The sequence below is a fragment of the Streptomyces sp. NPDC044044 genome, from assembly GCF_056434405.1.
The window spans coordinates 447674-531771 of sequence record NZ_JBWKFG010000010.1 but is presented as its reverse complement, the minus strand read 5'-3'; the positions used below and the strand labels follow the sequence as shown (position 1 = coordinate 531771).

Here is an 84098-nt window from a genome sequence, read left to right as displayed (position 1 = left end):
CCACATGCCTCGTACCTCCCCCCCTGCCCTCCCCCTCAAGCCTAGTGGGGCACTCTCTGGGGGCATGCACCAACAACCCCCACCCCCCCCCCCCCCCCCCCCCCCCGCCCCCCCCCCCCCCCCCCCGCTTCCGTCTGTTCTGAAGATGCCGCCTAGTTGGGCCGAGGCTCGTCGAGGTACTGGTCGGCCCAGGCGCTGATGATGTGAGCGGCCCGCTGTGCCTGCCCTCGCGCGGTCAACAGGTGGTCCGCGCCTTCGAGTGAGATGAAGCTTCGCGGGTGCCGTGCCTCCTGGAAGATCTCCGCGGCATTGGAGATGTCCACGGTGGAGTCGGTGGGCGAATGCGCCACGAGGAGCGGAAGATCCACCTCGCCGATCCGGTCGCGCAGGTGAGCCCGGCGCACGTCCTCGACGAAGGCGCGCTTGAGAACCAGAGTCCTCCCGCCGACGAACCACTCGTGCGCCCCGTCGCTGAGGACGCGATCCAGGACCGAGTCGTACTGCCGCTCGACGTGACTGGGATCGACGGGCGCCGCGATCGTGGCCAGCGCGCGGAGGCCGACGATCTCATGGGCAGCTGCGATCGCGGCGGCGCCTCCCCACGAGTGCCCCACCAGCAAATCCACCGGAGTCCCGCGCTCTGCCATGAAGGCCGCGGCACGGACGGTGTCCTGCACCTTGACGGTGAAGGAGCCGTCCCCCCAGTCGCCATCGGAGTCTCCGATCCCGAGATTGTCGAAGCGCAGCATGCCGATGCCCTCGCGTGCCAACTGCTTGCTGACGCGCGAGGCGGCCGGCGACTCCTTGCCCAGGGTGAATCCATGCGCGAAGAGCCCCCAACCTCGGACCTCGCCCTCCGGCAGGTCGATCACCCCGGCCAGTTCGGGGCCGACGACGCTCGGGAATCTCACTTTTTCGTTCATGTGCGGTGCTCACCTAGGCAGGGGCTGATGGTGGGGCGGGGAGACGAGAGCGACACTAGCCGGTGCCGGCGCGAGACCAACAGAACAGCGGACCGCCTCCCCGTACCGGGAGACGGCCCACTGTCCCTGCTGACGCGGCGTCGGGCTCACCCGATCCGCGATTTAGATGTCGAAGTACAGCTCGAACTCGTGCGGGTGCGGCCGCAGCTGGATCGGGGCGATCTCGTTCGTGCGCTTGTAGTCGATCCACGTCTCGATCAGGTCGGGGGTGAAGACACCGCCGGCCAGGAGGTACTCGTGGTCCGCCTCGAGGGCGTCGAGGACGGCCGGGAGGGAGGTCGGGACCTGGGCGACGCCCGCGTGCTCCTCGGGGGCCAGCTCGTAGAGGTCCTTGTCGATCGGCTCCGGCGGCTCGATCTTGTTCTTCACGCCGTCAAGGCCGGCCATCAGGAGGGCCGAGAACGCCAGGTACGGGTTCGAGGACGGGTCGGGCGCGCGGAACTCGACGCGCTTGGCCTTCGGGTTCGAGCCCGTGATCGGGATACGCATGGCGGCCGAGCGGTTGCGCTGCGAGTACACCATGTTGACCGGCGCCTCGAAGCCCGGGACCAGGCGGTGGTACGAGTTCACCGTCGGGTTCGTGAAGGCGAGCAGCGAGGGGGCGTGCTTGAGGATGCCGCCGATGTAGTAGCGGGCGGTGTCCGAGAGACCGGCGTAGCCCTGCTCGTCGTAGAACAGCGGGTCGCCGTTGGCCCACAGCGACTGGTGGACGTGCATGCCCGAGCCGTTGTCACCGAAGATCGGCTTCGGCATGAAGGTCGCGGTCTTCTCGTTGCGCCAGGCGACGTTCTTCACGATGTACTTGAAGAGCATCAGGTCGTCGGCCGCGGCGAGCAGCGTGTTGAACTTGTAGTTGATCTCCGCCTGGCCGGCCGTGCCGACCTCGTGGTGCTGGCGCTCGACCTGGAGGCCGTTCTTGTCCAGCTCCAGGGAGATCTCCGCGCGGAGGTCGGCGAAGTGGTCGACCGGCGGGGCGGGGAAGTAGCCGCCCTTGTAGCGGACCTTGTAGCCACGGTTGTTCTCCACCGCACCGGTGTTCCAGGCGCCAGCCTCGGAGTCGATGTGGTAGAAGCTCTCGTTCGCCGACGTCTGGAAGCGGACGTTGTCGAAGACGTAGAACTCCGCCTCGGGGCCGAAGTACGCGGTGTCCGCGATGCCGGTCGACGCGAGGTAGGCCTCGGCCTTCTTGGCGATGTTGCGCGGGTCACGGCTGTACTGCTCGCCCGTGATCGGGTCGTGGATGAAGAAGTTGATGTTGATGGTCTTGTCGCGGCGGAACGGGTCGACCCGGGCGGTCGACAGGTCCGCGCGCAGCGCCATGTCCGACTCGTGGATGGCCTGGAAGCCGCGGATCGACGATCCGTCGAAGGCCAGCTCCTCGTTCGGGTCGAACGCCGCTGCCGGGATCGTGAAGTGCTGCATCACTCCGGGCAGGTCGCAGAACCGGACATCTACGAACTTCACGTCCTCGTCCGCGATGAACTTCTTTGCGTCGTCGGCGTTCTGGAACATCCAACTCCTCCTACTCCCGACCCCCAGGCGGGGACGGGGTTGCAGCTCGTTGTGCGGCCAGTGCGGTGGCACACGCTGGGACCCGACCATAGGGACGGGGGATTTCTCAAGCATGACCCATTTGTTTCGCCGAAGTTAACCGAGCCGGGTTCGAGCCGGGTGTCATTCGCCCTACCCCGCCCGTCCTCGTACGAAATCGGGCGCAGTACCGTGGGCGGGTGGACAACAGGCAAGTAATCGGATCGTGGCTCTCCGGCCCTCGTGCGGCGGCAGAGGACGCGGGCGTCGACTTCGGGTACCGGGGCGAGCAGCTCGGCCTGCCGGAGGAGGGGCCCGGCTCGATCGCGCGGCCCGGACGCCGCATGGGTGCCGTCGTCGTCGACTGGGCACTGTGCATGCTCATCGCATACGGCCTGTTCGCTCGCGGTGACCAGCAGGCGATGGGCAACTGGGCGCTGGGAATCTTCTTCGTCATGACCGTCCTGACGGTCGGCACGGTCGGCTGCACCCCTGGCAAGGCCCTCTTCAGGCTCCGCGTCGTCGGCGAGGGCGGCGGCCGGCTCGGCGCCGTCCGGGTCCTCATCCGCAGCGTGCTGCTCTGCGTCGCCATCCCGGCCCTGATCTGGGACCGCGACGGCCGCGGCCTGCACGACCGCCTCGCCCGCGCCGTTCAGGTACGGATCTGAACTGAACCTCGGATCTGAACATCGGATCTGAACCTCGGTTCTGAATGCCAAATCTGAACCTCGGTTCTGAAACCCGGCTCTGGACCCGGCGCACGCCTCCCCCCCCCAGACATCGAGTGCCCCTCAGCCGTGCAGGAACAGCACGGCTGAGGGGCACTCGTCACCAGTGGCGGCGCGCAAGGGGAGGGGCGCGCCTCACCAGGTGTCAGATAATGCGCTCCGGGGCGTCGAACTGGTCGACCGGCGCCGTGTCGCAGGCCGCCACCGGGCCGCCGAGGACGTTGCCGCCCACGCCCTGCGCCGAGGGGACCGCGCAGCGCAGGTCGACATCGACGAACGGGGCTCCGTAGCTGTTGGCGATGCCGCCCGGGTCGCCGGCGATGGCGACGTCCCCGTTGTCGGTGGCGAACTCGGATGCGCCGGTACCGCTCGTGGTCTCGCCGTAGGCGGCACGTGCCGCCTGGTTCGACTCGTGTGCACTGGTCGAGGTCTCGGCCTGCGGACCGCCTTCGGTGGCCGCAGCGACGCCAGTTCGGTTGCGACGACCTGCCTGAGGCAGCATCGCGGGACGAAACATAACAAAAGGGGCAAACATGACGCTGCCTTCACCCGTCCGCACCACTCCTTCATCCATGCAGATCATGGGCTCGTCCATTTAGGTGGGGGTGCCCCCTTTGGGCGGGGTGCCCCCGACGATCGGCAGAGGGCAATTTCTCGACCTCGCGCGCGTGTAACACCCGGCCGGTGAGCATGCGGCCCCGATGCGCCCTGGTAAGGGGCCTCCGACCGGAGGAGACTGAGTGACAGCGGTATGCCGCTCGCCTGTGCAAGGGTGTTCCTATAACTCGGGAGGTGGGCGGGCGTGGCCGAATTGGCTCGTGAAGAGCGGGTGTCCGTCGCGTTCGTCGAACTGGCCGACACCTTGGTGCAGGACTTCGACGTGATCGCGTTCCTGCACATGCTCGCCGATCACTGTGTGGCCCTGCTGGACGTGGCGGCGGCAGGGGTGCTGCTGGGCACGCCGGACGGGCACCTGGTGGACGCGGCAGCCTCCGACGAGCGCACCAGGCTGCTGGAGCTGTCGAGCATCGAGTGGGACGAGGGCCCCTGCCGGGACTGCTACATGAGTAGAAGAATGGTTTCTGACGTGCCGTTCGGCACGGACGAAGCCCTGGCCAGATGGCCCCGGTTCGCACCGCACGCCCTGCAAGTGGGCTTCACCTCAGTCGTCGCCGCTCCGCTGCGACTGCACAACCAGGTGATCGGGGCCCTGAACCTCTTCCGCGACCAGCCGGGTGCCCTGGACGAGCCCCAGGTCCGGCTGGGACAGGCGCTTGCAGACACCGCGACCATCGGCGTCCTGCAACAGCGGGCGGTGACTGAACAGATGACCGTAAGCGCCCAGCTGCAATACGCCCTGGACAGCCGCGTCATCATCGAACAGGCCAAGGGCTACCTCGCCCACCGGCGGGGTACCGGGGTCGAGGAAGCGTTCCACGCCATGCGCGGCCACGCACGGGCTCACCAGATGCGCCTGACCGAGGTCGCGCGTCAGGTCCTGCAGGGGAGCGCCGACACCTCGCTGCTCACCCCGCCTCCCCGGTGATGCGGGCGCCCGTCGACCGTATGTGGTGGGCCGGCCTTCCGCTCAAGCGCACGGCGCTCGGACCGCTCAAGCGCACGGCGCTCGGACCGCTCATGCCCACGGCGCTCGGAAGGGGGCCACGGTGCCCCATCCGGTAATGATCGAATACCTGCGGGCCCTCAGCACTCACACCGGGACGGGCATGGCCGCCCTGCCGCTCGAAGCGTGCGCCGACATGCTCGGCCTTGACGGCCTGGCCCTGCTGCTGAGCCCCGGCAGCCGCAAAGCGGAACTGGTGCAGTCGTACGGCAAGCGCACCAGTGCCCTGGAGGACGTGCAACGGGTTCAGGGCCAGGGGCCCAGTCTGGATGCCGCGCAGTTCGGGAACCTGCTGCTGTTGCCCGATGTGGCCGAATCCCTGGCCTACAGCGCTCTCCGCTGGCCCGGTCTGCCCAGTGCCATCGAAGCCCTGGACGTCCGCGCGGTGTTCGCCTTCCCCGTGCGTATCGGGGTCATCGCGCTCGGTGCGCTCACGGGCCACCGCGCCCGGCCGGGCCCCATGACCACCGACCAGCTCACCGACGCGTTCGGCCTGGCCGACACCGTCGCCCAGATCACCATCGCCACGGCCGCCCAGACAGGCCTGCCCCACACCCCGCTCCTCGACGAACCCGGCCTCCACTTCGCCGAGGTCCACCAGGCCACCGGAATGGTCGCCGCCCAACTGAACGTCGGGATCGACCACGCACTCATCCGGCTGCGTGGCCACGCCTTCAGTCACGACCTGCCCCTGCTGGAGGTCGCGCGGGAGATTCTGGCCCTGCGCCTGCTCCTGGACGACGACGGCCGGGGCCCCGGGAACGAGTAATGGGCGCCCCGGCGGGGCGCCCATGGCGGCATACGAGCAACGGCGTGCAAGGAGCGAGGCCCTCACCTCTCTCGCCCGTGGGAAAGACGGGAGGAGGTGAGGTCTGGTGTCATCCTCGCGGCATCTTGGGGGTGCGACCTCGTCCCGCGCCCTTCGGCATCGGGCCCTTCGGCAACGGCATGTTGCTCATCAGGTCGCCCATCGCGCGCAGCCGGTCGTTCGTCGCCGTGACCTGCGGGCCCTGGAGGACGCGGGGCAGCTTCAGAAGCGTCGTACGCAGCTTCTTCAGCGGGACCTGGCCCTCGCCGGTGCCGACGATGACGTCATGCACCGGGACGTCCGAGACGACGCGCGCCATGCGCCTCTTCTCGGCCGCCAGCAGGCTCTTCACCCGGTTCGGGTTGCCCTCGGCGACGAGCACGATGCCCGCCTTGCCGACCGTGCGGTGCACGACGTCCTGGCTGCGGTTCATCGCCACCGCCGGAGTCGTCGTCCAGCCGCGGCCGATCTTGTCGAGCACCGCGGCCGCCGCACCGGGCTGGCCCTCCATCTGCCCGAAGGCCGCACGCTCAGCCCTGCGCCCGAAGACGATCGCCATCGCGAGGAAGGCGAGCACAAAGCCGAGAATGCCGAGATAGATCGGGTGACCGATCAAGAAGCCAATACCGAGGAAGACACCAAAGGTGACGATTCCCACAGCCGCGATGATGAGACCGATCCGCGGATCGGCCCTGCGGGTCATCTTGTAGGTCTGGGCAATCTGCTTGAGTCGCCCGGGGTTCGCGGCGTCCGCCGCGGTTTCCTTCCTCGCCATGTCGTGAAGTCTACGTGTCCCTGGAAGTGACTACGACGTGCGGGTTGCCATCGCCTCTTCGAGCACGCGAAGCGCCTCTGCCCGGTCCTTGGCGCGACGCCGGTCGTCGAGCACGGACGTCCAGGCGTTGCGGCGGGCGGTGCGCTGGCCGCTGCTCATGAGAATCGACTCGACGGCGCGCAGTGCGTCGGCGACGGACGGGATGGCGGTGGCGCGTACGGGCGCGGCCTGCATGGTGGGGCCCTCCTGAGCGGCTATGGGTAGGGCTGTACGTGGGGTAATTCCAGGGTCACTGATTGGTGTTACCAGGGCGTGACCGACCGGTCAAACACGGATGAAGCCTTGACGCCGGAGCCCGAAACGTTGACGCGGCCCGTACGGTCCGCTCACCTGCGGGGACCGTACGGGCCGCGTCATCTCGGCCACTACCAGCCGGTAGTCACTTGTGCGCCGATTCACACAGTCGGGCTCTCGCCCGGAGCGCCGTCGGGCCGGCGCCCGGGATCACACCGCCTGCGAGGCGACGTACGCCCCACGCTTCTCGACCGCCATCTGGAAGAGGCGTCCGGCGCGGTACGAGGAGCGGACCAGCGGTCCCGACATGACGCCGGAGAAGCCGATCTCCTCGGCCTCCTCCTTCAGCTCCACGAACTCCTGCGGCTTGGCCCAGCGCTCCACCGGGTGGTGCCGCGGCGTCGGGCGCAGGTACTGCGTGATCGTGATGAGCTCGCAGCCCGCGTCGTGCAGCGCGTGCAGCGCCTCGCTGATCTCCTCGCGCTCCTCGCCCATGCCCAGGATGAGGTTCGACTTGGTGACCAGACCGGCCTCGCGGGCGCGCGTGATGACCTCGAGCGAGCGCTCGAAGCGGAAGCCGGGGCGGATCCGCTTGAAGATGCGCGGCACCGTCTCCACGTTGTGCCCGAGGACCTCGGGGCGGGAGGAGAAGACCTCGGCCAGCTGGTCGGGGTCCGCGTTGAAGTCGGGGATGAGGAGCTCGACCTTGGTCTGGCCCTCGGCGCGGTCCGCCGTCATCGCGTGGATCTGGCGCACGGTCTCCGCGTACAGCCAGGCGCCGCCGTCGTCCAGGTCGTCGCGGGCGACGCCGGTGATCGTGGCGTAGTTCAGGTCCATCGTGACGACGGACTCACCCACGCGGCGGGGCTCGTCGCGGTCGAGCGCCTGCGGCTTGCCCGTGTCGATCTGGCAGAAGTCGCAGCGCCGTGTGCACTGGTCACCGCCGATGAGGAAGGTGGCCTCGCGGTCTTCCCAGCACTCGTAGATGTTGGGACAGCCCGCCTCCTGGCAGACCGTGTGCAGACCCTCGCTCTTCACGAGGTTCTGCATCTTCGTGTACTCGGGGCCCATTTTCGCCCGGGTCTTGATCCACTCGGGCTTGCGCTCGATGGGGGTCTGGGCGTTCCGGACCTCCAGGCGCAGCATCTTGCGTCCGTCGGGTGCGACTGCGGACACATCGGCTCCCTGTAGCTTCGATTCTTCGGCGCACACCAGGGTACGCCCGTGATGTCGTTGGGCTTACGTTCGGCCAACCTCTGGCCGACGGGGTGCATTCCCACACGGCCCCGACGGCCCCGGCAGCCCGAGTCTTCTAGGCGGTCGCCTTCTCGGTTTCCGGGTTCTCAACCGTCGTACCGACGGCCTTCTCGACGGTGCGGGGCTTGAGCTCCGCGCTCTCCAGGATGTCCCGCAGATGCTTCTCGGCGACGGGCAGGACGTCGGCGATCGTGATCTCGCGGCCCAGTTCGTACGAGAGCGACGTCACGCCGGCGTCGCGGATCCCGCACGGGATGATCTTGTCGAACCAGGTGTTGTCCGGATTCACGTTCAACGCGAATCCGTGCATCGTCACGCCCTTGGCGACGCGGATGCCGATGGCCGCGATCTTGCGGTCCTCCCGGCGCTGGCCCGCGTTGGACGGGGCGTACTCCGGGCCGTTGAACCGGGCGTCGAACTCGTCGTCCTGCGTCCGCGGATCGAGGTCCAGGGTCAGCCCGCCGAGCGCCGGACGCTGCTCCACCGGGTCGCCGAGGACCCATACGCCGCTGCGGCCCTCGACCCTGCTCGTCTCCAGGCCAAACTCCGCACACGTACGGATAAGTGCCTCTTCCAGACGGCGCACATGTGCTACGACGTCCACCGGGCGCGGCAGCTTCTGGATCGGGTACCCCACGAGCTGTCCGGGGCCGTGCCAGGTGATCTTGCCGCCCCGGTCCACGTCGACGACGGGGGTGCCGTCCAGGGGGCGCTCGCTGTCCTCGGTGCGGCGGCCCGCGGTGTAGACCGGAGGGTGCTCGAGCAGCAGACATGTGTCCGGGAGCTCGTCGGCGAACCGGGCGGCGTGCACGCGGCGCTGCTCGTCCCAGGCCTCCTGGTACTCGACCGAATCCGGGCCGAAGCCCAGACGGACGAACTGAAACTCACTCACGGCAAGTGCCTCCCTAGAACCTGCACCGTGCACATATCGCGCCCCCAGCCACTGTACGGGCCGCGGATTCTCGTCAGTCGTCCGGTCAATCCTCACACGATCGGATGAACGCGGGTCGAAGGTCGTGTCGAGGGCGGTGGGGGCCGCTACATTCACGCCGTTCACAGAGCCATAAGGGCTGCTCAAGGCAACGCCCGAAAGGCAGGAGACCGCACAGCTGATGACGGAACGACCTCCGCAGCGCACCCCCAACCGCCAGCTAGCCTCGCTCATCTCAGAAGCCGGCTTCTCCAATGCGGGGCTCGCGCGCCGCGTCGATCAGCTGGGCCTCGAGCACGGTCTCGATCTGCGGTACGACAAGACATCCGTGACCCGCTGGCTGCGCGGGCAGCAGCCGCGCGGCACCACCCCCGCCCTCATCGCCGAGGTCTTCACGCGGCGGTTAGGCCGCCGCCTCTCCGCGCAGGATCTCGGGCTCGACGCGTGCGCGCCGGTGTACGCCGGGCTCGAGTTCGCGGCGAGCCCCGAAGAGGCGATCGACATCGTCGGCGGGCTCTGGCGCAAGGACTCCGGAAGCCATGCCGAACTGCGGAAGATCGCGTTCACCCCGGCCGGACTCGTCGTCCCCAGCAGGGACTGGCTGATCGGCCGCGCGGACGACCGCGTGGGGCGCGGTGACCTCGGGCCGAGCGCAGGGCGCGTGCCCACGCAGGGCCGTCCGGCCATACCGCGCCAGCGCAAGGAGCCGGAGCGGGGCGTCGGGGCGAAGGTGACCAGCGGCGACATCTCGGCCCTGCGCTCCGTCGGCGAGCTCTTCCGCGCGCTCGACCACGCGTACGGCGGCGGGCACGCCCGGCAGGCCCTGGTGCGCTATCTGGAGCACGAGGCCGAGCCGATGCTGCGCGGCACGTACGGCGAGCAGGCCGGGCGGCGGCTCTTCGCGGCCGCCGCCGACCTCACCCGGCTCGCGGGCTGGACGTCGTACGACATCGCGGCGCACGGTCTCGCCCAGCGCTACTACGTCCAGGCGCTGCGCCTCTCGCAGGCGGCGGGTGACCGCGCGTACGGCTCGTACGTCCTGGTCACGATGAGCCGCCAGGCCGTCTACCTCGGGCACGGCAGGGAGGCGGTGCAGCTGGCGCGGGTGGCCCAGCAGGGCGTCGGCTCCTCGGCGCCGCCCGTCGTGCAGGCCCTGCTGCACGCCGTCGAGGCGCGCGGGCACGGCGTGCTCGGCGAGGTGCGGGCGTGCACGGCGTCCATGGTGCGCGCCGAACGCGCCCTGGAAACGGCCCGGCCCGGCGACGAAGTCCCCTACTGGGCGCGCTTCTTCGACGAGGCACAGCTCGCGGACGAGTTCGGGCACTGCCACCGGGACCTCCAGCAGTACCGCGTGGCCGCCCAGCACGCGGAGCGCTCGCTCCAACTGCGCGCCCCCGGGTACGCCCGCAGCCGTCTGTTCTGCCGGGTGGTGCTCGCCTCGTCGCGCCTCGGCCTCGGCGAGCTGGAGCAGGCCTGCCAGCTGGGCGCGGAGGCCGCGCAGGCGGCGGGTGAGATGCGCTCGGTGCGCGCGGTGGAGTACGTACGCGAATTCGAGCGGCGGCTGGAGCCGTACCGCGACGCGGCGGCGGTGCGCGGGTACCGCGACCGGGTGGCGGCGCTGGGCTGAGCGTTCACCTCGCGCGGGTGCACGAGGTGAGGGGCGATGTAAGGGGCGGGCCTGCGCAGGCCCGCCCCTTACATGTGCTCCTACCTGTGTGCTCGACCGGAGGTCAGCGCAGGCGCGCGACCTCCTCGGGGGACAACGTCTCGTCCCACGTGGTGAGTTCGTCGATGTCGCCCCGCAGGCTCGCCTTCTCCGTGCCGATGGACCGCAGCGGCAGGGGGATCGACGCCGCGACGGACCCGACCCGCTTCCCGTCGGCGTACAAGGTGGTGTGCCCCGGAGCCGTCACCCACGTCAGCCGCGTCCAGCGGTCGAGCGGCAGCGTGAAGTCGAAGCTGTGGTCGGCCTCGCCGTACCGCGTGAAGCCGACCTTCCCGGTGCCGTGCTGCATCAGCTTCAGCGCGCCCGCCCTGGAGCTGAGCAGCACCTGGTCCCCGGTCCTGGCCGACGGGCGGACCTGCACGGACACGGTCCACGGCTCGGCGACGTCGAGACCGCCGAAGCCCACGCCGTCCCGGTCGGAGTCAAAGCGCCAGGCCTGGCCGCGCACGCCTGCCACCGGGGTGGGGTTGTTGATGATGTACGAGGTGCCGGACAGGCCGCCCGCCACGTCCTCGGCGAGGATCGTGTTGCCGGGGCTGCCCGCGTATGTCCAGCCGCTGGGATACGGGGCGTCGTCGAACGTCCAGTGATGGCTCGGCCGGCCCTCCACCCGTGGCGGCACGGGCGCGGGCGTCGTGCCCGGCGGGTCGCCGATGCGGGCCGCGCGAGCCCTGAAGTCGGCGAGCGTGTCCGGCGTCGTGGACTTGTTCCAGGTGCGGTCGGCGAGGATCGCGCGGGCGCCCGCCATGCTCTTCTCGAAGTAGCCGTCGTCGGCCCAGAAGTTGTAGTCCGCCCAGTTGGTGACGCCGGAGCCGAGCATGTCCGGGTCGGAGTTCGGCGCCCAGCTGTCGTACATCCAGGGCTCGTCCGGATACAGGTGGTGGTAGTTGTTCGGGGTGTCGTAGAAGGGGCCGATGGCTATCTCGTCGTGGCCCGGGATCTCCGGCTCGGCGCCCGTGCCCTCCCAGGTGAGGAAGACGACGGGGTCGTGGACCTTCTGCTGGGGCGCGGCCAGGTGCTCGGAGCCGTTGTAGACGGCCGTGCGCTTGCCGTGCGAAGTGACCACGTCGTCAAGGGTGTTGATGTAGCGGTTGAGAAGGTCGCCGAGCGTGGACACGTCGGGCGCGCTCGCCAGGTGGTTCTTCACGCGGGGGCACTCGGCCAGCTGGCCGGGGACCTCCTCCGCGCCGATCGAGAACAGCGGTGCGTCGAACCAGCCCGCGAACTCGTCGACGATCTCCTTCGACTTCGCGATCGCCTTGTCGCTGGTCATGTCGATGATCCAGTCGGGCGTGAGGTGCGAGTGCGTGTGCGCGCCCGTGCACGCGTCGGCGCCCGCCCCGAAGCCGATGCCGAAGGCCTCGCTGATGACGGTGGCGTGGCCGGGAAGTTCGAGGCCGGGCATCAGCTGGACGTGATGGCGGGCCGCGAAGGCCTTCAGGTGTTCGATGTCGGCGCGGCTGTAGCTGTGGTCGGGGTCGGCGAGGCCGGGGAACTTCGGGCTGTCGAGGCGGAAGCCCTCGGACTCGGAGAGGTGCAGGAAGAGGGTGTTGAGCTTCTGGTCGCCCATCCTGCGGATCAGATTCTCCAGGTAGGAGATCTTCCAGTACTTGCGGCCCGCGTCGAGGTGCACCATGCGGATGGCCTGCGCGGGGCGGTCGGTGGAGCGGGCGCGGGGGACGGCGCGGTGGTCGTCGGCCGTGGAGCGCAGGAGCTGCAGGAGGGTGCGGGTGCCGTAGTAGAGGCCGTGGGTGGAGGCGGCTTCGACGCGGATGGGGCCCGCGCTGTCGAAGCGGTAGCCCTCGGCGCCGAGGGCCCCCTTGCCGGTGAGGCCGAGCGTGATGTCCCCGTCGGCGGGACGGCCCGTGTGGTGGGCGATCCGGGGCGTGATGCCGGTGACCTGCTTGATCTCCGTACGGAGCTGGGTGGCGAGCTTGTGTACGGACTGGCGTGCGGGGCCCGGGAATTCACTGCGGCCCGAGGGGAGCGCGGTGGTGGATCCGGCGCGCGGGTCGATCAGGATGCGGGTGCGCTCGGTGAGTCGCGTGCGGCCGTCGAGCGCGGTCCAGTCGGTGGGGCGTGGGACGACGGAGGGCACTTCGGTCTCCGTCGCGGCCGTGTCGCCCGTGGCTGCTGTGGCGGTCGGCAAAGATAGACCTCCCATGAATAGGCCGAGGATGAGTGATATCACCGGCATGGTGCGACGCACGTGAGCCTCCTGCGGCTTGGCGATCCGGTGGGGACCGTAGCCGTGGGGTACCCGTGTGGCAAGGGGAGTTGCAGGGGTGTGTGAGGTTCGGTGGGTTCTACGAAGAGGGTGTGCGGGAAGGCGGAAGCCCTCGCGTGGGGGCGCGAGGGCTTCCAGGGGTGTGGCATATAGGTCGGATGGATCGGTCCGGTCAAGCGACTGGGGCAGTCAGGGCGTCAGGCCGCCATCGGCATCTGCCCGGTCCCGTGAGCGGGGTCGACGCCGAAGTCCGCGAGCGCCGCCCGTGCGGCGCGGCGGCCCGAGTGCAGCGCGCCCTGCACCGTGCTGGTGTCCCGGTGGTCCCCGCACACGTAGAGCCCCGAGAGCAGCCGCACCGGGCGCCGCAGATCGTGCGGGGGCGGCATCGCGGGCACCGCCTCGCGGGTGTGGTGGACGGCGAGGGACTCCCACCGGGCGGTCGATGTGCCGTACAGCTCGGCGAGATGGGCGAGGACGGCGCGCTCGTCCGGCGGTGGGCCGAGGACCGTCGAGGAGATGAGCGCCCGGCCCGCGGGCGCGCGCGACGGGTCGACGTGGCTGATCACGGCCGTGTGCGCGACGGGCCCCGAACGGTCGGCGTCGAGCAGCAGGGCGGGCTCGGCGAGCGGCGGCTCGGGTGCCGCGTGATGCAGCACCGTCACCTGGTGGAAGGTCGGCACGCGCAGGCCGGGCAGCAGCTCGGCGGCGGCGCGCGCGTCGGTGGCCAACAGGACGGCGCGGCAGCTCACTTCACCGTGCTCCGCGGTCGTGACCGAGGTCGTGGAGACGGCCGTGGCGCGTACGCCGGTGCGCACCGTGCCCGGTGGCAGTGCGGCCGAAAGGAGCTCGGGAAGCGCCTCGGCGCCGCCCTCCGGCAGACACAGACGGCCGCGCGCGAAGGAGTGCAGGGCGAGGTCGGCGCACCGGCTCGACGTCGTCAGGTCCGGGTCGCAGAGGAGCGCCGAGAGCAGCGGGCGCAGGAAGCCGTTGACGGTGCGCGCGGGCAGGCCGCGGTCGAAGAGGGCTTGTGCCGCCGGGAGTTCGGGGCGGGCGAGGAGACGCTGCGGGGGCGTCGCGGCGATCCTGGCGAGTGCCGCGCCGAGGCGGGCCTGGTCGAGCGCGCCGCCGAGGGGGGTGGTGCGGGGCGCGGTCCGAGCCGTCCGCGGACCCCGGGGAGCGCTTGCGAGGGCGCGCGCGGCGGTGAGTGCGCCCCTTGCGCGCCGGGGGCTCGTGGGCTCGACGGCGCGGTGGTGCCGGCCGTCGCTGTGCACCAGGACACCGGGCACGAAGGGCCGCAGTACGAGGGCGTCGAGCCCCGGTGTGTGGCGCAGTTCGGGATACGACGTGGTGAGCAGTTGCCCGATCCTGTCGAGCCGGAACCCGTCGACCTTCTCGGTCGACATGCGCCCGCCGACGTAAGGGGCGGCTTCCAGGACGACGGTCGTTACACCGGCACTGGTCAGCTGGTGGGCGGCAGAGAGTCCCGCGACCCCCGCTCCCACGATGACGACATCCGCATGGTGCGCAGGCTCTAGCACGGGCCCCTCCCCGGGGTTGCGCGGCTGCTGGGGACGTCATGCCCTCAACAGGGCTTCGGAATCACCGAGTTCCGCACGAGGGTAGGAGCCGAAACGCATCGAGGCAGTCGCGCATCGACCGAGCACGGTCGCACGCCGGTCGCACGGCGATCGCAGACGCGAAGAAAGCGATCGGAAGGCGTCAGGGCAGATGTGTCGCGAGTGGTTTCGCGTTCACCGAAGCGCTGTTCACCGCGGTGCCCTCCGCCGCGTGCCGTTCACCGCAACGCGGCGCGGATCGAATCCTCGATGCCCGGGAACGCGAACGAGAAGCCCGACTCCAGGAGCCGGGTCGGCAGGACCCGCTGGCTGCCGAGCACGTCGCCGGACATCTCGCCGAGCACGACGCGCAGCGCGGGCCGCGGCGCGGTGAAGAGCGTGGGCCGGTGAAGCACCCGCCCCATCGCCGCCGTCACCTCACGGTTGGTGAGCGGATCGGGCGCCGTCAGGTTGACGGGCCCCGACAGCGTCGGCGTGTCGAGCAGGTGCCGCAGCGCGGCCACCTCGTCGTGCAGCGCGATGTAGCTCCAGTACTGCCGGCCGTCGCCGAGGCGTCCGCCGAGCCCCGCCTTGAAGAGCGGGAACATCCGCGCCCAGGCCCCGCCCTCGCGCGCCACCACCAGGCCGTTGCGCGCGAAGACCGTGCGGATGCCCGCTTCATGCGCCGCGGCCGCCGCACCCTCCCACTCCACGCACAGGGAGGGCAGGAAGCCCTCTCCGGCGGGTGCGCTCTCGTCCACCGCGCGCTGACCGGTCTCTCCGTAGTAGCCGATCGCGCTCGCGCTCAGGAAGACGCGAGGCGGCTCGTCCAGCGAGGCCGCGGCCTCGGCGAGCGCGGAGGTGCCGAGCACCCTGCTGTCGCGGATCTCCTGCTTGTAGGCGGCCGTCCAGCGGCGGTCGCCGATCCCGGCTCCCGCCAGGTTGACGATGGCGTCACAGCCCGCGAGCCCCGCCGTGTCGACGTAGCCCTTCTTGGGGTCCCATCGCACCTCGTACTTCGTACGAGGTGCCCGGCGCACGAGCCGCACCACCTCGCGGCCGTCGTCGGCCAGGGCGCGTGTCAGGGCCGTCCCGATGAGGCCGGACGCGCCGGCCACGGCGATACGGGACGGTCGCGAGGACAGGGCTGACTGCTCGGACTCGGTGGGCTCCATGACGCCATCCTGCCCCGGAAACCCGCCGTGAGGCGCCCGACGCCCGTCGTACAGTGACGCCCATGCCGGACACGCACATACGTACCGCTCTGCCGGACGACGAAGAAGCCCTGGGCCGCATCGACCGCCTCACCTGGTCCACCCTGCACGCGGTGCAACCGGCTCCGCAGCTTCCCCACCCGCCGTTCTTCAGCGACCGCTTCGGCCCCCGCGACCACCTGGTCGCCGAGCTCGACGGCGTGGTGGTCGGCTACATACGGCTCGGTTTCCCGACCTCCCTGCTCGCCAACTCCCACGTGCGCCAGATCCTGGGCTTCGCCGTCGCGGACGAGGCGCGGGGCAGGGGAGTGGGCCGCCGGCTTGTCAGGGCCGCGGTGGAGGAGGCACGCCGCCAGGGCGCGCGACGCGTCACGCTGCGGGTGCTCGGCCACAACACCCCGGCCCGAGCGCTCTACGCCTCCGAGGGCTTCGTGGTCGAGGGGGTGCTGCCGGGCGAGTTCTTCCTCGACGGCGCGTACGTGGACGACGTGCTGATGGGGCGCGTGCTCTGACCGTCCCGGGCCCGTGATGATCCAACGCCCGGGGTTCGGCACCCGACGGACCGGCCCGGCGTGCGGTGGGCACGCGCGCGTAGGAGCGTGGGAAGGCCGACCGGAGGGAGGAGCGAACCGATGTTCAGGGTCGCTGCTGCCAGTCGGCGGGACCGGGAGGAGCCGGGCTGGCTGCGGGGCGCGCCAAGGCCCCGCTGGGTGCGCTGGCCCCCGCCCGTGCTCCTGGCCGTCATGTGCGTCATCCAGCTGCTCACCCCGGAGACGGTCGACCTCAGCTTCCTGCTCGCCGCCGTGCCGCCGCTGGCCGCGCTGTCGTACGGCGCCTCCGCCACGGCCCTCTTCGGCGGCGCCGTGGTGCTGCTGCTCGCCCTGCCGGACGTGGGACTCGGCCGTCCCGGGGACAGCGATCTCCTGACGGTCGCCTTCGTGGCGCTCCTGAGCATCCTGTTCGCCTGGGTACGCAGCCGGCGCGACGCCCAGCTCGTCACCGTCCGCACCGTCGCGGAGGCCGCCCAGTTCGCCGTCCTTCCGCCGCTGCCCGAGCGCGTGGGCCCGGTGCGCTGCGCGGGCCTCTACCGCGCCGCACAGGGCGGGACGCTGGTCGGCGGCGATCTCTTCGACGTACGCAAGGGCCCTTGTGGCGTACGGGCGCTGGTGGGCGATGTGCAGGGGCACGGACTCGCGGCCGTCGGCACGGTCGCCGCGCTGCTCGGCGCCTTCCGGGAGGCGGTGCTCGACCAGCCCGACCTGGAGGGAGTGGCCGCCCGCCTCGACCGGCGCCTGGTGGTCGACTCCGAGGAGGCCGAGCACGCCGAGCTCTTCGCCACCGCCGTGCTCCTGGAATTCCGGGAGGATGCCCCCGAGCTGCGGATCGTCTCCTGTGGCCACCCGCCCCCGCTGCTGCTGCGCGGGGGAACCGTCGAGGAGCTCGCCGTGGCGCCTGGCGCTCCGCTGGGCCTGGGGATCGCCGGTGTCGCCCCGCCCGAAGAGGTGACCGTGGGCCTGAAGCCCGGCGACCGGCTGCTCGTGGTGACCGACGGCGTGACCGAGGCGCGGGACGGGTCCGGCGCCTTCTATCCGCTGGCCGAGCGCCTTCCGGTGCTCTGCGCCGACCTGCTGGACGACCCGGCGGCCATGACGTCCGCGGTGTGGAGGGACCTGATGCGGTTCTCCGGCGGGGTCGGGGACGACGTGGCGCTGCTGGCGTTCTCGCCGGACCTGGGGCCTGACCTGCGTCCGGAGCCGGAGCCGGAGCGGGAGCCGAAGCCGGAGCCGGAGCCGGGGATGTAGCAGGGCGCTGCGGGAGGGGAGGGGCGCTGCGTCTCAGCCGTCGGCGTGCCGGGCGTGCAGGAGCCGCAGCCCGCCCGTCAGTTCGCGCAGACAGCGCACCGCCAGGACGGCGGGGGAACCAGGCCCCTCGGTGGGCGCGTCCGTGGCGGCCCAGGTCTCCAGGGCCAGACGGATGGCGTCCGTGGCTGCCGCGGCCGCCAGGCGCACGTCCAGCGCGTCCGCGTCGTCCCCCGCCAGGCGCGCGAGCACCGGCACGAGCTGCTCCTCGGACTCCTGGTTCACGCGGTACCAGACGGCGCGCAGCGCCGGGTCGTCCTGCGCGGCGCGCAGCAGGCCGCGGGTCCACTCCAGGGACTCGGCCGCGCGGTCGTCCGCCGCGGTCAGCGCGTCCGCGATGGACTGCTCCAGGGCTGTCGGCACTCCGGTGGCGGGGTCGAGGTCCGCCAGGTGGGCCCGCCACTCGGCGGCGCCTCCGGCGAGGAGCGGCGCGACCGCGTCCTGCTTGTTGCGGAAATACCGGTAGAAGGTGCGCAGCGCCACTCCGGCCCGGCCGGCGATCTCCTCGGCCGTGGTGCCGTCCGGGCCGCGCTCGGCGAAGAGTTCGGCCGCGGCGCGGGCGATGTCGAGCTGCGTGGCCGCTTTGCGGCGCTCGGTCAGCGACGGTGGCGGTGACTGCGGTGATTGCGGTGGCTGTGGTGACTGCGACGGGTGGGTGCTCACGTTCGCAGCCTACGCGCGATTCTCACCCTGATACATGAATTGTCGGCATGGCAAAACGTGCCAGAGAGGCGTACATTGAAATCAGACCGGGAGGCCGGGTCCATGGGCGGATCCGGGAGCCGGAGTTGATCGGAGGCAATTCATGAACCGCTACGCAGGCCGTCGTGCACTCATCACCGGCGGTGGCTCGGGCATCGGGCAGGCCACCGTCCTGCGGATCCTCGAGGAGGGCGGCAAGGTCGTGGCCGCCGACGTCAGCGAGGCGGGCCTCAAGGACACCTCCGAGAAGGCGGGCGCGGCGGCCGACCGTCTCACCACCCTCGTGGTCGACATCGCGGACGAGACCTCGGTGCGCGAGGGCGTCGCCGCCGCCGTCACCGCGCTCGGCGGCCTGGACGTCCTGGTGAACGCGGCGGGCGTGCTCCGCTCCTCGCACACGCACGAGACCAGCCTGGATTCCTTCAACCGCGTCATCCAGGTCAACCTGGTCGGCACGTTCCTGGTGATCCGCGAGGCGATCCCCGCGCTGCTGCACGGCGACGACGCCGCCGTCGTCAACTTCAGCTCCACCTCCGCGATGTTCGCCCACCCGTACATGGCGGCGTACGCGGCGAGCAAGGGCGGCATCCAGTCCATGACGCACGCGCTGGCCGCCGAGTACGGCAAGCAGGGCATCCGCTTCAACTCCGTCCAGCCCGGCTCCATATCCAGCGGCATGACCGACGGCAGCGGCGCCAGCAAGCAGAGCGTCGGCCCCGGCCTGCCCGAGGACGCCGACATGAGCCTCTTCATGAAGCTGGCCCCGGCCATCGGCCAGGGCTTCGCGGGACCGGAGTCCGTGGCCTCCGTGGTCGCCCTGCTCGGCTCGCGGGACGGCAAGTTCATCACCGGCACCGAGGTCCGGGTCGACGGCGGCACCCACTTCTGACAGACGAGGACGCCTTCCGGGACAGGACGCCGCCCGAGAGGAGAGCAGCATGAGCAACGCAGGCCGGACCTTCGCGGGCAAGGTCGTCGTCATCACCGGTGCGTCGGCGGGCATCGGATCCGGATTCGCCCGGCACGCGGCGGCCCTCGGCATGAGTCTTGTCCTCGCCGACATAGCCGGCGACCGCCTCTCGGCCCTGGCCGAGGAGTTGCGCGCCGCCGGGGCCGAGGTCGAGCCGGTCGTGACGGACGTGTCCGACCCGCTCTCGGTCGACGCCCTCGCCGACCGTGCCTACGACCGCTTCGGTGCCGTGGACATGCTGATCAACAACGCCGGGATCATGGCCATGGGCTACTCCTGGGAGATCCCCGCCGAGCGCTGGGACGCCGCCCTGCGGGTCAACATCGGCGGTTATGTGAACGGCATACGCTCCTTCGTCCCGCGCCTGCTCGAACAGTCGACGCGGAGCTGGGTGCTCAACGTGTCCTCGGTGGGCGGACTGCTGCCGAGCCCGCTGATGGCGCCGTACAGCGTGACCAAGTTCGGGACACTCGCGCTCACCGAGTCCCTCGCCCATGAGATGCGGATGAAGCAGGCGCCGGTGCAGGTCTCGGTCGTGCTGCCGGACTCGGTCAAGAGCGAGATATTCAGGGCCGCGCGGCCGGGGGACGGCACACCGCCGGAGATAGCGGGGTTCAACGAACAGCTCCAGCAGCGCGCCGACACCCAGGGGATCACGCCCGAGGAGCACGCCCGCCGTGTCTTCGAGCAGGCCGCGGAGGGCCGTTACTGGATCACGCCGCAGCCCGACATGATCGACGCGGCGCTCCAGCCGCGCACGGACATGATCCTTTCCCGGACGAATCCCGGGGCTTGACCTGGGCGGGGTCCGAGCACGGGCCGCCCGCGCGTCCCGAGGCGTCCCGAGGCGTCCTGCCCCGGTTCAGCCGAGTGGCGGACCACGGTCGCGGGCGGTGCGGGTGGGCCGGAGAGTCGGACCATGCGTGTCTTCTGTGGGATGTCCGCGGCGCGCGTGCCGTCGGTGGTGCGTGCGGCGCTGTGCTGTGTCCCCGGTGTCATGGCCGTAGGGCTTCTGCTGATGTGTGCGCTGTACGCCGGGCCCGGGGCTTCGGGGGCGCCGGGGCGGGCGGGTGACGGTCCGGTGGCGTTCGCCGGGCTCGGCGAGCGGACAGGCGTGACCGGGCGGCACCCCATGATGCCGGCGGCCGCGGCGCCGGTGCGGCGGGCCGTGGGGCATCCCGCGGCGCAGCCTCGCGTCGTGCCGCGCGCCCAGTGGCTGGCCGGTGCGGTGCGGGAGCCGCCGCCGGTCCGGTACGCCGACCGGGTCCAGGCGGTGTTCGTGCACCACACGGACTCCCCGAACAGCTACGACTGCGCCGATACCCCGCGCATCATCCGTTATCTGTACGCAGGTCAGGTCGAGGGCAGGCAGTGGGACGACATCGGCTACAACTTCCTCGTCGACCGGTGCGGCACCGTCTACGAAGGGCGTGCGGGCGGCATCGACCGGGCCGTGGTCGGGGCGCACACGCAGGGCTTCAACCGGGAGACGGTGGGGATCGCGGCGATCGGGACGTTCACGGCGGGGGTTCCCGTTCCCCGGGCGATGACCGATGCCGTGGCGGCCCTCGCGGCATGGAAGCTCGGGCTCTCGGACGTGGACCCGCGCGCCACGGTGGGGCTGGTCTCCTCGCACAGCCTCAGCAAGTACCCGGCGGGGACGAGCGGGCACTTCAGCGCGGTGTCCGGGCACAACGACGGCTACTACACACACTGCCCGGGAGCGGCACTGACGGCGGCGCTCCCCGCGATCAGGCAGGCGGCCGCACGGCTGCAGAACCGGTAGTGACTACAGACCCCCGGTCTCGGCGGGAGAGGCAGCTGCACACCCCGTGGGCCCCTGCCTCAGTCGACGACCTCGCCGAAGCGTTCCCACAGCTTGGGGTAGCGCTGGGCCATCGCCGCCTCGTTCTCGAAGTCCAGAGGTGTCCCCTCCGGCTCCTGCGGGGCGGGAGCGATGCCGAGGTCGGGGGTGACGACGCCGGTGAGCTGCTCGTAGGCCTCGTCCGCCGCGAAGCCCAACTCCTCGCCGTCGCCGTCGACCTCCTCGTCGAAGTCGTCGAGGAGATCCGCGAGCGAGTCGGGGTCGTGCAGGGCTCCCTCGAAGACCTCACGCCCCTGGCCGATCAGCCAGCAGCGGAAGTAGTCGAAGGCGTCGTCGCTCGCGCCGCCGAGGATGACCCAGGCAGCTCCCCAGAGGTCCCAGCGGTACGCGCGGTTGTAGCGGGCCTCGAAGTGACGGGCGAAGTCGAGCACCATGTCCGGCTCGAGTTCGAGCAGCCTCTCGGTGAGCAGGTCGGCGTGGTCCTCGGGGTCGCCCTCGGCGGCCACGCGGGTGCGGTCCACGATCTCCCAGAACTCCGTCTCGTCCATCACGGGACAAGCATCGGTCCTGAGGGGTGGGTACGCACGCGGAGTGCGGCGGATGCGGCTGTGTCGTTATGCGTGCACATGCCCATGGAAAACCCGACAGCAGGTGTCGGCATTGGGTGGAAGCCTCGAAGACATGAGCAGCGACAGGGACAGAGACATGAACAGCGACAGGGAGACGGTCAGGGAGATGGAGACGGTCAGGGAGATGGGGATGGACAGCACTCGCGCACTCGCGCAGCCACTGGCCGGAAAGATCGCCCTCGTCGCCGGTGCCACCCGGGGCGCGGGCCGGGCCATGGCCGTGGAGCTCGGCCGCGCAGGAGCCACCGTGTACGCGACGGGGCGCACGACCCGCGCGCACACCAGCGAGGTCGGCCGCACCACGGAGACCATCGAGGAGACCGCGGAGCTGATCACCGCCGCGGCCCGGGAGGCGGGCGGGACCGGCACCGGGATCGCCGTGCCCACCGATCACCTGGAGCCCGAGCAGGTCGAGGCCCTCGTCGAGCGGATCGACCGCGAGCAGGGCCGTCTGGACATCCTGGTCAACGACATCTGGGGCGGTGACGTCCACGTCGAGTGGGACAAGAAGATGTGGGAGCACGACCTCGACAAGGGGCTGCGCCTGATGCGCCTCGGCATCGAGACCCACATCGTCACCAGCCGGTACGCGCTCCCGCTGCTCATCAAGAACCCCGGCGGTCTGGTCGTCGAGGTCACCGACGGGACCGAGGAGTACAACGGCCCCAACTACCGCAAGCCCTTCTACTACGACCTCGCCAAGGCCACCCCGCTGCGGATGGCGCGCGGCCTCGCCGAGGAGCTCAAGGAGTACGGCTGCACGGCCCTCTGTCTGACCCCCGGCTGGCTGCGCTCCGAGTTCATGCTCGACACGGCCTTCAAGGTGACCGAGGACAACTGGCAGGACGGCTGCGAACAGAACCCGCACTTCGCGATCTCCGAGACCCCCACCTTCGTGGGCCGGGCCCTGGTCGCGCTCGCCTCCGACCCCGAAGTGGCCCGCTGGAACGGGAAGTCCCTCTCCAGCGGCGGCCTCGCCAAGGAGTACGGCTTCACGGACATCGACGGTTCGGCGCCGGACGCCTGGCGCTACATCGCGGAGGTCGAGCAGAAGGGCAAGCCCGCGGACGTCACGGGCTACCGCTAGCCGCCCCGACGCGCAGAGGTGGGCCCCCGGCTTTCGGCATCATGGGGGCATGCGCGCTGCACGCCTCATCAAGATGGTGCTTCTGCTCCAGGCCCGCCCCTCCATGACCGCCGCCGAGCTCGCGTCCGAGCTCGAAGTGTCCGAGCGGACCATCACGCGGGACGCCCAGGCGCTCTCGGAGGCCGGGGTCCCGGTCTACGCGGACCGGGGGCGCACCGGCGGCTACCGCCTCATCGGCGGCTATCGCACCCGCCTCACCGGACTCGGACGCAGCGAGGCGGAGGCGCTGTTCCTGTCCGGAGTGCCGGGCGCACTGCGGGAGATGGGCCTGGAGGACGCCTCGTCCGCGGCCCGTCTCAAGGTGTCGGCGGCCCTGATGCCCTCCCTCCGGGACGCCTCGCAGAACGCCTCGCAGCGGTTCCACCTGGACGCGCCGGGATGGTTCAAGGAGACACCGGCGCCCGAGCTGCTGCCCCCGCTGGCTGACGCGGTCTGGGACGACCGGCGCGTCACCGCCCGCTATCGCCGCCAGGACGCCGAGGTGGAAAGGGAGTTGGAGCCCTACGGCCTCGTGCTCAAGGCGGGCGTCTGGTATCTGTGCGCGCGGGTTCCCGACACGGGTTCGCTCCGCGTGTACCGCATCGACCGCTTCACCGCGATCGCCACCGGCGAGGACCGCTTCGTACGCGACGAGGAGTTCGACCTGCCGGGCTTCTGGGAGGAACGGGCGGCGCAGTTCGCGCGGGCCATCCTGCGGTCCGAGGTCGTGGTGCGGCTCTCCGAGTCGGGCGTACGACAGCTCCCGTACGCCACCGATTCCGCGTCCACGCGGGAGGCGATGGACGGGGCGAGCGAGCCCGACGATCAGGGCTGGGTGACGGTGACACTCCCCGTGGAGAACGAGATGGTCGCCTACACCCAGCTCATGTCACTGGGTCCGGAGGCGGAGGTCCTGGCCCCGGCGACGCTCAGAGACCGATTCGCACGAGCGGCGCACAAAATGGCCGATCGCTACCGGTGATCGGGTGGGCGGGCGGGAAGGAATCCGCCGCGAGGCGGCGGTCCGGAAAGCCACCCGCACACGGGAACGGGCCCCTGCCACCAAGGCAGAGACCCGCACCCGCATCAAGCCGAAGGCTACAGACCGTACTTGGCCCGAGCCTCCTTCACCGCGGAAGCGGGAACCTCGCCCCGCCGCGCCAGCTGCGCGAGAGCGGCGACGACGATCGACTCGGCGTCGATGCCGAAGTGGCGACGCGCCGCGTCACGCGTGTCGGAGAGGCCGAAGCCGTCCGCGCCGAGCGACGAGTAGTCCTGCTCGACCCACTGCGCGATCTGGTCCGGCACCTGCCGCATGTAGTCGGAGACCGCGAGCACGGGACCCTGCGCACCCTCAAGTGCCGTACGCACGTAGGGAGTGCGCTCCTCGCCGCGCAGGATCGCCTCGTCCGCCTCCAGGGCGTCGCGGCGCAGCTCGGTCCAGGAGGTCGCGGACCACACGTCGGCGGCCACACCCCACTCCTCGGCGAGCAGCTTCTGGGCGGCCAGCGTCCAGTGGATGGCCGTACCCGAACCGATCAGCTGGATGCGCGAGGCGTTGGCGGCGGGGGAGTGACCCGCCGTCTCGGCCGTGTTGAAGCGGTAGAGGCCCTTGACGATGCCCTCGTCCACACCCGCGGGCTTCGCGGGCTGCGGCATCGGCTCGTTGTAGACGGTGAGGTAGTAGAAGACGTTCTGGTCCTCACCGGGGGCCGCCTCGCCGTACATCCGGCGCAGACCGTCCTTGACGATCGCCGCGACCTCGTAGGCGAACGCGGGGTCGTACGACATGGCGGCGGGGTTCGTCGCGGCGATCACCGGCGAGTGGCCGTCCGCGTGCTGCAGACCCTCACCCGTCAGCGTCGTACGACCGGCGGTGGCGCCGACGAGGAAGCCGCGGCCGAGCTGGTCGCCGAGCTGCCACATCTGGTCGGCCGTGCGCTGCCAGCCGAACATCGAGTAGAAGATGTAGAACGGGATCATGGCTTCGCCGTGCGTCGCGTACGACGACGACGCGGCGATGAAGTCCGCCATCGAGCCGGCCTCGGTGATCCCCTCGTTGAGGATCTGCCCGTCCTTGGCCTCGCGGTAGTACATCAGCTGGTCGCGGTCGACCGGCTCGTACGTCTGGCCCTTGGGCGAGTAGATGCCGAGCGACGGGAAGAGCGACTCCATGCCGAACGTGCGCGCCTCGTCGGGGACGATCGGCACCCAGCGCTTGCCGGTCTCCTTGTCGCGGATCAGGTCCTTGACGAGGCGTACGAAGGCCATGGTGGTGGCCATCGACTGGCTGCCGGAGCCCTTGTCGAACGAGGCGAACGACTTGTCGGCCGGGGCGGGCAGCGGCGCGAGCGGCTGCGTGCGGCGGGCCGGGGCCGGACCGCCGAGCGCGGCACGGCGCTCCTGGAGGTAGCGGACCTCGGGGGAGTCGGCGCCGGGGTGGCCGTAGGGCACCTGGCCGTCGACGAAGTCGCTGTCCGAGATCGGCAGCTCGAGGAGGTCGCGCATGTCCTTGAACTCGTCCACCGTGAGCTTCTTCATCTGGTGGTTGGCGTTCTTGGACTCGAAACCCTTGCCGAGCGTGAAGCCCTTGACCGTCTGCGCGAGGATCACGGTCGGCGCGCCCTTGTGGGTGAGCGCCGCACGGTAGGCCGCGTAGACCTTGCGGGCCTCGTGGCCGCCGCGCGAGAGGTGGAAGCACTCGCTGATCTTGTCGTCGCTCAGCAGCTTGCCCAGCTCGACGAGCGCGGGCTCGGAGCCGAAGAAGTGCTCGCGGATGTAGGCGGCGTCGCGCGTCGCGTACGTCTGGAACTGCGCGTCCGGCACCTCGCGCAGGCGGCGGACCAGGGCGCCGTTGGTGTCGAGCTGGAACAGCTCGTCCCAGGCGTTGCCCCACAGGACCTTGATGACGTTCCAGCCGGCGCCGCGGAACTGGGCCTCCAGCTCCTGGACCACGCGGAAGTTGGCGCGGACCGGGCCGTCGAGGCGCTGCAGGTTGCAGTTGATGACGTACGTGAGGTTGTCGAGACCCTCACGCGCGGCGAGCGCGAGGGCTGCCGTCGACTCGGGCTCGTCCATCTCGCCGTCACCGAGGAACGCCCACACGTGCGAGGCGGAGACGTCCTTGATGTTGCGGTTGGTGAGGTAGCGGTTGAAGCGCGCCTGGTAGATCGCCGACAGCGGGCCGAGGCCCATCGATACGGTCGGGAACTCCCACAGCCAGGGCAGACGGCGCGGGTGCGGGTAGGACGGCAGGCCGTTGCCACCCGCCTCCTGGCGGAAGTTGTCGAGCTGCGTCTCGTTCAGACGGCCGTCGAGGAAGGCGCGGGCGTAGATGCCGGGGGAGGCGTGGCCCTGGATGTAGAGCTGGTCGCCGGAGCCGGTGGCGTCCCCGGACTCCTTGCCCTTGAAGAAGTGGTTGAAGCCCGTCTCGTACAGCCAGGCGGCGGAGGCGAAGGTGGCGATGTGGCCGCCGACGCCGTGTTTGCTGCCCCGGGTCACCATCGCGGCCGCGTTCCAGCGGTTCCACGCGGCGATCCGCTGCTCCATCGCCTCGTCGCCCTCGACGGCCGGCTCGGAGGAGGTGGGGATGGTGTTGACGTAATCGGTCTCAAGGAGCTTGGGCAGCGCCAGGCCCGCGCCCTCGGCGCGCTCCAGCGTTCGCCGCATCAGATACGCGGCTCGGTGCGGCCCGGCCGCCTGGGTAACGGCGTCCAGGGAGGCCTGCCATTCGGCGGTCTCCTCGGGGTCGCGGTCCGGGAGCTGGTCGAGCTCGCTCGGCTGGATTGCGGAGGGGTCGGTCATGTCGCCGCCTTCCTGAGTCGGAGGGGGTCCCCTGTTCGGTAAGGGGTGGGGGTGCCCTAGGTCTTTGGCAGGACAGGGCGTGAGGCTCTGGTACGGAGTCGTTTGTGCGGCTCCGCCACAACCCCGTCGGAGACTCTAACTCCGTGATCGATGATCGATCAAAGGGTTGAAGGCGAAAACTCCTTCGTATGCAGAAAGTAGGCATCCGGTGCCAATAAACCGGGCACGCGGTGCCTTCGATTTGAAGGATCGCTGCAGGTGAGAGCACGTATGAGCGCCCTCGTGCTCCTACGGTGTCCGGTGCCACGGGAGTGTCACGGACGCGGCGCGCAGCCCAGGACGTGAGCCTTCACCAGCTCCGCGATGGCGGGATCGCGCCGCCGGAAGGCCGAGACGAGGGCCTCGTGCTCCTCCGCGTACGACTGCTGCACCGTCCCGAGCCATCGGATCGAAAGGGCGGTGAAGACCTCGATGCCGAGGCCCTCCCAGGTGTGCAGCAGCACGGAGTTGTCCGCGGCCCGCACCAACTCCCGGTGGAAACCGACCGTGTGCCGCACCTGGGAGGTGCCGTCGGCGGCACGGTCCGCCTCGTACAGGGCGGCGACATGGGGTTCCAGGGCCGAGCAGTCCTCGGCCAGGCTCTCGGCCGCCAGTTCGGCGGCGATGGCCTCCAGGCCCGCGCGGACGGGGTAGCTCTCCTCCAGGTCCGCCGCGGTCAAGTTCCGTACGCGGACGCCCTTGTTGGGCGCGGACTCGATGAGCCGCAGCGTCTCCAGCTCCCGCAGGGCCTCCCGTACGGGTGTCTGCGAGACCTCCAGCTCCACGGCGATCCGCCGCTCCACGATCCGCTCGCCCGGCTGCCAGCGCCCGCTGACGATCCCCTCCACGATGTGCTCGCGGATCTGTTCGCGCAGCGAGTGAACGACGGGCGCGGTCATGTGGGCTCCTCCGGCGGGGGCAGCGCCCCAGGGCGTGGTGACCCCTAGACAATACGGCGACGCCCCCGCTCGGAAACCTCCGAACGGGGGCGTACGCGCTGATGAGACGAGTCTTACAGCCCTACGGGCCGCAGGACTACAGGCCGAGCTCGACCTCGAACTCGCCGGCCTCCAGGATCGCCTTGACCGTGGTCAGGTAGCGGGCGGCGTCCGCGCCGTCCACCAGACGGTGGTCGTAGGAGAGCGAGAGGTACGTCATGTCCCGCACGGCGATGGTCTCGCCGAGGTCCGGGTGGTTGATGACGACCGGGCGCTTGACCGTGGCACCGATGCCGAGGATGGCGGCCTGGTTCGGCGGCACGATGACCGTGTCGAACAGGGCACCGCGCGAACCGGTGTTGGAGACCGTGAAGGTGGCGCCGGACATGTCGTCCGGGGTGAGGCCACCGCCACGGGCCTTGCCGGCCAGCTCGGCGGTCTTCTTCGAGATACCGGCGATGTTCAGGTCGCCCGCACCCTTGATGACCGGCGTCATCAGACCCTTCTCGGCGTCAACGGCGATGCCGATGTTCTCCGAGTCGAAGTACGTGATGGTGCCTTCGTCGTCGTTGATCCGGGCGTTGACGACCGGGTGGGCCTTCAGCGCCTGGGCGGCGGCCTTGACGAAGAACGGCATCGGGGAGAGCTTGACGCCCTCACGGGCCGCGAACGCGTCCTTCGCCTTGGCGCGCAGCTTCATCAGCTTCGTGATGTCGACCTCGACGACCGAGGTCAGCTGGGCCTGCGAGTGCAGCGCCTTCATCATGTTGTCGCCGATGACCTTGCGCATGCGGGTCATCTTGACCGTCTGGCCGCGGAGGGGAGAGGCCTCCAGGGCCGGAGCCTTCGAAGCGGCCGGAGCGGCGGCGGCAGCCGGAGCCGGAGCGGTCTTCTTGGCCTCGGCGGCCGCGATGACGTCCTGCTTGCGGATGCGGCCACCGACGCCGGTGCCCTTGACGTCCGAGAGGCTCACGCCGTGCTCGTTGGCCAGCTTGCGGACCAGCGGCGTGACGTAAGCGCCGTCGTCGGCCGGGGAGGCCGGGGAGGCCGGTGCGGCGGGCTGGGCCGGAGCGGGCGAGGGCGCGGCCGGAGCGGCCGGAGCCGCGGGCTGGGCCGGAGCCGGAGCGGCAGCGGCGGGCGCGGCCGGGGCAGCGGGAGCCGCGGGCGCCGCCGGAGCAGCGGCCGGGGCAGCCGGAGCCGCAGCGGCCGGAGCCGCACCGGGAGCGCCGATGACGGCGAGCTTGGCGCCGACCTCAGCGGTCTCGTCCTCGCCCACGACGATCTCGAGCAGCACGCCCGCGGTCGGCGACGGGATCTCGGTGTCGACCTTGTCCGTGGAGACCTCGAGCAGGGGCTCGTCCTCCGCGACCTCCTCGCCGACCTCCTTCAGCCAACGGGTGACGGTGCCCTCGGTGACCGACTCGCCCAGGGCGGGCAGCGTGACGTCGGTACCGGAGGCGCCACCGGCCGGAGCGGCCGGGGCGGCAGGCGCCTCGGCAGCGGGAGCCGGAGCCGCGGGGGCCTCGGCGGCCGGGGCCTCCTGGGCCGGAGCCTCGGCCTGGGCCGGCTCGGCGGCCGGGGCGGACTCGGCAGCGGGGGCGCCGCTGCCGTCGTCGATGACGGCCAGCTCGGCGCCGACCTCGACGGTCTCGTCCTCGGCGACCTTGATGGACGCCAGAATGCCGGCGGCCGGGGAGGGGATCTCGGTGTCGACCTTGTCGGTCGAGACCTCGAGCAGCGGCTCGTCGGCCTCGACGCGCTCGCCCTCGGCCTTCAGCCAACGGGTGACAGTGCCCTCGGTGACGCTCTCGCCGAGCGCCGGAAGGGATACGGAAACCGCCATGGTTTCAGTTGCTCCTTACGAAATTGCGGAAGTCTAGGTCGTCGCGCCCGAAACTGAGGGTCAGTCGTGGGAGTGCAGCGGCTTGCCCGCGAGGGCCAGGTGGGCCTCGCCCATCGCCTCGTTCTGCGTGGGGTGGGCGTGGATGAGCTGGGCGACCTCGGCCGGCAGCGCTTCCCAGTTGTAGATCAGCTGGGCCTCGCCGACCTGCTCGCCCATGCGGTCGCCGACCATGTGGACGCCGACCACGGCACCATCCTTGACCTGGACGAGCTTGATCTCGCCCGCGGTCTTGAGGATCTTGCTCTTGCCGTTGCCCGCCAGGCTGTACTTGAGGGCGACGACCTTGTCCGCGCCGTAGATCTCCTTGGCCTTGGCCTCGGTGATGCCCACGGAGGCGACCTCGGGGTGGCAGTACGTCACCTTCGGCACGCCGTCGTAGTCGATCGGGACGGTCTTGAGACCGGCCAGGCGCTCCGCCACCAGGATGCCCTCGGCGAAGCCGACGTGCGCGAGCTGGAGCGTCGGCACCAGGTCGCCCACGGCGGAGATCGTCGGGACGTTGGTCTGCATGTACTCGTCGACCAGGACGTAGCCGCGGTCCATCGCGACGCCCTGCTCCTCGTAGCCGAGGCCCTGCGAGACGGGGCCGCGGCCGATGGCGACGAGGAGAACCTCGGCGTCGAAGGTCTTGCCGTCGGCGAGGGTCACGCGGACGCCGTCCTGCGTGTACTCGGCCTTCTCGAAGAAGGTGCCGAGGTTGAACTTGATGCCGCGCTTGCGGAACGCGCGCTCAAGAAGCTTCGAGGAGTTCTCGTCCTCGACCGGCACGAGGTGCTTGAGGCCCTCGACGACGGTGACCTCGGACCCGAAGGACTTCCACGCCGAGGCGAACTCGACGCCGATGACGCCGCCGCCCAGGATGATCGCGGACTTCGGCACGCGGTCGAGGACCAGGGCGTGGTCCGAGGAGATGATGCGGTTGCCGTCGATCTCAAGGCCCGGCAGCGACTTCGGCACGGAGCCGGTCGCGAGCAGCACGTGGCGGCCCTGGACGCGCTGGCCGTTCACGTCCACCGAGGTCGGGGACGAGAGCTTGCCCTCGCCCTCGATGTACGTCACCTTGCGCGAGGCGATGAGTCCCTGCAGGCCCTTGTAGAGGCCCGAGATCACGTCGTCCTTGTACTTGTGGACGGCCGCCATGTCGATGCCCTCGAAGGTGGCCTTCACGCCGAACTGGTCGGCCTCGCGTGCCTGGTCGGCGATCTCGCCGGCGTGCAGCAGCGCCTTCGTCGGGATGCAGCCGTTGTGCAGGCAGGTGCCGCCGACCTTGCCCTTCTCGATCAGGGCGACGTCCAGGCCCAACTGCGACGCGCGCAGTGCCGCGGCGTAACCGCCGCTACCGCCGCCGAGAATCACTAGGTCGAAAACGGTGCTGGCGTCGTTCGCCACGTCACGTCCTCCATGCATGTGCGCCGTACGCCGGTCGGCGATGACCGGTCGGCGGCTGGTATCGGCCGCTCTTGTTTCGGCCCTGTGGTGGGGGCCCTGTCCTGCCGAGAACCCATCTTCGCACTTGTCGGCGGGAGGTGGGACGGCGGGCCGGGCTGTGAGACGTCTGATTCGCCACGTCCGGGGGTTACCCAGGCGTATGAACGTACGGATTTCGTCGAGGGCGAAATCAGACATGTGCAGACCGGGGCCCGGACATCTGGACGTCCGGGCCCCGGTCTGCGTACGAACGATCTGGCGTCAGCCGAGGTCGCCCGCGGCCGTGCGCTCCGCGAGGCGGACCAGGGTGCGGACCGCGGTGCCGGTGCCGCCCTTGGGCGTGTAGCCGAACGGGCCGCCCTCGTTGAAGGCCGGGCCCGCGATGTCCAGGTGCGCCCAGGTGATGCCCTCGCCGACGAACTCCTGCAGGAAGAGACCGGCCACCAGACCGCCGCCCATGCGCTCGCCCATGTTGGCGATGTCGGCGGTGGGGGAGTCCATGCCCTTCCTCAGGTGCTCGGGCAGCGGCATCGGCCAGGAGGGCTCGCCCGCCTCCTCGGAGGCGTCGTGGATCGCGGCGCGGAACGCGTCGTCGTTGGCCATGATGCCGAAGGTGCGGCTGCCGAGCGCCATCATCATGGCGCCGGTCAGCGTGGCCACGTCGACGATCGCGTCGGGCTTGTCCTCGGAGGCCTTGGCGATCGCGTCGGCCAGGACCAGACGGCCCTCGGCGTCGGTGTTGAGCACCTCGACGGTCTTGCCGCTGTACATGCGCAGGACGTCGCCGGGGCGGGTCGCCGAGCCGGACGGCATGTTCTCGGCGAGCGCCAGCCAGCCGGTGACGTTCACCTCGAGACCCAGGCGGGCGGCCGAGACGACGGCGGCGAAGACGGCCGCGGCACCGGCCATGTCGCACTTCATGGTCTCGTTGTGACCGGCGGGCTTCAGCGAGATGCCGCCCGAGTCGTACGTGATGCCCTTGCCGACGAAGGCGAGGTGCTTCTTCGCCTTGGACGACGTGTACGAGAGCTTCACCAGCCGCGGCGGGGCCTCCGAGCCCGCGCCGACGCCGAGGATGCCGCCGAAGCCGCCCTTGGTGAGCGCCTTCTCGTCCAGGACCTGGACCTTGATGCCGTGCTCCTTGGAGGCCGCGGTGGCGACCGCGGCGAAGGCCTCGGGGTTCAGGTCGTTCGGCGGGGTGTTGACCAGGTCGCGGGCGCGGTTGAGCTCCTCGGCCACGGCGGTGGCGCGCTCGACGGCGGCCTTGTACGCCTTGTCGCGGGGCTTGCCGCCGAGCAGGGCGATCTCGCCGAGCGGGCCCTTGGCGTCCTTGCCCTTGGCGGAACCATTTTCCTTGTACGCGTCGAAGGAGTACGCGCCCAGCAGGGCGCCCTCGGCGATCGCGCCGGTGTCCTCGGCGTCCTCGGCGGGCAGCGCGAACGCGGCCTTCTTCGAGCCGGACAGGGCACGCGCGGCGGTACCGGCGGCGCGGCGCAGGGCGTCGGTGCCGTACGTCTCGTCCTTCTCCGGCACCGTGCCGAGGCCGACCGCGAGGACGACCGGCGCCTTGAAGCCGGAGGGCGCGGGGAGCTTCGTCACCTCGCCCTCGCCGCCCGAGGCGCCGAGGGTCTCCAGGACGGATGCGAGCTTGCCGTCGTAGGCCTTGTCCACGGCCTCGGCGCCGGGCGCGATGACCGGGCCCTTGGCGCCCTTGGCGACGCCGACGACGATCGCGTCGGCACGGAGGCCGGACGCGGCGGCGGTGCTGAGAGTCAGAGCAGTCACGGTGGTGAATTCTCGCTTCCGTTGAGTTCCTTGGCCGATGGGGTGGGTCGACCCGCCCGGCGCCAGCCTAGAACGGGCCGGAAAGGCACCGAACATGAGCCTACGCGCGTCGCGCCCATTCGATCGTGTCGGTCGAGATTCATCCGAACGCGTCGCCGCATTTATGTTTCAACGAGGCGTGGGGCAGTGCGATTGCGGGCGATGCGGTTCAGCCGAGGGCCAGGACGAGCAGGGCCGCCGTGGCCGCGGTCTCGGCGAGCGCGCCGAAGACGTCGCCCGTGATGCCTCCGAAGCGGCGTACGCAGTGCCGCAGGAGGAGTTCGGCGGCGCAGACCGCGAGCACGACGGCGGCCGCGTACTGCACGGCCTCGAACGCCCCGAAGGGCACGGCGGCGAGCGCGGCCACCGCGGTGACGAGCGCCGCCGTGAGCAGGGCGGCACCCCGCGGAACCGTTCCGGCGACGGCCGCCCCGAGTCCCTCGGGGCGGGCCGGGGGGATGCCCTTGCGGGCGGCAAGGGTGAGGGCGAGGCGGGCGGCGGCCGCCGAGACGGCCGCGGCGAGCGCGCCCCGGGTCCATGAGGCCTCGTACAGCTGGAAGAGGACGGCCACCTGGGCGAGCAGGGTGAACAGCAGCGTGATGACGCCGAACGGGCCGACGTCGGACTGCTTCATGATCTGGAGCGCCTGCTCGGCGGGCTTGGCACTGCCGAGGCCGTCGGCGGTGTCGGCGAGGCCGTCGAGGTGGAGGCCGCGGGTCAGCGCGGCGGGGGTTGCGGCGGTCGCCACGGCTGCCAGGAGGGGCCCTGCGCCCAGGGCCATGAGCGCGGCGCCTAGTGCGGCGGCGCAGAGGCCGACCACGAGCCCGGCCAGCGGGGCGCAGAGCATGCCCGCGCGGGCGGCCTCACGGTCCCACTTGGTGACGTTGACCGGGAGCGCGGTGAGGGTGCCGAAGGCGAAGCGGAGGCCGTCGGCGGGGGAGGTTCGGGGCACCGCGGAAGGTTACCTGGCCCGACGCCCGGCCCATCGGCACCCGGCAGCAGGCGCTGTGCCCACCCGTTCCGCCCTGCGGAACGCCCGCGGAACGCCTGCCCACAGCGGAGTGGCTGGGAGTGCGGCAAGCGGACCCCCGGCCCAGGATGGCCCCATGGGTGACTGGTGGTACAGAAACATCACGGAGCCGGGAAAGCTCCCGCTCCTGCTCGCCCTGCTCTCCTTCGTGGGCTGCTTCCTCGTCACCCGCACCATCACCCGCCTCATCCGCGCGGGGAAGGGCCCCTTCCGGAACATCAGCTCCGGAGACGTCCACATCCACCACGTGGTGCCCGGCATCTTCCTGATGCTCGTCGGCGGATTCTGGGCGGTCGCTGTCGGCAGCCATGGCCTCGGCGCGATGTTCGCGGCGGTCATCTTCGGCATCGGCGCCGGTCTCGTACTCGACGAGTTCGCGCTGATCCTCTACCTCGACGACGTCTACTGGAGCGAGCAGGGCCGCAAGAGCGTCGAGGTCGTGATGCTGACGACGGCCCTGGTGGTGCTCATCCTGACCGGGTTCACCCCGTTCGGCGTGAACGACCTGACGCCCGAGGAGCGGAGCAACCGCGCGGGCCTGGCCCTGAACGTCGCCGTCAACTGCTGCTTCGCCCTGATCGCCCTCGCCAAGGGAAAGCTGCAGACGGCCCTGATCGGCATGGTCGTCCCGCTGGTCGCCCTGGTGGGCGCGATCCGCCTCGCCCGCCCGGGATCGGCCTGGTCCAGGCGCTTCTACCGCAACTGGCACCGCACCCGTGCACGGGCGGCCCTGCGCGCCTACCACCACGACCGCCGCTGGGCAGGCCCGCGCCGCAAGGTTCAGGACTGGATCGGCGGCAAACCCGACCCGGAGCTGGCACGCCCACGGCGCTGAAGCACCGCCGAGCAGGCGCACAGGACAAGCACCGCCGCGATCGCCGCCAGGTGCTCCTTGCCCGCGAGGTTGTTCTTGACGAACACCTCGACGACCATCACGGCGATCACGAGGCCCGCCGTGAACCAGGCCCGGTAGCGCCAGCACACGTAGACCGCGAGCCCGACCACCGCGGCGGAAGGACCGGTGTCGACGACCTGCGCGTCGGACGCGGGGAGCCCCAGCGGGTTGCCGGGACCCCACTCGATGCCCACGCGCGCGTAGAGCGTGCCCGCGAGGGTGGCCGCGTAGCCGATGACGAGCGTGCGCCACCAGCCGATACAGATCTCCGCGATGCCGAACACCAGCAGGATCTGCGCCAGCGCGCCCCAGACGGGCAGGTCGAGCGCCGGTACGAAGAGGGAGAGCGGGGTGCGCAGCAGGGCGAGCCAGAGCGGGTCCTCGGCCCGTACGGAGCCGATGTTCTGCACGAACTGATAGCCCCAGGACTGGTTCTGCACGAACTGGAAGAGGGCGGTCAGGCAGACGGCGGCCAGCGTCATGGGCGCCGCACGCCACCGCCGCTCGGCGATGCCGGCCCGCACGGTGGCGTACAGCGGCCCCCACTCGGTGCGCGCCAGACGGGTCAGGCGGGTCAGGCGGCCTGTGGCCAGGGAACTCATCGGCGGGACTCCAGGTGCTTGCGGTGCAGCCACTTCGGCAGGCCCGGCGCTTCCAGGAAGCCCTCCGCGCGGGCCGACGCGATGCCGATGCGCGGCAGGTCGCTGCTCTTCTCGAAGAGAAGGAAGCGCGGCTCCCAGATCGGGCGGTACTTCGCGTTGGCGCGGTACAGCGACTCGATCTGCCACCACCGCGAGAAGAAGGTGAGCAGCGAGCGCCACAGCCGCAGGACCGGGCCCGCGCCGAGCCGCGAGCCACGCTCGAAGACCGACCTGAACATCGCGAAGTTCAGCGAGACCTGAGTGATCCTGATCTCGGCGGCGCGCTGGAGCAGTTCGATGACCATGAACTCCATCAGGCCGTTCTCGGAGTCGCGGTCACGGCGCATCAGGTCGAGCGAGAGGCCGTTCGGTCCCCACGGCACGAAGGACAACACTGCCCTCAACTCCCCTTCCCCGTCGGTGCATTCGAGCATCACGCACCGTCCGTCCTCGGGGTCGCCGAGCCGCCCGAGCGCCATGGAGAAGCCGCGCTCGGTGGCCCCGTCGCGCCAGTCGTCGGCCCGCTTGAGGAGGTGGGCCATCTCGTCGGCGGGGATGTCCTCGTGACGGCGGATCCGCACCTCGTAACCGGCTCGTCCGACCCGGTTGTACGCCTGGCGGACCGTCCGCATGGCCCGCCCCTCCATCGTGAACTCCGAGGTCTCGACGATGGCTTCGTCGCCCAGCTCAAGGGCGTCGAGGCCGTGCCGGGCGTAGATCGTGCCCGCCTCCTCGCTCGCGCCCATCACGGCGGGGATCCAGCCGTGCTCGCGGGCGTCGGCGAGCCAGGGCTCGATGGCGCCGGGCCAGGCCTCCGGATCCCCGATCGGATCACCGGAGGCCAGCGAGACGCCCCCGATCACCCGGTAGGCGACCGCGGCCTTGCCGCTCGGCGACCAGACGACGCTCTTCTCGCGGCGCAGCGCGAAGTAGCCGAGCGAGTCGCGCTCGCCGTACTTGTCGAGCAGTCCGTGCAGCCCCCGCTCGTCGTCCTCGGTGAGCGGGTCGACCGCCTTGCGCGAGCGGAACGCGGCGTACAGGACGGCAAGGAGGAGAAGCGTGCTGAGCACGTTGATGGTGACGTTGACCCAGCCGGGCGTGGTGATGCCCTCGAACCGCTTGTCGTCGGCGGCCAGCGAGACCAGGCGCATCGTGCCGTAGCGCCAGCGGTCCAGAAAGGTCGAACGGAACTCGTCGTGCGCGCGGTTGGTGACGGTGACCAGGAACGCGGCGATGAGCGAGGTCACCAGGAGTCCGCCGACGGCGACGGCCGCGGCGAGCTTCGGGTTGGAGCGGTCGCCCTTGGCGTAGAACTCGCGTCGCCCGACGATCAGCGAGGCGACGAACGCGGCGGTCAGGACGAGGGAGATCCAGTTCTGCGCGTACCGGCGGATCTCCGGGAAGACCATCGCGAACGCGAAGAGGAGCAGAAAGAGCCCACTGAGTACGAGGTTGAGGATCCAGGCGGCGCGTTTGCGGCGGCGCATCGTGATCGCCAGGAACATCGTGAAGGCGCCGGACGCGAAGCCCGCGGTCAGCAGATACGGCGTGAAGTAGTTCTCGGTGTTGTGCCGCCGCAGATCCTGTCCCAGGGAGACCCAGACCGCGCTCAGAAAGTTGATGAAGGTGACGGCGCGGAGGTACCAGACACTGAAGGCCGCGGCGAGACGCTGACGGCGCCCGGCAGCAGATTGCTCATCTCCCATGAAAAGGGATCATATGGGGCATGCCGGGCCGTCTTCGGCTGTGACCAGCCGCGCCGCCGCCTACTCCGCTTCGGGTGCCGCGGTCCCGAGCTTGTTCTCGGCCTTCTTCTCGGCCTCGGCGCCGGCCGGGGACTCCGGCTCGGAGCCGGACTCGGACTCGGACTCGGGCTCCGGCTCCGGTTCGGGCTTCCGCTCGGGCAGTTCGGCGGAGAGTGCCGCCGCGGCCCGCACCAGCGGCAGCGCGAGCAGCGCCCCCAGGCCCTCGCCCACCTGCACGCCCTGTTCGAGTACGGGGTCGAGCGCCATCCGGTCCAGGGCCTTGGCCTGCGCGGGCTCCCCGCTGTTGTGCCCCGCGAGCCACCAGTCCGGCGCCCGGAAGGCGACCCGCTGGGCCACGAGCGCCGCGGCCGACGCCACGACGCCGTCCAGGATGACCGGCGTACGCCGCACCGCGCACTGCAGCAGGAATCCGGTCATGGCGGCGATGTCCGCGCCGCCCACCGCCGCGAGCAGCTCCAGCTGATCCCCGAGTACGGGCCGCGCCCGCCGCAGGGAGTCCCGGACCGCCGCGCACTTGCGCATCCACGCCAGGTCGTCGATCGGCGCGCCGCCCCGCCCGGTCACCACGGACGCGTCGGTCCCGCACAGCGCGGCGACCAGTGTCGCCGCGGGCGTCGTGCCGCCGACGCTCACGTCGCCGAGCACGACCAGGTCGGTCCCGGAGTCCGCCTCCTCGTCGGCGACGGCCATCCCGGCGCGCACCGCGACCTCGGCCTCCTCGGCCGTCAGCGCGTCCTCGATGTCGACGCGCCCGGAGCCGCGCCGCACCCGGTGCCCCGCCACTTCCTTGGGCAGCTCGGCAGGGTCGCAGTCCAGGGCCATGTCGACGACCCGGACGGGCACGTCCAGGCGGCGCGCGAGGACGGAGACGGGGCTCGCGCCGGAGAGCACGGCACGGACGAGGTCGGCCGCGCTGCCCGCTCGCCGCGCGGACACGTCGAGTCCCGCGACCCCGTGGTCGCCCGCGAAGAGGATCACGCGCGGCCGCTCGATCGGCTTGACCGGCACCGAGGACTGGGCCGCGGACAGCCATTCGCTCAGCTCGTCCAGGCGGCCGAGCGCCCCGGGCGGCACGCTCTGCCGCTCCCTGCGCTCTTCGGCGTCGCGGCGCACCCCGCCGTCGGGCCGCTCGATCAGGTCGGTGAAGTCGTCGAGATTCAGCGAGCTCATTCGCCGAACAGTACCGGCAGGGCCTGACCTCGCTTCGGACGGCCCGGCAGCAGGCATCACCGCGCGAGCGGCACCGCGGAACGCGGCACCTCCACGGTGTCGTTGCGCCGGTGCCGATGATCCTTTACGTACCGTTTGGGGCGGTTGTCGTGTCGCTCGTACCGTCCGACGAAGGAGCCCGCCACGCCCATGGACGCCGCCAAGGCCGCAGCCGCCCAGGCCGAGAAGATCTTCGCCGTCCCGAGCTCCACCCGCCGCCACCGGGCGCGGGCCCGCGCGATGGGCCGGTTCATCGAGCCCGAGAGCTGGCTGGACATCGACACCGGGCACGGGCACTTCCCCGCCGTCGCCCAGCAGGTGCACCCGTACACCGCCTTCGACGGCCTCGACCTCACCGAGCGGGTGACGGAGGGCCGCAGGGCGGGCCGCGTGGAGGAGGCCCACCGCGGGCTCCTCACCGACCTGGCCCCCAAGCTCGCGGGGCGCTACGACGCGCTGAGCATGTTCCACTACCTGGAGCGCAGCGCCGATCCGCGCATCGAACTCATCGCCGCCCGCACGGTGTTGCGGCCAGGCGGCCATCTGATGATCGAGGTCCCCGTCCCGGAGAGCCGGTACGCCAGGCTCCTCGGCAAAGGATGGCTCCGCGCCGAGCCCTACCACCGCATCCCGCTCGCCGCCCTGCGCCACGAGCTGGAGAGCCTCGGCTACACCGTCGTGGCCACCGACCGGCGCGAGCCGCACATCCCCTTCGACCTGACCGCGGGCCTCGCCTTCGCCCTCGGCCGCGTCCGGGCCGCGGCCCGCGTGGCGGCCCCGCTCCTCGCCGCGGCGGCCCTGGCCGACAGGATCCTCGCCCCCGTGATCAGCCGCACCCGGTACTCCAACGCCTACCGGGTCATCGCGAGGCGTAACCCCTGATGCGTGAGGCCCCGGCTCAGCCCCGCAGGACGAGCGCCTGGCCCGCCACGACCAGGAGCACGTGCTCGCACTCCGTCGTGAACGCCGCGTTCAGACGCCCCAGTTCATCGCGGTAGCGGCGGCCCGACGCGGTCGCGGGGACGATGCCGGAGCCGACCTCGTTCGACACGGCGACGACCGTGCGCCGGGTCGCGCGCACCGCGTCCGTGAGCTCGGCGACCCGCTTGCGCAGCGCCCGCTCGCCGCCGCCCGCCCATTCGTCGTCGTCCCACGCGTTCACCTCGTCCATGGCGTACGTCAGCCACAGCGACAGGCAGTCGATGAGCAGCGGAGGGCCGTTCTCGGCGAGCAGCGGCACGAGGTCGCAGGTCTCGGCGGTGCTCCACGACCCGGGCCGCCGTTCGCGGTGGGCGCTCACCCGGTCGGCCCACTCGGAGTCGCCGTTCCTTGTCCCGCCCGTGGCCACGTAGAGCACATCGGGGAAGGCCTCTAGGCGCCGCTCGGCCTCCACCGACTTCCCGGACCGCGCACCGCCCAGGACGAGCGTGCGGCGCGGCACGTCCGGTACGTCCTCATAGGCGCCGACCACCAGCGTCGTCCCGTCCGGCACGGCCCGCGCACCGGCGGCGGCCAGCCTGCGGGTCAGCTCCGCGCCCGGCGGCACCTCGTGGCCCAGATGGACGGCGACGACATCCGTGGTCGGCCCGATCGCACCGGCCGCCCGCAGCCGCGCGAGCCCGTCGGGGCGCCCGATGACATCGGCGAGGACCATCTCGTACGGAGGATGCCCGTCCGACAGCCCGGAGGGCGCACCGTCCGGCGGCAGATACAGGAGCCGCTCCCCGTCGGGGCCCACCACCTCGTACCCCGTGCCGGGGTGGTCCATCGCCACCGCCCGCACCCGGTGCCCGGTGAGTAGCGCGAGCTCCCGGCCGTCGGGCACGCGGCCCGGCTGCGGAAGCCCTGCCGGTACCTCCACCGAGGGGCCGTCGTGCGGATGGGAGAGCAGGACCTGGCGCACACCGCCGAGCGAGTGCCCGGAGCGTGCGGCCGCGAAGGCGGCGCCAGGGGTGAGGTCAAGGAGCAGGACGCCGTCCACCAGAAGCGCGGTGGCGGCGCGTGCGGCGCCACCGAGCGCGGTCGCGCAGGCCGCGCAGGGGCAGCCGGGACGGGGCAGGCCTTCGGGATCGCCGGTGCCGAGCAGAGTCAGTTCCACAGGAAGATCCTCCCGCGTCGCCGCGAGCGCCGCTCGCCCGGCTAGGCTTCAAGCGGCTTCACACAGCTGTCGGACCATCGGGAGGCTGGCATGGCGGCATGGACGTGGCGGTTCGAGAAGACGGACGGGACGGAGGTCCAGCCCGCTCTGACGCCCGAGGAGTTCACGACTCAGGGGGACGCGGAGTCGTGGGTCGGCGAGTACTGGAAAGAGCTCGCCGAGGGCGGCGCCGACCAGGTGTCGCTCTTCGAGGACGCGAACAAGATCTACGGGCCGATGAGCCTGCACGCGGAGGACGCGGCGCAGGGTTGAGCGACGCCTGAACGTGAGGGGGTGGCCGCAGCAGCGGCCACCCCCTCACGCCGTGTCACGACAAGCCGTGCCTAGATCTCGCCCAGCGTGACGTCGGCGGTCTTCTCGGAGCCGTCCCTCACGTACGTCACCTGCGTCTTGTCGCCCGGCTTCTCCCCGGCGAGCGCCTCGGAGAGCGAGGTGATCGTGGTGAGCTCGGTGTCGCCCAGATCGGTGATGATGTCGCCGGCCTCGATGCCCGCCTTGGCCGCCGCACCGTCCTTCTGTGCCTCGACGACGGCGACGCCCGCGGGCTTGTAGTCGTCACCGAGGACCGTGCGTCCCGTGATGCCGAGGGCGGCCCGGCCCGAGTCGGTGACCTTGCCGTCCTTGACGATCTGGTCGGCGACGGTCTTCACCATCGAGGACGGGATCGCGAACCCGATGCCGGGCGCCGCGCTGTCGCCCATGTTCGGGTCGGTCGCGGCGAGCGTCGGAATGCCGATGACCTCGCTGTCGAGGGTGACCAGGGCGCCGCCGCTGTTGCCCGGGTTGATCGCGGCGGACGTCTGCACCATGTTCGCGATGGTGGCCCCGGTCGCGCCCTCGGAGCGGCCCTCGCTGACGGTCCTGCCGGTGGCGGAGATGATGCCCTGCGTGACGCTGGAGGACAGACCGAGCGGCGAACCCATGGCGAGCACGATCTGCCCGACCTCGGCCTTCGTGGAGTCCGCGAACTTCGCGGCCTTGAGCCCGCTCGGCGGGTTGTCGATCTTGATGACGGCGAGGTCCTGCTCGGGGTAGGAGGCGACGAGCTTCGCGGTGAGGGCCTGCTCCCCGGTGGCCGTCGTGACCTTGAAGGTCTCTTCCTTGCCCACGACGTGGGCGTTGGTGACGACATGCCCCTTGTCGTCGTGGACGACGCCGGAGCCGAGGCTCTCGGAGGCGTCGATCTGGACGACCGAGGGCAGGACGTCCTTGATCACCTGCTGATAGTCGTCCTGCAGGTCGCTGTCCGCCATGGGCGCGGCCTGGGTGGTGGATTCACCGGAGTCCCCGGAGCCGGAACTGGAGCAGCCGCTCACGAGAAGCCCGGCGGCGACGAGGACGGCGGCGGTGGCGGTACGGGTACGCGAGACAGTCATGTCCCGAGTGTCACGTTCACCCCAATACGTCGCCCTGAATTGCGGGGCAATCGGGTGGGGGCGGGAAAGAGCCGCCGCGAGGCGGCGGCCCGATCAGTCCCGCACACCGCAGACGTGCAGCAACGCGGCCACCCGCCGATAGGGATCCGTCCGCCCGGCCCGCTCCTCGGCGGCGAGCAACGCCGCCAACTCCCCGTCCTCCGGCGGAACGGCGTCGTCCGAGGCCTGGTCGGTGAAGACCCGCACGCCGTACCAGGCGTGCAGCGGCGCGGCGATCCCCGCGAGCGAAGCGGACACCGCGTCGAGCCGGTCCGCACGCGCCTGAAGCCCGAGCCGGTTGCGGTACGCGGTGGAGTCGAAGGCGGCCATCGCCCCCGGCCAGTCCCCGGCGAGCCCCGGCCGCATGGCCAGCGCATCCGCGTTCCGGACGAGGAGGGAGAGCAGCCCTCCGGGGGCCAGCATCCGGGCGAGCCCCGCGAGCAGCGCGTCCGGCTCCTCGACGTACATCAGTACGCCGTGGCACAGCACGACGTCGAAGCTGCCCGGCAGGAAATGCACCCCGGTCTCGCGCCCGTCGCCCTCGACGATGCGCACCCGCCCCTGGATCCCCTCGGGCTCGGCGCCGAGCGCGGCACGCGCCGCGGCCACCATCGCCGGATCCTGCTCGACGCCCGTCACCTTGTGCCCGGCGCGGGCGAGCCGCAGCGCCTGCGTGCCCTGGCCCATGCCCACGTCGAGCACCCGCAGCCGCTGCCCCACGGGGAAGCGCCCGGCTATCTGCTCGTCGAGCTGCCGGGTCACCAGCTCCTGCCGTACGGCATTGCGCAGGCCGCCCAGCTTCTCGAGCCACGCGGCGGCCCCGCCGGCGAAACCGCTCAGGGCCGCTCTCCACGCTTGACCTGCGGCTTCGGCAGCCTCAGACGGCGCATCTGGAGCGTACGCATCAGGGCGTACGCGACCGCGCCCTTCTTGCTCTCGCTCGGGAAGCGCTCGTTCAGGCGCTTCTTCAGGCGGACCGCCGTCGTCACCGAGTCCACGATGATCAGGACGATCACGAAGAGCCACAGCAGCAGAGCGATGTTCTGCAGCTGCGGGATCCGGACCATGCTCAGTACGAGGATGATCACGGCGAGCGGCAGGAAGAACTCGGCGATGCAGAACCGCGAGTCGACGAAGTCGCGCGCGAACTTGCGCACGGGGCCCTTGTCGCGGGCGGGCAGATAGCGCTCGTCACCGCTGGCGAGCGCCTGGCGCTGCTTGTCCATCTGGACGCGGCGTTCATTGCGCTGCCGCTTCGCCGCCTCCTTGCGCGTCACAGGCGTGTTGGCCACGCTGCGGCGCTGGGTCTGGGCCTCACTGCGCTTGGGCGTGGGGCGGCCCTTGGGGGCCTGCGGGTCACGGGGCTGCTGGGAGTCGGTCACCGGGGCCTTGCTCGCCGGGGCCTTCTCGTCCTTGGATCGGCTACGGAACACAAAACCCAAGGGTACGGGGTGCGGACGCATGGACCCCCGCCCGATGGGGAACGATCCGGCAACACCGGGCGTCTTGATTGTGTGGCTAAGGGGACGTTCCGTGTGGTTTACAAGCGGTTTTCGGGCGGTTCCCGGGGGTGCACCTACTCCCTACGCCTGAGCCCGGCCGGACACAGTCGTCCTTGGGGATGAGCGCATCCGCACGCGAACAGTGCGGTAATGGATGCAGGGCCCGTACTGTGGGTTCTGAGCAGTACCTGGAGCTGGAAGTCCGTCAGAAGGGGGCGCGCGAAGCCCATGAGCGGTGTCATGAAGCGTATGGGGATGATCTTCCGCGCGAAGGCGAACAAGGCCCTTGACCGGGCCGAGGACCCGCGCGAAACCCTCGATTACTCGTACCAGAAGCAGCTCGAGCTGCTGCAGAAGGTGCGCCGCGGTGTCGCCGACGTGGCGACCTCGCGCAAGCGCCTCGAGCTGCAGCTGAGCCAGCTCCAGAAGCAGTCCTCCACCCTTGAGGACCAGGGCCGCAAGGCCCTCGCCCTCGGCCGTGAGGACCTGGCCCGCGAGGCGCTCTCGCGCCGTGCGGCCCTGCAGCAGCAGGTGACCGACCTGGAGACGCAGCACCAGACGCTCCAGGGCGAGGAGGAGAAGCTCACCCTCGCGGCGCAGCGCCTCCAGGCCAAGGTCGACGCCTTCCGTACGAAGAAGGAGACGATCAAGGCCACGTACACCGCGGCCCAGGCGCAGACCCGGATCGGCGAGGCCTTCTCCGGCATCTCCGAGGAGATGGGCGACGTCGGCATGGCGATCCAGCGCGCCGAGGACAAGACCGCGCAGCTCCAGGCGCGGGCCGGCGCGATCGACGAGCTCCTGGCCTCCGGCGCCCTCGACGACTCCTCCGGGCTCGCCAAGGACGACATCCAGTCCGAGCTGGATCGCCTCTCCGGTGGTACTGATGTAGAGCTGGAACTGCAGCGGATGAAGGCGGAGCTGGCGGGTGGCTCGTCGGCGTCGCCGAAGCAGGCCATCGAGCCGGGTCAGGGCCAGCCCCAGACCCAGCAGCCGCAGGACACTCCGCGCTTCGACAAGCAGTAGTCACACCGCTCACGTCCGAGGAGGACGACATGATCGTACGGATCATGGGGGAGGGGCAGGTGGAGTTGGCCGACAGCCACTTCGCCGAACTGAACAAGCTGGACGACGAGTTGCTCGACGAGATGGAGAGCGGCGACGAGTCCGGCTTCCGCAGGACGCTGGGAGCGTTGCTGGACAAGGTCCGGGAGTTGGGCACGCCGCTGCCGGACGACGCGCTCGAACCCTCGGAGCTGATCCTCCCCGGCCCGGACGCGACCCTGGACGAGGTCCGCGAGATGCTGAGCGACGACGGCCTGATCCCGGGCTAGCCGCGGGGCAATCGGGTGGGTGGGCGGGAGAGATCCGGCGCGAAGCGCCGGGACAGGACAGCCGGGGAGACGGATCTCGGCCAGAACCCGGCCCCGGGGCAACCCGACCGCGGGCCGAGCGGCAGGACCGGTCCCAGCCGCCCGCAGGGCCCCGTACCGTTTAAGGCGTGACCACTCTCGTGCGAGGCCGCTGTTGGGCCAAGGCGCACCCCCTCGCCGTGGACGCCGCCCTCGCGGCAGCCGTCCTCGTATGCATGGTCAGCGGTTCGTTCGTCGAGCCGTACGGCCATGGCGGCGGCCCCAGTTGGGGCACGCGCACCCCGGGCACGCTCAGCCTCGTCCTGATGCTGCTCGGCGCCACCGCGCTGGTCTTCCGCCGCCGCGCCCCCTGGATCGTGCTCGCCGCGACCAGCGCCTTCTCCGTCATCGATCTGATCACCGGCGAGTTCCGCGGCACCGTCGTGATGAGCGCGGTCATCGCCCTCTACACCGTCGCCGCCACCACCAACCGCCCCACCACCTGGCGCGTCGGCGTGGTCACCATCACCGGGCTCACCGGAGTCGCGATGCTGACGGGCCCCCTGCCCTGGTACGCCCAGGAGAACGTCGGCATCTTCGCCTGGACCGGCATGGCCGCGGCGGCCGGTGACGCCGTCCGCAGCCGCCGCGCCTTCGTGGACGCCATACGCGAGCGTGCCGAACGCGCGGAACGCACCCGCGAGGAGGAGGCCCGGCGCCGCGTCGCCGAGGAACGGCTGCGCATCGCCCGCGACCTGCACGACGTGGTCGCCCACCACATCGCCCTGGTCAACGTCCAGGCGGGCGTGGCGGCCCACGTCATGGACAAGCGGCCCGACCAGGCCAAGGAAGCCCTCTCCCACGTACGCGACGCGAGCCGCTCCGCGCTCAACGAACTGCGCGCCACCGTCGGCCTGTTGCGCCAGACAGGCGACCCCGAGGCACCCACCGAACCCGCGCCGGGCCTGGCCCGCCTCGAAGACCTCGTCGACACCTTCCGGCACGCGGGGCTCCCCGTGGAAGTGGCCGTCAGCGACGACGTGACGGAACTGCCCGCCGGAGCCGACCTGGCCGCCTACCGCATCATCCAGGAGGCCCTCACGAACGTGCAGAAGCACGCGGGGACGGGTGCCAAGGCCGAGGTCAGCGTCATCCGCGTAGGGCCGAACGCCGAGCTCACGATCCTGGACGACGGAGGCGGCGAGAAGTCGGAGCACGGCGGCGGGAGCGACGGCGGCGGGCACGGCCTCATCGGCATGCGTGAGCGCGTCAGCGCCCTGGGCGGCCGCTGCACCGCCGGGCCCCGCTACGGCGGCGGCTTCCGCGTCCATGCGATCCTGCCCGTCACGGCAACGCCGGTCAGCCCGGCAGAGGGAGGGACCACCGCGTGACGATCCGGGTGCTGCTCGCCGACGATCAGGCACTGCTGCGCAGCGCGTTCAGGGTGCTCGTCGACTCCGAGCCCGACATGGAGGTCGTCGCCGAGGCGTCGGACGGCGCGGAGGCCGTCGAACTGGCCACGTCACGGGCCGCCGACGTCGTCCTGATGGACATCCGCATGCCCGGCATGGACGGCCTCGCCGCCACCCGGCTGATCAGCGCCGACCCCGCCCTGGCCCACGTACGCGTGGTCATGCTGACGACCTTCGAGGTGGATGAGTACGTGGTGCAGTCGCTGCGCGCCGGTGCCTCCGGCTTCCTCGGGAAGGGCGCCGAGCCGGAGGAACTGCTCGGCGCCATCCGGATCGCGGCCGCGGGCGACGCCCTGCTCTCGCCCGCGGCGACGAAGGGCCTGATCGCCAAGTTCCTTGCGCAGGGCGACAGTTCGGATGACGAAGGCGGGCCGCGCGCCGAGCGGCTCGACGCGCTCACCGGGCGCGAGCGCGAGGTTCTCGTCCAGGTCGCGGGCGGGCATTCGAACGACGAGATCGCCGAACGCCTCGCGGTCAGCCCGCTCACGGTGAAGACGCATGTGAACCGCGCGATGGCGAAGCTGGGCGCGCGCGACCGGGCACAACTCGTCGTGATCGCCTACGAGTCGGGCCTGGTACGTCCAAGGGTGGAGTGACCGCGGGCGGGACGTACTGCGCCTGCAGTATGCGCCGTATAAGAACGGTTCCTCGGAGTGACGATTCCCACCCTGGGCATCGGAGATCGTGTAGGGGGCACCGGCCTGCCGGTGCCCTTTCCTGCGCAGTTCGCCACAGAGAGAGACCACCATGTCCTGGCTGTCCAGGTTCAGCCTCGCCCAACGGGCCCTTGTCGGGCTGATCTCGATCATCGCGCTGGTCTTCGGCGCGATCGCGATCCCTCAGCTCAAGCAGCAGTTGCTGCCCTCCATCGAACTCCCGATGGTCTCCGTCCTGGCCCCGTACCAGGGCGCTTCCCCCGATGTGGTCGAAAAGCAGGTCGTCGAACCCCTCGAGTCCTCCATCGACGCGGTCGACGGCATCACCGGCATCACCTCCACGGCGAGCGAGGGCAATGCCCTGATCATGGCCCAGTTCGACTACGGCAGCGGCTCCAAGCAGCTCGTCGCCGATGTCCAGCAGGCCGTGAACCGTGCCGGGGCCGAACTCCCCGACGACGTCGACCCGCAGGTCATCGCGGGCTCCACGGACGACATCCCCACCGTGGTCCTCTCCGTCACCTCCGACAAGGACCAGCAGGCGCTCTCCGACCAGCTCGACCGCACCGTCGTCCCCGCCATGGAGGACATCGACGGCGTCGGTCAGGTCACCGTCGACGGTGTGCGCGACCTCCAGGTCGACGTCACCCCCAACGACAAGAAGCTGGCCAAGGCGGGCCTGACCCCGGCCTCGCTCGGCCAGGCGCTCCAGGCCGGCGGCGCCACGCTCCCCGCGGGCTCCTTCGACGAGGACGGCAAGAACCGCACCGTCCAGGTCGGCGGCGGCTACACCTCCCTGAAGCAGATCCAGGACCTGATGGTCACCCCCGAGGCCAAGCCGGGGGAGCGCCCTGACAAGCCGGTGCGCCTCAGTGACGTCGCCACGGTGAAGCAGCAGCCGTCGGAGGCCACGTCCATCACCCGCACGAACGGCAGGCCCAGCCTCGCCGTCGCGATCACCATGGACCAGGACGGCAGCGCCGTCGCCATCTCCGACGCGGTCAAGGACAAGCTCCCCGACCTGCGCAAGGACCTGGGCGCAGGCTCCGACCTGACGGTCGCGAGCGACCAGGGCCCGGCCGTCTCCAAGTCCATCGACGGCCTCACCACCGAGGGTGCACTCGGCCTGGTCTTCGCGGTCCTGGTCATCCTGGTCTTCCTCGCGTCGATCCGCTCGACGCTGGTCACCGCGGTCTCCATCCCGCTCTCGGTCGTCCTCGCCCTGATCGTGCTGTGGACGAGGGACCTCTCCCTCAACATGCTCACGCTCGGCGCGCTGACCATCGCCATCGGCCGCGTCGTCGACGACTCGATCGTGGTCCTGGAGAACATCAAGCGCCACCTCGGATACGGCGAGGAGCGCGAGGCCGCGATCATCAAGGCGGTCAAGGAGGTCGCGGGCGCCGTGACGTCCTCGACCCTGACGACCGTCGCGGTCTTCCTGCCGATCGGCCTGGTCGGCGGCATGGTGGGCGAGCTCTTCGGCTCCTTCTCGCTGACGGTCACGGCGGCGCTCCTCGCGTCCCTGCTCGTCTCGCTGACCGTCGTCCCGGTCCTCTCGTACTGGTTCCTGCGTCCCCCCAAGGACGTCCGCGGCGCCGACCCGGAGGAGGCCCGCCGCAAGGCCGAGGAGAAGGAGGCGAAGAGCAGGCTCCAGCGCTTCTACGTCCCCGTCCTGCGCTTCGCGACGCGGCGCCGCTTCACCAGCCTCGTCATCGCGATCGTGATCCTCGTGGGCACGTTCGGCATGGCACCGCTCCTGAAGACCAACTTCTTCGACCAGGGCGAGCAGGAAGTCCTGACCATCAACCAGGAGTTGAAGCCGGGCACCAGCCTCGCGGCGTCCGACGCGTCGGCCAAGAAGGTCGAGAAGATGCTCGACGGCATCGACGAGATCAAGGACTACCAGGTCACGGTAGGCAGCTCCGGCTTCATGGCGGCGTTCGGCGGCTCCACGGACACCAACCAGGCGTCCTACACGCTGACGCTCAAGGACAAGGCGTCGTACGACAAGACGCAGGACAAGGTCGAGGAGGAGCTCGGCAAGCTCTCCGGCATCGGCCAGACGTCCATCGCGGCCGGTGACGGCTTCGGCAGCCAGGACCTGAGCGTGGTCGTCAAGGCCGCCGACGGCGATGTGCTGCGCAAGGCGTCCGACGAGGTCCGCGACGAGGTCGCGAAGATCGACGACGTCACGGACGTCCAGAGCGACCTGTCGCAGAGCATCCCGCGGATCTCGGTCAAGGCCAACTCCAAGGCCGCCGCGGCCGGTTTCAACGACACCACCCTCGGCCAGGCCGTCGCCCAGTCGGTCCGCGGCACCGAGAGCGGCAAGGCGATCCTGGACGACACCGAGCGCGACGTCGTGGTGAAGTCCTCGCAGCCGGCGAAGACGCTCGCCCAGCTGCGCGAGCTGAACCTCGGCTCCGTGAAGCTCGGTGACATCGCCTCGGTCAAGCTGGTCGACGGTCCGGTCTCGATGACCCGCATCGACGGCTCGCGCGCCGCGACGATCACCGCGAAGCCCACCGGTGAGAACACCGGCGCGGTCAGCGCCGACCTCACCAAGAAGCTCGACGCGCTGAAGCTGCCGGACGGTGCCACGGCGTCCATCGGCGGTGTCTCCGAGGACCAGGACGAGGCGTTCGCCTCGCTCGGCCTCGCGATGCTCGCGGCGATCGCGATCGTCTTCATGCTCCTCGTGGCGACGTTCCGCTCGCTCGTCCAGCCGCTGATCCTGCTGGTCTCGATCCCGTTCGCGGCCACGGGCGCGATCGGGCTCCTGATCGCCACCGACACCCCGATGGGCGTCCCGGCGATGATCGGCATGCTGATGCTGATCGGCATCGTGGTGACGAACGCGATCGTCCTGATCGACCTGATCAACCAGTACCGCAGGCAGGGTCACGGTGTCGTCGAGGCGGTCATCGAGGGCGGTCGGCACCGTCTCCGTCCGATCCTCATGACGGCCCTCGCGACCATCTTCGCCCTGCTTCCGATGGCCCTCGGCATCACGGGCGAGGGCGGCTTCATCGCCCAGCCGCTCGCGGTGGTGGTCATCGGCGGCCTGATCACGTCGACGCTCCTCACGCTCCTCCTGGTCCCGACGCTGTACGCGATGGTGGAGCTCCGCAAGGAACGCAGGCGCGCGAAGCGCGAGACGAAGCGGGCGAAGAAGGCGGGCGTCCCGCCTCAGACCACCTCCGAGTCCGACGACCCGGAACCGGCCCAGGTCTGATCAGCCGCCTCCGTTGTGGGCACCCGTTCCGCATGGCGGAACGGGCGGGCACAACGCCGAAGCTGCCGGGCAACGGCTAGCCAAGGCGCCCAGCATCACTGACGACGGGGTGCCCCTCATCCAGAGGGGCACCCCGTCCGCGTACGCCCACCGCACGTGCCAGCACGGCAGCCCCACTGCACAGCGTCATCCCGACGAACAGCGGCACCGCGGTGGAATCCCCACCCAGCCCCACCAGCGGCGCGACGACCGCGCCGAGCGCGCTCTGGGCGGTACCGAGCAAGGCGGACCCCACCCCGGAGGCGTAAGGCACCCGCGCCAGAGCCAGCGCCGCCGAGTTCGCCACCACCAGGCCGAGCCCACCGCACACCACGGCCAGGAGCACCAGGCAGAGCACGGTCGTGAGCAGCCCCGCCGTCGTGACGGCCAGCAGCACGGCCGACCCGGAGAGCATCGCCAACAGCCCGCCCCGCAGCAGTGCTTCGGGAGCGACCCGCCCCACGAGGCGGGCCCCCACCGCGCTGGAGAGCGTCGCCACCACGGCCCCGCCGGAGAAGGCGAAGGACGAGGCCCCCACCCCCATCCCCAGCACGTTCTGCAGCAGGAACGGCGACCCGGCGATGTAGCAGAACAGCATCCCGAAACCGAAGGTGAAGACGAGCGTGTAGCCCACGTACGCCCGATCGCCGATGACCTCACGGACCGAAGCCGCCACCTGCCGCATCCCGCCCGCCTGCCGCCGCTCCTTGGGCAGACTCTCCGGTACGCCGACCACGACCGTCAGCGTCACGAGCAACGACACCCCGGCGAGCACCCAGAACACGCCACGCCACCCCGCGGCCCCGATCACCGCGCCGCCGGCCAGCGGGGCGATGATCGGCGCGATCCCGGCCAGCGTCATGAGCACCCCGAACAGCCGTGCCGCCGCGGCCCCCTGGACCCGGTCCGCGACCACGGCCCGGCTGATCACGACGCCCGCCGCCCCGCTGAACCCGGTCACGAACCGCAGCGCGACCAGCCACCCCAGCGAGGGCGCCACGGCGCACAGCGCGGTCCCCGCGGTGCACACGGCCGCGCCCGCGAGCAGCGGCACCCGCCTGCCGTGCCGGTCGGAGAGCGGCCCGAAGACGAGGTGCCCGAGCGTCATGCCGACCAGGAACGCCGTCAGCGTGAGCTGCACCCCGGAGGCATCGGTGTGCAGTTCGTCGGCCATCCGCGGAAAGGCCGGGAGGTACATGTCGGTCGAGAGCGGACCTATGAACGAGAGCAGCGCGAGCGCGGCGGTGAGCAAGGGCATGGCGGAGGAACCTCCCGGAGTCGAGGCACGATGGAGATGGAGATACTTATATAAGTATCTGGAACGCTAGCATGGGAGCGTGACCGAGCAGAGGAACGCGCAGAACGACGAGGCCGACCGCAGGCTCTTCCAGCACGCCAGGGAGCTGACCCCCGTGCTGTACGCGCTCTCGCGCGTCCTGCGCTTCCAGGGCATGGAGGAGGCGGGGCTGTGGCGGCTTCCGCCGTCGGAGCTGGAGTTGATGCGCTACGTCCACGCGGAACCGGGCGTGACGGTGAGCGTCCTGGCCCGTGAACTCGGCCTGCACGCCAGCAATGTGAGCGCCACGGTCCGCGGTCTGGTCAACGCGGGACACCTGGAGCGCGAGAAGGACCCGAACGACGGCCGGGTGGTGCGCCTGAAGCCGACCCTCAAGGCGGAGCAGGGCATGGCCCTGATCGAGAACGCCTGGGCGGAGATCTTCGCCGACGCGCTCGCCACGCTCTCCGAGGAGCAGACGGCGGCGCTGGTCGCGTCCGTGCCGGCGCTGGAGGCGCTGGGGGGCGCGCTCAGGGAGCGTAGAACGCGGTAAGGGGCACCCGCAATGGCGGGTGCCCCTTACCCGGAAGAAGGCGAGTGCCCCTTGCCGCAGAAGAACAAGCGGTCCTACGGCAGCGCGAGCATCCGCTCCAGCGCCAGCTTCGCGAACTGCTCGGTCTCGCGGTCGACCTCGATCTGGTTGACCAGCTTGCCCTCGGCGAGCGACTCGAGCGCCCAGACCAGGTGCGGCAGGTCGATCCGGTTCATGGTCGAGCAGAAGCAGACGGTCTTGTCGAGGAAGACGATCTCCTTGTCATCGGCGGCGAAACGGTTCGCCAGGCGGCGTACGAGATTCAGCTCGGTCCCGATCGCCCACTTGGAACCGGCGGGGGCCGCCTCCAGGGTCTGGATGATGTGCTCCGTGGAGCCCACGTAGTCCGCCGCGGCCACGACCTCGTGCTTGCACTCGGGGTGCACCAGGACGTTGACGCCGGGGATCCGCGCGCGCACGTCCTCGACGGACTCCAGCGAGAAGCGCCCGTGCACCGAGCAGTGCCCGCGCCACAGGATCATCTTGGCGTTCCGCAGCTGCTCGACGGTAAGGCCGCCGTTCGGCTTGTGCGGGTTGTAGAGGACGCAGTCCTCAAGGGTGAGGCCCATGTCCCGGACCGCGGTGTTCCGGCCGAGGTGCTGGTCGGGCAGGAAGAGGATCTTCTCGCCCTGGTCGAAGGCCCACTCCAGGGCGCGCTTGGCGTTGGACGAGGTGCAGATCGTCCCGCCGTGCTTGCCGGTGAAGGCCTTGATGTCGGCCGAGGAGTTCATGTACGAGACGGGCACGACCTGCTCGGCTATCCCGGCCTCGGTCAGCACGTCCCAGCACTCCGCGACCTGCTCGGCCGTGGCCATGTCGGCCATCGAGCAGCCGGCGGCCAGGTCGGGCAGGACGACCTTCTGGTCGTCGGTGGTCAGGATGTCCGCGGACTCGGCCATGAAGTGCACGCCGCAGAAGACGATGTACTCGGCCTCCGGCTTGGCGGCCGCGTCCTTGGCCAGCTTGAAGGAGTCGCCGGTGACATCCGCGAACTGGATGACCTCGTCGCGCTGGTAGTGGTGGCCGAGCACGAAGACCTTGTCGCCGAGCTTCTCCTTGGCGGCGCGGGCGCGCTCGACCAGGTCGGGGTCGGAGGGCGACGGCAGGTCGCCTGGGCACTCCACGCCGCGCTCGCTCTTGGGGTCGGCCTCGCGGCCGAGCAGCAGCAGGGCGAGCGGCGTCGGCTGGACGTCGAGGTCCACGGGGGACTGGGCGGTGGTCACGAGACACGCACCCTTTCTTCGAAATTAATGAGCGCGGCGACAGCCGCTCCAGTGGAGCCGGTGCTTGCACCGGGGGCTTTTCGTCTAATTGACGTTATCTATCATAACCGCTTCACGTCAGTTTGACGATGGCCATAGTGTCGATGTGACGCGTTCGCCTTCGACGGGCCGATGCCCCACGAGGCGGCATGTGCGAGCATGAAGGGACCGACAGCCGAGAGACACAGCACTCGGCCCGGAATGAATCCGCGGCCCCGACGGTTGCAACCGTCGGCAAGCAGTCTCCGTACAACCCGGGAGAGAAGCAGATGTCCGTATCGGACGAGACCACCACCGTGAGCGACGGCATCCTCCTGTCCGACGCCGCCGCGGGCAAGGTCAAGGGCCTTCTTGAGCAGGAGGGCCGGGACGACCTGGCGCTGCGCGTCGCCGTTCAGCCCGGCGGCTGCTCGGGCCTTCGCTACCAGCTGTTCTTCGACGAGCGCTCCCTGGACGGCGACGTCGTCAAGGACTTCGACGGCGTGAAGGTCGTCACCGACCGGATGAGCGCTCCGTACCTGGGCGGCGCCTCCATCGACTTCGTCGACACCATCGAGAAGCAGGGCTTCACGATCGACAACCCGAACGCCACGGGCTCCTGCGCCTGCGGCGACTCGTTCAGCTAAAGAGTCCTCACACGGAGGCGGCCCCCGAAATTCTTCGGGGGCCGCCTCCGTGTGTTCCTGGTGTTCTCCGCGCGGTGCGCTACGTGCGCGGCACCGTCGCGCCGCCCTCCGCGTCCACGACCTTGCGGTCGCCCAGCGGCTTGTCCAGGGTCACGGTCTCCGTGAACTCCTTGGCGATCATGATGCAGACCTTGCCCTTCTTGTGGGTCTCGGTCACCTTCACGCGCACGCTGTCCTTGCTCTCGTCGGCCGACGCCGAGTAGTCACTGCAGGCACCGCCCCAGAAGTGCACCGTCAGGGACTTCCCGTCCGCGCTGTAGGACTTGACGTCCGGAGTCGGTTCCTTCTGGCCCGCGCCCGGCTTCTCGGTGGGCGTCGGGGTGGGGGACGGCGTGCTCGGCGAGGTGAGGAACTTCGGTTCCACCGCCGGATGCGTCACCGTGAAGGAGTCCTTCGCGCCCTGCGGCTTCACGTCGAACAGCCAGGCGGGCACGAGCGTCTGGCGCCCGTCCACGAAGTGCACCGCGAGCCCGAACGTGGCGTCCTCGACCGTGATCGGCTGCGGCTTAGGAGGCGCGGAGGAGGGCTCCTCGCAGGGCGCCTTCGTCCGGTCGTCGCCCGCCGGGCCGCCCGAGCCCTCCGAGCTGTCCGCCGTGTCACCCCCGGTGTTGGGCACCGCCGACGCGCAGCCGCCGATGCCGACGCGGCCGTCGCCGCCGCCCGACTTGTTGAGCTGCTCCAGGGTCTCGCCGGCGCTGATCACCGGGTACGTGGCACCCTTCTCCGGCGCCTTCAACTGGCCACTGCCGCCGACCACTTGGCCGTCCGAGCCGACCTGGATGCCGGTCGACCAGCCGTACGTGGGGAGTCCGCCCACCTTCGGGTCGGCGTTCACCACCCGTACGCCGCCCATGAGTTGACGGGCGTCCAGCTTCGCGTCGTCCTGGCCCACGGCCTTCAGGACCGGCGCCGCCGCCTTCTTCGCCGCGCTCTCGCCCACCGCGTCACCCCCGCCGTTCGGCGCGGTGGACGTCTCCGAACAGGCCTTGCCCTTCTGGCAGTTGTCGCTTCCGCCGGTGGCGTACCGCGAGAACGTCCAGGTGCCCGGGGCCTCCTTGCCCACCTGCAGCGAGGGCCCGGAGCCGTCCTTGGTGGGGCCGATCTTCCAGGCGCCGTCCTGCGAGGTGGGCTTGCCCGTGACGCCGAGCGCCTTGGCGAGGTCGATGACCTGGTCCTGGCTGACGGTGCCCCGCGAGTGGTAGACGGGCGCCGACTCGGGGCCGCCGGGCAGCTTGCCCTCGGCGCGGTAGGTGGCGCCGTTCGGGTCGGGCTCTCCGGGGGCGATGCCCTCGGTGCCGCCCTCGGTGCCGCCTTCCTGCCGGTCGCCGTCCGTGTGTCCGTCGAGGGCGAGCGGCGGGGGAGTGCCGCCGTCGCCGACGGGGGCACTGCCGTTGCCGCTGCCGTCGCTGCCGCCTGACGCGGTCGCGGCGAAGTAGGCCCCGCCGCCACCGACGAGCAGCACCGTGGCCGCCACCGACGCGACGGCGAGACGGGATCGCCGCCGATGCTGCTCGGCCGCGTCGTTACCGGATCGCTCGGTGCTCACCGCATCGCTCCTTCGACTGCACTGCTGTCCCTGGAGGCCCGTGGGTGGGCCTCGTTCGTATGCCGCGTCCCCTTTACGGGGGACAGCGGTGGGACGCAGCGGGGGAGCGCGCGGTTCCCTCGGCGCGCGCCGATACCCCTGGGCCGGTGCGCGGACCGGCCCTCGTCTCGGCCGCGGCTCCGCGGTCGCGGCTGCTCAGTCGCCGTACTCGGACATGCCGTCGATCAGCCGGGCGGACGCGGGCGGGACGCTGACCCCGTGGATCAGCGCGGGCGACACCGGGGCGGGCGAGGCGGCCGCGGGGGCCACCCAGTGCGGGGCCATGCGGGCGCAGTCGCCGCGCAGGGTCTCCATGTTCTCCGCGGGCTCGGCGGACAGCTCGACGGGACGTGCGGTGACGACATGTTTCGAGATAACGGCCATATCCGCACCGTACGCATCGCACACCTCGCGAAAAAAGACCTACTAACGGGTAGTTTGGCCTCTTCAGCGAGGGTGCCCTGACCCGATAGCGTGAACTGTCAATCCCTTGCCTCTCCTCCACAGGAGCATGCCGTCGTGCGTATCGCAGTCACCGGCTCCATCGCCACCGACCACCTGATGACCTTCCCCGGCCGCTTCGCCGACCAACTGGTCGCGGATCAGCTGCACACGGTTTCTCTCTCATTCCTGGTCGACGCCCTAGACGTACGAAGGGGAGGCGTCGCCGCGAACATCTGCTTCGGCATGGGTCAGCTCGGCTCCGACCCGATCCTGGTCGGAGCCGCGGGCTCGGACTTCGGCGAGTACCGCGCCTGGCTCGACCGGCATGGCGTGGACACGGCATCGGTCCGCATCTCCGAGACGCTGCACACGGCCCGCTTCGTGTGCACCACGGACGCCGACCACAACCAGATCGGCTCGTTCTACACGGGTGCCATGAGCGAGGCCCGCCTGATCGAACTGAAGACCGTGGCCGACCGCGTGGGCGGTCTCGACCTGGTCCTCATCGGCGCGGACGACCCCGAGGCGATGATGCGCCACACCGAGGAGTGCCGCACGCGCGGGATTCCCTTCGCCGCGGACTTCTCCCAGCAGATCGCGCGCATGGACGGCGACGAGATCCGCACGCTCCTCGACGGCTCCACGTACCTCTTCTCGAACGAGTACGAGAAGGGGCTCATCGAGTCCAAGACCGGCTGGACCGACGCCGAGATCCTCTCCAAGGTCGGCCACCGCGTGACGACCCTCGGCTCGCGCGGCGTGCGCATCGAGTCCGCGGGCCAGGACCCGATCGAGGTCGGCGTCCCCGAGGAGGAGGCGAAGGTCGAGCCGACCGGCGTCGGCGACGCCTTCCGCGCCGGATTCCTGTCGGGTCTCGCCTGGGGCGTCTCCCACGAGCGCGCGGCGCAGGTCGGCTGCATGCTCGCCACCCTGGTCATCGAGACCGTCGGCACGCAGGAGTACGAGCTCCAGCGCAGCAACTTCATGGACCGCTTCACCAAGGCGTACGGCCACGAGGCCGCGTCCGAGGTCCGGGCCCACCTGGTCTAGTCAGGAGCTCCGGCGGACCACATGGGCACGGCCGTGGTCCGCCGGCTCCTCGCCCACGTACTCCTGGCCCCGCATCTCGCACCACGCCGGGATGTCGAGCCGCGCCGCCTCGTCGTCCGAGAGGACCGTGACGGTGCCGCCCACCGGCACGTCCCCGATGACCTTCGCGAGCTCGATGACGGGGATCGGGCAGCGCTTGCCGAGCGCGTCGACGACGAGGGAAGCGGATTTCGCGCCCGCCGCAGGCGCCACCGGAGCGCCCAGCTGCTCACGCACCCCGGCCACCACGCCCGGCAGAACGTCCAGAAACAGCTCGACCTCCGCTTCCTGGGTCCCCCGTGGGAGTGACACCCGGACGTTGCCCTCACTCAGTACGCCCATCGCCTTCAGGACGTGGCTGGGGGTCAGCGTCGAGCTGGTGCAGGAGGAGCCGGAGGAGACCGAGAACCCGGCCCGGTCCAGCTCGTGCAGCACGGTCTCTCCGTCGACATAGAGACACGAGAAGGTCACCAGGTGGGGCAGGCGCCGCACCGGGTCGCCCACCACCTCCACATCCGGCACGAGGCCCGGCACCCGCGCCCGGATCCGCTCCGTCAACTCCCGCAGCCGTGCGTCCTCCTCGGCGGCCTCGGCCTGCACGGCGCGCAGCGAGGCCGCGGCGGCGACCACCGCCGGGATGTTCTCGAAGCCCGGGGCGCGCCCCGACTCCCGCTCGTCGGCCGGGCCTTGCGGCGAGAACCGCACCCCCTTGCGCACGACGAGCAGCCCCACGCCCGCGGGCCCGCCCCACTTGTGGGCGCTCGCGGCGAGCAGCGACCACTCCCCGCCCACCCGGCCCCACGGCAGCGACTGCGCCGCGTCCACCAGGAGCGGCACCCCGGCGGCGCGACACGCCGAAGCGACATCGGCCACCGGCTGATCCGTGCCCACCTCGTGGTTGGCGGACTGGAGGCAGGCGAGCGCCGTGTCGGAGCGCAGGGCGGCGGCGTACGAGGCCGGGGACACCGCTCCGGACCGGTCCACCGGGATCTCCGTCACCGTCCCCCCGTCGGCTTCGAGGGCCGCCGCCGCATGGAGCACCGACGAGTGTTCGACCGCCGACACCACCAGATGCCGTCCGACACGCCGACGCCCCGCGAGCGCCCCGGCGATCCCGGAGTGCACGGACCGGGTGCCGGAAGAGGTGAAGGAGAGCTCGTCGGGGCGGCAGCCCACCGCGTCGGCGGCCGCCTCCCGGGCGGCGTCGAGCAGCAGCCTGGCCCGCCGTCCCTCGCGATAGAGCCGCGCGGGATCGGCCCACCCCTCGTCGAGCGAGGCCTGCAGGGCCTGCCGGGCCACGGGATGCAGGGGAGCGGAGGATGCGACATCGAAGTAGGACACGGGGCAACGCTAAAGCGTGAGCTCGGGGACAGGCCCCGGGGGAGCGCCCCAAAGGGTCGCGGGGAACTGCGCGACAAGCCACGCCGAATCCGCAACCGCACGCAAACAGTCCCCGCCGAGCTGCTGGGCGCCCGACCCCCCGTCAGAAAGCCCCCGCCGGGAGGGGCATCCCACCCTCCCGGGTGACCCGCGGCGCGTTAGGCACCCTCCCCGCGCGACCCCAAATAGCGTCCAGTAAGGTTTGGCCCGCATAAACATCCAAACCCCTGCCCGCCGCAGGGCGGCGACCGACCACCGAGAAGGCCGCAGCCGAAGCGCGGGCCGAGACTCTCGGGAAGGCGCTACGTGAGTCCCAACGGCTCCGACCGCTCGTCGCGGCGCCCGATGCGGCGGAAGCTGCCGCAGGTGCTGACTGCGGGCCTGATCCTTGCAACCGCGACCGGTTGCACATACAAGGACTTTCCCCGCCTTGGTATGCCCACCCCCGTAACGGAAGAGGCTCCACGGATCCTCTCCCTCTGGCAGGGCTCGTGGGCGGCAGCGCTCGCCACGGGCGTGCTGGTCTGGGGTCTGATCCTGTGGAGTGTCATCTTCCACCGGCGCAGCCGCACCAAGGTGGAGGTACCTCCGCAGACGCGTTACAACATGCCCATCGAGGCGCTTTACACGGTGGTCCCTCTCATCATCGTCTCGGTGCTCTTCTACTTCACGGCACGTGATGAGACGAAGCTCCTCGCTCTCGAGGACAAGCCCGCCCACACGGTCAACGTGGTCGGCTACCAGTGGAGCTGGGGCTTCAACTACATCGAGGACGTGCCGGGTTCCAACAAGGGCGACGCGAAGTCGTCCAAGGAGCTGGAGGCCATCCCGGACAAGTTCCGCGATGCGTTCCCGTCCAACGCCGGCGGTGTCTACGACGTCGGTACGCCCGGCCAGCGGAACCCGCAGAACGGCAACCCCGGTCCGACCCTCTGGCTCCCCAAGGGCGAGAAGGTCCGGTTCGTGCTGACTTCGCGTGACGTCATCCACTCCTTCTGGGTGGTGCCGTTCCTCATGAAGCAGGACGTCATCCCGGGCCACACCAACGCCTTCGAGGTGACTCCCAACAAGGAGGGCACCTTCATGGGCAAGTGCGCCGAGCTCTGCGGTGTCGACCACTCCCGGATGCTCTTCAACGTGAAGGTCGTTTCCCCCGAGCGCTACCAGAAGCACCTCGAGGACCTCGCGAAGAAGAACCAGACCGGATACATCCCGGCCGGCATCGAGCAGACGAGCCACGAGAAGAACCGGGAGACGAACAACCTGTGAGCATCCTCAACGAACCTCAGGGTGCCGCGGCAGCAGAAGACTCGTACGAGAACGAGCTGCCGGTACGGCGCAAGCAGCCGGGCAATGTCGTGATCAAGTGGTTGACCACCACCGACCACAAGACGATCGGCACGCTCTACCTCGTCACGTCGTTCGCGTTCTTCTGCATCGGCGGAGTGATGGCGCTCTTCATGCGCGCCGAACTCGCCCGCCCCGGTTCGCAGCTCATGTCGAACGAGCAGTTCAACCAGGCGTTCACGATGCACGGCACGATCATGCTGCTGATGTTCGCGACGCCGCTGTTCGCCGGATTCGCGAACTGGATCATGCCGCTGCAGATCGGCGCGCCCGACGTGGCGTTCCCGCGGCTGAACATGTTCGCGTACTGGCTGTACCTCTTCGGCTCGCTCATCGCGGTGGCCGGCTTCCTCACCCCGCAGGGTGCGGCCGACTTCGGCTGGTTCGCCTACTCCCCGCTGTCGGACGCCGTCCGCTCGCCGGGCATCGGCGCCGACATGTGGATCATGGGTCTGGCCTTCTCCGGCTTCGGCACGATCCTCGGCTCGGTCAACTTCATCACCACGATCATCTGCATGCGCGCTCCTGGCATGACGATGTTCCGGATGCCGATCTTCGTGTGGAACGTCCTGCTGACCGCGGTTCTGGTCCTGCTGGCCTTCCCGGTTCTGGCCGCCGCGCTGTTCGCCCTGGAGGCGGACCGTAAGTTCGGTGCCCATATCTTCGACGCGTCCAATGGCGGCGCGCTGCTATGGCAACACCTCTTCTGGTTCTTCGGCCATCCAGAGGTGTACATCATCGCGCTACCATTCTTCGGAATCATTTCCGAAGTCATCCCGGTCTTCTCCCGCAAGCCGATGTTCGGCTACATGGGCCTGATCGGCGCGACGATCGCCATCGCGGGTCTCTCCGTGACCGTGTGGGCGCACCACATGTACGTCACCGGTGGCGTGCTCCTACCGTTCTTCTCCTTCATGACGTTCTTGATCGCCGTGCCAACAGGCGTGAAGTTCTTCAACTGGATCGGAACGATGTGGAAGGGCTCACTGAGTTTCGAGACACCGATGCTCTGGGCCGTCGGCTTCCTGATCACCTTCACCTTCGGTGGTCTGACCGGCGTCATCCTGGCCTCGCCGCCGATGGACTTCCACGTCTCGGACTCGTACTTCGTGGTCGCGCACTTCCACTACGTCGTCTTCGGCACCGTGGTCTTCGCGATGTTCTCCGGATTCCACTTCTGGTGGCCGAAGTTCACCGGCAAGATGCTGGACGAGCGGCTCGGCAAGATCACCTTCTGGACGCTGTTCATCGGCTTCCACGGCACGTTCCTGGTGCAGCACTGGCTGGGTGCCGAGGGCATGCCGCGTCGTTACGCGGACTACCTCGCGGCCGACGGCTTCACCGCTCTGAACACGATCTCGACGATCGCCTCGTTCCTGCTGGGCCTGTCGATCCTGCCGTTCTTCTACAACATCTGGAAGACGGCCAAGTACGGCAAGAAGATCGAGGTCGACGACCCGTGGGGCTACGGCCGCTCGCTCGAGTGGGCGACGTCCTGCCCGCCGCCGCGGCACAACTTCCTCACCCTGCCGCGGATCCGTTCCGAATCCCCGGCGTTCGACCTGCATCACCCTGAGATCGCGGCTCTCGACCAGCTCGAGAACAGCGGCCACGGTGACAAGGCGCTCGCGGGCGGCAAGGAGGCCGGCAAGTGAAGGTCCAAGGCAAGATGTTCATCTGGCTGAGCGTCTTCGTGCTCGCCATGGCGATCGTCTACGGCTGGTGGTCCAAGGAGCCGGCCGGTACGACCGCGCTGTTCCTGGCCTTCGGCCTGTGCATCATGATCGGCTACTACCTGGCCTTCACGGCCCGGCGTGTCGACGCGGCCGCACAGGACAACAAGGAGGCCGACGTAGCGGACGAGGCCGGCGAGGTGGGCTTCTTCAGCCCGCACAGCTGGCAGCCGCTCTCGCTGGCCATCGGTGGCGCGCTCGCCTTCATGGGCGTCGTCTTCGGCTGGTGGCTGCTGTACTTCTCGTTCCCGATCCTGATGATCGGCCTCTTCGGCTGGGTCTTCGAGTACTACCGGGGCGAGAACCAGACTCAGTGAGTCTGTGATCTCCCGCTTCACCGAGGGGCCCGGACACTCCGTCAGGAGCGTCCGGGCCCCTCGGCGTGTCGCGTCCGACCCTCGTACGGGTCACTCGGCGCGCCGGAGCCGATGAACCTTCATACCGTGTGTTCATGAGCCACTCACCGCGAATCCGCACGGTACTGAGCTGCACCATGCTGGTGGCCGCCCTCGGGGTGGGAACCACGGCCTGTGGCAGCTCCGACAGCCATCCGCTCTCGGCTAAGCCGTACGACGCGGCGGGCCAGATCGCCTTCAACAGCCCGGCGGGCAGCCAGAAGGCGGATCCGGACAAGCCCCTGGAGGTCACCGCCCAGGGCGAGGACGGGCGCATCACCGATGTGACGGCCACTGATGCGCATGGGCGGTACGTGGCCGGCGAACTCGCCGCCGACGGCGCCCGCTGGCACAGCACGGCGCCCCTCGCGGCGGGCGCGCACTACACCGTGCGGGTGAGCACCGAGGACGAGGAAGGTTCGCCGGGCCGCAAGGTCATGAACTTCGACACAGGCGTCCCGGCCAAGAAGAAGCGCCTCGACGTCACCTTCGGCCCCGATTCGGGCAAGTACGGCGTCGGCCAGCCCGTCACGGCCAAGCTCAGCGCCAAGGTGAAGGACAAGAAGGCGCGGGCCATCGTGGAGCGCGCGCTGAAGGTCGAGACACAGCCCGCCACGAACGGCACCTGGCACTGGGTGGACAGCAAGACGCTGCACTACCGCCCCAAGGAGTACTGGCCCACGGGCGCGACCATCAACGTACGGAGCAACCTAGAGGGCATCAAGGTCCGCGACAGGCTCTGGGGCGGCGACGCCAAGCCGCTGAAGCTGACCATCGGCGACCGCATCGAGGCCGTGACGGACGCGGGTTCGCACTACATGACGGTCTACCGCAACGGCGAGGAGATCAACTCCATGCCGGTGACGACGGGCAAGCCCGGCTACTCCACGCGCAACGGCGTCAAGGTGGTGCTGGGCAAGGAGTACTCCGTACGTATGACCAGTGCCAGCATCGGCGCATCGGACTTCTACGACAAGATGGTCTACTACGCGACGCGGGTCACCGACTCCGGCGAGTACGTGCACGCCGCGCCCTGGTCGGTCGGCTCGCAGGGCTACGCGAACACCAGCCACGGCTGCACCGGCATGAGCACCGGCGACGCCGCCTGGTTCTACGAGACCGTCCGGCAGGGCGACATCGTGAAGGTCGTCAACAGCTATGGCGCGGACATGGATCCGTTCGGCAACGGCTTCGGCGACTGGAACGTCGACTGGAAGGACTGGCGGGACGGCAGCGCCCTGCTGAGCGGCGCCAAGGAAGGCCCCACGGCCCTCGACACGGCCCGGCTGCGGCCACAGGTCTAGCAGCTCCGCAGAGAGCACAGAACAGCACAGAAGGCCCCGTGCCGCGGCGCGGGGCCTTCTGCCGTTCCGTCAGGCCTGGACGGCCAGCCTCTCGCGCAGCAGAGCGGCCAGGGAGTCCGCGAACTCGACCGGGTCGACCGGAAGGGTCACGGCGGCCTCCGCGCGGCTCCAGGTGGCCAGCCAGGCGTCCTGCGGGCGCCCCATGAGCAGGAGCACGGGCGGGCAGTGGAAGATCTCGTCCTTGAGCTGACGGCAGACGCCCATGCCGCCGACGGGTGTGGCCTCGCCGTCCAGGACGCAGACGTCGATGCCGCCCCGATCGAGCTCCTTCAGCACGGCGGGGAGCGTCGCGCACTCGATGAACTCGACCGCGGGAACGTCCGCCGCCGGCCTGCGTCCGGTGGCCAACCGGACCTGCTCGCGGGTGCTCGCGTTGTCGCTGTAGACCAGCACCGTGGCGGTCGGCTGCATTGTTCCTCCGCTTCGTTGAGGGGCTCTCGGCCAGGGGCCGATGCGCGGATGCTACTCCTCCGGACACCCCGTCAACAGCGGTTCGGACAGCCCTTCGATGGGCCATACGGGCAGGACACACCCCGCAGACACTCCGAACGGCACCCCCCGGGGTGAGGGCGGGATAAGCGACCGACATAATGTCGGTCGTGGCGACAGCAACGACAGTAGATACCGGGCACGCGCACCCGCCGGTCAATCGGCCGAACCTCACCAGCGTCGGAACCATCATTTGGCTGAGTTCCGAGCTGATGTTCTTCGCGGCCCTCTTCGCGATGTACTTCACCCTGCGATCGGTGACAGGACCTGAGCACTGGAAGGAAATGGCGTCCGCGCTGAACTTCCCGTTCTCGGCGACGAACACCACGATCCTGGTGCTCTCCTCCCTCACCTGTCAGCTCGGCGTCTTCGCCGCCGAGCGTGGTGACGTGAAGAAGCTCCGGATGTGGTTCATCGTCACCTTCATCATGGGTGCGGTCTTTATCGGCGGTCAGGTGTACGAGTACACCGAGCTGGTCAAGCACGAGGGCCTCTCGCTCTCGTCCGACCCGTACGGCTCGGTCTTCTACCTGACCACCGGCTTCCACGGCATGCATGTGACAGGCGGTCTGATCGCCTTCCTGCTGGTCCTCGGCAGGACGTATGCGGCCAGGAAGTTCACCCATGAGCAGGCGACCGCAGCCATCGTCGTGTCCTACTACTGGCACTTCGTCGATGTTGTCTGGATCGGTCTCTTTGCCACGATCTACATGATCAAGTAAACGGGTCCGGGCCCCGATGGGCCCGACGTCCGACTCATTCCAGAAGCATCGACGCTGAAGATCCTGACACCGGGGTAATCCGTGAAAAAGCTCTCCGCACGACGACGCCACCCGTTGGCGGCGGTCGTCGTCCTACTCCTCGCGCTGGCGGCCACCGGGGGGCTGTACGCCGCGTTCGCACCCGCGGACAAGGCGCAGGCCGACGACACCGCCCAGTCCCTCGCCATCGACGAGGGCAAGAAGCTGTACTCCGTGGGCTGCTCCAGCTGCCACGGAACCGGCGGTCAGGGGTCCTCCGACGGTCCTAGCCTGGTGGGCGTCGGCGCAGCCGCCGTCGACTTCCAGGTCAGCACCGGCCGTATGCCGCTGCAGCAGCCGGGCGCCCAGGCGCCGAAGAAGAAGGCCATCTACAACCAGGCCCAGATCGACCAGCTCGCGGCGTACATCGCCTCGCTGGGCGCGGGCCCGACCATCCCCACCGAGAAGCAGTACAGCCCGGACGGGGCGGACATCGCCAAGGGTGGCGAGCTGTTCCGCACCAACTGCGCGCAGTGCCACAACTTCACCGGTGAGGGCGGCGCGTTGACGAAGGGCAAGTTCGCTCCTTCGTTGGAGGATGTCTCCCCGAAGCACATCTACGAGGCCATGCAGACCGGCCCGCAGAACATGCCGTCCTTCCCCGACACGATCATGCCGGAGAAGAACAAAAAGGACATCATCGCGTACCTCGACGCGGTCAACGGCGAGCAGACCGAGAGCCCTGGCGGTCTGAAGCTGGGCGGCCTGGGTCCGGTCAGTGAAGGCCTGTTCGGCTGGATCTTCGGTCTCGGCTCGCTGATCGCGGTCGCCGTGTGGGTCGCCGCTCGGACCGCAAAGGCCAAGAAGTCATGAGTAGCCAAGAGAAATCAGAAGAGAACCTGCCCAGCGTGCAGGAGACCGAGCACGGCTCGGTGGCGGTCGCGGACGAGAACCCGTTCGCCGACCCGGGGCTTCCGCCCCATGAGCATCGTGTCCAGGACATCGACGAGCGGGCCGCCAGGCGTTCCGAGCGTGCGGTCGCCTTCCTGTTCACGCTCTCGATGCTCGCCACGATCGGCTTCATCGCCTCGTTCGTGTCGTTCCCGGTCGACAAGCGCGTCTACATCTTCCCGATCGGTCACATCAGCGCGCTGAACTTCTCCCTGGGCATGACCCTGGGTCTCGCGCTCTTCTGCATCGGCGCGGGCGCGGTCCACTGGGCCCGCACCCTGATGTCCGACGTGGAGGTCGCCGACGAGCGGCACCCCATCGAGGCCGAGCCCGAGGTCAAGGCCAAGGTCATGGCCGACTTCAAGGCCGGTGCCGCGGAGTCGCAGTTCGGCCGGCGCAAGCTGATCCGCAACACGATGTTCGGCGCGCTGGCCATGGTGCCGCTCTCCGGCGTCGTCCTGCTGCGTGACCTCGGTCCGCTGCCCGAGGACAAGCTGCGGCACACGCTGTGGTCCAAGGGCAAGTTGCTCGTGAACATGAACACGAACGAGCCGCTGCGTCCGTCGGACATCCAGGTCGGCTCGCTGACCTTCGCCAAGCCCGAGGGCCTGGAGGAGCACGATCACGACTTCCAGAAGGAGATCGCCAAGGCGGCCCTGATGATCGTCCGGATCCAGCCGGACAACATCAAGGACAAGCAGGAACTCGAGTGGTCGCACGACGGTGTCGTCGCGTACTCGAAGATCTGCACCCACGTCGGTTGCCCGATCTCCCTGTACGAGCAGCAGACGCACCACGTCCTCTGCCCGTGCCACCAGTCCACCTTCGACCTCTCCGACGGTGCCCGAGTGATCTTCGGCCCGGCCGGTCACGCGCTGCCGCAGCTGCGCATCGCCGTGAACGAAGAGGGCTACCTCGAGGCGCTCGGCGACTTCGCTGAGCCCGTCGGTCCTGCATTCTGGGAGCGCGGATGAGCACTACGACGACTGATACGCGCAAGAAGGAGGCGCCCGCCGGTGAGCGGGTCGCCGACTGGGCAGACGGCCGCCTGGGGATCTACTCCCTGGCCAAGGCCAACATGCGCAAGATCTTCCCGGACCACTGGTCCTTCATGCTCGGTGAGATCTGCCTCTACAGCTTCATCATCATCATCCTCACGGGTGTGTACCTGACCCTGTTCTTCCACCCGTCGATGAACGAGGTGGAGTACCACGGCAGCTACATCCCGCTGCAGGGCCAGCTGATGTCCGAGGCGTTCAACTCGACCATGCACATCAGCTTCGATGTGCGCGGTGGTCTGCTGATCCGGCAGATCCACCACTGGGCGGCGCTGATCTTCCTCGCGGCGATGTTCGTGCACATGATGCGCGTCTTCTTCACGGGTGCCTTCCGCAAGCCCCGCGAGGTCAACTGGGTCTTCGGGTTCCTGCTGTTCGTCCTGGGCATGTTCACCGGCTTCACCGGCTACTCGCTCCCTGACGACCTGCTCTCCGGTACCGGTGTGCGCTTCATGCAGGGCGCCGTCCTGTCCGTGCCGATCGTGGGCACGTACCTGTCGATGTTCCTGTTCGGCGGGGAGTTCCCCGGCGGCGACTTCGTGGCCCGGTTCTACTCGGTGCACATCCTGCTGCTGCCGGGCATCATGCTCGGCCTCGTGGTGGCGCACCTGATCCTGGTCTTCTACCACAAGCACACGCAGTTCGCGGGCCCCGGGAAGACGAACAAGAACGTCGTCGGCATGCCGCTGCTGCCGGTCTACATGGCGAAGGCCGGAGGGTTCTTCTTCCTGGTCTTCGGCGTGATCGCGGCCATCTCGGCGATCGCCACGATCAACCCGATCTGGGCGCTCGGTCCCTACCGTCCCGACCAGGTCTCCACCGGAGCCCAGCCCGACTGGTACATGGGCTTCTCCGAGGGTCTGATCCGTGTCATGCCGGGCTGGGAGATCAACGCCTGGGGTCACACGCTCGTCCTTGGCGTGTTCATCCCGCTGGTCATCTTCCCGCTGGTCCTGGTCGCGATCGCGGTCTATCCGTTCATCGAGTCCTGGGTCACCGGCGACAAGCGCGAGCACCACATCCTGGACCGCCCGCGCAACGTCCCGACCCGTACGGCCTTCGGCGTCGCGTGGATCACCTGGTACTTCGTGCTCCTCGTCGGCGGTGGAAACGACCTCTGGGCCACGCACTTCCACCTGTCGATCAACTCGATCACCTGGTTCGTGCGCATCGCCTTCTTCGTGGCACCGGTCCTCGCCTTCATCGCCACCAAGCGGATCTGCCTGGGTCTGCAGCGGCGCGACAAGGAGAAGGTCCTGCACGGCCGCGAGTCGGGCATCATCAAGCGCCTGCCGCACGGTGAGTTCATCGAGGTCCACGAGCCGCTCAACCAGGAGCAGCTGCACACGCTCACCGCGCACGAGCAGTACGCGCCGGTCGAGATCGGCCCCTCGGTCGACGAGAACGGCGTCGAGCGCAAGGTGACCGGTTCGCAGAAGCTCCGGGCCAAGCTCAGCAAGGGCTACTACGGGGATGACAACCAGATCCCCAAGCCCACCACCGAGGAGTACAAGGAGATCACGAGCGGCCACGGCCACCACTGATCCTCCGAACGCTCCGACGTTCTGACCCAAGGTCGCCACGGCGAGAGCCCCGTCCCTGCATCCAGTGCATGGACGGGGCTCTTTGCCGTCCCCCGGGCTGGATAAGGTGGTCCCGTCCCCATGTGCCGGGATGCTTTCTTCCTACGCTGACGAACCCAGGAGCGGCTATGAGCGCTGTGACCCCCGCAGGAGGCAATACCGCGGCGGCCCGTTCCTGGCCGGGTGTGCTGAACGGCCTGCTCGACGGGAACGACCAGAGCGCCGACGACACGGCCTGGGCGATGGACCGCATCATGCGGGGCGAGGCCACCGACGCGCAGATCGCCGGCTTCGTCGTGGCGCTGCGGGCCAAGGGCGAGACCGTGGAGGAGATCTCCGGTCTCGTGCGCACCATGTACGAGCACGCCAATGTGATCGAGGTGCCGGGGCGGACCGTCGACATCGTCGGCACGGGCGGTGACGGTGCCAAGACCGTCAACATCTCCACGATGTCCGCGATCGTCATCGCAGGCGCGGGCGCGAAGGTCGTCAAGCACGGCAATCGCGCCGCGTCGTCGGCCAGCGGCGCCTCCGACGTGCTCGAGAAGCTCGGCGTGAACCTCGAGCTCACCCCGCGGCGGGTCGTCGAGGTCGCGGAGGAGGCGGGGATCACCTTCTGCTTCGCGGTGAAGTTCCACCCGGCGCTGCGGTACGCGGGCGGTGCGCGCAGCCAGCTGGGGATCAGGACCGTGTTCAACCTCCTGGGTCCGCTCACCAACCCGGCCCGGGTGCGCTCCCAGGCCGTCGGCGTCGCCGACGCGCGGATGGCGCCGATCGTGGCAGGCGTCTTCGCCGAGCGCGGGCACTCCTCCCTCGTCTTCCGCGGTGACGACGGCCTCGACGAGCTGACGACCACGTCGACCTCCCGGGTCTGGGTGGTGCGGGACGGCGCCGTGCGCGAGGAGTCCTTCGACCCGCGCGACGTCGGCATCGACCTCGTCCCCGTGGAGGCGCTGCGGGGCGCCGACGCGTCGTACAACGCCGAGGTGGCGCTGCGCCTCCTGGACGGCGAGACCGGGCCCGTGCGGGACGCCGTGCTGCTCAACTCGGCGGCGGCCCTGGTGGCCCTCTCGCCGGGCGAGGGGAGCCTCGTGGAGCAGATCCGCGGGGGCATCGCGCAGGCGGCCGATTCGATCGACTCCGGGGCCGCGAAGAAGGCCCTGGAGCGCTGGGTGTCGGCCAGCAACAGGTGAATGTGGCGCACACCGCAGTCCGGATCCCGGACTGCGGTGGGCACCGGGAAGATCGTGTGGCAAGATGCTGCGCAGGTCATGAGTGACAGCGATTAGGCCCCGGCTCGCTGTCCGGCAACCCTCCGTCCGTGGCGGGGTGCCCCGGGTGAAGACCAGGCCGTGGACAGCAAGGTCCATGGCAAGCGCGGACCCCTGCGAACCCTGGGGTCCTGGTCCTCAAGGGAGCAGTCTCGTGAGCAAGCGAATGCGATAGGGCTTTCCGGCCCCTTTTCCGCACCCCCTTTTCTCTTCATCACTGCAGCGCCGTGACGGCGCCCTCGCAGTGAACTCGCCTGCCTTCCCACGGGAGTTCGCCATGTCCGCACGCTCTGTCGCCACCACCACCACCGATGCCGCTGCCGCCTCCGCCGCCTCCGCCGACCCCTGCTGTGCCGCGCCGCTGCCGGTGCTCGGCCGTGACGTCACCGTGCCGCTCGTCACCGGCGGCGAGGTGACCTACGCGGCGCTCGACTACGCGGCGAGCGCCCCCGCGCTGCAGCGGGTGTGGGACGACGTGGCCGCGTACGCGCCGTACTACGGCAGCGTGCACCGCGGTGCCGGGTACCTCTCGCAGCTCTCCACCGACCTCTTCGAGAACAGCCGCGTCACCGTCGCCGAGTTCCTCGGCTGCCGCGAGGACGACCAGGTCGTCTTCACGCGCTCGACCACCGACTCGCTGGGCCTCCTCGCCGCGGCCCTCCCGGCCGACTGCCAGGTCTTCGTCTTCGAGACCGAGCACCACGCCTCGCTCCTGCCGTGGCGCGACGCCCGCGTGACGTACCTGAACGCGCCGCGCACCGCCGACCAGGCCGTCGCCACCCTGGAGCGCGCCCTCGCCGACCGCGACCCCTACGGGCCCGCCCTGGTCTGCGTGACCGGCGCCTCGAACGTCACCGGTGAGCTGTGGCCGGTCAAGGAGCTGGCCGCCGCCGCCCACGCGCACGGCGCCCGCATCGTCCTGGACGCCGCGCAGCTCGCGCCCCACCACCCGGTCTCCATCGAGGAGTTGGACGTCGACTGGGTCGCCTTCTCCGGTCACAAGCTGTACGCGCCCTTCGGCTCGGGCGTCCTCGCGGGCCGTTCCGACTGGCTGCAGGCGGCCGAGCCGTACCTCGCGGGCGGCGGCGCCTCGCGGAAGGTCGCGCGGCGCAGCGACGGCGGCGTCGACGTCGAGTGGCACGACACCGCCGCGCGGCACGAGGCCGGATCGCCGAACGTCATCGGCGTGTACTCGATCGCCTCCGCCTGCAAGGCCCTGACCGAGGCGGGCTTCGACGAGCTCGTCGCCCGTGAGCGCCACCTCATCGCGAAGGTGCGCGAGGGCCTCGCCGACGTGCCCGCCGTGAAGGTGCTCTCGCTCTTCGGCGACGACGCGCCGCGCGTCGGCGTCATCTCCTTCGTCGTCGAGGGCTGGAACAGCTCGCACTTCGCCGCCGCGCTCTCCGCCGAGTACGGCATCGGCGTACGCGACGGTCTCTTCTGCGCCCACCCGCTGGTGCGCACCCTGCTCGGCAGCGACCCGCAGACCCAGGGCGAGTGCGGCGCCCCCGAGGCCGCGCCCGGCGAGAAGTCGCTGAACGCGATCCGCGTGAGCTTCGGCGCGGGCACCCCGGACGAGCACGTGGACCGTTTCGTGCGCGCCGTCAAGGAGCTCGTGGCGGACGGTGCGCGCTGGAACTACCGCACGGAGGACGGGCGTTGCGTGCCGGACACCACGGCAGCCTGAGCCCTGGGCCGTCCCTTCAGGCGTGACCCCAGCAGGATCATCCGCAGGGCCCGCTCGGTCGCGTCGGTGAGGAACTCGCCGCCCCGGCCGAGCGCCTCGGTGAGCGAGACCGGCGCGGGCAGGATCGCGCTGTAGGCGTCCACGCCCTCGGCCCGTACGTGGTGCGCGCCCTGGCCGATCGTGCCCGCGAGGACGAGGACCGGGCGGCCGAACCGCTTGGCGCGCCGGGCCACTTCGGCGGGGATCTTGCCGCGTGGCGTCTGGTGGTCCAGGGCACCCTCTGCGGTGACGACGAGGTCGGCGCGGGCCAGGCGTGCGTCCAGGTCCAGGTGGTCGAGCAGGACGTCGAAGCGGGGCAGGAGCTGGGCGCCCAGTGCCGCGAGGCCTGCGCCCAGGCCGCCGGACGCACCCGTTCCGGGGCCTTGGGAGAGGTCCGTCGTGACGTGCAGGTCGCGGGTCAGGATGTGCGCCCAGTGTTCGAGGGCCGCCGCGAGCTGTTCGACCTGCGTGGGGGTCGCGCCCTTCTGGGGGCCGAAGACGCGGGCCACGCCGCGCTCGCCGGTCAGGACGTTGAAGGGGTTGCAGGCGACGCGGATCTCGGTGTCCTTGAGGCGGGGGTCGAGCCCCGAGGGGTCGATGCGGCTCAGGCGGCTCAACTCCCGTCCCCCGCGCGGCAGTTCCCAGCCGTCCGCGTCCAGGAGCCGGGCGCCGAGCGCCTGCAGAGCACCCGCGCCCCCGTCCGACGTGCCGGAGTCGCCGCAGCCCACCAGGATGCGGCGGGCGCCCGCGTCGAGTGCGGCGCCGATCAGCTCGCCGACGCCGTACGTCGTCGTGGCGCCCGGGTCGCGCAGATCGCGCGGGACCAGCGAGAGCCCGGCGACCGCGGCCATCTCCACGACGGCGGTGCCGGAGGGGAGCAGCGCGAAGTGCGTGCCGATCCGCTGGCCGACGGGACCGGTGGCGGGCAGCGCGACCAGGCGGCCGCCGCCGGTGGTGGCCAGGGCGCGCGCGGTGCCCTCGCCGCCGTCCACCAGGGGAATCAGGTCCGTCTCGGCGTGCGGGACGACACGGCGTACTCCCTCGGCGATGGCCTCGGCCGCGGACGGCGCGGACAGGGACTCCTTGAAGCCGCTGGGGGCGATGGCGAAACGGGTCAGCATGGCGGTCTCCAGAGTGGATTCAAGGGTGGGGTCAACGGATGGGCACGCCGAGCAGCGGCCAGAGCGCGACGGCGAAGAGCAGGACGAGCGCGGCGGTCAGCGGAGCAAGGACCGCGGAGAGGCGCAGCAGGTCGCGCGGGGCGTAGGTGGGGGTGCCGGGGATGTCGGCGAAGAGCGTGACGGGCTTCGCGGACGCGGGCAGGGTGTGGCAGAAGCCGGCGGCCGCGGTGGAGGCCAGGGCGGCGGCGACCGGATTGACGCCCGCGCCGACGGCCGCCGCGACCACCAGCGGGACCAGGACGGACGAGCGGGCCGAGCGGGACTGCAGGAGCAGGTGCGCGGCCGTGCTGACCGCCACGACGACGGTCAGGAAGAGCCAGGGCGGCACATCCAGCGGAACCCCGCCCACCAGCCACTTCGCCGCCCCCGACTCGGCGAGCGCGACACCCATCGCCATGGTCGCGGCCATGAAGAGCAGCAGCGACCACGGCACCGTCTTCAGCGCGTCCTTCAGGCGTACGGTGCCAAGGGCGGGGGACGAGGCGACGACCGCGCCGATCAACGCGACGACGGCGGGCGGCACTTGGTGGAGCGGTTCGCTGCACCAGAGGGCGACGACCGTGGCGAGCAGGAGGGCGCAGCGGGTCTCGGCGGGCTCCCAGGCTCCGGTCACCGGCTGCTCGCTGTGCTCCTGGAGCTGCTCGACGGTGATGTGGACCGGGCCCTTGCGGTCGGCCCGCCGTGTCGTCGTCAACAGGACCGCCTCCGCCGCCAGATGGGACGAGGCGATGGCGAGCGGCAGCCCGAGCAGCATCCACTGCGTGAAGCCGATGCGCTCCCCGGTGGCCTCCCACAGCACGGACACCGTGATCAGGTGCGCGCCCGCGCCGATCAGGGTCGCGACCGCGGAGAGCAGGATGACGGTCGGAAACAGCAGGGCGAGCATCACCACCAGGCGCCTGCGGTCGGCGAGGACCTTGGCGAGGGCGAGGAAGACGGGCAGGGCGAGCGCGGCGCGGCCCGACGTGGCGGGCACCGCGAAGGCCGTGACGACCAGGGCGGCCGTCGTCAGGTGCGTCAACTGCCGTACGCTGCGCGCCCCGCTGACGAGGAAGGCCGCGGCCCGGCCCGCGAGTCCGCTGCGGGCCACGGCGGCCGCGAGCACGAAGGCGCAGATCAGCAGCCAGACGGTCTCGTCACCGAGGGTGCCGAAGAGCGTGTCGCTGCTGATCACCCCGGTCGCGGTGAGCGCGAGGCCGGCGCCGAGCGCGATGTACGTGTCGTCGATCGGCGTACCGATCCACGCACAGGTCGCGAGCGCGAACACGGCGAGGGTGAGCCGTGCGTCGCCGCTCAGGCCGGGGAAGTTGCCGGGCACCACCAGCAGCGCGCACAGGCTGAGCGCGACGCACAGGGTGATGGCTTGGCGGGGATTCAGGGTCACACGACGAGCCTCGGGGCCTGCCGTGAGCCCTCAATGAGCCGCGGATGAAGGAAAGTTCACCCGCGCGGGCCAGGTCCCAGAGGTCACGCCGGCAGTCGATACCCCATGCCGCGCACCGTGTCCACCCGCTCGGCGCCCAGCTTCTTGCGCAGCGCCCGTACGTACACGTCCACGATGTTGGACCCGGGGTCGAAGTCATAGCCCCACACGTGCGACAGGATCTGCTCCCGCGAGAGCACCTGGCCCGGATGGCGCAGGAAGAGTTCGAGCAGCACGAACTCACGTGCCGTCAGATCCACCGTCCGCCCGCCCGCACGCGCCCTGCGCGTGCGCAGATCCAGCGTGAGCTCCCCGCTGCGCAGCACCGTCACCTCCGGCGCCCGCGCTGCCGTACGCAGCCGCAGGCGCACCCGCGCGAGCAGCTCCTCGAAGCGGAACGGCTTGGTCATCCAGTCGTCGGCGCCGCCTTCAAGGCCCGCCACCGTGTCCCGGACCGAGTCGCGTGCCGTGAGGACGATGACCGGCGTGGACACGCGGGCCTCGCGCAGCTGGCGCAGGACCGTGAAGCCGTCCTTGCCCGGAAGCCCGATGTCCAGGACGACCAGATCGAAGCCGCCGGTCAGGGCGTAGTCGTAGGCCGCTTCGCCGTCGCCGACGACGCTGGTGGTGAAGCCGTTGGAGCGCAGGCCCTTCTCGACGAAGGAGGCGATGCGCTCCTCGTCCTCGACGATGAGAATCCGGTTGTTCATGGCTGTCCTGGCTCCTGTTCCCGCAGTACGAGTACGAAGGTGGCGCCGCCGGAGCCTGACGCCGTGGGCCGCAGTTCGACCCGGCCGCCGTGCCCTTCGGCGATCGCCCGCACGATGGCGAGGCCGAGTCCGGCGCCGGTGGCGCGGGCGCCGCGGCGTGCGGTGCCGCGCCGGAACCGCTCGAAGATCACCGCGGCGTCCTGCGCCTGGACGCCGGGCCCGCTGTCGGCGACGTACAGCTCGATCCGGCCCGCCGCGCTGCGCGAGCCGATGCCGATGCGCTGGCCGGGGACCGTGTGCTGGACGGCGTTCTGGGCGAGCTGCACCATCGCCTGGGTGATGCGCTGAGGGTCCAGGGCGCTCTCGCCGTCGGCCACTTCGGCCAGCTTCCAGTCGCGGTCGCCGAGCGCCCGCGCCTTGACGAAGACGTCCGCGGTCAGCTCGGCGAGCTGGACCGGCTCCGGGGTGACGAAGTCGGGGCGCTCGGCCTTGGCGAGGAGGAGGAGGTCCTCGACGATGCGGCTCATCCGGTCGAGCTCCTCCATCACGATCCGGACCGTCTCCTCGCGCTCTCCCGGATCGTCGCCCATCAGCTCCAGATGGCCGCGCACGATGGTGATGGGCGTGCGCAGCTCGTGCCCGGCGTCGTCGACGAACTCGCGCTGCGCGGCGAACGCGCGCTCCAGGCGGTCGAGCATGCCGTTGAACGTCTCGGCGAGCGCCGCGATGTCGTCCCGCCCCTGGACGGGGATGCGCTGGGTCAGATCCTGTTCGGTGAGCTGGGCCGCGGTCGTGCGCACCAGGCGTACGGGCTTGAGGATGCGCCCGGCGACGGCCCAGCCGATGCCCGTCGTCATCAGGAGCGCGACCCCGGAGATGGCGAGCAGCATCGTGAACACGTCGCCCGCCTTGGCCTGTTCGCCCGCCGGATGGAAGGCCACGACGAACGCCGCCGCCGGATGTCCCGCGCTCGCCGCGATCTCCACCTTCGCCCAGCGGACCTCGCCCCGGTCGCGGTGCAGCGTGCCGGTCGCGTCCGGGGACTCGAAGACCGTGCGCAGGGCGGCGGTGTCCTCGGCGAGCGGATGGCCGATCCGTGTCTCGCGTGACTGCTCCTTCTTCGCGGGCGCCTTGCCGGGGCGGCCTACCAGGCCGAGGAGTTCCTCGTCGGGGTCGGCGTACTGCCGGGACAGGAAGAGCCGCAGGAGGGGGTCGGGCGCGGTGAACTTCTCACCCGTGTGCGGATCGACCCCTTCGCGGGCGAGGTTGGTGAACTCCGCGGTCTCCTGGGCGAGCAGCCGGTCGATGCGGTGGTCGACGTCGCGCAGCAGGACGGAGCGCGTGGTGGCCGCGACGGCGGTGAGCGCGACGGTCATCACGACGAGCAGCCAGAGCAGGATGCGGACACGGGCGGATATCCAGCGGTGCGGGCGCTCAGCCGTCGTCACCGGGGCCGTCGTCGTCGTTGTCGCCCTGTCCGCTGCCTTCGTTGCCGTCGTCGTCGTTGTCATCGCCCGAGGAATTCTCGCTCACCGGCGGTGGGGACACCGTCTCGTCGCTCGGCGTCGGCCTGGGGGTGGTGGGCTTCGACGACGGTGAGGAGGGCGATGACGGTGATGACGGTGATGACGACGAGGACGGCGAGCCGCTCTCCAGCTCCACCTTGGGCGGGGCCTTGGGAGGCTCGGGGCTGTCGGTCAGGGCGTAGCTGGTCGCGGCGATGCCGAGCGGGATCGCCACGACGGCGGCCAGGGCGGCCATGCGGTGGGAGAAGACCATGCGTGCGAGCGTGCGGGGCGCAGGGCGTGAGCAGCATGAGCCGCAGATGAAGAAACCCTCATCCGGCGCCGGGCGCGGACGCCTAGCAGTCGAGGCCGATCGCGGACGCCTAGGAGTCGAGGCCGATCGCGAACGCCGCTTCCAGGTCGTGCTGCGAGTACGTGCGGAACGCGACGTGCGTGTCCGTCGCCTCCACGCCCGGGATCTTGCTGATCTTGCCGGGGATGACGTCGGCCAGGTCGTCGTGGCGTCCGACGCGCACCATGGCGATCAGGTCGTACGTACCGGTCACGGAGAAGACCTCGCTGACACAGTCGAGGGCGGCGATCGACTCGGCGATCTCCGGGATCCGGTCCACGCTGGTCTTGATGAGCACGATCGCGGTGATCACGGCTGACTGTCTCCCTCTGTGGCCGGTGCTGGCGTCTTCACTCTAGCCGTCCTGCCATACCGCACCCATGCGTAGAGAAAGCCCAGCGAGAACCCCACGATGTGGGCCAGATACGCGACACCGGGCCCCTGGCCCCCCTGCAGCGCGGCCAGCCACTGCAGCGCCACCCAGAACGGCAGCACCACCCACGCCGGGAAGCGCAGCGGCAGGAAGAAGAGGAACGGGAAGAGACTGGTGACCCGCGCCTTGGGGAAGAGGCGCAGAAAGGCGCCGAGCACCGCGGAGATCGCCCCCGACGCGCCCACCAGGGTCTGGTCGGAGCCCGCGTGCGCGACCGCGTAGGCGAACAGGGCGAGATAGCCGCAGCCGAGGTAGAAGAGCGCGAACTGGAGGTGCCCCATCCGTTCCTCGGCCATCGCCCCGAAGACGTAGAGGAAGAGCATGTTGCCCAGGAGGTGCAGCCAGCTGCCGTGCACGAAGAGAGCGGTGGCCGGGGCGAGCAGGGGGCGCAGCGCCCCGCTGAACAGTTCGGAGGGGACCACGCCCCAGCGCGCGAAGTAGGCCTGCTGGGCGGCGAGCAGCTCGTCGCCCGTGCCGTACACCGGATTGAACCCGGACACCGGGGAGATCAGGAAGACCAGAGAGCAGGCGGCGATCAAGCCGTACGTCACCGGGGCCGACTGACCCCTGAGCATTCGGCCCGCCGTCGTACCCCATGCCTTGATCATGAACAGAGCATGACGTAAGCGCAGCAAACCGTACAGACCGCCCCGCCGCGTGGGAGGCCGCCGCATGGAGCCCCTTACAGGCCTTAGGGTTACGGACACCACGCACCATGGAATTCCGAAGGAAAGCGAACAGCCACGATGACGGTTCCCCTGCCGACCGACACCACCCGGTGGCGCTGCGCGCTCTGCGGCAACCTCACGCGTTTCGACGTGACCCGCTCGTCGAAGGTCGTCGAATATGTGCACCTCGACCTGGCCGGTGAGTCGAACGTCGAGGAACGCGAGGTGGTCAGTGAGACCATCGAGTCGGTGCGCTGCCGTTGGTGCAACGCGGTGGACCAGGTGGAACTCGTGGACAGGCCGGGCGCCGGCTCCTGAGGGAGCGGGCCCCGCACAGGTAGTGGGGTGACGGATGGTGGAGAGCGCAAGCGGGGAGCCGGACGACGGCGCCGCTGAGGTGCTCGACCGTCCGCTGCCCGACGGAGTGCGCCGGCGGGTCGTCCAGATCGTCTCGGACGGCTTCGGCGGCCTCACGGTCAGCGAACTGCCCGCACAGCTGCGGCAGTACGCCCGCTTCACGCCGACCCGGCGCACGAAGTTCGCGGGCAACGCCATGGCCGCTGCCCTGGAGGGCGACCCGCTCTTCCGGCAGCGCATCGGCGAACGTCTCAGAGAGGCGCAGCCCGAGCTCACCGGCGCCCTGGACGCGGGTTCACCACCCCCGGCCGCGGACCCCCTCGATGTGGCGGCCGCGGCCTATGTGCTGCGCCCCACCGGCTGGGTGAAGCTGGTGACCGCCGCGGGCGAGGAGGCCCTGCGGGCGGACGCCGAGCGCGTCGACGACGAGACGCGGGCGGAGCTCGAACGGCTGCGCGAGGAGCTCTCGGCGGCCCGCGGCCACACGAAGGCCGAGACGGAACGGCTGCGCACGGAGCTGGAGTCGGCGAAGAAGGAAGCCGAATCGATGCATCGCAAGCTGCGCAGCGCCCTCAGCGACGTCAAGCGCGGCGAGGCGGCCCTGCGCAAGGCCGCCGCCGAGTCCGATGCCGCGCGGGCCGAGGGCCAGGCGCAGTTGTCCGCCGCCGAGAGCGAGTCCCGGCGTCTCAAGGCGCGGCTCAGTGAGACCGAGGCCGCCCTGGAGGCCAGCCGCAGGGCGGCGCGCGAGGGCCGCAGCGTCGAGGACATGCGGGTGCGGCTGCTGCTCGACACGGTCCTTGAGTCCGCCCAGGGGCTGCGCCGTGAACTGGCCCTGCCGCCCGTCTCCGTGCGGCCCGCCGAGACCGTGGACGCCGTCGAGCCGGGGCGCATGACCCCGAAGGACATCGCGGCCCGCGCGCTCTCCGAGAACGACCCGGCGATCATCGACCAGCTGCTCGCGCTGCCGCAGGCGCACATGGTCGTGGACGGCTACAACGTCACCAAGACCGGCTACCCGACGATGCCCCTGGAGAAGCAGCGGCTGCGGCTGCTCGGCTCGCTCTCCCAGCTCGCCGCGCAGACCGGCGCCGAGATGACGTGCGTCTTCGACGGGGCCGAACTCGCCGCGCCCGTGCTGCTCGCGCCGCCGCGCGGGGTGCGGGTGCTCTTCTCGAAGGCCGGCGTCACCGCGGACGAACTGATCCGCCAATTGGTGCGCGCCGAGCCTCCCGGGCGCCCGGTGGTCGTCGTGTCGACCGACCGCGAAGTGGCCGACGGGATCGCGAAGGCGGGGGCGCGTCCGGTCGCTTCGGCCGTCCTCCTGAAGCGTCTTTCGCGCGGCTGATTCATGCCGCTTTCGCGTGGCTGACGTACGTCGCATTCGCGGACCTGCGTGCGCCGCTTTCGGGTGGCAAAGGGTGCGCAAGTAACTCCTGTTCCCTATGCCCGAATTGGGGCGTCGACTACGCGACGTAGCGTCAATTGATCATCACTGCCTGTGCGTTATCGGTAAAATATGCGCCCCGCACCCCACTTTTTGTCGGTCAGGATTTGAACTGATCACAAGAAGGTCACTAGGGTCTCGCCTCGAACCTCCGCTCGGTTGATCACCCATCCGGGGTGGCAGCGGTGGTACCCGCCCGCCGGATCTCGGCAGGCGGCTGGAGGAGAAGGAGCCGCCTTCGTGGCGTCCCACCGCCGACCCAAGCAGCCGAGCCGCGCGCGGGTGACCGTGCTCACCGCGACCGCCGCCGCTGCCGTCGCACTCACCTCCCAGGCGGCCAACGCGACGCCGAGTGAGAAGCCGAGCAAGGACGAGGTCAAGTCCAAGGTCGACAAGCTCTACGAGGACGCGGGCCGGGCCACCGACCGGTACAACGGCGCCAAGGAGAAGCAGGAGAAGCTCGAGAAGGAGATCGGCGAGCTTCAGGACAAGGTCGCCCGCGGCCAGGAGGACCTCAACGACCTGCGCGGCGGCCTCGGTTCGATGGCCAGCGCGCAGTACCGCTCCGGCGGCCTCGACCCCTCCGTCCAGCTCTTCCTCTCGGCCGACCCGGACGACTACCTCGACAAGGCGTCGACCATGGACCAGCTGAGCGGTCAGCAGGTCGAGGCGCTCAAGAAGGTCCAGGAGAAGCAGCGGACCCTCGCGCAGGAGCGCAAGGAGGCTTCCGACAAGCTCAAGGACCTCGCCGACACGCGCAAGGAACTGGGCAAGAAGAAGAAGGAAGTCCAGAGCAAGCTCGGCGAGGCCCAGCAGCTGCTCAACACCCTCACCGCCAAGGAGAAGGCGGCCCTCGCCGCCAAGGAGACCCGCGCGAGCCGCGACGCCGGCGACCGTGTGGACCTCGGCAAGGAGGTGCCGGCCTCGCAGCGCGGCCAGGCCGCCCTGAGCGCCGCCGCGACGCAGATCGGCAAGCCCTACGTCTCCGGCGGCAGCGGCCCCAACTCCTACGACTGCTCCGGCCTCACGCAGTGGGCGTACAACCAGGCCGGTGTGCAGATCACCCGGACCACGTACACCCAGCAGAACGACGGCACGAAGATCGGCCGCGGCGAGCTGAAGCCCGGCGACCTGGTGTTCTTCAACAGCCTCGCGCACGTCGGCTTCTACGCCGGCAACGGCCAGGTGCTCCACGCCCCGAAGCCGGGTGCCGTGGTGCGCTACGAGTCGATGTCCACCATCGGCTCCTTCCAGTTCGGCGTCCGCATCTGACGCTCGTCGGCCGGGGTTCACCCTCGGCCGTCCGCATCTGAAACGACCGGAGTGCCGCCCAAACGGGCGAATTACGGCAACTCCCGCTGACCCCGCGCCCCGTCGGTGACCTGCGTCTCCGGCGGGGCGTCACGTTGTGTGCACGGCCGGGTCTTTGGCCGTGACGTGGTCCCACGGCTACTGTCGCGCGCATTCCCCCGACGGATCGGGGGGACTTTCCCCCGGTTCGTCCTTCGTCCGGGGGTCCGTCAGCGGAGGGAGAGCGGCTTCCCGTGGGGTCCCATCGTCGTCCCGCGCTGTCCGGTCTGGACCGGAGCACGCGCGGCGCCACTGTTTACGTACTGTCAGCCGCCGCGGCAACCGCCGCGGCCGCACTAGCCGCCACACCGGCGGGCGCCGCACCGCAGGACACCCCGGCCGCCACCAAGGCCAAGGTGGACCGCCTCTTCGAGCAGGCCGAGAAGGCCACCGAGGCGTACAACAAGGCCGACGAGCGCGCGGACACGCTGCGCAAGCAGGTCGAGCGGGCCAAGGACAGCGTCGCCCGCGGCCAGGAGCGCATCAACACCATGCGCGGCGCGCTCGGTTCGCTCGCCGGGGCGCAGTACCGCTCGGGCGGCATCGACCCCTCCCTCGCCCTGGTGCTCTCCTCCGACCCGGACGCCTATCTGGACAAGGCGGCGGCCCTCGACCGCATCAGCGCCCGGCAGGCCGGTGAACTCACCGATCTGCAGAAGGCCCAGCGCAGCCTCGCCCAGGAGCGCACGGAGGCCGGGCACAAGCTCTCCGAGCTGGAGAAGAGCCGCACCGCGGTGGCCCGCCACAAGCGGAGCGTCGAGCACAAGCTCGGCAAAGCGCGCAAGCTGCTCAACTCGCTGTCCTCGCAGGACCGGGAGAAGTACGACAGGACGTCGCGCTCGGGACGCGACGACATGCCGGACCTCGGGGGCGCCGCGCCGTCCTCCTCGCGCGCAGCCGCCGCCATCGCCGCGGCACGCTCGGCGGTCGGCAAGCCCTACGTGTGGGGCGCCAACGGTCCTTCCGGGTTCGACTGTTCGGGCCTGACGCAGTGGTCGTACGCACAGGCGGGCGTCGGCCTGCCGCGCACCTCGCAGGCCCAGCGGTACGCCGGGCGCCAGGTGCCCATGTCCCAGGCGCAGCCCGGTGACCTCGTGGCCTACCGCGACGACGCCAGCCACATCGGGATGTACATGGGCAACGGCCAGGTCGTGCACGCGCCCTACCCCGGAGCGCCCGTGCGCTACGACCCGGTCGGCATGATGCCGGTCTCGTCGGTGACGCGGATCTGACCGTCCGCCCGCGGCCCGCTGCCCGTACGATCTGAAACGTGGCTGGTCGCGGGCGTGGGTCGTGGGTCCTTGGAATCTGTGTCGCCCTGCTCGTCGGGTGCGGCGGCCCTTCCGCGCCCGATGCCGCGCCCTCGGACGTGCGCAGGGTGCTCGACCGGCGCGCGGAGGCGGTGCTCGCCCGGGACGCGAAGGCGTACCGCGCGACGGGGCACGGTGCCGGGGCCGACGAGGACTGGGACAACCTCCGCGACATGCCGCTCGCTTCCTGGCAGTACCGCCTGACGGGCTTCGAGCGCAGCGGCGGGCGGGCCAAGGCCACCGCGGACCTGCGGTACCGCATCAAGGGCTACGACAGCGAGCCGCTCGTCACCTCGCGCGTGCTCACGCTCCAGGAGCGCGACGGAGGGTGGTACGTCGCCGCTGAGCGCCCCGCCAAGAAGGCCACGCAGCAACTCTGGGACCAGGGGCCCGTCACGTCCGTACGGGGCACTCACAGCCTTGTCCTCGGCATCGGGCGCAGCGAGCGGGACGAGACGACGCTGCGCGGGTACGCGGACCTCGCCGACCGCGCGGTTCCCCTGGTGCGGGCCGCCTGGCCGGGGAAGTGGCCGCAGCGGGTCGTCGTCCTGGTGCCCAGGTCCCTGGACGGCATGGCGGGGCTGCTGGGGTCGCCCGCTTCCGGGTACCAGGGGATCGCGGCGGTGACCACGGGCGAGGCGGGCGGCTCCGGAGCCGCGCCCGCCGACCGGATCATCGTCAACCCCGAGGCGTACGGAGTGCTCGGCGACTTCGGCAAGCAGGTCGTCCTCACGCACGAGACGACCCATGTCGCCACCCGCGCGCACACCTCGCAGGCCACCCCGCTGTGGCTCTCCGAAGGGTTCGCCGACTGGGTGGGCTACCGCGGCACCGGCCGCACCGCCGCACAGGCCGCCCCCGAACTGCGCCGCGCCGTCCAGCGGGAGCAGCCGCCCGGCGCGCTCCCCGAGGACGACGCGTTCGGCTTCAGCGGGGACGCGGGGAAGCTGGCCCAGGCGTACGAAGGGTCGTGGCTGGCCTGCCGGATGATCGCCGACCAGTGGGGCGAGGCGAAGCTGACGGGCTTCTACGAAGCGGTCGGCGCGCACAAGAAGCGGCCGGGTGCGGTGGAGGACGCGCTCAGGGACGTCCTGGACACCACCCCGGAGGAGTTCACGGCGCGCTGGCGTACGTATCTGCGCTCGGAGCTCGGCTGACGCCCGCGGGCGCCGACGCGCGCTCACGGCCCCGGGGTTCGGACACCGTCCGGCGCCACAGGTTCCGGCAGGCGATCAGGGCCGCGGCGACGAGCAGACCATTGCGTACGAAGAGCAGGGCGATGCCCAGCGGATCGCTCGCCACCACGTGCGAGAACCAGACGGGGAACTCCAGGAACGTGACGAACGTGGCCGCGAGCACCAGGCGCGCGGGCAGCACCATGCGGCTCCCACGGAACGCCATGCACACGGCGGCGACCCCGACCAGCCACAGGAGGTACTGCGGGCTGATCACGCGGCTCGTCGCGGTGAACAGCAGGACGGCGACGAAGGCCGCGTCCGCGACCGTGCTCGCCGACCAGGCACGCGCGCGGAGCCGCCACACGAGCAGCCAGCACAGGGCCGCCACGGAGAGCCCCTGGGCCACCGTGCTGACCAGCGGGACGTACGGGCCGAGGAACTCCACCGAGCCGTAGTTGAGCTGCACCTCGCCCCGCCAGCCGAGGTGGCGTGCGACGTGGAAGACGAGCGCGCCGAGCGACTCGACCTCGGTGCCGCGGTCGCGCTGGAAGGTCAGGAAGGCCAGCGCGCCGGGCATCGTCACCAGGAAGGCGAGGGTCAGACCGACGGCGGTGGCGGCCGCCGCGCCCCAGGAACTCCGGGTGGCACGCGCGCGTGGCATGCCGATGAGCAGCAGCGCGGGCCACACCTTGAGCAGCGCGCCGAACCCCGCGAGCGCCCCCATCGTGCGGGGATGCCGGGCCCCGGCGAGCAGCGAGGCGACCGCGACGGCCGTGACCATCACGTCGTAGCGGGCGTACACGGTCGGCCCGAGCAGCGCCACGCCCACGACCCACACCCAGGCCCCCCGCGGGGACTTGCCGGGCCGCCGGCCCGTGTACAGGAGCAGCCCGCAGACGAGCGCGTCGGCGAGGAAGGCGAGCACGAAGAAGGCCGATGCGTAGCCGAGGAAGGGCAGCAGGGCGGGGGAGAGGATCGCGAGGGCGGCGGCCGGCGGATACTGCCAGGTGACGTCGTCGAGCGGGAAGGTGCCGGTGCGCAGGACCTCGTACCAGCCCTGGTAGATGACGGAGACGTCGCTGGTCACGTCGGGGCCCGGCGCGGTGAGCACCTTGAGGACGCAGAGCAGGAGCACGGTCCTGG

The 84098-nt window shown here is 70.4% G+C and carries 76 protein-coding genes and 1 riboswitch (1 of these 77 cut by a window edge); of the genes, 37 read left to right on the top strand and 39 right to left on the bottom strand.

What is annotated here, in order from left to right:
• Positions 1-152: 152 nt before the first annotated feature.
• Both AC07AG_RS36025 and glnA read right to left on the bottom strand, forming a co-directional pair.
• Positions 153-923 carry an alpha/beta hydrolase family protein gene (locus AC07AG_RS36025; RefSeq protein WP_478760626.1) on the bottom strand — a complete coding sequence of 257 codons (771 nt, stop codon included), beginning with the start codon at positions 921-923 and terminating at the stop codon, positions 153-155.
• A 162-nt stretch (positions 924-1085) separates the two neighbouring features.
• Positions 1086-2495, bottom strand: a complete 1410-nt coding sequence (gene glnA, locus AC07AG_RS36020; protein WP_361045716.1) for a type I glutamate--ammonia ligase — start codon at positions 2493-2495, stop codon at positions 1086-1088.
• Positions 2496-2713: 218 nt separating this feature from the next.
• Here glnA and AC07AG_RS36015 point away from each other — a divergent pair, with 218 nt between their 5' ends.
• The gene (locus tag AC07AG_RS36015; protein WP_478760624.1) at positions 2714-3181 is read left to right on the top strand and encodes an RDD family protein; all 468 of its coding nucleotides are present in this window, start codon (positions 2714-2716) and stop codon (positions 3179-3181) included.
• A 205-nt stretch (positions 3182-3386) separates the two neighbouring features.
• Here the strand turns inward: AC07AG_RS36015 and AC07AG_RS36010 are convergent, their stop codons facing one another.
• Positions 3387-3836 (bottom strand): hypothetical protein, encoded by a 450-nt coding sequence (locus AC07AG_RS36010; protein WP_478760622.1) that lies wholly within the window; start codon positions 3834-3836, stop codon positions 3387-3389.
• Positions 3837-4043: 207 nt separating this feature from the next.
• On the opposite strand from AC07AG_RS36010, the gene AC07AG_RS36005 reads away from it, so the two are divergent.
• Together AC07AG_RS36005 and AC07AG_RS36000 are read left to right on the top strand one after the other, a co-directional pair.
• Positions 4044-4787, top strand: a complete 744-nt coding sequence (locus tag AC07AG_RS36005) for a GAF and ANTAR domain-containing protein (RefSeq protein WP_478760620.1) — start codon at positions 4044-4046, stop codon at positions 4785-4787.
• A 121-nt stretch (positions 4788-4908) separates the two neighbouring features.
• Positions 4909-5634, top strand: a complete 726-nt coding sequence (locus AC07AG_RS36000) for an ANTAR domain-containing protein (protein WP_478760619.1) — start codon at positions 4909-4911, stop codon at positions 5632-5634.
• A gap of 109 nt (positions 5635-5743) precedes the next feature.
• Here the strand turns inward: AC07AG_RS36000 and AC07AG_RS35995 are convergent, their stop codons facing one another.
• The 4 genes from AC07AG_RS35995 to lipB all read right to left on the bottom strand — a co-directional run bounded on the left by AC07AG_RS35995 (position 5744) and on the right by lipB (position 8891).
• Complete coding sequence (locus AC07AG_RS35995; protein ID WP_478760617.1) at positions 5744-6448, bottom strand: DUF4191 domain-containing protein; 705 nt, start codon at positions 6446-6448, stop codon at positions 5744-5746.
• A gap of 30 nt (positions 6449-6478) precedes the next feature.
• Entirely contained in the window at positions 6479-6682 is a 204-nt protein-coding gene (locus AC07AG_RS35990; protein WP_478760616.1) for an SCO2195 family GlnR-regulated protein, read from the bottom strand.
• Between the two features lie 270 nt (positions 6683-6952).
• Positions 6953-7918 (bottom strand): lipoyl synthase, encoded by a 966-nt coding sequence (locus AC07AG_RS35985; RefSeq protein WP_249590320.1) that lies wholly within the window; start codon positions 7916-7918, stop codon positions 6953-6955.
• Positions 7919-8054: 136 nt separating this feature from the next.
• Entirely contained in the window at positions 8055-8891 is an 837-nt protein-coding gene (gene lipB / locus AC07AG_RS35980; protein ID WP_478760615.1) for a lipoyl(octanoyl) transferase LipB, read from the bottom strand.
• A gap of 220 nt (positions 8892-9111) precedes the next feature.
• On the opposite strand from lipB, the gene AC07AG_RS35975 reads away from it, so the two are divergent.
• On the top strand, positions 9112-10557 hold the full coding sequence (locus AC07AG_RS35975) for a regulator (RefSeq protein ID WP_478760613.1): 1446 nt from the start codon (positions 9112-9114) through the stop codon (positions 10555-10557).
• 103 nt (positions 10558-10660) lie between these two features.
• Here AC07AG_RS35975 and AC07AG_RS35970 read toward each other — a convergent pair whose 3' ends face one another.
• From AC07AG_RS35970 to AC07AG_RS35960, 3 genes are all read right to left on the bottom strand, one after another.
• Entirely contained in the window at positions 10661-12805 is a 2145-nt protein-coding gene (locus tag AC07AG_RS35970; RefSeq protein ID WP_478760611.1) for a family 20 glycosylhydrolase, read from the bottom strand.
• Between the two features lie 275 nt (positions 12806-13080).
• A complete protein-coding gene (locus AC07AG_RS35965) occupies positions 13081-14421 on the bottom strand; it encodes an NAD(P)/FAD-dependent oxidoreductase (protein ID WP_478760610.1) in 1341 nt (446 codons plus the stop codon).
• 257 nt (positions 14422-14678) lie between these two features.
• The gene (locus AC07AG_RS35960) at positions 14679-15614 is read right to left on the bottom strand and encodes a TIGR01777 family oxidoreductase (protein WP_478760608.1); all 936 of its coding nucleotides are present in this window, start codon (positions 15612-15614) and stop codon (positions 14679-14681) included.
• Positions 15615-15676: 62 nt separating this feature from the next.
• On the opposite strand from AC07AG_RS35960, the gene AC07AG_RS35955 reads away from it, so the two are divergent.
• Positions 15677-16165 (top strand): N-acetyltransferase family protein, encoded by a 489-nt coding sequence (locus AC07AG_RS35955; protein ID WP_478760606.1) that lies wholly within the window; start codon positions 15677-15679, stop codon positions 16163-16165.
• A 120-nt stretch (positions 16166-16285) separates the two neighbouring features.
• Entirely contained in the window at positions 16286-17455 is a 1170-nt protein-coding gene (locus AC07AG_RS35950) for a PP2C family protein-serine/threonine phosphatase (RefSeq protein ID WP_478760604.1), read from the top strand.
• A 33-nt stretch (positions 17456-17488) separates the two neighbouring features.
• Here the strand turns inward: AC07AG_RS35950 and AC07AG_RS35945 are convergent, their stop codons facing one another.
• Positions 17489-18175: a TetR family transcriptional regulator gene (locus AC07AG_RS35945; protein ID WP_478760603.1), complete on the bottom strand. Its 687-nt coding sequence runs from the start codon at positions 18173-18175 to the stop codon at positions 17489-17491.
• A gap of 142 nt (positions 18176-18317) precedes the next feature.
• Between AC07AG_RS35945 and AC07AG_RS35940 the strand changes: the two genes are divergently transcribed.
• From AC07AG_RS35940 to AC07AG_RS35930, 3 genes are all read left to right on the top strand, one after another.
• Entirely contained in the window at positions 18318-19103 is a 786-nt protein-coding gene (locus tag AC07AG_RS35940) for an SDR family NAD(P)-dependent oxidoreductase (protein WP_478760601.1), read from the top strand.
• A 49-nt stretch (positions 19104-19152) separates the two neighbouring features.
• Complete coding sequence (locus AC07AG_RS35935) at positions 19153-19980, top strand: SDR family NAD(P)-dependent oxidoreductase (protein ID WP_478760600.1); 828 nt, start codon at positions 19153-19155, stop codon at positions 19978-19980.
• Between the two features lie 123 nt (positions 19981-20103).
• On the top strand, positions 20104-20970 hold the full coding sequence (locus AC07AG_RS35930) for a peptidoglycan recognition protein family protein (protein ID WP_478760598.1): 867 nt from the start codon (positions 20104-20106) through the stop codon (positions 20968-20970).
• 59 nt (positions 20971-21029) lie between these two features.
• Here the strand turns inward: AC07AG_RS35930 and AC07AG_RS35925 are convergent, their stop codons facing one another.
• Positions 21030-21560: a DUF4240 domain-containing protein gene (locus AC07AG_RS35925; protein WP_478760596.1), complete on the bottom strand. Its 531-nt coding sequence runs from the start codon at positions 21558-21560 to the stop codon at positions 21030-21032.
• Positions 21561-21768: 208 nt separating this feature from the next.
• On the opposite strand from AC07AG_RS35925, the gene AC07AG_RS35920 reads away from it, so the two are divergent.
• Both AC07AG_RS35920 and AC07AG_RS35915 read left to right on the top strand, forming a co-directional pair.
• Positions 21769-22725, top strand: a complete 957-nt coding sequence (locus tag AC07AG_RS35920; RefSeq protein WP_478760658.1) for an SDR family oxidoreductase — start codon at positions 21769-21771, stop codon at positions 22723-22725.
• A gap of 49 nt (positions 22726-22774) precedes the next feature.
• Positions 22775-23746, top strand: a complete 972-nt coding sequence (locus AC07AG_RS35915) for a helix-turn-helix transcriptional regulator (RefSeq protein WP_478760595.1) — start codon at positions 22775-22777, stop codon at positions 23744-23746.
• Positions 23747-23862: 116 nt separating this feature from the next.
• On the opposite strand, the gene aceE is transcribed toward AC07AG_RS35915, so the two are convergent.
• The 6 genes from aceE to AC07AG_RS35885 form a co-directional block, all read right to left on the bottom strand.
• Positions 23863-26568, bottom strand: a complete 2706-nt coding sequence (gene aceE, locus AC07AG_RS35910) for a pyruvate dehydrogenase (acetyl-transferring), homodimeric type (RefSeq protein ID WP_478760593.1) — start codon at positions 26566-26568, stop codon at positions 23863-23865.
• A 314-nt stretch (positions 26569-26882) separates the two neighbouring features.
• Positions 26883-27506, bottom strand: a complete 624-nt coding sequence (locus AC07AG_RS35905; RefSeq protein ID WP_361045671.1) for a GntR family transcriptional regulator — start codon at positions 27504-27506, stop codon at positions 26883-26885.
• Positions 27507-27642: 136 nt separating this feature from the next.
• Entirely contained in the window at positions 27643-29388 is a 1746-nt protein-coding gene (gene sucB / locus AC07AG_RS35900) for a 2-oxoglutarate dehydrogenase, E2 component, dihydrolipoamide succinyltransferase (protein WP_478760591.1), read from the bottom strand.
• Positions 29389-29448: 60 nt separating this feature from the next.
• On the bottom strand, positions 29449-30837 hold the full coding sequence (gene lpdA / locus AC07AG_RS35895; protein WP_478760590.1) for a dihydrolipoyl dehydrogenase: 1389 nt from the start codon (positions 30835-30837) through the stop codon (positions 29449-29451).
• A gap of 300 nt (positions 30838-31137) precedes the next feature.
• Entirely contained in the window at positions 31138-32661 is a 1524-nt protein-coding gene (locus tag AC07AG_RS35890; RefSeq protein WP_478760589.1) for a leucyl aminopeptidase, read from the bottom strand.
• Between the two features lie 208 nt (positions 32662-32869).
• Complete coding sequence (locus AC07AG_RS35885) at positions 32870-33652, bottom strand: adenosylcobinamide-GDP ribazoletransferase (RefSeq protein ID WP_478760587.1); 783 nt, start codon at positions 33650-33652, stop codon at positions 32870-32872.
• A gap of 154 nt (positions 33653-33806) precedes the next feature.
• Between AC07AG_RS35885 and AC07AG_RS35880 the strand changes: the two genes are divergently transcribed.
• Positions 33807-34565, top strand: coding sequence for a hypothetical protein (locus tag AC07AG_RS35880; protein WP_478760585.1), 759 nt, complete (start codon positions 33807-33809; stop codon positions 34563-34565).
• On the opposite strand, the gene AC07AG_RS35875 is transcribed toward AC07AG_RS35880, so the two are convergent.
• Genes AC07AG_RS35875 through cobT form a run of 3 tightly spaced genes read right to left on the bottom strand, consistent with a single transcriptional unit; the run spans position 34511 to position 38202 of the window.
• Complete coding sequence (locus AC07AG_RS35875) at positions 34511-35227, bottom strand: hypothetical protein (protein ID WP_478760584.1); 717 nt, start codon at positions 35225-35227, stop codon at positions 34511-34513. The two genes, AC07AG_RS35880 and AC07AG_RS35875, sit on opposite strands and share 55 nt — an antisense overlap.
• Positions 35224-36972, bottom strand: coding sequence for a phosphatidylglycerol lysyltransferase domain-containing protein (locus AC07AG_RS35870; RefSeq protein WP_478760583.1), 1749 nt, complete (start codon positions 36970-36972; stop codon positions 35224-35226). The genes AC07AG_RS35875 and AC07AG_RS35870 overlap by 4 nt, the downstream gene beginning before the upstream one ends.
• A 60-nt stretch (positions 36973-37032) precedes the next feature.
• Positions 37033-38202, bottom strand: a complete 1170-nt coding sequence (gene cobT / locus AC07AG_RS35865) for a nicotinate-nucleotide--dimethylbenzimidazole phosphoribosyltransferase (protein ID WP_478760582.1) — start codon at positions 38200-38202, stop codon at positions 37033-37035.
• A 189-nt stretch (positions 38203-38391) separates the two neighbouring features.
• On the opposite strand from cobT, the gene AC07AG_RS35860 reads away from it, so the two are divergent.
• Positions 38392-39123 (top strand): class I SAM-dependent methyltransferase, encoded by a 732-nt coding sequence (locus AC07AG_RS35860; RefSeq protein WP_478760581.1) that lies wholly within the window; start codon positions 38392-38394, stop codon positions 39121-39123.
• 16 nt (positions 39124-39139) lie between these two features.
• On the opposite strand, the gene AC07AG_RS35855 is transcribed toward AC07AG_RS35860, so the two are convergent.
• Positions 39140-40339, bottom strand: coding sequence for a bifunctional adenosylcobinamide kinase/adenosylcobinamide-phosphate guanylyltransferase (locus AC07AG_RS35855; RefSeq protein WP_478760580.1), 1200 nt, complete (start codon positions 40337-40339; stop codon positions 39140-39142).
• 90 nt (positions 40340-40429) lie between these two features.
• On the opposite strand from AC07AG_RS35855, the gene AC07AG_RS35850 reads away from it, so the two are divergent.
• Entirely contained in the window at positions 40430-40651 is a 222-nt protein-coding gene (locus AC07AG_RS35850; protein ID WP_478760579.1) for a hypothetical protein, read from the top strand.
• A 71-nt stretch (positions 40652-40722) separates the two neighbouring features.
• Here the strand turns inward: AC07AG_RS35850 and AC07AG_RS35845 are convergent, their stop codons facing one another.
• The 3 genes from AC07AG_RS35845 to AC07AG_RS35835 form a co-directional block, all read right to left on the bottom strand.
• Positions 40723-41775 (bottom strand): S1C family serine protease, encoded by a 1053-nt coding sequence (locus AC07AG_RS35845; protein WP_478760577.1) that lies wholly within the window; start codon positions 41773-41775, stop codon positions 40723-40725.
• A gap of 93 nt (positions 41776-41868) precedes the next feature.
• Entirely contained in the window at positions 41869-42576 is a 708-nt protein-coding gene (locus AC07AG_RS35840) for a class I SAM-dependent methyltransferase (RefSeq protein WP_478760576.1), read from the bottom strand.
• Positions 42577-42650: 74 nt separating this feature from the next.
• Positions 42651-43277 (bottom strand): DUF3043 domain-containing protein, encoded by a 627-nt coding sequence (locus AC07AG_RS35835; RefSeq protein WP_478760575.1) that lies wholly within the window; start codon positions 43275-43277, stop codon positions 42651-42653.
• Between the two features lie 267 nt (positions 43278-43544).
• Here AC07AG_RS35835 and AC07AG_RS35830 point away from each other — a divergent pair, with 267 nt between their 5' ends.
• The 5 genes from AC07AG_RS35830 (at position 43545) to AC07AG_RS35810 (ending at position 50034) form a co-directional block, all read left to right on the top strand.
• On the top strand, positions 43545-44342 hold the full coding sequence (locus tag AC07AG_RS35830) for a PspA/IM30 family protein (RefSeq protein ID WP_367041124.1): 798 nt from the start codon (positions 43545-43547) through the stop codon (positions 44340-44342).
• Positions 44343-44371: 29 nt separating this feature from the next.
• On the top strand, positions 44372-44650 hold the full coding sequence (gene pspAA, locus AC07AG_RS35825; RefSeq protein WP_478760573.1) for a PspA-associated protein PspAA: 279 nt from the start codon (positions 44372-44374) through the stop codon (positions 44648-44650).
• A 167-nt stretch (positions 44651-44817) separates the two neighbouring features.
• Positions 44818-46059, top strand: a complete 1242-nt coding sequence (locus AC07AG_RS35820; RefSeq protein ID WP_478760571.1) for a sensor histidine kinase — start codon at positions 44818-44820, stop codon at positions 46057-46059.
• Positions 46056-46736, top strand: a complete 681-nt coding sequence (locus tag AC07AG_RS35815) for a response regulator (protein ID WP_478760569.1) — start codon at positions 46056-46058, stop codon at positions 46734-46736. The genes AC07AG_RS35820 and AC07AG_RS35815 overlap by 4 nt, the downstream gene beginning before the upstream one ends.
• 151 nt (positions 46737-46887) lie before the next feature.
• The gene (locus tag AC07AG_RS35810) at positions 46888-50034 is read left to right on the top strand and encodes an efflux RND transporter permease subunit (protein ID WP_478760567.1); all 3147 of its coding nucleotides are present in this window, start codon (positions 46888-46890) and stop codon (positions 50032-50034) included.
• A 76-nt stretch (positions 50035-50110) separates the two neighbouring features.
• On the opposite strand, the gene AC07AG_RS35805 is transcribed toward AC07AG_RS35810, so the two are convergent.
• Positions 50111-51331 (bottom strand): multidrug effflux MFS transporter, encoded by a 1221-nt coding sequence (locus AC07AG_RS35805; protein ID WP_478760565.1) that lies wholly within the window; start codon positions 51329-51331, stop codon positions 50111-50113.
• Positions 51332-51410: 79 nt separating this feature from the next.
• Between AC07AG_RS35805 and AC07AG_RS35800 the strand changes: the two genes are divergently transcribed.
• Positions 51411-51902, top strand: a complete 492-nt coding sequence (locus tag AC07AG_RS35800) for a MarR family winged helix-turn-helix transcriptional regulator (protein ID WP_478760564.1) — start codon at positions 51411-51413, stop codon at positions 51900-51902.
• A gap of 74 nt (positions 51903-51976) precedes the next feature.
• Here the strand turns inward: AC07AG_RS35800 and nadA are convergent, their stop codons facing one another.
• Entirely contained in the window at positions 51977-53164 is a 1188-nt protein-coding gene (nadA, locus tag AC07AG_RS35795; RefSeq protein ID WP_478760562.1) for a quinolinate synthase NadA, read from the bottom strand.
• A gap of 308 nt (positions 53165-53472) precedes the next feature.
• On the opposite strand from nadA, the gene AC07AG_RS35790 reads away from it, so the two are divergent.
• Positions 53473-53829 (top strand): HesB/IscA family protein, encoded by a 357-nt coding sequence (locus tag AC07AG_RS35790; RefSeq protein ID WP_249590357.1) that lies wholly within the window; start codon positions 53473-53475, stop codon positions 53827-53829.
• Between the two features lie 79 nt (positions 53830-53908).
• Here AC07AG_RS35790 and AC07AG_RS35785 read toward each other — a convergent pair whose 3' ends face one another.
• Positions 53909-55435: a hypothetical protein gene (locus tag AC07AG_RS35785; protein ID WP_478760561.1), complete on the bottom strand. Its 1527-nt coding sequence runs from the start codon at positions 55433-55435 to the stop codon at positions 53909-53911.
• Positions 55436-55630: 195 nt separating this feature from the next.
• A complete protein-coding gene (locus tag AC07AG_RS35780; protein WP_478760660.1) occupies positions 55631-55858 on the bottom strand; it encodes a hypothetical protein in 228 nt (75 codons plus the stop codon).
• 135 nt (positions 55859-55993) lie between these two features.
• On the opposite strand from AC07AG_RS35780, the gene AC07AG_RS35775 reads away from it, so the two are divergent.
• Positions 55994-56968: a carbohydrate kinase family protein gene (locus AC07AG_RS35775; RefSeq protein WP_478760559.1), complete on the top strand. Its 975-nt coding sequence runs from the start codon at positions 55994-55996 to the stop codon at positions 56966-56968.
• On the opposite strand, the gene AC07AG_RS35770 is transcribed toward AC07AG_RS35775, so the two are convergent.
• Positions 56969-58348 (bottom strand): aminotransferase class V-fold PLP-dependent enzyme, encoded by a 1380-nt coding sequence (locus AC07AG_RS35770; RefSeq protein ID WP_478760558.1) that lies wholly within the window; start codon positions 58346-58348, stop codon positions 56969-56971.
• A 345-nt stretch (positions 58349-58693) separates the two neighbouring features.
• Here AC07AG_RS35770 and ctaC point away from each other — a divergent pair, with 345 nt between their 5' ends.
• The 4 genes from ctaC to AC07AG_RS35750 all read left to right on the top strand — a co-directional run bounded on the left by ctaC (position 58694) and on the right by AC07AG_RS35750 (position 63166).
• Positions 58694-59656 (top strand): aa3-type cytochrome oxidase subunit II, encoded by a 963-nt coding sequence (gene ctaC, locus AC07AG_RS35765; protein ID WP_478760556.1) that lies wholly within the window; start codon positions 58694-58696, stop codon positions 59654-59656.
• Positions 59653-61389 carry an aa3-type cytochrome oxidase subunit I gene (gene ctaD, locus AC07AG_RS35760; protein ID WP_361045615.1) on the top strand — a complete coding sequence of 579 codons (1737 nt, stop codon included), beginning with the start codon at positions 59653-59655 and terminating at the stop codon, positions 61387-61389. Before ctaC ends, ctaD begins: the two co-directional genes overlap by 4 nt.
• The gene (locus AC07AG_RS35755) at positions 61386-61784 is read left to right on the top strand and encodes a cytochrome c oxidase subunit 4 (protein ID WP_249590363.1); all 399 of its coding nucleotides are present in this window, start codon (positions 61386-61388) and stop codon (positions 61782-61784) included. Before ctaD ends, AC07AG_RS35755 begins: the two co-directional genes overlap by 4 nt.
• Before the next feature lie 134 nt (positions 61785-61918).
• Positions 61919-63166: a L,D-transpeptidase gene (locus AC07AG_RS35750; protein ID WP_478760554.1), complete on the top strand. Its 1248-nt coding sequence runs from the start codon at positions 61919-61921 to the stop codon at positions 63164-63166.
• A gap of 69 nt (positions 63167-63235) precedes the next feature.
• Here the strand turns inward: AC07AG_RS35750 and AC07AG_RS35745 are convergent, their stop codons facing one another.
• Complete coding sequence (locus AC07AG_RS35745; protein WP_478760552.1) at positions 63236-63637, bottom strand: hypothetical protein; 402 nt, start codon at positions 63635-63637, stop codon at positions 63236-63238.
• A 179-nt stretch (positions 63638-63816) separates the two neighbouring features.
• On the opposite strand from AC07AG_RS35745, the gene ctaE reads away from it, so the two are divergent.
• The 6 genes from ctaE (at position 63817) to AC07AG_RS35715 (ending at position 71005) form a co-directional block, all read left to right on the top strand.
• On the top strand, positions 63817-64437 hold the full coding sequence (ctaE, locus tag AC07AG_RS35740) for an aa3-type cytochrome oxidase subunit III (protein WP_249590366.1): 621 nt from the start codon (positions 63817-63819) through the stop codon (positions 64435-64437).
• Positions 64438-64518: 81 nt separating this feature from the next.
• Positions 64519-65328: a cytochrome bc1 complex diheme cytochrome c subunit gene (gene qcrC / locus AC07AG_RS35735; RefSeq protein ID WP_361045610.1), complete on the top strand. Its 810-nt coding sequence runs from the start codon at positions 64519-64521 to the stop codon at positions 65326-65328.
• Positions 65325-66380, top strand: coding sequence for a cytochrome bc1 complex Rieske iron-sulfur subunit (gene qcrA / locus AC07AG_RS35730; RefSeq protein WP_249590368.1), 1056 nt, complete (start codon positions 65325-65327; stop codon positions 66378-66380). The genes qcrC and qcrA overlap by 4 nt, the downstream gene beginning before the upstream one ends.
• Complete coding sequence (gene qcrB, locus AC07AG_RS35725; protein ID WP_478760551.1) at positions 66377-68008, top strand: cytochrome bc1 complex cytochrome b subunit; 1632 nt, start codon at positions 66377-66379, stop codon at positions 68006-68008. Before qcrA ends, qcrB begins: the two co-directional genes overlap by 4 nt.
• Before the next feature lie 167 nt (positions 68009-68175).
• Positions 68176-69240, top strand: a complete 1065-nt coding sequence (gene trpD / locus AC07AG_RS35720) for an anthranilate phosphoribosyltransferase (RefSeq protein ID WP_478760550.1) — start codon at positions 68176-68178, stop codon at positions 69238-69240.
• Positions 69241-69314: 74 nt separating this feature from the next.
• Positions 69315-69431, top strand: a riboswitch (SAM riboswitch).
• Positions 69432-69595: 164 nt separating this feature from the next.
• A complete protein-coding gene (locus AC07AG_RS35715; protein WP_478760549.1) occupies positions 69596-71005 on the top strand; it encodes an aminotransferase class V-fold PLP-dependent enzyme in 1410 nt (469 codons plus the stop codon).
• Here AC07AG_RS35715 and AC07AG_RS35710 read toward each other — a convergent pair.
• The 7 genes from AC07AG_RS35710 to AC07AG_RS35680 form a co-directional block, all read right to left on the bottom strand.
• On the bottom strand, positions 70957-72165 hold the full coding sequence (locus tag AC07AG_RS35710; RefSeq protein WP_478760548.1) for a glycerate kinase family protein: 1209 nt from the start codon (positions 72163-72165) through the stop codon (positions 70957-70959). The genes AC07AG_RS35715 and AC07AG_RS35710 overlap by 49 nt on opposite strands.
• Positions 72166-72196: 31 nt before the next feature.
• Positions 72197-73609 carry an SLC13 family permease gene (locus tag AC07AG_RS35705; protein WP_478760546.1) on the bottom strand — a complete coding sequence of 471 codons (1413 nt, stop codon included), beginning with the start codon at positions 73607-73609 and terminating at the stop codon, positions 72197-72199.
• Positions 73610-73692: 83 nt separating this feature from the next.
• Positions 73693-74358, bottom strand: a complete 666-nt coding sequence (locus AC07AG_RS35700; RefSeq protein ID WP_478760545.1) for a response regulator transcription factor — start codon at positions 74356-74358, stop codon at positions 73693-73695.
• The gene (locus AC07AG_RS35695; protein WP_478760656.1) at positions 74355-75734 is read right to left on the bottom strand and encodes a sensor histidine kinase; all 1380 of its coding nucleotides are present in this window, start codon (positions 75732-75734) and stop codon (positions 74355-74357) included. The genes AC07AG_RS35700 and AC07AG_RS35695 overlap by 4 nt, the downstream gene beginning before the upstream one ends.
• A 58-nt stretch (positions 75735-75792) precedes the next feature.
• On the bottom strand, positions 75793-76137 hold the full coding sequence (locus AC07AG_RS35690; RefSeq protein ID WP_249590375.1) for a small secreted hydrophilic protein: 345 nt from the start codon (positions 76135-76137) through the stop codon (positions 75793-75795).
• 109 nt (positions 76138-76246) lie between these two features.
• A complete protein-coding gene (locus AC07AG_RS35685) occupies positions 76247-76528 on the bottom strand; it encodes an Lrp/AsnC family transcriptional regulator (protein WP_249590376.1) in 282 nt (93 codons plus the stop codon).
• Positions 76525-77256 (bottom strand): rhomboid family intramembrane serine protease, encoded by a 732-nt coding sequence (locus tag AC07AG_RS35680; RefSeq protein WP_478760543.1) that lies wholly within the window; start codon positions 77254-77256, stop codon positions 76525-76527. The genes AC07AG_RS35685 and AC07AG_RS35680 overlap by 4 nt, the downstream gene beginning before the upstream one ends.
• A gap of 138 nt (positions 77257-77394) precedes the next feature.
• Here AC07AG_RS35680 and AC07AG_RS35675 point away from each other — a divergent pair, with 138 nt between their 5' ends.
• The 5 genes from AC07AG_RS35675 to AC07AG_RS35655 all read left to right on the top strand — a co-directional run bounded on the left by AC07AG_RS35675 (position 77395) and on the right by AC07AG_RS35655 (position 82934).
• Complete coding sequence (locus tag AC07AG_RS35675; RefSeq protein ID WP_351159438.1) at positions 77395-77634, top strand: hypothetical protein; 240 nt, start codon at positions 77395-77397, stop codon at positions 77632-77634.
• A gap of 34 nt (positions 77635-77668) precedes the next feature.
• On the top strand, positions 77669-79018 hold the full coding sequence (locus tag AC07AG_RS35670) for an NYN domain-containing protein (protein ID WP_478760541.1): 1350 nt from the start codon (positions 77669-77671) through the stop codon (positions 79016-79018).
• A 339-nt stretch (positions 79019-79357) separates the two neighbouring features.
• Positions 79358-80389, top strand: a complete 1032-nt coding sequence (locus AC07AG_RS35665) for a C40 family peptidase (protein ID WP_478760540.1) — start codon at positions 79358-79360, stop codon at positions 80387-80389.
• Positions 80390-80661: 272 nt separating this feature from the next.
• Positions 80662-81699: a C40 family peptidase gene (locus AC07AG_RS35660; protein ID WP_478760538.1), complete on the top strand. Its 1038-nt coding sequence runs from the start codon at positions 80662-80664 to the stop codon at positions 81697-81699.
• Positions 81700-81737: 38 nt separating this feature from the next.
• The gene (locus tag AC07AG_RS35655; RefSeq protein WP_478760537.1) at positions 81738-82934 is read left to right on the top strand and encodes a hypothetical protein; all 1197 of its coding nucleotides are present in this window, start codon (positions 81738-81740) and stop codon (positions 82932-82934) included.
• Here the strand turns inward: AC07AG_RS35655 and AC07AG_RS35650 are convergent.
• Positions 82891-84098: the 3' portion of a glycosyltransferase 87 family protein gene (locus tag AC07AG_RS35650; RefSeq protein ID WP_478760535.1), read on the bottom strand. 61 nt of this gene lie beyond the right edge of the window; only the last 1208 of its 1269 coding nucleotides appear in the window; its start codon lies off the right edge, out of view — the gene reads right to left on this strand; the stop codon is at positions 82891-82893. The two genes, AC07AG_RS35655 and AC07AG_RS35650, sit on opposite strands and share 44 nt — an antisense overlap.

What these genes read in the sequence shown, in the direction of transcription:
- AC07AG_RS35695 (WP_478760656.1), bottom strand. Translation starts at nt 75,734, where the DNA reads ATGACCGTCGCGCTCACCGCCGTCGCGGCCACCACGCGCTCCGTCCTG.
- AC07AG_RS35780 (WP_478760660.1), bottom strand. Translation starts at nt 55,858, where the DNA reads ATGGCCGTTATCTCGAAACATGTCGTCACCGCACGTCCCGTCGAGCTG.
- AC07AG_RS35870 (WP_478760583.1), bottom strand. Translation starts at nt 36,972, where the DNA reads ATGGGAGATGAGCAATCTGCTGCCGGGCGCCGTCAGCGTCTCGCCGCG.
- AC07AG_RS35750 (WP_478760554.1), top strand. Translation starts at nt 61,919, where the DNA reads ATGAGCCACTCACCGCGAATCCGCACGGTACTGAGCTGCACCATGCTG.
- qcrB (WP_478760551.1), top strand. Translation starts at nt 66,377, where the DNA reads ATGAGCACTACGACGACTGATACGCGCAAGAAGGAGGCGCCCGCCGGT.
- sucB (WP_478760591.1), bottom strand. Translation starts at nt 29,388, where the DNA reads ATGGCGGTTTCCGTATCCCTTCCGGCGCTCGGCGAGAGCGTCACCGAG.
- trpD (WP_478760550.1), top strand. Translation starts at nt 68,176, where the DNA reads ATGAGCGCTGTGACCCCCGCAGGAGGCAATACCGCGGCGGCCCGTTCC.
- AC07AG_RS35675 (WP_351159438.1), top strand. Translation starts at nt 77,395, where the DNA reads ATGACGGTTCCCCTGCCGACCGACACCACCCGGTGGCGCTGCGCGCTC.
- AC07AG_RS35930 (WP_478760598.1), top strand. Translation starts at nt 20,104, where the DNA reads ATGCGTGTCTTCTGTGGGATGTCCGCGGCGCGCGTGCCGTCGGTGGTG.
- AC07AG_RS35805 (WP_478760565.1), bottom strand. Translation starts at nt 51,331, where the DNA reads ATGCCCTTGCTCACCGCCGCGCTCGCGCTGCTCTCGTTCATAGGTCCG.
- pspAA (WP_478760573.1), top strand. Translation starts at nt 44,372, where the DNA reads ATGATCGTACGGATCATGGGGGAGGGGCAGGTGGAGTTGGCCGACAGC.
- AC07AG_RS35670 (WP_478760541.1), top strand. Translation starts at nt 77,669, where the DNA reads ATGGTGGAGAGCGCAAGCGGGGAGCCGGACGACGGCGCCGCTGAGGTG.
- AC07AG_RS35830 (WP_367041124.1), top strand. Translation starts at nt 43,545, where the DNA reads ATGAGCGGTGTCATGAAGCGTATGGGGATGATCTTCCGCGCGAAGGCG.
- AC07AG_RS35845 (WP_478760577.1), bottom strand. Translation starts at nt 41,775, where the DNA reads ATGACTGTCTCGCGTACCCGTACCGCCACCGCCGCCGTCCTCGTCGCC.
- glnA (WP_361045716.1), bottom strand. Translation starts at nt 2,495, where the DNA reads ATGTTCCAGAACGCCGACGACGCAAAGAAGTTCATCGCGGACGAGGAC.
- AC07AG_RS35875 (WP_478760584.1), bottom strand. Translation starts at nt 35,227, where the DNA reads ATGAGTTCCCTGGCCACAGGCCGCCTGACCCGCCTGACCCGTCTGGCG.
- AC07AG_RS35995 (WP_478760617.1), bottom strand. Translation starts at nt 6,448, where the DNA reads ATGGCGAGGAAGGAAACCGCGGCGGACGCCGCGAACCCCGGGCGACTC.
- aceE (WP_478760593.1), bottom strand. Translation starts at nt 26,568, where the DNA reads ATGACCGACCCCTCCGCAATCCAGCCGAGCGAGCTCGACCAGCTCCCG.
- qcrA (WP_249590368.1), top strand. Translation starts at nt 65,325, where the DNA reads ATGAGTAGCCAAGAGAAATCAGAAGAGAACCTGCCCAGCGTGCAGGAG.
- ctaE (WP_249590366.1), top strand. Translation starts at nt 63,817, where the DNA reads ATGTCGGTCGTGGCGACAGCAACGACAGTAGATACCGGGCACGCGCAC.
- cobT (WP_478760582.1), bottom strand. Translation starts at nt 38,202, where the DNA reads ATGAGCTCGCTGAATCTCGACGACTTCACCGACCTGATCGAGCGGCCC.
- AC07AG_RS35700 (WP_478760545.1), bottom strand. Translation starts at nt 74,358, where the DNA reads ATGAACAACCGGATTCTCATCGTCGAGGACGAGGAGCGCATCGCCTCC.
- AC07AG_RS35850 (WP_478760579.1), top strand. Translation starts at nt 40,430, where the DNA reads ATGGCGGCATGGACGTGGCGGTTCGAGAAGACGGACGGGACGGAGGTC.
- AC07AG_RS35905 (WP_361045671.1), bottom strand. Translation starts at nt 27,506, where the DNA reads ATGACCGCGCCCGTCGTTCACTCGCTGCGCGAACAGATCCGCGAGCAC.
- AC07AG_RS35915 (WP_478760595.1), top strand. Translation starts at nt 22,775, where the DNA reads ATGCGCGCTGCACGCCTCATCAAGATGGTGCTTCTGCTCCAGGCCCGC.
- AC07AG_RS35990 (WP_478760616.1), bottom strand. Translation starts at nt 6,682, where the DNA reads ATGCAGGCCGCGCCCGTACGCGCCACCGCCATCCCGTCCGTCGCCGAC.
- AC07AG_RS35960 (WP_478760608.1), bottom strand. Translation starts at nt 15,614, where the DNA reads ATGGAGCCCACCGAGTCCGAGCAGTCAGCCCTGTCCTCGCGACCGTCC.
- AC07AG_RS36025 (WP_478760626.1), bottom strand. Translation starts at nt 923, where the DNA reads ATGAACGAAAAAGTGAGATTCCCGAGCGTCGTCGGCCCCGAACTGGCC.
- AC07AG_RS35745 (WP_478760552.1), bottom strand. Translation starts at nt 63,637, where the DNA reads ATGCAGCCGACCGCCACGGTGCTGGTCTACAGCGACAACGCGAGCACC.
- AC07AG_RS35920 (WP_478760658.1), top strand. Translation starts at nt 21,769, where the DNA reads ATGGACAGCACTCGCGCACTCGCGCAGCCACTGGCCGGAAAGATCGCC.
- AC07AG_RS35880 (WP_478760585.1), top strand. Translation starts at nt 33,807, where the DNA reads ATGGGTGACTGGTGGTACAGAAACATCACGGAGCCGGGAAAGCTCCCG.
- AC07AG_RS35710 (WP_478760548.1), bottom strand. Translation starts at nt 72,165, where the DNA reads ATGCTGACCCGTTTCGCCATCGCCCCCAGCGGCTTCAAGGAGTCCCTG.
- AC07AG_RS35955 (WP_478760606.1), top strand. Translation starts at nt 15,677, where the DNA reads ATGCCGGACACGCACATACGTACCGCTCTGCCGGACGACGAAGAAGCC.
- AC07AG_RS35975 (WP_478760613.1), top strand. Translation starts at nt 9,112, where the DNA reads ATGACGGAACGACCTCCGCAGCGCACCCCCAACCGCCAGCTAGCCTCG.
- AC07AG_RS35835 (WP_478760575.1), bottom strand. Translation starts at nt 43,277, where the DNA reads ATGCGTCCGCACCCCGTACCCTTGGGTTTTGTGTTCCGTAGCCGATCC.
- AC07AG_RS35680 (WP_478760543.1), bottom strand. Translation starts at nt 77,256, where the DNA reads ATGATCAAGGCATGGGGTACGACGGCGGGCCGAATGCTCAGGGGTCAG.
- AC07AG_RS35690 (WP_249590375.1), bottom strand. Translation starts at nt 76,137, where the DNA reads ATGGTCTTCTCCCACCGCATGGCCGCCCTGGCCGCCGTCGTGGCGATC.
- AC07AG_RS35950 (WP_478760604.1), top strand. Translation starts at nt 16,286, where the DNA reads ATGTTCAGGGTCGCTGCTGCCAGTCGGCGGGACCGGGAGGAGCCGGGC.
- AC07AG_RS35860 (WP_478760581.1), top strand. Translation starts at nt 38,392, where the DNA reads ATGGACGCCGCCAAGGCCGCAGCCGCCCAGGCCGAGAAGATCTTCGCC.
- AC07AG_RS35715 (WP_478760549.1), top strand. Translation starts at nt 69,596, where the DNA reads ATGTCCGCACGCTCTGTCGCCACCACCACCACCGATGCCGCTGCCGCC.
- AC07AG_RS35790 (WP_249590357.1), top strand. Translation starts at nt 53,473, where the DNA reads ATGTCCGTATCGGACGAGACCACCACCGTGAGCGACGGCATCCTCCTG.
- AC07AG_RS35935 (WP_478760600.1), top strand. Translation starts at nt 19,153, where the DNA reads ATGAGCAACGCAGGCCGGACCTTCGCGGGCAAGGTCGTCGTCATCACC.
- AC07AG_RS36010 (WP_478760622.1), bottom strand. Translation starts at nt 3,836, where the DNA reads ATGGACGAGCCCATGATCTGCATGGATGAAGGAGTGGTGCGGACGGGT.
- AC07AG_RS35810 (WP_478760567.1), top strand. Translation starts at nt 46,888, where the DNA reads ATGTCCTGGCTGTCCAGGTTCAGCCTCGCCCAACGGGCCCTTGTCGGG.
- AC07AG_RS35940 (WP_478760601.1), top strand. Translation starts at nt 18,318, where the DNA reads ATGAACCGCTACGCAGGCCGTCGTGCACTCATCACCGGCGGTGGCTCG.